General features: G+C 72.5%; 93 protein-coding genes, 2 tRNA genes, 2 rRNA genes, 1 other RNA gene and 2 pseudogenes (1 of these 100 only partly in view). 67 read left to right on the forward strand and 33 right to left on the reverse strand.

What is annotated here, in order from left to right:
• Nucleotides 1-116 (forward strand): 23S ribosomal RNA (locus C4U44_RS24005); the annotation flags it as partial.
• Nucleotides 117-172: 56 nt separating this feature from the next.
• Nucleotides 173-289: ribosomal RNA gene (gene rrf, locus C4U44_RS24010) — 5S ribosomal RNA — on the forward strand.
• Nucleotides 290-394: 105 nt separating this feature from the next.
• Here the strand turns inward: rrf and C4U44_RS24015 are convergent.
• Nucleotides 395-1,678, reverse strand: coding sequence for a DUF7544 domain-containing protein (locus C4U44_RS24015; protein ID WP_103888074.1), 1,284 nt, complete (start codon nucleotides 1,676-1,678; stop codon nucleotides 395-397).
• A gap of 95 nt (nucleotides 1,679-1,773) precedes the next feature.
• Here C4U44_RS24015 and mtnA point away from each other — a divergent pair, with 95 nt between their 5' ends.
• The 7 genes from mtnA to C4U44_RS24050 all read left to right on the forward strand — a co-directional run bounded on the left by mtnA (nucleotide 1,774) and on the right by C4U44_RS24050 (nucleotide 10,290).
• Entirely contained in the window at nucleotides 1,774-2,823 is a 1,050-nt protein-coding gene (mtnA, locus tag C4U44_RS24020) for an S-methyl-5-thioribose-1-phosphate isomerase (RefSeq protein ID WP_103888075.1), read from the forward strand.
• A 136-nt stretch (nucleotides 2,824-2,959) separates the two neighbouring features.
• The gene (mtrA, locus tag C4U44_RS24025; RefSeq protein ID WP_200823391.1) at nucleotides 2,960-3,649 is read left to right on the forward strand and encodes an MtrAB system response regulator MtrA; all 690 of its coding nucleotides are present in this window, start codon (nucleotides 2,960-2,962) and stop codon (nucleotides 3,647-3,649) included.
• Between the two features lies 1 nt (nucleotide 3,650).
• Nucleotides 3,651-5,621, forward strand: a complete 1,971-nt coding sequence (gene mtrB, locus C4U44_RS24030) for an MtrAB system histidine kinase MtrB (RefSeq protein WP_103888077.1) — start codon at nucleotides 3,651-3,653, stop codon at nucleotides 5,619-5,621.
• Nucleotides 5,621-7,471: an LpqB family beta-propeller domain-containing protein gene (locus C4U44_RS24035; RefSeq protein ID WP_235032310.1), complete on the forward strand. Its 1,851-nt coding sequence runs from the start codon at nucleotides 5,621-5,623 to the stop codon at nucleotides 7,469-7,471. Before mtrB ends, C4U44_RS24035 begins: the two co-directional genes overlap by 1 nt.
• Nucleotides 7,472-8,177: 706 nt before the next feature.
• Nucleotides 8,178-8,432, forward strand: coding sequence for a hypothetical protein (locus C4U44_RS43640; RefSeq protein WP_407642879.1), 255 nt, complete (start codon nucleotides 8,178-8,180; stop codon nucleotides 8,430-8,432).
• Nucleotides 8,433-8,727: 295 nt separating this feature from the next.
• Complete coding sequence (hpf, locus tag C4U44_RS24045) at nucleotides 8,728-9,417, forward strand: ribosome hibernation-promoting factor, HPF/YfiA family (protein WP_103888079.1); 690 nt, start codon at nucleotides 8,728-8,730, stop codon at nucleotides 9,415-9,417.
• A gap of 135 nt (nucleotides 9,418-9,552) precedes the next feature.
• On the forward strand, nucleotides 9,553-10,290 hold the full coding sequence (locus C4U44_RS24050; protein WP_103888080.1) for a response regulator: 738 nt from the start codon (nucleotides 9,553-9,555) through the stop codon (nucleotides 10,288-10,290).
• Here the strand turns inward: C4U44_RS24050 and C4U44_RS24055 are convergent.
• Together C4U44_RS24055 and C4U44_RS24060 are read right to left on the reverse strand one after the other, a co-directional pair.
• Nucleotides 10,287-11,462, reverse strand: coding sequence for a winged helix-turn-helix domain-containing protein (locus C4U44_RS24055; protein WP_200823378.1), 1,176 nt, complete (start codon nucleotides 11,460-11,462; stop codon nucleotides 10,287-10,289). The two genes, C4U44_RS24050 and C4U44_RS24055, sit on opposite strands and share 4 nt — an antisense overlap.
• Nucleotides 11,463-11,579: 117 nt before the next feature.
• Nucleotides 11,580-12,167, reverse strand: a complete 588-nt coding sequence (locus C4U44_RS24060; RefSeq protein ID WP_103888082.1) for a GNAT family N-acetyltransferase — start codon at nucleotides 12,165-12,167, stop codon at nucleotides 11,580-11,582.
• Between the two features lie 251 nt (nucleotides 12,168-12,418).
• Here C4U44_RS24060 and secA point away from each other — a divergent pair, with 251 nt between their 5' ends.
• Nucleotides 12,419-15,223 carry a preprotein translocase subunit SecA gene (gene secA / locus C4U44_RS24065; protein ID WP_103888083.1) on the forward strand — a complete coding sequence of 935 codons (2,805 nt, stop codon included), beginning with the start codon at nucleotides 12,419-12,421 and terminating at the stop codon, nucleotides 15,221-15,223.
• Nucleotides 15,224-15,360: 137 nt separating this feature from the next.
• Here secA and C4U44_RS43280 read toward each other — a convergent pair whose 3' ends face one another.
• Nucleotides 15,361-15,924, reverse strand: coding sequence for an Rv3235 family protein (locus C4U44_RS43280; protein WP_322973654.1), 564 nt, complete (start codon nucleotides 15,922-15,924; stop codon nucleotides 15,361-15,363).
• 153 nt (nucleotides 15,925-16,077) lie between these two features.
• Between C4U44_RS43280 and C4U44_RS24075 the strand changes: the two genes are divergently transcribed.
• From C4U44_RS24075 to C4U44_RS24085, 3 genes are all read left to right on the forward strand, one after another.
• A complete protein-coding gene (locus C4U44_RS24075; RefSeq protein WP_103888278.1) occupies nucleotides 16,078-16,584 on the forward strand; it encodes a DUF6912 family protein in 507 nt (168 codons plus the stop codon).
• A gap of 75 nt (nucleotides 16,585-16,659) precedes the next feature.
• Entirely contained in the window at nucleotides 16,660-17,313 is a 654-nt protein-coding gene (locus tag C4U44_RS24080) for an HAD family hydrolase (protein WP_103888084.1), read from the forward strand.
• A 266-nt stretch (nucleotides 17,314-17,579) separates the two neighbouring features.
• Entirely contained in the window at nucleotides 17,580-22,544 is a 4,965-nt protein-coding gene (locus C4U44_RS24085; protein WP_103888085.1) for an NAD-glutamate dehydrogenase, read from the forward strand.
• A gap of 57 nt (nucleotides 22,545-22,601) precedes the next feature.
• Here C4U44_RS24085 and C4U44_RS24090 read toward each other — a convergent pair whose 3' ends face one another.
• The 5 genes from C4U44_RS24090 to C4U44_RS24110 form a co-directional block, all read right to left on the reverse strand.
• Nucleotides 22,602-24,557 (reverse strand): serine/threonine-protein kinase, encoded by a 1,956-nt coding sequence (locus C4U44_RS24090; protein ID WP_235032311.1) that lies wholly within the window; start codon nucleotides 24,555-24,557, stop codon nucleotides 22,602-22,604.
• 181 nt (nucleotides 24,558-24,738) lie between these two features.
• Nucleotides 24,739-25,773 (reverse strand): carbohydrate ABC transporter permease, encoded by a 1,035-nt coding sequence (locus C4U44_RS24095; protein WP_235032312.1) that lies wholly within the window; start codon nucleotides 25,771-25,773, stop codon nucleotides 24,739-24,741.
• On the reverse strand, nucleotides 25,770-27,191 hold the full coding sequence (locus C4U44_RS24100) for a carbohydrate ABC transporter permease (protein WP_407642880.1): 1,422 nt from the start codon (nucleotides 27,189-27,191) through the stop codon (nucleotides 25,770-25,772). Before C4U44_RS24100 ends, C4U44_RS24095 begins: the two co-directional genes overlap by 4 nt.
• 6 nt (nucleotides 27,192-27,197) lie before the next feature.
• Nucleotides 27,198-28,601, reverse strand: coding sequence for an ABC transporter substrate-binding protein (locus tag C4U44_RS24105; protein ID WP_103888086.1), 1,404 nt, complete (start codon nucleotides 28,599-28,601; stop codon nucleotides 27,198-27,200).
• A gap of 303 nt (nucleotides 28,602-28,904) precedes the next feature.
• A complete protein-coding gene (locus C4U44_RS24110; protein WP_103888087.1) occupies nucleotides 28,905-32,174 on the reverse strand; it encodes an FtsK/SpoIIIE domain-containing protein in 3,270 nt (1,089 codons plus the stop codon).
• Between the two features lie 481 nt (nucleotides 32,175-32,655).
• Here C4U44_RS24110 and C4U44_RS24115 point away from each other — a divergent pair, with 481 nt between their 5' ends.
• From C4U44_RS24115 to C4U44_RS41615, 4 genes and pseudogenes are all read left to right on the forward strand, one after another.
• Nucleotides 32,656-34,350: a serine/threonine-protein kinase gene (locus tag C4U44_RS24115; protein ID WP_103888088.1), complete on the forward strand. Its 1,695-nt coding sequence runs from the start codon at nucleotides 32,656-32,658 to the stop codon at nucleotides 34,348-34,350.
• A gap of 263 nt (nucleotides 34,351-34,613) precedes the next feature.
• Nucleotides 34,614-35,954, forward strand: a pseudogene (locus C4U44_RS42665) (serine/threonine-protein kinase); the annotation flags it as partial.
• Nucleotides 35,955-37,039: 1,085 nt separating this feature from the next.
• On the forward strand, nucleotides 37,040-38,158 hold the full coding sequence (gene prfB / locus C4U44_RS24125) for a peptide chain release factor 2 (RefSeq protein WP_103888090.1): 1,119 nt from the start codon (nucleotides 37,040-37,042) through the stop codon (nucleotides 38,156-38,158).
• Nucleotides 38,159-38,408: 250 nt separating this feature from the next.
• Nucleotides 38,409-39,353, forward strand: coding sequence for a hypothetical protein (locus C4U44_RS41615; RefSeq protein WP_160145090.1), 945 nt, complete (start codon nucleotides 38,409-38,411; stop codon nucleotides 39,351-39,353).
• Nucleotides 39,354-39,523: 170 nt separating this feature from the next.
• Here C4U44_RS41615 and C4U44_RS24135 read toward each other — a convergent pair whose 3' ends face one another.
• Nucleotides 39,524-39,715: a hypothetical protein gene (locus C4U44_RS24135; RefSeq protein WP_103888091.1), complete on the reverse strand. Its 192-nt coding sequence runs from the start codon at nucleotides 39,713-39,715 to the stop codon at nucleotides 39,524-39,526.
• Between the two features lie 374 nt (nucleotides 39,716-40,089).
• Between C4U44_RS24135 and ftsE the strand changes: the two genes are divergently transcribed.
• The 5 genes from ftsE (at nucleotide 40,090) to ssrA (ending at nucleotide 44,216) form a co-directional block, all read left to right on the forward strand.
• The gene (gene ftsE / locus C4U44_RS24140) at nucleotides 40,090-40,779 is read left to right on the forward strand and encodes a cell division ATP-binding protein FtsE (RefSeq protein WP_103888092.1); all 690 of its coding nucleotides are present in this window, start codon (nucleotides 40,090-40,092) and stop codon (nucleotides 40,777-40,779) included.
• Nucleotides 40,780-40,827: 48 nt separating this feature from the next.
• Nucleotides 40,828-41,748: a permease-like cell division protein FtsX gene (gene ftsX, locus C4U44_RS24145; protein ID WP_103888093.1), complete on the forward strand. Its 921-nt coding sequence runs from the start codon at nucleotides 40,828-40,830 to the stop codon at nucleotides 41,746-41,748.
• A gap of 186 nt (nucleotides 41,749-41,934) precedes the next feature.
• Nucleotides 41,935-43,218: a S41 family peptidase gene (locus C4U44_RS24150; RefSeq protein ID WP_103888094.1), complete on the forward strand. Its 1,284-nt coding sequence runs from the start codon at nucleotides 41,935-41,937 to the stop codon at nucleotides 43,216-43,218.
• A gap of 18 nt (nucleotides 43,219-43,236) precedes the next feature.
• The gene (smpB, locus tag C4U44_RS24155) at nucleotides 43,237-43,716 is read left to right on the forward strand and encodes an SsrA-binding protein SmpB (protein ID WP_103888095.1); all 480 of its coding nucleotides are present in this window, start codon (nucleotides 43,237-43,239) and stop codon (nucleotides 43,714-43,716) included.
• A gap of 113 nt (nucleotides 43,717-43,829) precedes the next feature.
• Nucleotides 43,830-44,216: a transfer-messenger RNA gene (gene ssrA, locus C4U44_RS24160) on the forward strand.
• A 133-nt stretch (nucleotides 44,217-44,349) separates the two neighbouring features.
• Here the strand turns inward: ssrA and C4U44_RS24165 are convergent.
• A complete protein-coding gene (locus C4U44_RS24165) occupies nucleotides 44,350-44,988 on the reverse strand; it encodes a hypothetical protein (RefSeq protein WP_103888096.1) in 639 nt (212 codons plus the stop codon).
• A 187-nt stretch (nucleotides 44,989-45,175) separates the two neighbouring features.
• Here C4U44_RS24165 and C4U44_RS24170 point away from each other — a divergent pair, with 187 nt between their 5' ends.
• From C4U44_RS24170 to C4U44_RS24195, 6 genes are all read left to right on the forward strand, one after another.
• On the forward strand, nucleotides 45,176-46,540 hold the full coding sequence (locus C4U44_RS24170) for a nitrate/nitrite transporter (RefSeq protein ID WP_200823380.1): 1,365 nt from the start codon (nucleotides 45,176-45,178) through the stop codon (nucleotides 46,538-46,540).
• Between the two features lie 161 nt (nucleotides 46,541-46,701).
• Nucleotides 46,702-47,844 (forward strand): uroporphyrinogen-III synthase, encoded by a 1,143-nt coding sequence (locus C4U44_RS24175; RefSeq protein WP_103888098.1) that lies wholly within the window; start codon nucleotides 46,702-46,704, stop codon nucleotides 47,842-47,844.
• 331 nt (nucleotides 47,845-48,175) lie between these two features.
• Nucleotides 48,176-48,790: a CGNR zinc finger domain-containing protein gene (locus C4U44_RS24180; protein ID WP_103888099.1), complete on the forward strand. Its 615-nt coding sequence runs from the start codon at nucleotides 48,176-48,178 to the stop codon at nucleotides 48,788-48,790.
• Between the two features lie 139 nt (nucleotides 48,791-48,929).
• Nucleotides 48,930-51,203 carry a HelD family protein gene (locus tag C4U44_RS24185; protein WP_103888100.1) on the forward strand — a complete coding sequence of 758 codons (2,274 nt, stop codon included), beginning with the start codon at nucleotides 48,930-48,932 and terminating at the stop codon, nucleotides 51,201-51,203.
• A 414-nt stretch (nucleotides 51,204-51,617) separates the two neighbouring features.
• A complete protein-coding gene (locus C4U44_RS24190) occupies nucleotides 51,618-53,060 on the forward strand; it encodes an NAD-dependent malic enzyme (RefSeq protein WP_103888101.1) in 1,443 nt (480 codons plus the stop codon).
• Nucleotides 53,061-53,251: 191 nt separating this feature from the next.
• The gene (locus tag C4U44_RS24195; protein ID WP_103888102.1) at nucleotides 53,252-53,533 is read left to right on the forward strand and encodes an HU family DNA-binding protein; all 282 of its coding nucleotides are present in this window, start codon (nucleotides 53,252-53,254) and stop codon (nucleotides 53,531-53,533) included.
• Between the two features lie 107 nt (nucleotides 53,534-53,640).
• Here the strand turns inward: C4U44_RS24195 and murA are convergent, their stop codons facing one another.
• On the reverse strand, nucleotides 53,641-54,999 hold the full coding sequence (gene murA / locus C4U44_RS24200; RefSeq protein WP_103888103.1) for a UDP-N-acetylglucosamine 1-carboxyvinyltransferase: 1,359 nt from the start codon (nucleotides 54,997-54,999) through the stop codon (nucleotides 53,641-53,643).
• A gap of 155 nt (nucleotides 55,000-55,154) precedes the next feature.
• Between murA and C4U44_RS24205 the strand changes: the two genes are divergently transcribed.
• The 7 genes from C4U44_RS24205 (at nucleotide 55,155) to C4U44_RS24235 (ending at nucleotide 64,263) form a co-directional block, all read left to right on the forward strand.
• Nucleotides 55,155-55,742 (forward strand): YqgE/AlgH family protein, encoded by a 588-nt coding sequence (locus C4U44_RS24205; protein ID WP_103888104.1) that lies wholly within the window; start codon nucleotides 55,155-55,157, stop codon nucleotides 55,740-55,742.
• Between the two features lie 11 nt (nucleotides 55,743-55,753).
• Entirely contained in the window at nucleotides 55,754-56,059 is a 306-nt protein-coding gene (locus C4U44_RS24210) for a DUF3039 domain-containing protein (RefSeq protein ID WP_103888105.1), read from the forward strand.
• A 58-nt stretch (nucleotides 56,060-56,117) separates the two neighbouring features.
• A complete protein-coding gene (locus C4U44_RS24215) occupies nucleotides 56,118-57,305 on the forward strand; it encodes a tetratricopeptide repeat protein (RefSeq protein ID WP_103888106.1) in 1,188 nt (395 codons plus the stop codon).
• A gap of 119 nt (nucleotides 57,306-57,424) precedes the next feature.
• On the forward strand, nucleotides 57,425-59,056 hold the full coding sequence (locus tag C4U44_RS24220) for a beta-N-acetylhexosaminidase (RefSeq protein WP_103888107.1): 1,632 nt from the start codon (nucleotides 57,425-57,427) through the stop codon (nucleotides 59,054-59,056).
• A 280-nt stretch (nucleotides 59,057-59,336) separates the two neighbouring features.
• A complete protein-coding gene (locus tag C4U44_RS24225) occupies nucleotides 59,337-60,209 on the forward strand; it encodes an FAD binding domain-containing protein (protein ID WP_103888108.1) in 873 nt (290 codons plus the stop codon).
• Entirely contained in the window at nucleotides 60,206-61,951 is a 1,746-nt protein-coding gene (locus tag C4U44_RS24230; RefSeq protein WP_103888109.1) for a (2Fe-2S)-binding protein, read from the forward strand. Before C4U44_RS24225 ends, C4U44_RS24230 begins: the two co-directional genes overlap by 4 nt.
• Before the next feature lie 38 nt (nucleotides 61,952-61,989).
• Nucleotides 61,990-64,263: a xanthine dehydrogenase family protein molybdopterin-binding subunit gene (locus tag C4U44_RS24235; RefSeq protein ID WP_407642886.1), complete on the forward strand. Its 2,274-nt coding sequence runs from the start codon at nucleotides 61,990-61,992 to the stop codon at nucleotides 64,261-64,263.
• 223 nt (nucleotides 64,264-64,486) lie between these two features.
• Here the strand turns inward: C4U44_RS24235 and C4U44_RS24240 are convergent, their stop codons facing one another.
• A complete protein-coding gene (locus tag C4U44_RS24240) occupies nucleotides 64,487-65,218 on the reverse strand; it encodes an isocitrate lyase/PEP mutase family protein (protein ID WP_103888110.1) in 732 nt (243 codons plus the stop codon).
• Nucleotides 65,215-65,661 carry a carboxymuconolactone decarboxylase family protein gene (locus C4U44_RS24245; RefSeq protein ID WP_235032313.1) on the reverse strand — a complete coding sequence of 149 codons (447 nt, stop codon included), beginning with the start codon at nucleotides 65,659-65,661 and terminating at the stop codon, nucleotides 65,215-65,217. The genes C4U44_RS24240 and C4U44_RS24245 overlap by 4 nt, the downstream gene beginning before the upstream one ends.
• Before the next feature lie 213 nt (nucleotides 65,662-65,874).
• Here C4U44_RS24245 and C4U44_RS24250 point away from each other — a divergent pair, with 213 nt between their 5' ends.
• Complete coding sequence (locus C4U44_RS24250; protein ID WP_103888112.1) at nucleotides 65,875-67,026, forward strand: SPFH domain-containing protein; 1,152 nt, start codon at nucleotides 65,875-65,877, stop codon at nucleotides 67,024-67,026.
• Between the two features lie 124 nt (nucleotides 67,027-67,150).
• Nucleotides 67,151-68,290, forward strand: coding sequence for a hypothetical protein (locus C4U44_RS24255; RefSeq protein ID WP_200823381.1), 1,140 nt, complete (start codon nucleotides 67,151-67,153; stop codon nucleotides 68,288-68,290).
• A 27-nt stretch (nucleotides 68,291-68,317) separates the two neighbouring features.
• Here C4U44_RS24255 and C4U44_RS24260 read toward each other — a convergent pair.
• Nucleotides 68,318-68,391, reverse strand: a tRNA-Cys gene (locus C4U44_RS24260).
• 199 nt (nucleotides 68,392-68,590) lie between these two features.
• Here C4U44_RS24260 and C4U44_RS24265 point away from each other — a divergent pair.
• Nucleotides 68,591-70,165 carry an MFS transporter gene (locus tag C4U44_RS24265; RefSeq protein WP_103888113.1) on the forward strand — a complete coding sequence of 525 codons (1,575 nt, stop codon included), beginning with the start codon at nucleotides 68,591-68,593 and terminating at the stop codon, nucleotides 70,163-70,165.
• On the opposite strand, the gene C4U44_RS24270 is transcribed toward C4U44_RS24265, so the two are convergent.
• Nucleotides 70,138-71,214 (reverse strand): SMP-30/gluconolactonase/LRE family protein, encoded by a 1,077-nt coding sequence (locus C4U44_RS24270; protein ID WP_103888114.1) that lies wholly within the window; start codon nucleotides 71,212-71,214, stop codon nucleotides 70,138-70,140. The two genes, C4U44_RS24265 and C4U44_RS24270, sit on opposite strands and share 28 nt — an antisense overlap.
• Nucleotides 71,215-71,448: 234 nt before the next feature.
• Between C4U44_RS24270 and C4U44_RS24275 the strand changes: the two genes are divergently transcribed.
• The 3 genes from C4U44_RS24275 to C4U44_RS24285 all read left to right on the forward strand — a co-directional run bounded on the left by C4U44_RS24275 (nucleotide 71,449) and on the right by C4U44_RS24285 (nucleotide 75,302).
• Nucleotides 71,449-73,242, forward strand: coding sequence for a DEAD/DEAH box helicase (locus C4U44_RS24275; protein ID WP_103888115.1), 1,794 nt, complete (start codon nucleotides 71,449-71,451; stop codon nucleotides 73,240-73,242).
• Between the two features lie 266 nt (nucleotides 73,243-73,508).
• Nucleotides 73,509-74,285: an IclR family transcriptional regulator gene (locus C4U44_RS24280; protein WP_103888116.1), complete on the forward strand. Its 777-nt coding sequence runs from the start codon at nucleotides 73,509-73,511 to the stop codon at nucleotides 74,283-74,285.
• A gap of 231 nt (nucleotides 74,286-74,516) precedes the next feature.
• A complete protein-coding gene (locus tag C4U44_RS24285; RefSeq protein WP_103888117.1) occupies nucleotides 74,517-75,302 on the forward strand; it encodes a hypothetical protein in 786 nt (261 codons plus the stop codon).
• A 36-nt stretch (nucleotides 75,303-75,338) separates the two neighbouring features.
• Here the strand turns inward: C4U44_RS24285 and C4U44_RS24290 are convergent, their stop codons facing one another.
• From C4U44_RS24290 to C4U44_RS24320, 7 genes are all read right to left on the reverse strand, one after another.
• A complete protein-coding gene (locus C4U44_RS24290; RefSeq protein ID WP_235032314.1) occupies nucleotides 75,339-76,700 on the reverse strand; it encodes an MFS transporter in 1,362 nt (453 codons plus the stop codon).
• Nucleotides 76,701-76,786: 86 nt separating this feature from the next.
• A complete protein-coding gene (locus tag C4U44_RS24295; RefSeq protein ID WP_235032329.1) occupies nucleotides 76,787-77,398 on the reverse strand; it encodes an ArsR/SmtB family transcription factor in 612 nt (203 codons plus the stop codon).
• 186 nt (nucleotides 77,399-77,584) lie between these two features.
• Nucleotides 77,585-78,550: a glycine betaine ABC transporter substrate-binding protein gene (locus C4U44_RS24300; RefSeq protein WP_103888119.1), complete on the reverse strand. Its 966-nt coding sequence runs from the start codon at nucleotides 78,548-78,550 to the stop codon at nucleotides 77,585-77,587.
• A 23-nt stretch (nucleotides 78,551-78,573) separates the two neighbouring features.
• Nucleotides 78,574-79,533 carry an ABC transporter permease gene (locus tag C4U44_RS24305; RefSeq protein ID WP_235032315.1) on the reverse strand — a complete coding sequence of 320 codons (960 nt, stop codon included), beginning with the start codon at nucleotides 79,531-79,533 and terminating at the stop codon, nucleotides 78,574-78,576.
• Nucleotides 79,530-80,750 carry a betaine/proline/choline family ABC transporter ATP-binding protein gene (locus C4U44_RS24310; protein ID WP_235032330.1) on the reverse strand — a complete coding sequence of 407 codons (1,221 nt, stop codon included), beginning with the start codon at nucleotides 80,748-80,750 and terminating at the stop codon, nucleotides 79,530-79,532. The genes C4U44_RS24305 and C4U44_RS24310 overlap by 4 nt, the downstream gene beginning before the upstream one ends.
• 121 nt (nucleotides 80,751-80,871) lie before the next feature.
• On the reverse strand, nucleotides 80,872-81,519 hold the full coding sequence (locus tag C4U44_RS24315; RefSeq protein WP_103888121.1) for an ABC transporter permease: 648 nt from the start codon (nucleotides 81,517-81,519) through the stop codon (nucleotides 80,872-80,874).
• A 39-nt stretch (nucleotides 81,520-81,558) separates the two neighbouring features.
• A complete protein-coding gene (locus C4U44_RS24320) occupies nucleotides 81,559-82,029 on the reverse strand; it encodes an Lrp/AsnC family transcriptional regulator (protein ID WP_103888122.1) in 471 nt (156 codons plus the stop codon).
• Nucleotides 82,030-82,153: 124 nt separating this feature from the next.
• Here C4U44_RS24320 and hppD point away from each other — a divergent pair, with 124 nt between their 5' ends.
• Together hppD and C4U44_RS24330 are read left to right on the forward strand one after the other, a co-directional pair.
• Complete coding sequence (gene hppD, locus C4U44_RS24325; RefSeq protein WP_103888123.1) at nucleotides 82,154-83,278, forward strand: 4-hydroxyphenylpyruvate dioxygenase; 1,125 nt, start codon at nucleotides 82,154-82,156, stop codon at nucleotides 83,276-83,278.
• Nucleotides 83,279-83,592: 314 nt separating this feature from the next.
• On the forward strand, nucleotides 83,593-84,963 hold the full coding sequence (locus tag C4U44_RS24330; RefSeq protein WP_103888124.1) for an FAD-binding oxidoreductase: 1,371 nt from the start codon (nucleotides 83,593-83,595) through the stop codon (nucleotides 84,961-84,963).
• Between the two features lie 15 nt (nucleotides 84,964-84,978).
• Here the strand turns inward: C4U44_RS24330 and C4U44_RS24335 are convergent, their stop codons facing one another.
• Nucleotides 84,979-85,458 (reverse strand): SsgA family sporulation/cell division regulator, encoded by a 480-nt coding sequence (locus C4U44_RS24335; RefSeq protein WP_103888125.1) that lies wholly within the window; start codon nucleotides 85,456-85,458, stop codon nucleotides 84,979-84,981.
• Nucleotides 85,459-85,740: 282 nt separating this feature from the next.
• On the opposite strand from C4U44_RS24335, the gene C4U44_RS24340 reads away from it, so the two are divergent.
• The 3 genes from C4U44_RS24340 (at nucleotide 85,741) to C4U44_RS24350 (ending at nucleotide 88,400) form a co-directional block, all read left to right on the forward strand.
• Nucleotides 85,741-87,039 (forward strand): RDD family protein, encoded by a 1,299-nt coding sequence (locus tag C4U44_RS24340; protein WP_103888126.1) that lies wholly within the window; start codon nucleotides 85,741-85,743, stop codon nucleotides 87,037-87,039.
• A 105-nt stretch (nucleotides 87,040-87,144) separates the two neighbouring features.
• Nucleotides 87,145-87,807 (forward strand): RDD family protein, encoded by a 663-nt coding sequence (locus C4U44_RS24345; protein WP_103888127.1) that lies wholly within the window; start codon nucleotides 87,145-87,147, stop codon nucleotides 87,805-87,807.
• Between the two features lie 119 nt (nucleotides 87,808-87,926).
• A complete protein-coding gene (locus tag C4U44_RS24350) occupies nucleotides 87,927-88,400 on the forward strand; it encodes an RDD family protein (RefSeq protein WP_235032316.1) in 474 nt (157 codons plus the stop codon).
• Between the two features lie 34 nt (nucleotides 88,401-88,434).
• On the opposite strand, the gene C4U44_RS24355 is transcribed toward C4U44_RS24350, so the two are convergent.
• On the reverse strand, nucleotides 88,435-88,725 hold the full coding sequence (locus tag C4U44_RS24355; RefSeq protein ID WP_103888129.1) for a hypothetical protein: 291 nt from the start codon (nucleotides 88,723-88,725) through the stop codon (nucleotides 88,435-88,437).
• A gap of 321 nt (nucleotides 88,726-89,046) precedes the next feature.
• Here C4U44_RS24355 and C4U44_RS24360 point away from each other — a divergent pair, with 321 nt between their 5' ends.
• Complete coding sequence (locus C4U44_RS24360; protein ID WP_456052931.1) at nucleotides 89,047-91,458, forward strand: immune inhibitor A domain-containing protein; 2,412 nt, start codon at nucleotides 89,047-89,049, stop codon at nucleotides 91,456-91,458.
• A gap of 115 nt (nucleotides 91,459-91,573) precedes the next feature.
• Nucleotides 91,574-91,888: a hypothetical protein gene (locus C4U44_RS24365; RefSeq protein ID WP_103888131.1), complete on the forward strand. Its 315-nt coding sequence runs from the start codon at nucleotides 91,574-91,576 to the stop codon at nucleotides 91,886-91,888.
• Here the strand turns inward: C4U44_RS24365 and C4U44_RS24370 are convergent.
• Nucleotides 91,872-92,468 carry an isochorismatase family protein gene (locus C4U44_RS24370; protein ID WP_103888132.1) on the reverse strand — a complete coding sequence of 199 codons (597 nt, stop codon included), beginning with the start codon at nucleotides 92,466-92,468 and terminating at the stop codon, nucleotides 91,872-91,874. The genes C4U44_RS24365 and C4U44_RS24370 overlap by 17 nt on opposite strands.
• 554 nt (nucleotides 92,469-93,022) lie before the next feature.
• The gene (locus C4U44_RS24375; protein ID WP_103888133.1) at nucleotides 93,023-94,354 is read right to left on the reverse strand and encodes a nicotinate phosphoribosyltransferase; all 1,332 of its coding nucleotides are present in this window, start codon (nucleotides 94,352-94,354) and stop codon (nucleotides 93,023-93,025) included.
• Between the two features lie 100 nt (nucleotides 94,355-94,454).
• Between C4U44_RS24375 and clpS the strand changes: the two genes are divergently transcribed.
• The 7 genes from clpS (at nucleotide 94,455) to C4U44_RS24415 (ending at nucleotide 99,962) form a co-directional block, all read left to right on the forward strand.
• Nucleotides 94,455-94,814, forward strand: coding sequence for an ATP-dependent Clp protease adapter ClpS (gene clpS, locus C4U44_RS24380; RefSeq protein WP_103888134.1), 360 nt, complete (start codon nucleotides 94,455-94,457; stop codon nucleotides 94,812-94,814).
• Nucleotides 94,814-95,377, forward strand: coding sequence for a DUF2017 domain-containing protein (locus C4U44_RS24385; RefSeq protein WP_103888135.1), 564 nt, complete (start codon nucleotides 94,814-94,816; stop codon nucleotides 95,375-95,377). Before clpS ends, C4U44_RS24385 begins: the two co-directional genes overlap by 1 nt.
• A 96-nt stretch (nucleotides 95,378-95,473) precedes the next feature.
• On the forward strand, nucleotides 95,474-97,006 hold the full coding sequence (locus C4U44_RS24390) for an amino acid permease (protein WP_103888136.1): 1,533 nt from the start codon (nucleotides 95,474-95,476) through the stop codon (nucleotides 97,004-97,006).
• Between the two features lie 31 nt (nucleotides 97,007-97,037).
• Nucleotides 97,038-97,448 (forward strand): Mov34/MPN/PAD-1 family protein, encoded by a 411-nt coding sequence (locus C4U44_RS24395; RefSeq protein WP_103888137.1) that lies wholly within the window; start codon nucleotides 97,038-97,040, stop codon nucleotides 97,446-97,448.
• A 276-nt stretch (nucleotides 97,449-97,724) separates the two neighbouring features.
• On the forward strand, nucleotides 97,725-98,039 hold the full coding sequence (locus tag C4U44_RS24405; RefSeq protein ID WP_103888139.1) for a MoaD/ThiS family protein: 315 nt from the start codon (nucleotides 97,725-97,727) through the stop codon (nucleotides 98,037-98,039).
• Entirely contained in the window at nucleotides 98,039-98,989 is a 951-nt protein-coding gene (locus C4U44_RS24410; RefSeq protein ID WP_103888140.1) for a PLP-dependent cysteine synthase family protein, read from the forward strand. The genes C4U44_RS24405 and C4U44_RS24410 overlap by 1 nt, the downstream gene beginning before the upstream one ends.
• Before the next feature lie 220 nt (nucleotides 98,990-99,209).
• Nucleotides 99,210-99,962 (forward strand): MBL fold metallo-hydrolase, encoded by a 753-nt coding sequence (locus tag C4U44_RS24415; protein WP_103888141.1) that lies wholly within the window; start codon nucleotides 99,210-99,212, stop codon nucleotides 99,960-99,962.
• 43 nt (nucleotides 99,963-100,005) lie between these two features.
• On the opposite strand, the pseudogene C4U44_RS42670 reads toward C4U44_RS24415, so the two are convergent.
• Nucleotides 100,006-100,146 (reverse strand): annotated as a pseudogene (locus C4U44_RS42670) (PTS transporter subunit EIIC); the annotation flags it as partial.
• Nucleotides 100,147-100,252: 106 nt separating this feature from the next.
• Between C4U44_RS42670 and C4U44_RS24425 the strand changes: the two are divergent.
• The 4 genes from C4U44_RS24425 (at nucleotide 100,253) to rdgB (ending at nucleotide 102,566) form a co-directional block, all read left to right on the forward strand.
• On the forward strand, nucleotides 100,253-100,567 hold the full coding sequence (locus tag C4U44_RS24425; RefSeq protein ID WP_322973660.1) for a PTS glucose/sucrose transporter subunit IIB: 315 nt from the start codon (nucleotides 100,253-100,255) through the stop codon (nucleotides 100,565-100,567).
• A 44-nt stretch (nucleotides 100,568-100,611) separates the two neighbouring features.
• The gene (rph, locus tag C4U44_RS24430; RefSeq protein WP_103888143.1) at nucleotides 100,612-101,346 is read left to right on the forward strand and encodes a ribonuclease PH; all 735 of its coding nucleotides are present in this window, start codon (nucleotides 100,612-100,614) and stop codon (nucleotides 101,344-101,346) included.
• Nucleotides 101,347-101,454: 108 nt separating this feature from the next.
• The gene (locus C4U44_RS24435) at nucleotides 101,455-101,952 is read left to right on the forward strand and encodes a hypothetical protein (protein ID WP_103888144.1); all 498 of its coding nucleotides are present in this window, start codon (nucleotides 101,455-101,457) and stop codon (nucleotides 101,950-101,952) included.
• An 8-nt stretch (nucleotides 101,953-101,960) separates the two neighbouring features.
• A complete protein-coding gene (gene rdgB / locus C4U44_RS24440) occupies nucleotides 101,961-102,566 on the forward strand; it encodes an RdgB/HAM1 family non-canonical purine NTP pyrophosphatase (RefSeq protein ID WP_103888145.1) in 606 nt (201 codons plus the stop codon).
• Nucleotides 102,567-102,618: 52 nt separating this feature from the next.
• Here the strand turns inward: rdgB and C4U44_RS24445 are convergent.
• Together C4U44_RS24445 and bcp are read right to left on the reverse strand one after the other, a co-directional pair.
• Nucleotides 102,619-102,703, reverse strand: a tRNA-Leu gene (locus C4U44_RS24445).
• Nucleotides 102,704-102,788: 85 nt separating this feature from the next.
• The gene (bcp, locus tag C4U44_RS24450) at nucleotides 102,789-103,256 is read right to left on the reverse strand and encodes a thioredoxin-dependent thiol peroxidase (RefSeq protein WP_103888146.1); all 468 of its coding nucleotides are present in this window, start codon (nucleotides 103,254-103,256) and stop codon (nucleotides 102,789-102,791) included.
• A 99-nt stretch (nucleotides 103,257-103,355) separates the two neighbouring features.
• Between bcp and C4U44_RS24455 the strand changes: the two genes are divergently transcribed.
• Nucleotides 103,356-103,682 carry a DUF3618 domain-containing protein gene (locus C4U44_RS24455; RefSeq protein WP_103888147.1) on the forward strand — a complete coding sequence of 109 codons (327 nt, stop codon included), beginning with the start codon at nucleotides 103,356-103,358 and terminating at the stop codon, nucleotides 103,680-103,682.
• A gap of 49 nt (nucleotides 103,683-103,731) precedes the next feature.
• A complete protein-coding gene (locus C4U44_RS24460) occupies nucleotides 103,732-104,034 on the forward strand; it encodes a GroES family chaperonin (protein ID WP_103888286.1) in 303 nt (100 codons plus the stop codon).
• 69 nt (nucleotides 104,035-104,103) lie between these two features.
• Here the strand turns inward: C4U44_RS24460 and C4U44_RS24465 are convergent, their stop codons facing one another.
• On the reverse strand, nucleotides 104,104-106,515 hold the full coding sequence (locus C4U44_RS24465) for a transglycosylase domain-containing protein (protein ID WP_103888148.1): 2,412 nt from the start codon (nucleotides 106,513-106,515) through the stop codon (nucleotides 104,104-104,106).
• A 283-nt stretch (nucleotides 106,516-106,798) separates the two neighbouring features.
• Here C4U44_RS24465 and C4U44_RS24470 point away from each other — a divergent pair, with 283 nt between their 5' ends.
• The 3 genes from C4U44_RS24470 (at nucleotide 106,799) to C4U44_RS24480 (ending at nucleotide 109,539) form a co-directional block, all read left to right on the forward strand.
• Complete coding sequence (locus tag C4U44_RS24470) at nucleotides 106,799-107,602, forward strand: ABC transporter permease (protein ID WP_103888149.1); 804 nt, start codon at nucleotides 106,799-106,801, stop codon at nucleotides 107,600-107,602.
• A gap of 163 nt (nucleotides 107,603-107,765) precedes the next feature.
• Complete coding sequence (locus C4U44_RS24475) at nucleotides 107,766-108,530, forward strand: ABC transporter permease (RefSeq protein ID WP_103888287.1); 765 nt, start codon at nucleotides 107,766-107,768, stop codon at nucleotides 108,528-108,530.
• A 7-nt stretch (nucleotides 108,531-108,537) separates the two neighbouring features.
• Entirely contained in the window at nucleotides 108,538-109,539 is a 1,002-nt protein-coding gene (locus C4U44_RS24480; RefSeq protein WP_103888150.1) for an ABC transporter ATP-binding protein, read from the forward strand.
• A 171-nt stretch (nucleotides 109,540-109,710) separates the two neighbouring features.
• On the opposite strand, the gene C4U44_RS24485 is transcribed toward C4U44_RS24480, so the two are convergent.
• Entirely contained in the window at nucleotides 109,711-110,841 is a 1,131-nt protein-coding gene (locus C4U44_RS24485) for an aminotransferase class V-fold PLP-dependent enzyme (protein WP_103888151.1), read from the reverse strand.
• 113 nt (nucleotides 110,842-110,954) lie between these two features.
• On the opposite strand from C4U44_RS24485, the gene C4U44_RS24490 reads away from it, so the two are divergent.
• Complete coding sequence (locus C4U44_RS24490) at nucleotides 110,955-112,298, forward strand: DUF445 domain-containing protein (protein ID WP_103888152.1); 1,344 nt, start codon at nucleotides 110,955-110,957, stop codon at nucleotides 112,296-112,298.
• A 175-nt stretch (nucleotides 112,299-112,473) separates the two neighbouring features.
• Nucleotides 112,474-113,328 carry a fumarylacetoacetate hydrolase family protein gene (locus tag C4U44_RS24495; RefSeq protein ID WP_103888153.1) on the forward strand — a complete coding sequence of 285 codons (855 nt, stop codon included), beginning with the start codon at nucleotides 112,474-112,476 and terminating at the stop codon, nucleotides 113,326-113,328.
• A 365-nt stretch (nucleotides 113,329-113,693) separates the two neighbouring features.
• On the opposite strand, the gene C4U44_RS24500 is transcribed toward C4U44_RS24495, so the two are convergent.
• Nucleotides 113,694-114,761, reverse strand: coding sequence for a Gfo/Idh/MocA family protein (locus tag C4U44_RS24500; RefSeq protein ID WP_103888154.1), 1,068 nt, complete (start codon nucleotides 114,759-114,761; stop codon nucleotides 113,694-113,696).
• Nucleotides 114,762-114,833: 72 nt separating this feature from the next.
• Between C4U44_RS24500 and C4U44_RS24505 the strand changes: the two genes are divergently transcribed.
• Nucleotides 114,834-114,912 carry the start of a GntR family transcriptional regulator gene (locus C4U44_RS24505; protein WP_103888155.1) on the forward strand. 674 nt of this gene lie beyond the right edge of the window, so only the first 79 of its 753 coding nucleotides appear in the window; it begins with the start codon at nucleotides 114,834-114,836; its stop codon lies off the right edge, out of view.

Here is a 114,912-nt window from a genome sequence, read left to right on the forward strand (position 1 = left end):
CTCCCACCCACTTGATGGGGTAAGGCTCCCAGTAGACGACTGGGTTGATAGGCCGGATGTGGAAGCCTCGTGAGGGGTGGAGCTGACCGGTACTAATAGGCCGAGGGCTTGTCCATATTTGTTCGCGTCCACTGTGTAGTTCTGAAGCAACCAGCGTGTTGTTTCGTAGTGTTTCGGTGGTCATAGCGTTAGGGAAACGCCCGGTTACATTCCGAACCCGGAAGCTAAGCCTTTCAGCGCCGATGGTACTGCAGGGGGGACCCTGTGGGAGAGTAGGACACCGCCGAACAATTCTTGAGCCCCGGCTCCCGATTCCGATCGGGGGCCGGGGCTTTTTTGCGTTCTCCCACTTTCGTGGCCGGCCGTTTGTCCTCGGCCGTTTGTCCTGCGGCCCTCAGTTCTTCGCGGCGGCCTGCGTCAGTTCGATGTCGAGGGACTCACGGCGGATGCGCTGGTCAACGTACAGCAGCGTCACCGTTCCCGCGCTGATCGGCAGCGTGAAAGTGGAGGCTACGACCGCCCCGATGCCGCTGACGACGAGGAAGGTCCAGCTGGGATTGCTGTCGGAGCTGTAGAACGAGGCGAATGAGTCGTTCGTAAACGCCGCTGATACCAACGTGAACGGCAGCTCGATGATGGCCGAGGCGATGTACGTGAGGACGGCGGTCAGCAACTCGACACCCAGCACCCGCCACCAAGCACCGCGAACGAGCTTGGCAGAACGCTTCATCGCGCCCACGATGCTCTGGTCCTCGAGCATCAGGGCCGGCGGCGACAGACTCAGCAGGATCCACAGCCAGACCATCACGACCAGCCCGGCACAGGCACCGAGCACGGCAAGTGCGGCACCACCGCCGGTTGAGCCGGCCGCGGCGACGAGGATGCCCGGCACTATGGCGACGGCGAGCACAGCAACGTAGAGGAAGACGAGAAGGAACGACAGACCGATGAGGCGCCCCATGCGGGGACGCGCTTCGCGCCATGCCTCACCGACGTTCACCGACCGTCCGAGCACCGCACGGCTGGTGACCATGGTGAGCATCGCTGTGGCGGCGAGTACCCCCAGTGCGGCGACCACGATGGTGACTCCGAGGCCGGCATAGGCATCCCGCAGGGCATGCAGGACGTCGTGGGCGCTCGGATGGCTGTCGTTCTCGATCTTCTTGATGCTGCTGTCGTCCGTGAACAGCCCCTGGACGGCGACGGCGATGGCTTGGGTGACAACTCCCACGGCGAAGGTCACGCCGACGATGGCCCGCCAGTGGAGGCGCAGCGTGGCGATGGAGCCGTCGAGGATCTCGCCGACGTTGAGCGGGCGGAGTGGAATGACGCCCGGCTTGGGGGCTGCCGGCCGACTCCAAGGGCCCTGCTGCTGCCAGCCGTTGAGGGTGGGTGGCCCACCCCAGCGCGGCCCGCCCTGTTCCGGGGGCTTCGGAGCCTGGACGCCCGGCGGCGGCGTCCAACGGGCCCAGCCGTTGGCGTTGGGCGGCGGTTGGCGGTGGGACCAGCCAGGGCGAGCGGCTTGCGCGGGCACCGTGTTCTCCGCCGGTGCGGGAGACTCGAAGTTCTGGCCCACTGTGGGCTCTTCGTGAGTCGCCGATGTGTCGGGGCCGGTGCCGTCGTCCGGCTCGGGAGAGTCGGAGGGTCCGGGCGTCGTCCAGCCCGGAGTGTTGGTCATCGGAGGCTGCCCCTCTTCGTGTTGCTCGGCTGCTTCAAGCCGCCATCGTGCCATGGGCTGCCGCGAACAGGGCTTGGCAGGGCAGACTGAGCGATATGGGTGATCACTTCATGCGACCTGAGAACGGCTTCATCCCCGCATTGCGATGGGAGGAGCCGCTCGAGGGGCCAGTGCTGGTACTGCTCGATCAGACCCGGCTTCCGCAGGAGGAGATCGAACTGGTCTGTACCGACGTGCAGGTACTGGTGGCGGCGATCTCCTCGCTCGCCGTGCGGGGCGCGCCTGTGCTCGGCCTGGCGGGCGCCTACGGGGTGGCACTGGCGGCAGCACGCGGTTACGACGTCGAGGAGGCCGCGGAGCTCCTTGCCCGGGCCCGTCCGACGGCCGTGAACCTCGGCTACGGCGTGCGGCGGGCACTGGCCGCGTACCGTGCGGCGGAGCCGGAGAGCGCGGCTGAGGCAGCCCTCGCGGAGGCGCGGGCGCTGCACGCCGAGGACGCCGCCGCGAGCGATGCGATGGCGGGGCACGGCCAGCGGCTGCTGGAGGAACTGGTGCCGGGCGGTGGCTATCGCGTGCTGACCCACTGCAACACCGGTGCTTTGGTGTCGGGTGGTCAGGGCACGGCGCTCGGCGTGGTGTTGGCGGCTCATCGGGCGGGTGAGCTGCGGCGGTTGTGGGTTGACGAGACGCGGCCGCTGCTCCAAGGGGCGCGGCTGACGGCGTACGAGGCGGCGCGGGCGGGGATGCCGTACACGCTGCTTGCCGACAGCGCCGCGGGTTCGCTGTTCACGGCGGGTGAGGTCGACGCGGTGATGGTGGGCGCGGACCGGATCGCGGCGGACGGTGCCACGGCCAACAAGGTGGGCACCTATCCGCTGGCGGTGCTGGCGCGCTATCACCACGTGCCGTTCATCGTGGTGGCGCCGAGGACCACAGTCGATCTTGCGACGCCGGACGGTGCGTCGATCGAGGTCGAGCAGCGGGCGGGCAGCGAGGTCACCGATCTCGCACCGTCACCGCTGGGCACCCAGGCGTACAATCCGGCCTTCGACGTGACGCCGCCGGAGCTGATCACTGCGATCGTGACGGAGAACGGGGTGGTCTCGCCGGTGACTGCGGAGACGCTGGCAGCCGTGTGCCGGTAAGGTCGCCGGGCGGTCATGGCACGAAGTTGTCCACAGGCTGTCACAGGGGGACGGCGCAACTACGCACAACCATGGACAATGGTTGCGTAGCGTGACCTCGATCACCAAAGGTCACCGGTATCGATATGCAAATGGGATGATGGTCGGTATGAAGGGACGTGTCCTGGTCGTCGACGACGACACCGCGCTGTCAGAGATGCTTGGCATCGTGCTTCGCGGAGAGGGTTTCGAGCCGTCGTTCTGCGCTGACGGCGACAAGGCGCTGGCTGCTTTTCGGGAGGCCAAGCCGGATCTGGTGCTGCTGGATCTGATGCTGCCCGGAAGGGACGGCATCGATGTGTGTCGGCAGATCCGGGCGGAGTCCGGTGTGCCGATCGTGATGCTCACGGCGAAGAGCGACACGGTGGATGTGGTGGTGGGCCTGGAATCCGGGGCCGACGACTACGTCATCAAGCCGTTCAAGCCCAAGGAGCTGGTGGCGCGGGTGCGGGCCCGGCTGCGGCGTGCGGAGGAGCCGACGCCTGAGCAGCTGGCGATCGGCGATCTCGTCATCGATGTCGCCGGGCACTCGGTCAAGCGCGGCGGCCAGCCGATCGCGCTGACGCCGTTGGAGTTCGACCTGCTGGTCGCGCTTGCCCGCAAGCCGTGGCAGGTGTTCACCCGCGAGGTGCTGCTCGAGCAGGTCTGGGGCTACCGCCACGCGGCGGACACCCGCCTGGTCAATGTGCATGTGCAGCGGTTGCGGTCGAAGGTCGAGCAGGACCCCGAGCGTCCGGAGATCGTCGTGACGGTCCGGGGCGTCGGCTACAAGGCAGGACCGGGCTGAGATGTGCGCGTCGTACGAGCGTGAGCGCTTGGAGAGCCGGCTGGCCGATCCGATGCAGGGACTGCTGCCGGTGATCCGCTCGTGCGTGCGCTGGGCACGGCGTCCGCTGCAGCCGGCGACCCGGCTGTGGCGGCGCAACCTTCAGCTCAGGGTGGTCGCCTTCACGCTGCTGATGTCGGTGGGCGTCGTTCTCCTGCTCGGCTTCGTGGTCATCGGCCAGGTGCAGAACGGCCTGCTCGACGCGAAGGAGAAGGCCGCGACGAACCAGGCGACCGGTGGGTTCGCGATCGCCCAGGACATGGCGGACAAGGCCAGCCAGACGCAGGAGTCATCGGGCCCCGGTGGTACCCAGGGGAAGATCGACTCCGGCACGTGGCTGAACAGCCTGGTCGAGCAGTTCGCCAGCGGCGGTAAGGGCGTGTACTGGATCGTCGCGCTCATCCCGGGGCGGAGCGACGACCCGCCGTTCGCCGGGAGCAGCAGCAGTATCAGTGCACGTGGGCCGCGCAGCTCCGGCAGCGTGCTGCCCGAGCAGAGCATCCCGAAGTCGTTGAGCGACGCGGTGGAGAGCCACACCGGCGCGCTCAAGCAGTACACAAGCGTCAAGACCGACGACGGTCACAAGCCTCGACCGGCTTTGGCGGTCGGCAAGCGGCTGACGGACATCAACCGGAACACGTACCAGCTGTACTACCTGTTCCCGTTCGACCAGGAGGAGAAGACCCTCGGGCTGGTCAAGGGCACTCTGGCGACCGCCGGGATATTCGTCGTGGTGCTGCTCGGCGCGATCGCCTGGCTGGTGACACGGCAGGTGGTCACGCCGGTGCGGATGGCGGCCGGGATCGCCGAGCGACTGGCGGCGGGCCGATTGCAGGAGCGCATGCAGGTCACCGGCGAGGACGACATCGCCAGACTCGGCGAGTCCTTCAACAAGATGGCGCAGAACCTCCAGGTCAAGATCCAGCAGCTGGAGGACCTGTCGCGGATGCAGCGCCGCTTCGTCTCCGACGTGTCGCACGAGCTGCGCACGCCGTTGACGACGGTGCGGATGGCCGCCGACGTCATCCACGATGCGCGTACGGACTTCGATCCGGTGACCTCGCGCTCGGCCGAGCTGCTGCAGAACCAGCTGGACCGGTTCGAGTCGCTGCTGTCCGACCTGCTGGAGATCAGCAGGTTCGACGCGGGCGCGGCCGAGCTGGCCGCGGAGCCGATAGACCTGCGGGACGTGGTGCACCTCGTCGTGGATGCCGCCGAGCCGCTTGCCGACCGCAAGGGCTCGCGTGTCGTCATCCGCGGCGATGCACAACCGGTGATCGCGGAGGCCGATGCGCGCCGGGTGGAGCGCGTGCTGCGCAACCTGGTGGTCAACGCGATCGAGCACGGCGAGGGCCGCGACGTGGTGATCCGGCTCGCGACGGCGGACGGCGCGGTCGCGGTCGCGGTACGGGACTACGGCGTCGGTCTGAAGCCTGGTGAGGCGACTCGGGTGTTCAACCGCTTCTGGCGTGCCGATCCGGCGCGTGCGCGTACCACCGGCGGCACCGGCCTCGGCCTGTCCATCGCGGTGGAGGACGCTCGGCTGCACGGCGGGTGGTTGCAGGCGTGGGGCGAGCCGGGCGGAGGTTCGCAGTTCCGGATGACGTTGCCGCGTACGGCGGGCGACAGCCTGCGGGGTTCGCCGATCGCGCTGGAGCCCGACGACTCGCGTCGTAACCGGGGGCTGATCTCCTCGGGCCTGCCGGCCAGGGCGGGAGCGGCCGTGCCGGTGCCCCGCACGGGCGCACCGGGCGCTGCTTCAGGTGACGGTGTGGTGGTTCGGCAGGCCGGTGCGCACGGACCGCAGATACCGTCGATGCCGTTGGGGCCGAAGGCGCAGACCCGGCCGCCGACCGCGGATCCCGCGGCGCTTCCGGGGAGCGGTGCGTGGGTCGTGGAGCGTAGGGACACCATGCGGGAGGACGACGTCTGATGGGTGCGATGGGGGGCGGCCGGGGGCGGTTGCTGCGACGAGGGCTGTTGCCGCTGTGCGCCGCGCTCCTACTGGCGGGCTGCGCCTCGATGCCCAGCAGCGGCGAGGTGCGCAAGGTCAGCGAGGGTCAGCGGGCCGACTCCGACTCACAGGTGCGGGTCTTCGGTATCGCACCGAGCCCGGGTGAGAACGCTTCGGACATCGTCAACGGCTTCCTGGAGGCGACGACCAGCAGCGAGTCGAACTTCGTCACGGCGAAGAAGTACCTGTCGAAGCAGGCGAAGGACCGCTGGAAGCCGAACACGGGGATCACCGTGTTCTCGGGCGAGCTGACCCCTCACGAGGTGAGCGGCATCGGCCGCAAGGCGGGCGAGACCACCACGGTCACGCTGTCGGGGACGAGAGCGGCTGTCGTGGACACCAAACACGCGTACCAGCCGGAGCACGGCGCCTTCAGCACGTACTTCCACCTGGTCAAGGAGAACAACCAGTGGCGGATCGACGGGCTGCCCAACGGCCTGGTGCTGTCCGACTCGGACTTCCAGCGCATATACCACTCGGCGAACATGTACTACTTCGCCAAGCTCGGCCCGGACGAGCATCCGGCCGACGGGGGCACGAAGGAGACGCTGGTCGCCGACCCGGTGTACCTGCGGGTCCAGCCTGATCCGCTGGTGTCGACGGTTTCGGCGCTGCTGGGCGGTCCCACCGACTGGTTGGAGCCGGTCGTCACCACCGCGACTCCCAAGGGGACGCAGCTGGACGAGAAGAGTCCGGACCAGGGGGTGTCGCTCGACGATTCGCAGCAGCTGAAGGTGCGTCTCGACCACCGTGCCGACGGGCTGCACGGCCAACGCTGCACGGACCTGGCCGCTCAGCTCATCGCGACCGTCCAGGCTCAGGCGTCCGCACAACTGGCGTCGGCCGAGGTGGATCACGCGGACGGCTCCACCGCCTGCACCCTCCACGGCTCCGAAGCCCTCAACAACTACGGCCCGGAGAACCTGATCGGCACCAACCCGCAGCCGTACTTCATCGAGGCGGCCGCCCAGCACCGCTTGATGGAGCTGACGGACGACAACGAGAAGGGCGGAACGCCGAAGGCGACACCGGTGACGGGTCCGTTCGGCGCGAGCAAGGCGTATCTGGACTCGGTGGCGGTTCGCAGGGACCAGCAGGTGGCGGCGGGAGTGCGTTCCGACGGCCGCAATCTGGTGGTCGGTTCTCTCGTCACCGGGCAGACCTTCGGCAAGCCGGTGCTCACGAGCAACGTGAAGGACGGGCTGAGCACGCCGAGCTGGGACGGGTTCGACGACCTGTGGGTGGCCGATCGTGACCCGGACTCCCCGAAGCTGATGGTGCTGCCGAAGGGGACCGGTGCGCCCGTCGAGGTGCCGGTGCCCGATCTCGTCGGGCGGATCCAGTCGTTGCGTGTGGCCTCGGACGGGGTGCGGATCGCCCTGGTGGTGAAGGAGGGCAGCGGCACCCGGCTCGAGCTCGGCCGGATCGTCCGGGAGGGCACCGAGCAGCACCCGGAGTTCTCGGTCACCATGCTGCGCACGCTGACGCCCGCGGGAGAGCACATGACGTCCGTGTCGTGGGCCGGGGCCAGCAAGCTTGTAGTCCTCGACACCGAGCCGGGCGGAGCGCAGCAGATCGAGTACATCAGCTCGGACGGCTCGGCCGGGTCCGCACTGCGGGGCTTCAGCGAGGCCGCTTCCGTGGCCTCCTCGGAGAGCCAGACCACGCAGCTGCTCGCGTCGTACAACGGCACCGTCTACGAACTGCCCAACGACGCGAACTGGAAGCAGATCTCCCCGAAGGGCAGCAATCCCGTCTACCCAGGCTGACCTGCGGCGATCGACTTGTCCACAGACACGAACGAGTGACTGGCGGCGCGCTCGGCGAAGCGCGCAGAGTTGAGTCATGCGGGACTGGTGGAGGGAGATCACCGGGCTGGTTCTTCCGGTGGACTGCGCGGGCTGCGGGCGCCTGCGGACGGAGTTGTGCGAGCGGTGTCTGGGGCTGCTGGGCGGAGCGGCCACAGCGCGGCGCGTGCGTCCGTCTCCCGAGCCCGCGGGCCTGCCACCGGTCTACGCGGCGGGGCTGTACGGGGACGAAGTGCGTGCCGTCGTCCTCGCACACAAGGAGCGAGGTGCCCTCGGCCTCGCCCGGCCGCTGGGTGCGGCACTGGCGGGAGCGGTCGTCCGGGCGACCGTTCCCCTCAGCACCGCATCCGGTCCGGCCGCCCCGCACGCGGTCGGCCTCCGCTGGAACCCACCCGGATGGGCCCCAGCGGCAGCCGGAGCCGGCCATGGGTCCCGCTCCGGCCCATGGCGGGCTCACCGCGGCCCTGAGATGCCCCGCACCGCCCTGCGAGGCACTTCCGGACCACAGGTACCGCCCCTTCGGCCGGAGCCCGGCCCGCTGCTGCTGGTGCCCGTGCCCTCTGCGCGCCGGACAGTGGCTCAGCGTGGCCATGACGCCACCGCCCGGATTGCCCGGGCGGCGGCTCGGGAGCTGCGGCGCCGTGGCGTCCCTGCCAGGGCGGCGGGCGTGCTGCGGCAGCGGCGGCCGGTCGCCGACCAGGCGGAGCTGGGAGCGGACGGGAGGCTGGCGAACCTGTCCGGTGCGATGACGACCGCAGCGGGCTCCGCCGGGTTGCTGAGGGTCGGGCCGGTCGTGCTGGTGGACGACCTGATGACCACAGGCGCGTCACTGGCGGTGGCTGCGGGTGCCCTGGCGGCGGCCGGCGGGTGGGTCGCCGGCGCTGCGGTGGTCGCCGGTCCGCACGATCCTCGCATCAACTGATTTGCCCATTACCGCAGGTGATGAGGGTCGGCGTTCACACGAACGGAGGTATGCGTGCGCTGAGGATGCCGAGCAGCACACTCCGGGACTATGTTCGGGGGAGAGGGAAGCGAACACCGTGGGTGTTGATCTTCCCTGTGGGGCAGAAGGAGGTGAAAGCCGCGGCTTCGCGCTATCCGGATGGGCCCGGTGGCGAAGCGGCAGCCAACGCAGCGCCGGCAGGGACTGGCACCCTCGTCGGCCTCATGAAAGGGACTGCCCCTGGTCATGGGGGTGGTCCGGAACGGAGTTCTGCGTGGACATCGTCGTCAAAGGCCACAAGACCGAGGTGCCCGAGAGGTTCCGGAAGCACGTGGCCGAAAAACTGGACAAGATCCAGAAGCTCGACGGCAAGGTGATCAGCCTCGACGTCGAGGTGTCCAAGGAGCTCAATCCCCGCCAGGCGGACCGCAGCGACCGGGTGGAGATCACGCTGAAGTCCCGCGGCCCGGTGGTTCGGGCGGAGGCCGCTGCGGGCGACCCGTACGCAGCGCTGGACGCGGCGGTGACCAAGCTGGAGGCCCGGCTCCGCAAGGCCGCGAGCAAGCGCCACACCCGCCGCGGTGCCGGCCGCACGCCCGCCGCCGAAGTACCGGATCACGTGCCTGGGGCGGCGCGGATCAACGGGGACGGCTCGCTGGTCACCGACCAGGGCGTCGACGGAGTGCGCACCACGAGGATCGGGCCGCTGGAGGTACGTGGTGAGGGCCCGCTCGTGGTCAGGGAGAAGACCCACGCCGCCGCCCCGATGGCGCTCGACCAGGCTCTCTACGAGATGGAGCTGGTCGGGCACGACTTCTACCTGTTCGTCGACAGCGAGACCAAGCAGCCGAGCGTGGTCTACCGGCGGCAGGGATACGACTACGGCGTGATCCATCTCAACGCGGACGAGGCGGGTGTCGAGTCGCCGGCGGGGGCCGGGGACGCGCTGCACCACGGCGCCTGACCGAGCAGGCCGGCGCGAGGGCCCGCCGCAAGAAGGAGTGCCGAAAGGCCCCCGGGTCTCGTCCCGGGGGCGTCGGCACGCCGGGACGTGAAATGCTGGGCCAGTGGTCAACTCTGGTCTGAGGGGGAGGATCTGATGCCGGACTTCGAGCACGGGGCGACCGGCGATGGGGGCCCGGCGCAGTACGGCGAGTCACCCGGCCCGGCCCGTGCGGAGCCGATTCGGGTGCTCGTCGTCGACGACCACGCGTTGTTCAGGCGGGGCTTGGAGATCGTGCTCGCGCAGGAGGAGGACATCCAGGTCATCGGTGAGGCGGGGGACGGCGCCGAGGCGGTGGAGAAGGCCGCCGACCTGCTGCCGGACATCGTGCTGATGGATGTCAGGATGCCTCGCCGGGGTGGGATCGAGGCGTGTACCTCGATCAAGGAGGTCGCCCCCAGCGCGAAGATCATCATGTTGACGATAAGCGACGAGGAAGCCGACCTGTACGAGGCGATCAAGGCCGGCGCGACGGGTTACCTGCTCAAGGAGATCTCCACCGACGAGGTGGCCACCGCGATCCGCGCGGTCGCCGACGGGCAGTCGCAGATCAGCCCGTCGATGGCGTCGAAGCTGCTCACCGAGTTCAAGTCCATGATCCAGCGCACCGATGAGAAGCGGCTGCTGCCGGCGCCCAAGCTCACCGACCGCGAGCTGGAGGTGCTCAAGCTGGTGGCCACCGGCCTGAACAACCGGGACATCGCCAAGCAGTTGTTCATCAGCGAGAACACCGTGAAGAACCACGTGCGCAACATCCTGGAGAAGCTCCAGCTCCACTCCCGGATGGAGGCCGTGGTCTACGCGATGCGGGAGAAGATCCTGGAGATCCGCTAGCCGCGGGCGAGGGCCGCGGCCAGGGGCGCGCTCAGGGAGTCGGGGAGGACGCGTTCGACCCGGGTCTGGGTGCAGCCGACCCAGCCGGCCGCCTCGGTGATGGCCTCGGCCGCGGGCTGCACGGCTTTCGGGCCGTCCAGGGTGACCTGCCGCGCGACCAGCGTGCTCCCTTCCCGGGCGGGGTCGACCCGGCCGACCAGACGGCCGCCGGCCAGCAGGGGCATCGCGAAGTAGCCGTGCACCCGTTTCGGCTTGGGGGTGTACGCCTCGAGCCGGTGGGTGAAACCGAAGATCCGCTCGGTGCGGGGACGGTCCCAGATCAGCGAGTCGAACGGTGACAGCAGCGTGGTGCGGTGCCGTCCGCGGGGCGGCGAGGCGAGGGCGGCCGGGTCGGCCCAGGCGGGTTTGCCCCAACCCTCGACCTCCACCGGGACCAGACCGGTGGAGTCCAGCACGGCGGCGACCTGCTCGCCCTTCAACCGGTGGTAGTCGGCCAGATCCGCGCGGGTGGCGACGCCCATCGCGGCGCCGGCCTGCGTGACCAGGCGGCGCACGCACTCGGTGTCGTCGATGTCGTCGTGCAACAGGGCGTCCGGGACGGCGCGCTCCGCGAGGTCGTAGACGCGCTTCCAGCCACGGCGCTGCACGCAGACCACCTCACCGGTGTCCAGCAGCCACTCCACCGCGATCTTCGTCTCCGACCAGTCCCACCAAGGGCCGCCGTTCTTCGCGCCGCCGAGTTCGGTGGAGGTCAGCGGGCCGTCGATCTTGAGGCGGTCCAGTACGGCCGCGGAGGAGCGCTCGGCGTCCTCCAGGACGTGCCAGCGGTGGCCGCGGGCACGCCGGGCCCGGCGGCGGAAGGCGAAATGCGGCCACTCCTCGATCGGCAGGATGCAGGCAGCATGCGACCAGTACTCGAAGGCATGGCCGTCGGACCAGTAGGCCCTCTCCACGTCGGCGCGACCGACCGCGCCCAGGCGCGCGTACGGGATCAGCTCGTGCGACCTGGCCAGCACCGAGATGGTGTCGAGCTGCACCGCGCCGAGCGACCGCAGCACCCCCCGCGTACCCGCCCGCCGGTCGGGCGCCCCCAGGAAACCCTGCGCCCGGAGGGCGATCCTGCGGGCTTCGTCGGCGGACAGGGCGAGCTCGGGCGACGGCAGGAAAGTCATGCCCGCCACCCTAGGACCGACCACTGACACCCGGCCGCGACCATGTATTCACTCGTTCCGGCGACATGTCCCGGTCTTCCCGCCGCGCCCGCGCCCTTGGGCACCGTGAGTGCGCGGCTACTCCCCGTACGGCAGGTACTGCGCCTGCGTGGGCCGGCCCCAGTCCGAGGGCAGCAGCGACCCGCTCCACGCGTCCCGCCGGGTGCCGGCGTAGACGACCCGCGACCGCACCGTCCCCTCCATGACGAAGCCGAGCTTGAGGGCGACCGCTCGCGAGGCCGCGTTGCCCGCCTCCGCGAACCACTCCAGGCGCTCCACGCCCAGGGCGTCGAAGGCCCAGGTGCACACCGCCTGTGCCGCCTCCACGGTGTAGCCCTTGCCGCGCTGGTGCTTCGCCGTCCAGTAGCCCAGTTCGGCCTGCCGTTGCGGGGCGGCCAGGTGCTGGAGGCGGACCAGGCCCATCGAGCTGACCAGGGCGCCGTCGTCGCGGGTGAAGGCGCCGAAGTTGTACATCGTGTCGTCGCGCCAGCCGTTCGCGCAGACCACGTCTATGAAGTGGTCGGCGTGTTCGCGCGGATACGGAGAGGGCACGGACGTCCAGCGGGCGATCTCCGGGTCCTGGCAGGCGGCGTGCAGAGCGTCGCCGTCACGGGGTTCCAGGGCGCGCAGCACGAGGCGGTCCGTGGTGAGGACGGGTGTTTTCATAGCGGGTGCGCACCTTTCCGGCAGGGGTGCCCGGCACCCCGAATCAGCCGTATTTCGGGCAGCGGCAGGACTGAGGGCGAGTATCGCGGACGTTCACAGCCGGGGGAAAACCGTTTTGCCGCCGCCGGGCCTCCCGGCCTCATGGTGTCCTCGCTTACGATGGCCGTTGCAGCAGGGCCAGGCAGACAGGACCCGCGCTGTGCCCCGCGCGGGAATTCGCGCCAGGCCCGACCGGCAAGGAGTCAGCCTACGTGTCCGTCATCAGCAAGATCATGCGTGCAGGTGAAGGCAAGATCCTGCGCAAGCTGCACCGCATCGCGGACCAGGTCAACTCCGTCGAAGAAGACTTCGTCGACCTCACGGACGCCGAGCTGCGGGCACTCACCGATGAATTCAAGCAGCGCCACGAGGACGGGGAGTCGCTGGACGACCTGATGCCCGAGGCGTTCGCCGCGGTCCGCGAGGCAGCCAAGCGCGTCCTGGGTCAGCGCCACTACGACGTCCAGATCATGGGCGGCGCCGCCCTGCACCTCGGCTACGTAGCCGAGATGCGCACCGGTGAGGGCAAGACCCTCGTGGGCACCCTGCCTGCGTACCTCAACGCGATCTCCGGCAAGGGCGTCCACCTGATCACGGTCAACGACTACCTCGCCGAGCGCGACTCGGAGTGGATGGGCCGGGTGCACAAGTTCCTCGGCCTGTCCGTCGGCTGCATCCTGGCGAACATGACGCCGGCCGAGCGCCGCGAGCAGTACGGCCACGACATCACCTACGGCACCAACAACGAGTTCGGCTTCGACTACCTGCGCGACAACATGGCGTGGTCGAAGGACGAGCTGGTCCAGCGCGGCCACAACTTCGCGATCGTCGACGAGGTCGACTCGATCCTCGTCGACGAGGCGCGCACCCCGCTGATCATCTCCGGTCCGGCCGACCAGGCGACCAAGTGGTACAGCGACTTCGCCCGCCTGGTGAAGCGGCTCAACCGCGGCGAGGCCGGCGGCCTTGGCAAGGAGGAGACCGGCGACTACGACGTGGACGAGAAGAAGCGCACCGTCGCCATCCACGAGTCCGGCGTCAGCAAGGTCGAGGACTGGCTGGGCATCGACAACCTCTACGAGTCGGTGAACACCCCGCTCGTCGGTTATCTGAACAACGCCATCAAGGCCAAGGAGCTCTACAAGAACGACAAGGACTACGTCGTCATCGACGGCGAGGTCATGATCGTCGACGAGCACACCGGCCGTATCCTCGCCGGCCGCCGCTACAACGAGGGCATGCACCAGGCGATCGAGGCGAAGGAAGGGGTGGACATCAAGGACGAGAACCAGACCCTCGCCACGATCACCCTCCAGAACTTCTTCCGCCTGTACGACAAGCTGTGCGGTATGACCGGTACGGCGATGACCGAGGCCGCCGAGTTCCACCAGATCTACAAGTTGGGCGTCGTGCCGATCCCGACCAACCGCCCGATGCAGCGGATGGACAAGCCCGACCTGATCTACCGCACGGAGGAGGCGAAGTTCGCCGCCGTCGTCGAGGACATCGTCGAGAAGCACGAGAAGGGGCAGCCGGTCCTGGTCGGCACTGTCTCCGTCGAGAAGTCCGAGTACCTGTCGGCGCAGCTGTCCAAGCGCGGCATCCCGCACGAGGTGCTCAACGCCAAGCAGCACGACCGTGAGGCGACGATCGTCGCCCAGGCCGGCCGCAAGGGCGCGGTCACCGTCGCGACCAACATGGCCGGCCGCGGTACCGACATCAAGCTGGGCGGCAACCCGGACGACCTCGCCGAGGCGGAGCTGCGCCAGCGCGGCCTGGACCCGACCGAGCACGTCGAGGAGTGGGCCGCGGCCCTGCCGGAGGCGCTGGAGCGCGCCGAGGAAGCGGTCAAGGCCGAGTTCGAGGAGGTCAAGGACCTCGGCGGGCTGTACGTCCTGGGCACCGAGCGGCACGAGTCGCGCCGGATCGACAACCAGCTCCGTGGCCGCTCCGGCCGCCAGGGCGACCCGGGCGAGTCCCGCTTCTACCTCTCCCTCGGCGACGATCTGATGCGGCTGTTCAAGGCGCAGATGGTCGAGCGCGTGATGTCCATGGCCAACGTGCCCGACGACGTGCCGATCGAGAACAAGATGGTCACCCGTGCCATCGCCTCCGCCCAGTCGCAGGTCGAGCAGCAGAACTTCGAGATCCGCAAGAACGTCCTGAAGTACGACGAGGTGCTCAACCGCCAGCGCGAGGTGATCTACGGCGAGCGCCGCCGCGTCCTGGAGGGCGAGGACCTGCAGGAGCAGGTGCAGCACTTCATGGACGACACCATCGACGCGTACATCGACGCCGAGACGCGCGAGGGCTTCGCCGAGGACTGGGACCTGGACCGGCTGTGGAGCGCGTTCAAGCAGCTCTACCCGGCCTCGGTCACCATCGACGAGCTGGAGGAGGCGGCCGGCGACCGCGCCGGCATCACCGCCGAGTTCATCGCCGAGTCCGTCAAGGACGACATCCACGAGCAGTACGCCGAGCGGGAGAAGCAGCTCACCGAGGACATCATGCGCGAGCTGGAGCGGCGCGTGGTGCTGTCGGTGCTGGACCGCAAGTGGCGTGAGCACCTCTACGAGATGGACTACCTCCAGGAGGGCATCGGACTGCGCGCCATGGCGCAGCGCGACCCGCTGGTGGAGTACCAGCGCGAGGGCTTCGACATGTTCACGGCCATGATGGACGGCATCAAGGAGGAGTCCGTCGGCTACCTGTTCAACCTGGAGGTCCAGGTCGAGCAGCAGGTCGAGGAGGTGCCGGTGTCGGACGAGGTGCAGGACGCGCCGCCGTCGCTGGTCAAGCAGCCGGAGATCCGCGCCAAGGGTCTTGAGGCGCCCAAGCGGGCCGGTGGGCTGCACTTCTCCGCGCCGTCGGTCGACGGTGAGGGCGGCGTCGTGGAGGGCGACTTCGAGGAGGCGGGCGTCTCCGGCGGTTCGGCCGGCTCTGCCGACGAGGAGGCCGGCACGACCCGCGCCGAGCGGCGCAAGGCCGCCAAGGGCGGTCGTCGCCGCAAGAAGTAGCGACGCTGAGGCAGTGCCGCACTGCCGCACGCGTACCACCACCGGCTCGGGGCCGGGCCGTCGGTCGGCCCGGCCCCGAGCCGTTCGCGCACCCGGGCCGCACGGATACGGCCCGGGGGTACGCGTGCGGTGCCGGTTCATCGAGCGGCCACCTCGGTGCAGCGCCAGCGGGCCCGGCCGTAGCCGGGGCCGGAGTCGGCGTCGCCGGGTTCCAGCCGGAAGGCGATCGCCCTGACCACGTCGTCGTCCAGGGCGACCACGGCGGTCACCTCCAGCGCGCCGCCCGCGGTGGGGAAGACCCGGCAGCGGCACACGTACGGGGTTCGGCCGCGGGCGCGCCGCCGCCAGTCCGCCCGCTCGGCGTGCAGTTCCCAGAGCCGCTGGTAGGCCTCGTCCCTGACCCGCCCGGCGAGGGAGGTCAGCGGGCGCCGGCCGGTGAGCACGTCGAGCAGTCGCTCGGCGAACCACAGGTGCGGCGGTACGGGGCGTGGCGCGGGCCTGGGCCGCGTCGTGGGACGCCGCGGGTCGGTACGTCGCGGCGGGGCGGTTCCGGCCGCGGGGCGGCGGCCTGGGTGCGGCGCTGCGGGGTGCGGTGCGGGACGCGTTCCGGGGCGTGGCGGCGCCGGATGCGGAGCTGCGGGGTGGGGCGCCGCGTGCGGTGTCGCGCGGGTGGTCGGACGGTTCGCGGGCGTCATGCGCATGGCCGTTTCCCCAAAGATCGTTCCGGTGGTCGATGGGGCGGTTGTAGGCCGCGGGCGCGATCACGGGCAAGCGGCCGGGCGGCCGTCCGTGCGGAATCCGGGGGACGGACGAGATTCACCTGTGAAGGTGGTGGCACCCGTATGCTTCACGCCATGCGCGTCTACATTCCCACCACCCTCGCCGGGCTGGCCGAGGCGTACAAGGCGGGCGAGCTGGGTCCGGCACCGCTGGACGCCTTCGCGGTCACACCGGGCCTGCGCGAGTGGTACGTCTCCGACGACATCGAGGAACTCGAGTACGCGGCCCTGACCAGGGCCGCCCAGGCGTCGCTGCGGATGCTGGCCGTGCGGCCCGAAGTCCCGCGCAGGCGCGTGGTCGTGGCCGTGGACGTGGCCGAGGGAGGGGTGCGGCACGACCCCGACCGCGGCCTCGATCCGGCCGCGCTCGGCGAGGTACGGCTGACCGCCGCGGTGCGACTCGCCGAGGCCGCGGCGGTGCACATGGACGCCGACGACGCCGAGGACGACGTGCGTGCTGCGGCCGAGGCGGTGGGCGCGGTCGACGCCGGCGACGAGGACGCACAGTTCACCGTCGACGGTGCCGAGGATCACGAGCTTCTGTGGTATGCGACGCAGGAGATTCCCCACCTGATCGGTTGACCCCCCGCGGAAGTTGTCCACAGTTGTCCACAGGCCGGAAACGGGCTGTCCTGCCACGCGGGTAACGTTCTTCGTGTGAACGCGCACCTCGTATGGGACTGGAACGGAACCCTCTTCAACGACTTCGAAGCGGTGGTCGGAGCGACCAACGCCTCCTTCGCCGAGCTCGGCCTGCCGCCGGTCACCGCGGAGCGCTACCGCGAGCTGTACTGCATTCCCGTACCGCTGTTCTACGAGCGTCTGCTGGGCCGCCGGCCCTCCGACGAGGAGTGGACGGTGATGGACGCGGGCTTCCACCGGCACTACTGGACGCTGGCCGAGGGGTGCGGTCTCGCCGAGGGGGCGGCCGAACTCCTCGCGGCCAGGCAGGCGATGGGCGCGACGCAGTCCCTGTGCTCGCTCGCCCCGCACCAGGAGCTGATGCCGTTCGTCGCCGCGCACGGCATCAGCGGGCACTTCCAGCGGATCGACGGCCGCACCGGTCCGGCGAGCGAGGGGAAGGCCGGCCAGATGGCCCGGCACCTGGCCGCGCTCGAAGGCCTCGACGGCCGTCCCGTCGTGGTGATAGGCGACGCGCTGGACGACGCGGCCGCGGCCGCCCATGTCGGCGCGTTCGCGGTGCTGTACACCGGCGGTTCGCACAGCCGTGCCACCCTGGAGAGTGTGGGGGTGCCGGTCGTCGACAGCCTCGCCGAGGCTGTCCGGCTGGCGGAGCGAATAGCGAGCTGACCTGGACAGGAGCCCGGTTTCTGTCCATTCGGGCCAAACGTGTGCGGTGCATTTGTACGAAGACGGCGCATGACAGCCACCCCGGCCGGGGCGATAGCCTGGCGGCGTGATCACTGTTGATCCGTGTTCCGGGGGCCATCGCGTGCTGACGGGCACGACGAGCCTCCATTTCGGCATAGCGTCGTCCCGTAGCGGAAACCCCGCCTCGCGGTACGTCGTGCCACCAAACGACGTCACGCAATGGCGCGCGACAGGAGTCAGAGGACATGCAGACCAAGCTGGACGAAGCCAAGGCGGCGCTTCTGGAACGGGCGGCCCTGGCAGGTGAGAACAGTCCTGCGGGGGGACCCCCCGGGCAGGGCCTCGACACACAGGCGCGGACCGCGTTTCTCCAGCGCTACTACTTGCACAGCGCCCCCGAGGACCTGATCGACCGCGACCCGGTCGACGTCTACGGCGCCGCGATGTCGCATCACCGCCTTGCGGAGAACCGTCCGCAGGGCACGGCCAACCTCCGGGTGCACACCCCCACGGTGGAGCAGAACGGCTGGCAGTGCAGCCACACCGTGGTCGAGGTCGTCACCGATGACATGCCCTTCCTGGTGGACTCGGTCACCAACGCGCTGACCCAGGCCAACCGCGCGATCCACGTGGTGGTCCACCCGCAGTTCCGCGTCCGCCGCGACGTCGCCGGCAAGCTGATCGAGGTGATCGGGTACCCCTCGGGCGCCGACGAGGAGACTCCGGCGCACGACGTGCTGGTGGAGTCCTGGATCCACGTCGAGATCGACCGGGAGACCGACCGGGACGACCTCAAGGAGATCACCGCCGACCTGCGCCGGGTGCTGTCCGACGTACGCGAGTCCGTCGAGGACTGGGCGAAGATGCGGCAGGCCGCGCTCACCATCGCCGACGAGCTGTCCACCACCCCGCCGCCGCTGCCCGAGCAGGAGACCGGCGAGGCCTGGGAGTTGATGCGGTGGCTGTCCGAGGACCACTTCACCTTCCTCGGCTACCGCGAGTACGAACTGACCACGCAGGTCGACGGTGACGCCGACGGCGAGGACGTGCTCGTCGCGGTGCCGGGCACGGGCCTGGGCATCCTGCGCTCCGACCCGCAGCACCCGCACGACGACGGCACCCACCCGGGGCTTCCCGGGCAGCCCCCCTCGCCGTCCTTCAGCCGGCTGCCGGCCGACGCCCGCAAGAAGGCCCGCGAGCACCGGCTGCTGATCCTCACCAAGGCCAACAGCCGCTCCACGGTGCACCGGCCGTCGTACCTGGACTACATCGGGGTCAAGAAGTTCGACGCCGAGGGCAACGTGATCGGCGAGCGGCGCTTCCTCGGGCTGTTCTCCTCCAGCGCCTACACCGAGTCGGTGCGGCGGGTGCCGGTGGTCCGCCGCAAGGTCGAGGAGGTGCTGGAGGGCTCCGGTTACCAGGCCGGCAGCCACGACGGCCGGGACCTGCTGCAGATCCTGGAGACGTACCCGCGCGACGAGCTGTTCCAGACCGGCGTCGACGAGCTGCGCGCCATCGTCACCAGCGTCCTGTACCTCCAGGAGCGCCGCAAACTCCGGCTCTACCTGCGGCAGGACGAGTACGGCCGGTACTACTCGGCGCTGGTCTACCTGCCGCGTGACCGCTACACCACCGCGGTGCGCCTGCGCCTGACGCACATCCTCCAGGAGGAGCTGGACGGCCGCAGCGTCGACTTCACCGCCTGGAACACCGAGTCGGTGCTCTCCCGGCTGCACTTCGTGATCCGGGTCAACCCCGGCAGCCGGCTCACCGATCTCGACGAGTCCGACGTCGAGCGGATCGAGAACCGGCTGGCCGCCGCCGCCCGGTCCTGGGCCGACGGCTTCGCCGAGGCGCTCAACGCCGAGTGCGGCGAGGAGCGCGCGGCCGAGCTCGGGCGCCGGTACGCGGACGCGTTCCCCGACGGCTATCGGGCGGACTTCGCCCCACGGGTCGCCGTCGCGGACCTCCAGCACATCGAGAGCCTGGGGGAGGACGACTTCACCCTCTCGCTCTACGAGCCGGTCTCCGCCGCTCCCGAGGAGCGACGCTTCAAGATCTACCGCACCGGGGCGCCCGTCTCGCTCTCCGCGGTGCTGCCGGTGCTCCAGCGGCTCGGCGTCGAGGTCGTCGACGAGCGCCCCTACGAGCTGCGCCGCTCCGACAACTCCCGTGCCTGGGTCTACGACTTCGGGCTGCGCCTGGACCCCGCGCTCGGCAACCTCGGGGACGACGCGCGGGAGCGGTTCCAGGAGGCGTTCGCGGCGACCTGGACCGACCGGGCGGAGAACGACGGCTTCAATTCGCTGGTCCTGCGGGCCGGCCTGGACTGGCGGCAGGCGATGGTGCTGCGCGCCTACGCGAAGTACCTGCGGCAGGCCGGTTCGACCTTCAGCCAGGACTACATGGAGGACACCCTCCGTACGAACGTCCACACCACCCGGCTGCTGATCAACCTCTTCCAGGCCCGGCTCTCGCCCGACCACCAGAAGGCCGGCAGCGAGCTGACCGACGGCATCCTGGAGGAGCTGGAAGGCGCCCTCGACCAGGTCGCGAGCCTGGACGAGGACCGCATCCTGCGTTCGTTCCTCACCCTGATCAAGGCCACGCTGCGCACCAACTACTTCCAGCGCGCCACGGACGGCCGCTCGCACTCCTACCTGTCGATCAAGATCGACCCGCAGGCCGTGCCCGACCTGCCCGCGCCGCGCCCGGCGTACGAGATCTGGGTGTACAGCCCGCGGGTCGAGGGTGTGCACCTGAGGTTCGGGAAGGTCGCCCGCGGCGGGCTGCGCTGGTCCGACCGTCGTGAGGACTTCCGTACCGAGGTGCTGGGCCTGGTCAAGGCGCAGATGGTGAAGAACACCGTGATCGTCCCGGTCGGGGCGAAGGGCGGGTTCGTCGGCAAGCGGCTGCCCGACCCGGCCGCCGACCGTGACGCGTGGCTGGCCGAGGGCATCGCGTCGTACCGCACGTTCATCTCCGGCCTGCTCGACATCACCGACAACCTGGTCGGTGGCGAGGTGGTGCCGCCGCAGGACGTGGTGCGGCACGACGAGGACGACACCTACCTGGTGGTGGCGGCGGACAAGGGCACCGCATCGTTCTCCGACATCGCCAACGAGGTCGCGGTCTCCTACGGCTTCTGGCTCGGCGACGCCTTCGCGTCCGGCGGGTCGGTCGGGTACGACCACAAGAAGATGGCCATCACCTCGTCCGGCGCCTGGGAGTCGGTGAAGCGCCACTTCCGGGAGACCGGACACAACACGCAGGAAGAGGACTTCACGGTCGTCGGCATCGGCGACATGTCCGGCGACGTCTTCGGCAACGGCATGCTGCTGTCGGAGCACATCCGGCTGGTGGCGGCCTTCGACCACCGGCACATCTTCCTCGACCCGAACCCGGTCGCGGCCACCTCGTACGCCGAGCGGCGCCGGATGTTCGAACTGCCGCGCTCCTCCTGGGCGGACTACGACTCCTCGCTGATCTCGACCGGCGGCGGCATCTACCCGCGCACCGCGAAGGCGATCCCGGTCAGCGCGCCGGTCCGCGCCGCGCTCGGCATCGAGTCCACCGCGCCGAAGCTCACCCCCGCCGAGCTGATGAAGGCGATCCTCAGGGCCCCGGTGGACCTGTTGTGGAACGGCGGCATCGGCACCTACGTCAAGGCGTCCACCGAGACGCAGACGGACGTCGGCGACAAGGCCAACGACGCGATCCGGATCGATGGCGCCGACCTGCGGGTCAAGGTGGTCGGTGAGGGCGGCAACCTCGGCTTCACCCAGCTCGGGCGGATCGAGTTCGCCCGCTCCGGCGGCCCCGACGGCGCCGGCGGCCGGATCAACACCGACGCGATCGACAACAGCGCCGGCGTGGACGCCTCCGACCACGAGGTGAACATCAAGGTGCTGCTGAACAGCAGCGTCGCCGAGGGCGATCTGACGGTCAAACAGCGCAACACGCTGCTCGCCGAGATGACGCACGACGTCGGCAACCTCGTGCTGCGCAACAACTACGCGCAGAACGTGGCGCTGGCCAACAGCATGGCCCAGGCCAACAGCCTGCTCCACGCGCAGCAGCGGTTCATCCGCCGGCTGGTGCGGGACGGGCGGCTGGACCGGGCGCTGGAGTTCCTGCCCACCGACCGGCAGATCCGTGAGCGGTCGGCGGCCGGAGTGGGCCTGACCCAGCCGGAGATGGCCGTCGTCCTCGCCTACGCCAAGATCACCGTGGCCGACGAGCTGATCCAGACCGAGCTGCCGGACGACCCCTACCTGCGCTCGCTGCTGCACGCGTACTTCCCGGCCGCGCTGCGGGAGCGTTTCGCCACCCAGATCGACAACCACGCGCTGCACCGCGAGATCGTCACCACCGTGCTGGTCAACGACACGGTCAACTCCGGCGGTACCACGTTCCTGCACCGCTTCCGGGAGGAGATCGGCGCGACCACGGAGGAGATCGTGCGGGCGCACACCGCCGCGCGGGCGATCTTCGACCTCAACCCGATCTGGGACGCGGTCGAAGCGCTGGACAACACCGTCCCGGCCGACGTGCAGACCCGGATCCGGCTGCACTCGCGGCGGTTGGTGGAGCGCGGCACCCGCTGGCTGCTCAACAACCGGATGCAGCCGCTGCAGATCGCCGAGACCATCGAGTTCTTCGGGGAGGGCGTTGGTTCGGTCTGGTCGCGGCTGCCGAAGCTGCTCCAGGGCGCCGACCTGGAGTGGTACGGCTCGGTGCACGACGAGCTGACCGACGCCGGGGTGCCGGAGGAACTGGCCACGAGGGTGGCGGGGTTCTCCTCGGTGTTTCCGGCGCTGGACATCGTCGACGTGGCGCGGCGGGCCGGCCGGGAGCCGCTGGACGTCGCCGAGATCTACTTCGATCTCGCCGACCGGCTGGGCATCACCCGGCTGCTGGACCGGATCATCCAGCTGCCGCGCGACGACCGCTGGCAGTCGATGGCGCGGGCCGCGATCCGCGAGGACCTGTTCGCGGCGCACGCGGCGCTCACCGCCGACGTGCTGAGCGCGGGCGAGGCCGGCGCCAGCCCGGAGGAGCGCTACAAGGCGTGGGAGGAGCGCAACTCCGGTCTCGTCAACCGGGCCCGTACCACCCTGGAGGAGATCCAGGGCTCGGAGGAGTTCGACCTGGCGAGTCTGTCGGTGGCGATGCGGACCTTCCGCACGCTGCTGCGCACGCACCACTGACGGCGCGGGGGTGGGCGCCCGGCATGCGGCGCCCGCCCTTTCTCCGTCAGCGGTCGATCACTGGCTGGGCATCTTCCACAGCGTGAGCTTGCCGGTGTAGACGGGCGTCTTGTAGTAGTTCTCGCTCGGAGTGGTGCCGGTGATCACCCACATGGCGAGGTTGCCCGAGGTGGTGACGGTGCAGAGCCGGTCGCCGGTCTTGATCAGCGGGTCGTTGCCGACCAGGTCCTGGGCCGGGACCTGGTTCGGCAGCGGGTTGGCCTGGGCGGCCGACTGGCAGTCCTTGGGTGACGTACTCGCGGACTTGCCCGTGGGCGTGTTGAAGGTCAGGTAGTCGTCGTTGTAGCTGAACTCCACCTCGCCGCCGGACAGGGTGTCGTTCGGGTCGACCATCGGGGTGTCGAGGTCGACGTTCGGCCCGAAGCCGATGGTGTTGGGCGGGCGGACGGTCAGCTGGCGGTCCTGGAACTTCAACTGGTAGTCGCCGTCGGCGGTGTCGCTGCCGGAGGTGGTGTCCGTCGCGGTCGGCGGGGCTGCCGTGTCGGTGCCGGGCGCGCCGGTGGAGGGTGAGCCGCTGGGCTGCGTGACGGGGGCCGAGGTGGTGTTGCGCGAGTCGGCCGCGTCGTGGTCGCCGTCGTTGCCGGACCGGGTGAACGCGTAGGTCAGGGTCACCGCGAGGACGAGGGCGAGCACGCCGCCGCCGATCACCAGCAGCTTGTGGGTACGCCCGCCCGGGGTCACGCCCGGCTGGGATTCGGAGCGGACGGACGCCGGCCCGTACCCGAGCGAGGGCTGACCGGGACCCGGAAAGCCCGCACCCGGAAGCCCCCCGCCGGGAAGCCCCCCGCCGGGCAGCCCTCCGCCGGGGACACCCGCACCCGGGACACCCGCCCCCGGCGCACCGTTGCCGAATCCGGTCGGCGCCGCGAACCCGCTCGGGGGCTGCCCGGGCGGCGGCCCCGCCTGGTATCCGGGCGGAGCGAACCCCGGCGGGTCCGGCATGGTCGGCCCGGACACCGGCGGCTGCGGGGGCTGCTCCGGCTGCGGTGGACGTTTGGCGGCGGCCTCCCGCCGGACGATCTCGGCCGCGACCGGCTGCGGCAGCCACCCGGAGAAGTCCCGGAGCAAGCGGCCGGCCGCCTGCGCGCACAGCTCGGCCAGTTCCGCAGGGGAGGGCCGTACCGCGGGATCGGCGGTGAGGCAGCGGGTCAGCACCGGGCGCAGCGCGTCGGGGTAACCGGAAAGGTCCGGCGGACGTATCGAGGTGTTCGCGATCTTCGTGGCGAGCGTGATGGCGCCCGCCTCCCCGTAGGGGTGCCGGCCGGTGGCGGCGACGGCCGCGATCAGGCCGAGGGAGAACAGGTCGGCGGCGGGGGTGAGTTCGAGCCCGTTGGCGTGCTCGGGGGACATGAACTGCGGGGTGCCGATGAGGCCGCCGCTGCGGGTGAGCTGGGTGGAGTCGGCGGCCCGGGCGATACCGAAGTCGATCACCCACGGGCCGCCCGCCGCCAGCAGGATGTTGCTGGGCTTGAGATCGCGGTGGATGACCCCGGCCGCGTGCACCGCGCGCAGCGCCTCCGCCGCGCAGCCGACGAGTTGCAGCACGGTCGGCAGCGGAAGGGCTCCGTAGCGGGCCAGTGCCTCGTCGAGCGGAAGTCCGGGGACGAAGGTGGTGGCCAGCCACGGCTGGTCCCCGGTGGTGTCGTGGTCGACGACCGGCACCACGTGATAGCCCTGCACCCGGCGGGCGGCCTGCACCTCCTGCTGGAAGCGGCGCCGGAACTCGTCGTTGCGCGCGTACTCGCGCCGGATCACTTTCAGGGCGACCGGCTGCCCGCCACGGGTGTGGGAGAGGTAGACCGTTCCCATCCCGCCCTCGCCGATCCGGGCGACCAGCCGGTAACCGGCCTGCGCGCGCGGGTCCTGCGGGCCGAGCGGCCGCAACTGCCCGCCGTCGTCGGCGCCTCCGCCGCTGTACGTGTGTCCGTCGTCGTGGCCGGCGATGTCGGGCACCCCCCTCGGGTAGTCGAAACGGCCCGATGCTACCGGGGCGCACGGCGCGAACCGCCGCCTGGTCGCCAACTCGTCGACGGATCAGCGCACTTCAGTGACGAGAGCCCCCCTTGTCTGACAGCGGCGCCCGTTCAGCCACCGGATGGGCGGGCGAACGGGCGCCGTTGCAGGGCTTCTTCGGCTACTTCACCGCCCCGGCCATCACGCCGGAGACGAACTGGCGCTGGAACGCGAAGAACACGATCAGCGGGACCACCATCGACAGGAAGGCGCCCGGCGCCAGGATGTCGATGTTGTCGCTGAACTGCCGTACCTGCTGCTGCAGGGCGACCGTGATCGGCTGGCTGTCGCTGTTGGCGAAGATCAGCGCGACCAGCATGTCGTTCCACACCCACAGGAACTGGAAGATGCCGAGCGAGGCGATCGCCGGACCGCCCAGCGGCAGCACCACCCGTGCGAACAGCCGCAGTTCACCCGCGCCGTCCAGCCGGGCCGCCTCCAGCAGTTCGCGTGGGATCTCCGCGAAGAAGTTCCGCAGCAGGAAGATCGCGAACGGCAGCCCGAAGGCGGTGTGGAAGAGCACCACCCCGGAGATGTCGCCGAAGATCCCGATCTTGCCGAAGAGCTTCGCCACCGGGACCAGCGCCACCTGCACCGGGACCACCAGCATCGCGACGACCCCGATGAACCACCAGTCGCGGCCGGGGAAATCCATCCACGCGAAGGCGTAGCCCGCCAGCGACCCGATCACCACGACCAGCAGGGTGGCCGGGACGGTGATCAGTGCCGTGTTCCACAGCGAGTCGGTGATCGCGTGGTTGTCCAGCAGGGACCGGTAGTTGGTGACGGTGAGCTGGGTCGGCGAGGTGAAGACCTTCCACCAGCCGGTGGCGGAGATGTCCTGCCGGCTGCGCAGGCTGGACAGCAGCAGCCCGACCGTGGGCAGCAGCCAGAACAGCGCCACCACGAGCAGGACCAGCCGCAGCACGCCGCCGCTGGCCGCGGCCGCCAGCCGGGCGCCGATCCCGGGCCGAGCAGCGCGCGACCCCGACCCCGATCCCGACCCCGTTCCCGCGGCCGTACCCGGGGCACCTGCCGCGCCCCCGCTGCCGCTCCCGCTTCCACTTTCGCCGGGAGCCGTCCCGGCCGTCCCCCCGTGACCCGCGATCGCACCGTTCCCCGCGATCGCACCGTCACCCGTCGCATCCGCGCTCATCGCCGTCCCTCCCTGCGCAGCCGCCGGATGTTGAAGATCATGACCGGCAGCACCAGGAGCAGCAGGATCACGCCGATCGCGCTGCCGACCCCCAGGTCGTCGCCGCCGCCGAAGGACGACAGGTAGAGCTGGAGGGCGAGCACGTTGGCGTTGGACTGGGTGTTGCCCGGCGCGATGATGTAGACGAGGTCGAAGATCTTCAACACGTTGATCATCAGCGTCACCATCACCACCACCAGCACGGGGGCCAGCAGCGGCACGGTGATCCGGCGGAAGACCTGCCATTCGCCCGCGCCGTCCACCCGGGCCTGCTCCAGCAGTTCACGCGGCACCCCGGCAAGGCCCGCCGCGATCAGCACCATCGCGAAACCGGCCCACATCCACACGTAGGAGCCGATGATCGACGGGGTGACCAGGTCCGGTCCGAGCCAGTTGATGCCGTTGTACTTGCCCGAGAAGTTCGAGGAGGGCAGCCGCAGTTGGGCGCCGGCCGCCTTCGCGGGCAGCGCGTACGTACCGTCCTTCCCCGAGGTGGCAGAGGCGATCACCTTGCCGTCCTTGACCGCCTCCACCTTCACCCCCGACAGCGCCTTCTCGCCCGGGTCGATCACGTTGGGCTTGCCGGTGCCGCCGGGCCGGAAGTCCAGCCACACCGTGCCCGTCACCGAGTCCGGCTCGGGCGCGGCGGGTCGGGCCTGCCGTGCGCTGGTGGGCAGGTTCGTCTGCGGGATGCCGACCAGCGGCAGGTCCGCCGACTTCCCGACGCTCGCGGTGGAGGTGGACGTGAACGACCCGCCCGCACTCGGCTTGAGGTCGCTGTCCGGCCGCGGTCGCGCCCCCGGGTAGGCGGAGTTGCTGGTGAAGGTGTCGTGCACGGCCACCACCACGGCGTTCGCCACGCCCCGCGACGGGTCCTGCTCGTACACCAGCCGGAAGATGATGCCCGCGGCCAGCATCGAGATGGCCATCGGCATGAAGATGATCAGCTTGAACGCCGTTCCCCAGCGCACCCGTTCGGTGAGCACGGCGAAGACCAGGCCGAGGGCGGTCGCCACGGTCGGCGCCACCACCACCCAGATCGCGTTGTTGCGCACTGCGGTGAGGATGCCGTGGTCGGTGAAGACCGTGCCGAAGTTCTTCAGGCCGACGAACGAGTCGCCGTCGGCGTTGAACAGGCTGCGGTAGACGGTGTAGCCGATCGGATAGGCCACCAGGGCGCCGAGCAGGATCAGCGCGGGAAGCAGGAACAGCGCGGCGATCCATGGGCGGGTGCCCATGATGCTGCGGCGCTTGCCGGGGCGCCGGCCGGAGCCGGGCCCTTCGACGGGACCCGGCACGGCCGGAACGGGGGCGGCTCCGGAGAAACCGCCCCCTGCTCCGACCGGGCCGCCCGCCCCTGGAACAGAGGCGTCAGCCATTCGACGTCAGCTCCCGTAAGCCTTGGCCGCGTCCGACTCCAACTTGGCCTGCACGCCCGCCACATCGGACGGGTGGGTGAGGAAGTCCTGGAGGTCCTTCCACTCGCCCTGGCCCTTGGTGCCGCCGAAGGCCGCCGGAGCCTGGTCCGACATGTCGAAGCGGAAGTCGTCGCCGGAGGCGATCAGCGCCTGCGCGATGGTGCGCTGGGTCGGGTCCGGATACGCGGAGAACGGCAGTTCCTTGTTCGGCGAGAGATAACCGCCGCTGGACGCCCAGATCTTGGCGGCGTCGGTGGACGCCACGTAGGTCAGCAGCGCCTGCGCGCCGGGGGTGTCCTTGAGCGCCACGCCGACGTCACCGCCGCTGACCACCGGCGGCTTGCCGCTGCCGACGGCCGGGAACGGGAACACCTTCGCGTCCGTGCCGACCTTGGCCTTGGTGTTGGAGGTGATGAACGACTCGACGAAGTCCGCCTCGTAGACCATCGCGGCCTTCGGCGGGTTGCCGGTGAACACCTGGGTGACCGACTTCGGGAAGTCGTTGGCCAGCGCGGTGGACGTGCCGCCCGCGATCAGGTCCTTGTTGCCGAAGAGCTGGCCGAGCGTGGTGAGAGCCGTCTTCACCGACGGGTCGGTCCACTTGATCTTGTGCGCGGCGAGGGCGTCGTACTTCTCCGGACCGGCCTGCGAGAGGTAGATGTTCTCGAACCAGTCGGTCAGGGTCCAGCCGTCCGCGCCGCCGATCGACACCGCGGGGGTGCCGGACTCGAAGACGGTCTCGGCGGTCTTCAGGAAGGCGTCCCAGGTCTTCGGCACGGTCGCGCCGGCGTTGCTGAACGCGGCGGAGTTGTACCAGACCAGCGACTTGTTGGCGACCTTGGCGTAGACGCCGTACTGCTTGCCCTTCCAGGCGCCGAGGTCCTGCCAGCCCTTGGAGAAGTTCTTGCTCAACTGCGCCTGCGCGGCGGCGCCGAGCGGTTTCAGCCAGCCCTTGTCGGCGAACTGGTGCAGCACGCCGTTCTGGGCCAGGAACGCGACGTCCGGTGGGGCGCCGCCCTCGATCTTCGTCCCGAGGAAGGTCGACTGGCTGTCACCGGTCGGTACGAAGGTCGACTTCGCGCCGGTGAGCTTGTCGAACTGGTCCAGCACCTTCTGGAACGCCTTCTGCTCCGGACCGGTCCATACCGCGGCGACCTCGAGCTTCTGGCCGTGCAGGTCGGGCAGGTTCAGATCGCTCCCCGAGGAGGACGCGGACGCCGACGGCGATTTCTTGGCATCGTCCTTCTTGTCACTGCCCCCGCCGCACGCCGCGGTGGTGAGCGCGAGCGCCGACACCGCCACCGCAGCGAGCGCTATGCGCGTAGTGCTCCGGTGTGCGTGCTTGGTGCGTTTGCGCGTTAAGGTACGCATGTCGCCATCCCCTCAGTCCCGTGGCGACTGTCCTACGCCCGGGGCGACGGCGCTCGCAAGGGAGCGCGCGCGCTTCCAGGGGTCATCGTGACCATGCCGTGATCTTGGACCAAACTCCCTACGACCGGGCGTTCGAGGGGTATTGGTGCCCCTGCGGGGGCGACCCGGAACGGTTCCTGACGGGCCGTCGACGACCTGCCGCCGCGACCCGCGCCGGGTCCCCGCCGAGCCCCCCGCAGCGTCCTCGACGGCCCCGCCGGAACTCCGGGCGGGGCCGGCCTCCGGGGTTCCGTCCCAACCGGGCTAGATCCGTGGGCGGTTGAGCGCCGTCGGTGCGCCGGCGGCGGAAGCGGGTGGCGCGCCGGGCCCGGCCGGGTCCTCCGCCGGGGTCTCCGCGGCCCGCTGCAACGCGCTGGCCAGCAGGGCCAGATCGGTGGGGCCGTTGCCGAGTTCACGCACCTGGCGGCGGGCCGGCGGATCACCCATCCGCTCCCACTCCAGCGGGACCACGGTCGGCCGCAGCGTCGCCGTCCGCGGAATGCGCGCGCTGACCCGGGCCGCCTGGAAGGGCGTCACCGCGCCGCCGGGCCGCCGCAGGTAGCCGCGTCCGGGCACGGCGTCGTCCAGACCCGCCGGATCCTCCACGTGTACGAGCAGTGCGGCCGCGTCCGGGTCCGCGGTCCGCAGCGCGATCCGCAGCCGGGCCCGCTCGTCGGCTTCGGTGCCGGCGGTGCGCTCCGGGCGGCCGGTCGTGGTGACGAGGTGGACGCCGAGCCGCTCGCCGTCCCGCGCGACCGCCTCCAGCGCGCGGACCACGCTGCCCGCGGACGGCCGCCCGGGGCTGCCGAGGCCCGGCGCCACGAGCGCGTCGAAGTCGTCCACGACGACGACCAGGCGCGGGAGCAGCGGAACGGGTTGTCCCGTCGCCCCGGACACCGAACCGCCCGGCTGCGCGGAGGAGTTGCCGCCGGCGGGGGCCGAGGCGGAAGGAGAGAACGAAAGGGAGGAGGGAGCGGAATCCGGGCCCGAGCCGGAACCGGAGCCCGGAGCCGAGCCGGAAGCCGAGCTCGACGACCGCTGCGGCTCTGCCCCGCCCCTGCGCCCGCCCTGGTGCGGCAGCATCGCCGCCACCGCGCCGCGGCTGTGCCACGCCGCGAAGTCCTCGCCGTCCAGCACCTCGGCACGCCGCTTCAGCTCCGCGCTCAGCGCCTGCGCGAACTCCCGCATCCGGACCGGGTCCGACGCCACCAGATGCGTCGACACGTGCGGTACGTCGGCGCAGGAGGCCAGCCCCTCACCACGCTCCGCGCCGGCCCCGTCGACCAGCACCAGCGCCAGCCGCTCCGGGCGTTCGGCCACGGCGAGCCCGGCCACCAGCGAACGCAGCAGCTCCGTCTTCCCCGTGCCCGGCGCTCCGCCGACGATCGTGTGCGGCCCCTCCGCCACCAGGTCGACGGCCACCCGGCCGCCCGCGCCGACCCCGATCACCGCGGCGGCCCCGGCGACCGTTCCCGCTCCGCTGCCCTCGTCCCACCGCGCCGCGATCCGGGCGGGCGTCGCGAGCGCCAGGTCCAGCTCGTCCAGCAGCCGCACGGTGCCCGGCAGCACGTGGCGCGACGGGACGTCCACCGACCCGGCGTCGGCCTCGCGCAGCGGGGCCAGCGCGCGTGCGAAGTGCTCGGCCCACACCGCCGAGACCGCGTCCAGCACTATCCCGTCGCCCGTGGGCAGTACCGGATACGTGCTGCCGCCCACCGCGGCCTGCGCCACGGGGGCCGGCTCCAGCCGCAGCGTGGTCGCCACGTCGCCGGACACGTGGGCCACCAAGCCGCCCCGGACGGCGGGGCGTTCACCGGCCTCGGCCAGGCACAGCACGTGGATGCCGGCCGACGGGCCGGCCGCCGCTATCCGGCCGACCGCCTCGCGCAGGGCCGCGGAACCGGGGTCGCCGTCGAGGACGAGCAGCGTGAACGGGCCGTCGTACCCGGCCGCGGCCGTGGTGACGGCGCCCTCCGGCGCGGTCGCCCAACCCGGCCCGAGCGGGCCCGACTCCAGCCGCCGGACCAGCTCGGAGGCGCGGGCCTCGGCCTGGTCGCGGTCGAAGGCGAGCAGCAGCCGGCAGTCCTGGCCGTGCGCGGGCCGCAGGTGCGGCAGCCAGTTGAGCCAGGACCACTCCTCGGTGCGCTCGTCCGCACCCCGGGCCCGATCCGCGCTGACCAGCACGACCTCCAGCACGGCGGGCGAGTGCAGCGCGCACAGCTGCGCGAGTACGGCCCGGGCCAGACCGGCCAGCCGCGGCCGGGGACCGGCCAGGGTCAGCACGGAGGTGGCGGGGGCGCGCAGGTCGACGGTGTACGGCGCGCCGCGCAGCTGCCCGCCCCCCTCCTGCCCCGGAAAGTCGGCGGTGCCCAGTCGTACGGTCAGCGCGTCCGGGTGGGTGGGGCCGCGCTCCCACAGCCGGCGGTCCGGGCCGAGCGCGGTCAGCAGGACAGCCGCCGGGTCGGGCCAGCGCTCGCGCAGCGCTTCCGCGGCGGCCGGGTCGTCCGGTGCGGCCTGGGGCTCGGGGTCCTCGTCGCCGGGCACCGGCCGGCCGCCGGCCAGTCGCCGTGCCCATGCTCCTATGGCGCCGACCACGCCGGCGCGCGGCGGCTCGTCGAGGTCGCGCCGGGTCCGCTCGTCGGTGGCACGGCGCGAGCTGTCCGGGTCGGGCGGTTCGGCCGGCGGCCAGTCCGCGCCGGTGGCCGTCCCGCCGTCGCCTTCGGGTGCGAGGGGAGTGGCGTCGCCCGGACCGCCGCGGAAACGGTCGTCACGCCCGTCGTCGTACGCGTAGGGGGCCGGACCGGCGGTGTCCGGGCCGCTCTCCGCCGCTGCCCCGGCCCCGCGGGGCGCCACCCGCAGGTGTCCCTCGCTGTCCATGGCGGTCGACAGTGGTGGGGGAGTGGCCGGGTGGGGCGGGGTGAGGCGGAGGGTGGACTCGCCGATCCGCAGCAGGGCGCCGGGCGCGAACGGCAGCGGGTGGGCGCCGACCGACCGGCCGGCCAGCGTGGTGCCGTTGGTCGAGCCGAGGTCGGCGACCGTGATCCCGCCGTCCGGGCCGACCGCGATCTCGCAGTGCAGCCGGGAGACGTCGGGGTCGTCGAGGGGGACGTCCGCGTCGGCGGAACGGCCGACACCGGCCTGGCCGCCCTGGAGCAGGTGCACGCCGCCCGCGTCCGGGCCACCCACCACGTGCAGCGCGGCGAGGTCGGCGGGCGGGCGGCCGTACTGCCCGAAGCGGCCGTACTGGCCGTGGTCGCCATGTTGCTCGGCGGGGGCGTGCAGGGAGACGAGCGCGCCGTCCACGAGGGGCGGGACGCCCAGCACCGCGGTGGGGGCGAGGCGGCCGGTGCCCGCGTAGAGCGCTACTGAGCTGCCCGAGGAGCGGCCGCCGGGCTGGGCGGAGCCGGCCGCCGAGGCGAGGGCTCCCGCGACGGTGCTCAGCGCGGTGCCCGCGGGCGCGGTGACGAGCACGTCACAGCCGCGGGCTGCCCGGCCGCTGGTGCGCGGCCCGAGGACGGTCAGCCGGATCTGCATCTCGCCCGCGGTCCCTTCTCCCCGTGGCCCGGGAGGTCCGCCGGGAGGTCCCTCCCCGGCCACTCCCGCACCTCGACGTACACGTAGTGACGGAAGCATCTTCCCACCCCCCGCGGACAGTTCGACCCCGCCCCGACGATCTTGCCTTCGGGTGCCCCCGGTCCGCCCGTCCTGCCCCTGCCGGTGGTCGCCGGACCGTGCGGTCCGTGGGTGGTTGTTCGCGCAGTTCCCCGCGCCCCTGGAGGTGCCCCCTTCCCGGTGGCAACCCGGGCAGACGGACAAGGGCACCCCAGGCGCGCGGGGTCAGTGAACCCCGTCACCATGAGGCCGTGGCGGGGGCGCCCAGCGGGGCGTGTGCGCGGGCCGGGCAACCGTTGGAGGTCAGCGCAGCGTCCTACCGGGGAATCGGGCACCGTGGGGCCGCAGGCTCTACGCTGGGCCGGATCGGGAAGAAGCCATCACGCAGCAGGGAGCGCATGACGTGCGGCCGGTAGGCAGCAAATACCTCCTGGAGGAACCGCTCGGACGCGGGGCCACCGGGACCGTGTGGCGTGCCCGGGTGCGCGACGACGAGGGCACCCTGGTCGCGGTCAAGGTGCTCAAGGAAGAGCTCGCCGGCGACCCGGACGTGGTGATGCGCTTCCTGCGCGAGCGCTCCGCACTGCTGCGGCTGCGGCACCCGCACATCGTGCGGGTCCGCGACCTGGTGGTGGAGGGCGACCTCCTCGCGCTGGTGATGGACCTGGTCGACGGTCCGGACCTGTACCGCTACCTGCGGGACAACGGCCCGTTCAGCCCGGTCGCCACCGCCCTGCTCACCGCGGCCGTCGCGGACGCGCTCGCCGCCAGCCACGCGGACGGCATCGTGCACCGCGACCTGAAGCCCGCGAACGTGCTGCTCGCCACCACCACCGGCGAGGACGGCGCCGAGTCGATGCACCCGATGCTGACCGACTTCGGCATCGCCCGGCTGGCCGACTCCCCGGGCGTGACCCGCACCCAGGAGTTCGTGGGCACCCCGGCCTATGTCGCGCCGGAGTCCGCGCAGGGCCGCCCCCAGACGTCCGCGGTCGACGTGTACGGCGCGGGCGTGCTGATGTACGAGCTGGTCACCGGGCGTGCCCCGTTCCGCGGCGACTCCGCGCTCGAGGTGCTGCACGCCCACATGACCGACCAGGCGCAGCGCCCCGGCAACGTACCGGAGCCGCTGTGGACCGTCATCGAGCGCTGCCTGCGCAAGGACCCCGAGCAGCGCCCCAGCGCGGAGAACCTGGCGCGGGCGCTGCGGGTGGTCGCCGCCGGCGTGGGGGTGCACGCCACGCCCGCGCAGGCCGAGGCGGCGCTCGGGGTGGGCGGTCTGCTGGCCCCGGAGGCCGATCCGGCGCTGGTGCCGGGCACCGGCAACCCGTCGGGCTCGGCCTTCGGCGGCGGTGACGCCGAACCCACGCAGGTGCTGCCGTCCGGCCGGCCGGCCTACGACCCGAACGCGACGACCGGCGTGCTCCCGTCGGAGGGCTTCCGCGACGCCGCCGACGGCACGCGCGTGCTGCCCACCTCGGAGTCGCAGGAGTCGCCGCAGGCCCAGGGCCCGGCGCAGGCCCAGGGCCCGCACCCGTGGGAGTCCCAGCTCAGCGCCGCCCGGCACCGCAACGAGCAGACCGAGGTCCGCCCGCTCCCGCCGGAGATGGACCCGCTCTACCGCCGCCCGGTCCGCAGGACGCAGCAGCCCCAGCAGCAGCCCCCGCAGCAGCAGGGGCCGGGCGCCGGTCAGCGCTACCCGCAGCAGGGCAACCAGTACGGCTACCCGCAGCAGCAGCAGCAGCAACAGCAGCCGCAGCAGCGCTACCAGCCGCCGCCGCAGGCCTACGAGCCCCAGCGGTACGAGCCGCAGCGCCCGCCCGCCCCCGCGCCGCCCGCCCGGGGCCGCGAGCCGCGTGAACCGCGGCGCAGCGCGAACCCGGTGAAGATCCCGGGACTGGGCTGCCTGAAGGGCTGCCTGATGGTGGTCCTCGTACTCATCGTCATCTTCGTGGTGGTCTGGTACACCACCCCGCTGCCCGACTGGGTCGACAGCACCCGCAACCTGTGGGACGCGACGTCGAGTTGGGCCCACTCCGCATGGGACAAGGTCTCCGCGATCACCGGCGACTCCGGCGGCGGCTCCGGGAAGGGCTGACCGCACCCCCGGACGCCGCGAACCACCCGACCGGCCCGCCCGCAAGCGCCCCGCCCGCGGCCTGGGTTGGGGATTTGTCGACTTCCAGAGGGTGATTTCTCCGGCAGAACGCCCCCTCACCGGCCCGTGGCGTCCCGAACTGCCGCCGACCCGCGTAGCTTTGTCGCCAACACGAGCCAACATGCGGTGCCGCACGGCGTCCCGGTCCCTGCCGGCGCCCGGCGACGGCACCGCGGCGGACCGTCGGAGGAGTCGGAGCAGCCTTGGCCAGGAAGATCGGCAGCCGGTACACCGCCCACCAGGTGCTGGGGCGCGGTTCCGCGGGCACCGTGTGGCTCGGCGAGGGACCCGAAGGCCCGGTCGCCATCAAGCTGCTGCGCGAGGACCTGGCCTCCGACCAGGACCTGGTGGGCCGCTTCGTGCAGGAGCGCACCGCGCTGCTGTCGCTGGACGACCCGCACATCGTCGGCATCCGCGACCTCGTGGTCGACGGCACCGACCTCGCCCTGGTGATGGAACTGGTGCGCGGCACCGACCTGCGCTCCCGGCTGGAGCGCGAGCGCCGCCTGGTGCCCGAGGCGGCCGTCGCGATCGCCGCCGACGTCGCCGACGGCCTTTCCGCCGCGCACGCCGGCGGGGTCGTGCACCGCGACGTCAAGCCCGAGAACGTCCTGCTCGACTCGGCCGCCGTGCCCGGTCCCGGCGGCGCGCCGCCCGCGCTGCTCACCGACTTCGGCATCGCCCGGCTCGTGGACACCCCGCGCCGCACCCGCGCGACACGGATCATCGGCACCCCGGACTACCTCGCCCCCGAGATCATCGAGGGCCTGCCGCCGCGCGCCTCCGTCGACATCTACGCCCTGGCCACCGTGCTGTACGAACTGCTGGCCGGCTTCACGCCGTTCGGCGGCGGCCACCCCGGCGCGGTGCTGCGCCGGCACGTCACCGAGACCGTGCAGCCGCTGCCCGGGCTGCCCCGGGAGCTCTGGCAGATCCTGGCGCAGTGCCTGGCGAAAGCGCCCGCGTCCCGGTTGAAGGCGGGCGAGCTGGGCGCGCGGCTGCGGGAACTGCTGCCGTCCCTGGCCGGGCTGCCGGCGCTGGACGTCGCGGCGCCCGGCGGCGAGGGCGAGCCGCTGCGCGGCGGCGGCGCGGACGGGGCGTACGACGACGCGGACGAGCCGATGGGCGGCGGCCCGGGTGCCGGAACCGGCCGGGCCGCCGCGCACTCCGCCGGGCCGGGACAAGCGCCGGACCGCAGGCGCGGCGCGGTGCCCCTGGTACGCGGGGCCGCGCCGGATTCCAGCCGTGACACCCACACCAGCATCAAGCTGCCCACCGCCGAGGAACTGGCGGGGTTCGGCGCGGAGGCGAGCCGCTCCGGGCGCTCCGGCCGGCCCGACGGGTCGGGCGCCGCGACCGGTGCGGGCGGCGCCGGGGGGAGCGCGGGCGGAAAGGGCCGTGCCTCCGCCCCCGGCCGCCCGGCCAGCCCGCGGCACCGGTCGGTCTCCGACGCCGTGCGCCAGCGCCGCATCAAGTTCGCCGCGGCGGCCGCCGCCGCGCTCGCCGTCGCCGGGCTCGGCGGGTGGGGCATCGCCTCCGCCGGCTCCCCGGACCACAGTGGCCGCCCCGCTCCCGGCGGGACCTCCAGCGACGACAAGGCGTCCACCTCGGACTCGGCCCACGGGGCCAAGGCCGCCGGCCACGGCACCCCCACCGCGCCCACCGGCGCGGCCGACGCCCCGCAGGGCCGTACCGGCGCGCCGGTCGCGATGCCGAAGTGGTCGTCCTTCAGCGACGCCCCCGCCGCCGGGGTGCCGCTCACCGGCGGCCCGCGCGCGCTCGTCGTCGGCAGCGACACGTACGTCTTCGCCCGGGGCGCCGACAAGAACATCTGGTACGTGGTGCGGGACGGCTCCGGCTACGGCCCCTGGCACCGGCTCACCGGGATAAGCGTCGACGACGACCCGGCCGTGGTGTCCGCCCGGCCCGGGACGATCGACCTGTTCGCGCTGGGCACCGACGGCCTGCTCTACCGGCGGACGCTGGCCGGCGGCTACTGGAAGCCCTGGATCCAGGTCGACGAGCGCACCCACTTCGACGCCGCCCCCGCGGCCGCCTCCTCCGCGCCGGGCCGGATCGACCTGGTCGGGCGGGTGGGCGGCGACCTGGTCACCGCCTCCCTGGTGGACGGCCGCTGGAACGCCTGGGCGCTGGTCCCCACGGCCGGCCGGATCACCTACGCGCCCGCGCTGGTCTCCCGCGGCCGCGGCACCCTGGACGCCTTCGTCGTCCGCAAGGCCGACGACGCCGTGCTCCGGCTGCCGTTCTCCGACGGGGCGTGGCGGCCGGCCGCGGTCCTCACCGGCGTCGACGCGACCACCCGGATCGAGGCGCTGGCCAGCGGCGACCACCTGTACGTGTTCGGTGACGGAACCCTGGTTGATGCGGCGGACGCATCGGACGCGGCGGGCGGCTCGGGTACCGGCGGCGCCGAGCCGGCCTCCGCCGTGCTCCTGCCCCGGGGCACCTCGGGTCCGATCGGCGCCGCGGCGGCGCACCGCACCCTGGAGGTCTACGCCCTGACCGCCAAGGGCCGCCTCTCCCGTGCGACGGCCGCCGCATGACCGCCCCCGCGAGCGCGCGCCGACCGAAAACCGCCCATCACCCGACCAGCCGGTAGGCTGGTCCTGTGGCGATCGTCGACGTATCCGAAGAACTGAAGTCCCTCTCCTCCACCATGGGGTCCATCGAGGCCGTGCTCGACCTCGACCGGATGCGGGGCGACATCGCCGCGCTCGAGGAGCAGGCCGCGGCACCCTCCCTGTGGGACGACCCGGAGAACGCGCAGAAGATCACCAGCCGGCTCTCGCACCTCCAGGCCGAGCTGCGCAAGGTCGAGACACTGCGCGGGCGCATCGACGACCTGGGGGTGCTGTTCGAACTCGCCGAGGCCGAGGACGACGCCGACACCCGCAGCGAGGCCGAGGCCGAGATGGAGCAGGTCCGCAAGGCGCTGGACGAGATGGAGGTCCGCACCCTGCTGTCCGGCGAGTACGACGCTCGCGAGGCGCTCGTCAACATCCGCGCCGAGGCCGGCGGCGTCGACGCGGCCGACTTCGCCGAGCAGCTCCAGCGGATGTACCTGCGCTGGGCCGAGCGGCACGGCTACCCCACCGAGGTCTACGAGACGTCGTACGCGGAAGAGGCCGGGATCAAGTCGACCACCTTCACGGTCAAGGTCCCCTACGCCTACGGCACCCTCTCCGTCGAGCAGGGCACGCACCGCCTGGTGCGGATCTCGCCGTTCGACAACCAGGGGCGCCGGCAGACCTCCTTCGCCGGCGTCGAGGTACTGCCCGTCGTCGAGCAGTCCGACCACGTCGAGATCGACGAGTCCGAGCTGCGCGTGGACGTCTACCGCGCGTCCGGCCCCGGCGGCCAGGGCGTCAACACCACCGACTCCGCGGTGCGGATCACCCACCTGCCCACCGGCATCGTGGTCTCCTGCCAGAACGAGCGCTCGCAGATCCAGAACAAGGCGAGCGCGATGAACGTCCTCCAGGCCAAGCTGCTCGAACGCCGCCGCCAGGAGGAGCAGGCGCTGATGGACTCCCTCGGCAAGGGCGACGTTGGCAACTCCTGGGGCAACCAGATGCGTTCGTACGTCCTGCACCCGTACCAGATGGTGAAGGACCTGCGTACCGAGTTCGAGGTCGGCAACCCGCAGGGCGTGCTGGACGGGGACATCGACGGCTTCATCGAGGCGGGCATCCGCTGGCGCAAGTCCCGCGAGAAGGCCGACGCGTAACGGCTTGCGGGCGACGGCAGTTGCGTAGCCCTTGTCACAGTGCTGTACAGAACTGACGGGCACACAAGGGCATTTCGCCCAAGACGTTCGTAACGACCTTGACGGTCCCCCGCAAAGTCGCAAGGGTGTTGCGCGGCATGCGCATGTATGAGGCGTGAGCGTTTGGGGGCGGGCGCATCCGGGCCCCAGTGGCACCGCACTCCGCATGGCTGCGCATCCCTAAGCAGACACTGATGGGGGTACTTGACACATGACCAAGCGCAACACACGGCTGCGCGTCACCCGCATAGCCGCGGCGGCGGTGATCGCCGCGGGCGCCTCCTTGACGGCCGTGGGCGCGGCCCAGGCGGCCTCGCAGCCGAGCAGCAGCACCGTGAAGCCGGCCGGCGCCAAGGACATCCTCGGGGGCCTCACCCTGGGGTCGACCGAGGGCACGGACACCGGAACCACGGCCGGAACCGACACCGGTACGACCACCGGTACCGACACCGGCACCACGACCGGCACTGACACCGGTACGTCCACCGGCGACAGCACGGGTACGTCCACGGGCGACAGCACCGGCACCTCGACCGGTACGTCCACGGGCGACAGCACCGGCACGTCCACCGGTACGTCCACGGGCGACAGCACGGGCACGTCCACGGGCACCTCGACGGGTACGTCCACAGGCACCTCGACGGGTACGTCCACGGGCACGTCCACCGGTACGTCCACGGGCACCTCGACGGGTACGTCCACGGGCGCGTCGTCCGGCGCGTCCTCCGGCGCTTCCGCGGGCTCGTCCTCCGGTTCCAGCAACGGTTCCTCCGGTTCCGCGGGCTCGTCCTCCGGTTCCAGCAACGGTTCCTCCGGCTCCGGCGGCTCGTCCTCCGGTTCCAGCAACGGTTCCTCCGGCTCCGGCGGCTCGTCCTCCGGTTCGTCCGGCTCCGGCGGTGGTTCGTCCACCTCGGGCGGCAACGACAACACCTGCACCCTGACCGGGGACAGCGTCGACTGCGGCAACAACGCCAGCACCGACAACAACCAGCAGGTCCAGCAGGGCAAGACCACCACGCAGCTGGCCGAGACCGGCTCCAGCGGCACCACCTTCATGATCATCGGTGCCGCGACCCTGATCGCGGGCGGTGTCGGCTTCCGGCTGACCCCGCGCCTGATCAACCGCGCCGGCGGCAACGGCGGCGCCGCGGCCTGACGGTCGCAGCAGCACACGAAAGCGGGCCCGGAGCGCATCGGCGCTTCGGGCCCGCTTTCGCGTGCTCACCCGCAGGGGGTGCGGAGGAATGCGGAGGAATGCGGAGGAATGCGGAGGTGGCGGTGTGCGTGCGGCGGTGCCGGTGGCTGTGCCCACGGCGTCCTGCTGCGTCACGCGGTGGCGTGCTCCACGACCAGGACGACGGCCAGCAGCGCCACGAGGAGTGCTATCAATGTGGCGGGGGATATCGTCGACCAGCCGCCCTGCTGTTCCATCCGCGCGCGGTTGGCCCTGCAGACCGGACAGCGGCCCTCGCTCACGGGGCCGGCGCAGTTCGCACACACCAGTCGGTCGAACGTCATCGCGCTCTCCTTTTCCGTCCGGTGAACGCCCCCGGTCGTGAAATCGTTCCCTGGGCCCGATCGGTCTACTCCGGGCCCGTCCCACGGCTTCCGTATGTGCCGCGGCAATCCTCGACGGGCACCTCTTCCTACTGTGCCAGGTTCCGCCCGGAAGGGCGCCCCGAGCCCTGAATCGCGGCCGGGGAGCGCGCGCGGGAGGCGTGGATCCGTGGTACGGGAGGGGGCAATGACGGGTTTGCCCGAGTGTGCCGTGTGGTCCGGGACACCAACCGCTCGCCGCGACTGCGCGGCCCTCGCCGGGTCGCGTAGTGTCGCCCCCACATCCCCTATCCGGCCGATTCCCAAACCCCGATCCCGCAACCCCTGGTGCCAACGTGATCCGTTTCGACAGCGTCACCAAGACCTACCCCAAGCAGAACCGTCCCGCACTCCGGGATGTTTCGCTCGAGATCGAGAAAGGGGAGTTCGTCTTCCTGGTGGGCTCGTCGGGCTCAGGAAAGTCGACCTTCCTGCGGCTCATCCTGCGCGAGGAGCGTACGGACACCGGCCTGGTGCACGTCCTCGGCAAGGACCTCAACCGGTTGTCGAACTGGAAGGTCCCGCAGATGCGGCGCCAACTCGGCACCGTCTTCCAGGACTTCCGGCTGCTGCCGAACAAGACCGTCGCGGAGAACGTCGCGTTCGCGCTCGAGGTGATCGGCAAGCCGCGGGGGACCATCCGCAAGACCGTGCCCGAGGTGCTCGACCTGGTCGGCCTGGCCGGCAAGGACGACCGGATGCCCGGCGAACTCTCCGGTGGTGAGCAGCAGCGCGTGGCGATCGCCCGGGCCTTCGTCAACCGCCCGATGCTCCTGATCGCGGACGAGCCGACCGGAAACCTCGACCCGCAGACCTCGGTGGGCATCATGCGCCTGCTGGACCGGATCAACCGCACCGGCACCACCGTGGTGATGGCCACCCACGACCAGAACATCGTCGACCAGATGCGCAAGCGCGTCATCGAACTCGAGAAGGGGCGACTGGTCCGCGACCAGTCGCGCGGTGTGTACGGCTACCAGCACTGACTGCTGCCGTCCCGCTCGCACCAGCCCTCCGGAAGGAACCCCGACCCCATGCGCGTCCAGTTCGTCCTGTCGGAGATCGGCGTAGGTCTCCGCCGGAACCTCACGATGACCCTCGCCGTCGTCATCTCCGTGGCACTCTCGCTCGCCCTCACCGGCGGCGCCCTGCTCGTGAACAAGCAGGTCGACGCGATGAAGGGCTACTGGTACGACAAGGTCGAGGTCAGCGTCTACCTCTGCAACAAGAACGACGCGGCCACCACGCCCAACTGTGCCAAGGGCCCGGTGACCGACGACCAGAAGGCCGAGATCCTCTCCGACCTGAAGAAGCTGCCGGTCGTCAAGAAGATCTACTACGAGACGGCCGAGGGTGCCTACAAGCACTACAAGGAGCAGTTCAAGTCCAACAAGCAGCTCGCCGACTCCATCACGCCGGACCAGATGGAGCAGAGCTACCAGGTCAAGCTGAAGGACCCGACGAAGTTCGCGGTGGTGGCGAGCGCCTTCAACGGGCGGCCGGGCGTGCAGTCCGTGGAGGACCAGCGCAAGGTGCTGGAGAACCTCTTCGACCTCCTCAACGGCCTGACCAAGGTCGCGTACGTGGTGCTGGCGTTCATGCTCACCGTGGCCATGCTGCTGATCATCAACACCGTGCGGGTGTCCGCCTTCAGCCGGCGCCGGGAGACCGGGATCATGCGGCTGGTGGGCGCGTCGAGCTTCTACATCCAGATGCCGTTCATCATGGAGGCCGCCTTCGCGGGACTGGTGGGCGCGGGGCTGGCGTGCGTCGGGCTGCTCGGCGGGCGGTACTTCCTGATCGACGCCGGGCTCAGACTCCAGGACAAGATCCCTTTGGTGTCCTTCATCGGCTGGGGGCCGGTGGTGCAGGTCCTTCCGCTGGTGCTGCTGATCGGCGTGGTGATGCCGGCGATCGCGGCGTTCATCGCACTGCGTCGCTATCTGAAGGTCTGACCTGTCCGCAGACCTGACAGGTCAGACGTTTTTCGCGCGTCCGATGCGGTACGGCGGCGGCCCGGCCGCCGGGTCGGTGGTCCCGACCCGGCGCCGGGCCGCCGCCGTCCGCGGTTGCGGGGGGCCGCAAGCGGGTGTACACGCAACCTTCCGTACGAGTCCGCTTTCTGCCCTAGACTTCCGGCCATGTCCGGCCCGTCGCTGTTCGGGACGCCCCGCCGCTGGCGCCGCGGGGCCACCCTGACATTGGTCTGCGGCGCGATGCTGGCCACCGGAGCGGCGGCAAGCAGCCTCACCGGTGTGGACGCCGCGGGGCGCAGGAGCGCACCCGGTATCGCCGCGGCCCCGGCCGGCGACGCCCGCAAGGCCGCCGGTGCACCGGCGGACGCGGACCCGGGCCGCGGCACCGGAGCCGGCACCACCGACGACGGCCGCAGCGGGGACCGCGACCCGTCCGCGGGCAAGGACACGGCGGTCGACACCGGCCGGATCGCCCGGGAGATCGGCGCCGGCACGGTCGGCGCCGAGACCGTGCAGAAGCTCGTCAGCCGCAGTGGCGACCGCTGGTCGTCCTTCTACACCGCCCAGGAGTACGCGGGCCTCCAGCAGGCGCTGGACGGGCGGTACGTCGGCACCGGCGTCTCGGTGCGCCGGATCGACGGGGGCCGCATCCAGATCGCCCGGGTCCAGCACGGCAGCCCCGCCGACCGGGCCGGGCTGCGCGCCGGAGACGTCCTGGACGCCATCGGCGGCACCCGGTGCACGGGCCTGGCCGTCACCCAGGTCGTCGCCGACCTGCGCGGCGGCAACGTGCCGGGCAGCGCCGTCACCCTGGGCGTCGAGCGCGGCGCGCGGCGCTGGACGGTCGGGCTGCACCGCGCCACCCTGGCCACCGAGGCGGTCACCGTCAGCCGGCAGCAGGACGGCCCGACCGTGATCACGATCGACGCCTTCACCAAGGGGGTCGGCCGGCAGGTCGCGGCGGCGGTGAAGGGCTCCGGCGGCTCCGGTCAGGGGGTCCTGCTCGATCTGCGCGGCAATTCCGGCGGCCTGGTCACCGAGGCCGTGGCCACCGCGTCGGCCTTCCTCGACGGCGGCCTGGTCGCCACCTACGACGTGCACGGGCGGCAGCAGGCGCTCTACGCGGCACCGGGCGGGAACACCGCGGTGCCGCTGGTGGTGCTGGTCGACGGCGGCACGATGAGCGCGGCCGAGATGCTCTCCGGCGCGCTCCAGGACCGCGGCCGGGCCGTCGTGATCGGGTCGCGCACCTTCGGCAAGGGCTCGGTGCAGATGCCCAGTACCCTCGCGGACGGCTCGGTGGCCGAGTTGACCGTCGGGCACTACCGGCTGCCGGACGGCCGCAGCGTCGACGGCAAGGGCATCACCCCCGACGTCGTCGTGTCCGGCGGGCAGGACCCGGTCGCCGCGAGCCGCGAGGTATTCGCTGGCCTCGGTGCCCCCTCGTAGTGGGAGAATGGGCCCGCTATGGCTAAAGAGACGGGTCGCAAGATCATCGCGCAGAACAAGAAGGCGCGGCACGACTACCTCATCCTCGACACGTACGAGGCGGGGCTGGTCCTGACCGGCACCGAGGTGAAGTCGCTGCGGCTGGGCCGCGCGTCGCTGGTGGACGGCTTCGCCCAGCTGGAGGGCGGTGAGGCGTACCTCTACAACGTGCACATCCCCGAGTACACGCAGGGGACCTGGACGAACCACTCGGCGCGGCGCAAGCGGAAGATGCTGCTGCACCGCGCGGAGATCGACAAGCTCGACCAGAAGTCCCAGGAGAGCGGGCACACCGTGATCCCGCTCGCGCTGTACTTCAAGGACGGCCGGGTGAAGGTCGAGATCGCCCTCGCCAAGGGCAAGAGGGAGTACGACAAGCGGCAGACGCTGCGGGAGAAGCAGGACCGGCGCGAGGCGGACCGCGCGATGTCCGCGGCGCGGCGCAAGCAGCGCGCCTGACCGGCCACGCGGGAATGCGCTGGCCCCGCCCTGTGTTGAGCGACTACACTGGGGCATGCAGCACCAGCACGGAGCCGCCGGGAGACCGGCGGTGCACCTTGAAAACACCACATGGGGATGATCGGTTTCGACTGGGGATGTCGAAGCAGGGGAAGCGAGCCGAGGAAGCGGCAATGATCTCGTTAACCATATGCCGAAACCAATAATCGCCAATTCCAAGCGCGATTCCTCCGCCTTCGCTCTCGCTGCCTAATTAGCAGCTAGCGAAGACTCTGCGGAGTGTCAGCCCGGGAGTGTTCCCGACCCGGATCCTGGCATCAACAAGGGGACTCAACCGCCGAGCCCGGCCACGGGGCACGGCGGGAAATCTCACAGTGGCTGAGCCCGTCGGCAGCTTGTCCGCGTGACTGCCGGGGCTGAGAAAAGCACAGCGGACTGCGCTCGGAGAAGCCCTGGTTCCGCACCACAGGACGCGGGTTCGATTCCCGCCATCTCCACTCATCCCATGCGACAGGCGACGTCGCCCGCGAGAGCGGGCGGGGTCGCCTTCGTCGTTTCCGGGGCGGCGTCGGACCCGTTCGAACGGGGCCGGGGCGGCGTCGGACCCCCCTTCGGAGCAGGGCCGGAGCAGGGTCAGAACAGGTCGGCGCGGAAGACCAGCACGACGACCGCCGCGCCGATCGCGATCCCCGCGAGGACCACCGCGCAGGAGGCGAGGCCCAGGTCCGGACCGGCGACGCGGGTGGACTCCGGCGCGGTGTCGAGGGCGGCGGCGCCCGCCCGCTCGGCCCACTCGGGCGCCGGGTCGGCGACGATCCGGGGCCGCCACAGCTGGTCGGAGCGGTACTCGACCACCACCACCCGCCCCGGCCGGTAGTCGGGGATGTCGACCAGGTTGATGCCCTGCGAGAACGTCACGCGGTGGGCGGGGCCGTCCTCGGGCTGCACGGTGAGGTCGAACTCGACCGGCACGTCGCCGGTGTCGCCCCCGATGGCCCGGCGGCTCTCGATCCGTGCCAGCGCGGTCAGCGTGACCGGGTCCGGCGTGCGGTCCCGGGGCCCGGCGGTGCCGTTGCGCAACTCCCTGATGACCGCGACCACATAGGTCGCGACGACCAGGGCGCCGCCGATGCCGATCACCGACCACTTCGCGACGACGGCGCCGACGACGAAGCACGCCACCGCCGCGCTGAGTACGGCACCGAGCAGGAACCTGACGGCGAGCTTCGCCGGGCCGGCCTGCTCCGGCTGTTCGGTCGCGGTGGTCACCATGACGGTCGATTCTGCCGTGTCCGGGTGTCTGCCGGAAAGCCTTCCGGCGAACGGCAGGCTCACATGCCGCATGTCGCCCGGGTGAGTGCCTGGTTGCGCGTGCGTCACGCCGTATCGGGCAGTCCGAAACCCGGCGTTCCTACGGTCGGGACCGTCAACGAGGGCGGCGACGGCGGGAGGCGGCGTGATGCGGCGGTGGATCGAGACATGGGACCCGGAGGACGAGGGGTTCTGGTACGAGGGCGGGGGACGGCGGATCGCTCGGCGGAACCTGGTGTTCTCCGTGCTGTCGGAGCACATCGGGTTCTCGGTGTGGAGCCTGTGGTCGGTGATGGTGCTGTTCATGGGGCCGGGCTACGGCATCGACCCGGCCGGGAAGTTCTTCCTGGTGGCGATGCCGACGCTGGTCGGCGGGGTGCTGCGGGTCCCCTACACCTTCGCCGTCGCGCTGTTCGGCGGCCGCAACTGGACGGTGGTCAGCGCGCTGTTGCTGCTCGCGCCCACCGTCACCGCGGCGTGCGTCGTCCGGCCCGGGGTGTCCTACACCACGCTGATGGTGGTGGCCGCGGTCACCGGGGTCGGCGGCGGGAACTTCGCGTCCTCGATGACGAACATCAACTCCTTCTACCCGCTGCGGGAGAAGGGCTGGGCGCTCGGGCTGAACGCGGGTGGCGGCAACCTCGGGGTGGCCGCGATCCAGCTCGTCGCGCTGCTGGTCATCGGCACCGCGGGCGCGACCCACCCCCGGCTGGTGCTGGCGGTCTACATCCCGCTGATCGTGGTCGCGGCCGTGCTCGCCGCGCTGTTCATGGACAACCTCGCGCCGGTACGCAACGACACCGGCGCCGCGCTGGACGCCGCCCGCGACCCGCACACGTGGATCATGTCGGTGCTGTACGTGGGCACCTTCGGGTCGTTCATCGGCTACAGCTTCGCTTTCGGGCTGGTGCTCCAGAACCAGTTCGGGCGCACCCCGCTGCAGGCCGCCGACCTCACCTTCATCGGTCCGCTGCTCGGCTCGCTGGTCCGCCCGGTCGGAGGGCGGCTGGCCGACCGGTTCGGCGGCGGGCGGATCACCTGGTGGAACTTCCTCGCGATGGCGGCGGCCACCGGCCTGGTGGTGGCCGCCTCCCAGGAGAGGTCGCTCGGCACGTTCCTGGTCGGTTTCATCGCGCTGTTCGCCTTCAGCGGGCTCGGCAACGGCGCCGCGTTCAAGATGATCCCCGGGATCTTCCAGAAGAAGGCCGAGGCACGGGGGCTCACCGGCGAGGCGGCCGCGGCGCACGCGCGGCGGCTGTCCGGCGCGTCCATGGGGCTGATCGGCGCGGTCGGGGCACTCGGCGGGGTCGGTATCAACCTCGCGTTCCGGGAGGCGTTCCTGAACGCGGGCAGCGGCACCCCCGCGTTCGTCGCGTTCCTCGGCTACTACGCACTGTGCTTCGTGCTCACCTGGGCCGTATACCTGCGCCGGCCGGCCAGGGCGGGCGGCGGGGCCGGGAGCGGCGGGGAACAGGCCGCGCCCGAGGCCGCCGAGGCGTACGCGGAGGTCTGAGCGGCATCCGGCGGGCGTCGCCGCGCGTAACACCCGGGAAATCCGGGCGAACCGAACCCGTCACCCCGGCTTGGGACGATGAGCATCCTGGGCGCGGGGTGGCGCCGGGCAGCGTGCCGCGGTCTCGCGGCGGGCCGGTACGTCAGCGAGGTGGGTCAGCCATGGAAGCGCACTCCGGACCGAACGGGACGGCCGGCGGGGTGCCGCCGCTCGCCGGGTTCACCGTCGGGGTCACCGCGGCCCGCCGCGCCGACGAACTGGCCGCGCTGCTGGAGCGGCGCGGCGCGGTGGTGATGCGGGCACCGTCGCTGCGGATCGTGCCGCTGTCCGACGACGCGGAACTCCTGGCGACCACCCGGCGGTTGCTGGACGACGCGCCGGACGTGGTCGTCGCCACCACGGCGATCGGCTTCCGCGGCTGGATCGAGGCGGCCGACGGGTGGGGGCTCGGCGAGGCGCTGCTGCGGCGGCTCGGCGAGACCGAACTCCTCGCCCGCGGGCCGAAGGTGCGCGGCGCGGTCCGCGCGGCCGGGCTCACCGAGGCGTGGTCCCCGGCGTCGGAGTCGATGGCCGAGGTGCTGGAGCGGCTGCTGGCGGAAGGCGTCGAGGGGCGCTGCGTCGCCGTCCAGCTGCACGGCGAGCCGTCGGCCGGATTCGGCGAGGCGCTGCGGAAGGCCGGTGCGCGGGTGGTGGCGGTGCCGGTCTACCGGTGGATGCCGCCGGAGGACCTGGGGCCGGTCGACCGGTTGCTCGACGCGGTGTACGCGCGCGGGCTGGAGGCGGTGACCTTCACCTCCGCGCCCGCGGTCGCGTCGCTGCTGAAGCGCGCGGAGCGGCGCGGGCGCCTCGACGACCTGCTGGCCGCCTTCCGCGAGGACGTGCTCGCGGCCTGCGTCGGCCCGGTGACGGCGCTGGCGCTCCAGGAGCGGGACGTGCCGACTCGGCAGCCCGAGCGGTTCCGGCTCGGGCCGCTGGTGCAGGTGCTGGCGAGGGAGTTGCCGCAGCGGGTCCGGCAGTTGACCGTGGCCGGGCACCGCGTCGAGGTCCGCGGCCACGCGGCGGTGGTCGACGGGGTGCTGCGGCCGGTGCCGCCGGCCGGGATGGCGCTGCTCAGGGCTCTCGCCCGCCGCCCGGGGTGGGTGGTCGGACGCGGTGACCTGCTGCGGGTGCTGCCCGGGTCCGGGCGGGACGAGCATGCCGTGGAGACCGCGATGGCTCGCCTCCGTACGGCCCTGGGCGAGCCGCGCCTGGTCCAGACGGTCGTCAAGCGCGGGTATCGGTTGGCGCTGGACCCCCCCGCCTAGCCCGTCCCCCGGCCCCGGGACCACCTGCCGGTGGTGGGCTTGTCGCGCGGTTCCCCGCGCCCCTGGTACGTGCGGCTCCTCCGCGGAAGGAGGGTCACCACCAAGGGGTGCGGCTCCTCCGCGGAAGGAGGGTCACCAACAGGGGCGCGGGGAACTGCGCGCTCAGCAGGCCACCGGGTGGAAGCCGGGAGCGGACCGCAACCGTCGCGGCGGGATGCCGTGCAGGGCACCCCGAAGGCAAGCGCACCGTGGCGGCTGAATCGGCGAAGCCACTCGCGGGGGCTACCTCCCGGGTGAAGGCTGGGGCACCCTGGGGTGGGAGGTGCGGTGGATGCGCTTTGACGGGGGCCGGGTGTGTCTGGATCTGGCGGCTACGGACGAGTACGGGCAGGCGGTGTCGGAGGAACTCCGGGACACCGCGGAACTCACCCGGTGGTTGTACGGCGCGGGCCTGGTCCCGCCGGCGACCGCCATACCGGTGGAGAGCGAGTGGCTGCCGCACTTCCATGAACTGCGCGGCCTGCTGAGGAGGTTGGTCGCCTGCGAGGTCGACGGCGTCGTCGCCTCGCCGGATGACGTCGCCGCGCTCAACCGTTTCGCGCGCCCCGCACCCCCCGCGCCCGCGGCGGTGCCGGCGGTGCACCCCCAGGCGCCGGCGGGCGCGCACGCGGACCCGGCCTGGGCGGTGACCCTGTCGAAGCGGCTCGCCGCGCCCCCCACCTGGGAGTCGCTGGCGTCCGCGGTGGCGCGCGACGCCGTGGACCTCCTCACGGACCCGGACGCCCGGGACCGGCTGCGCCGCTGCGAGGGCGAGCGCTGCGCGCGCGTCTACCTCGACACCTCGCGGGGACGGCGCCGCCGCTGGTGCAGCAGCGAGCTGTGCGGCAACCGGGAACGGGTCGCCCGCCACCGCCGCCGCACCACCCTCACCGCCGGCCAGGGCTGACCCGCTCGGCGGACGCCCGCGCCCCGGCTCGGCCGAGGGCGCGTGCCCGGGTGGGCACGGGCGCGCAGGTCGCGTACGGTTGCAGGCTGTCCCACGCACGGATGCGCACGGGGCGTAGCACAGCAGAAGGGGGTCCTGCGTGGCCGCGCAGACCACAGCACCGGGGGTCCGGGACCAGGAGATCGCCGCCGAGCAGGCGCACCTGGACCGGGTGTACAACCGCCTGGAGGAGAAGATCCACGAGGCGGAGTTCCTGATGAGCGACGCCGCGCAGCGCGGCCACGTCGGCACGCCCGGCGCCCTCGCGGAGCGGGACGCGCAGGTCTTCCGCGCGGGCATCCACCTCAACCGCCTCAACAGCGAGTTCGAGGACTTCCTGTTCGGCCGGATCGACCTGCTGCGCGGCAAGGACGGCAAGAAGGGCGCGGACGGGGCGTACACGTCGATCGAGCCCGCCGACGACGCGGTGCGCGCCGACGGCGGCGCGGACGTCGCCGAGACGCTGCACATCGGCCGGATCGGCGTACTGGACGCGGAGTACGCCCCGCTGGTGATCGACTGGCGGGCGCCGGCCGCCGCGCCCTTCTACCGTTCCACGCCGGTCGCCCCCGGCCGGGTGGTGCGCCGAAGGGTGATCCGGTCCAAGGGCCGCCGGGTGCTGGGCGTCGAGGACGACCTGCTGCGCCCGGAGCTGTCCACGGGTCTGCCGGTGGTCGGCGACGGCGCCCTGATGGCCGCGCTCGGCCAGGCGCGCACCCACAGCATGCGCGACATCGTCTCCAGCATCCAGGCCGAGCAGGACCTGGTGATCCGGGCCCCCGCCGCGTCGGTCACCGAGGTGTCCGGCGGGCCGGGCACCGGGAAGACCGCGGTGGCCCTGCACCGGGCGGCCTACCTGCTCTACCAGGACCGGCGCCGCTACTCGGGCGGGATCCTGTGCGTGAGCCCCACCCCGCTGCTGGTGGCGTACACCGAGGGCGTCCTGCCGTCGCTGGGCGAGGAGGGCCAGGTGGCGATCCGCGCGGTCGGCTCGCTGGTCGACGGCGTCACGGCCGATCTGTACGACGACCCGGCCGTGGCCCGGATCAAGGGGTCGCTGCGGATGCTGAAGGTGCTGCGCAACGCGGCCCGCGGCAGCCTGGACCTGCCGCCGGAGTCCGGTCCGGGCGGGCGGTCCGCGCGGCTGCGCGTGGTGGCGTTCGGCCGCCGGATCGAGCTGGAGGCACACGAGCTGAACACGGTGCGCCAGCAGGCGCTGAGCGGGACCACGCCGGTCAACCTGCTGCGCCCGCGGGCCAGGCGGCTGCTGCTGGACGCGCTGTGGCGCAAGAGCGGCCGCCGGTTCGAGGACGCCGACCTCGCCGCGCAGGAGCGCCAGGGGTTCGACGAGGACATCACCACCGAGCCGGACTTCATCGAGTTCCTCGACGCCTGGTGGCCGGTGCTGGAGCCGGCCAGGGTGCTGGCCGCGCTCGCCGACGACAAGCGGCTGGCGCGCTGGGCCCGCCGGGTGCTGAGCCCGCCGGAGGTGCGGCGGGTGGCCCGCTCGCTGCGGCGTGCCGGCACGTCCGTGCACGACGTGGCGCTGCTCGACGAGCTGGACACGCTGCTCGGCTCGCCGCCCCGGGAGAGGTCCCGCGAGGTCGACCCGCTCGACCAGCTCACCGGGCTGGAGGAGCTGATGCCGGAGGCCGCCGGGGAGTCCCGCAGGGAGCGGGCGGAGCGGCTGGCCCGGGAGCGCATCGAGTACGCGCACGTGATCGTGGACGAGGCGCAGGACCTCACGCCGATGCAGTGGCGGATGGTCGGCCGGCGTGGCCGGACCGCGACCTGGACGATCGTCGGGGACCCGGCGCAGAGCTCGTGGACGGACGTCGACGAGGCCGCCCGCGCGCGGGACGAGGCGCTGGGCACCCGCCCGCGGCGCAGCTTCACCCTCACCGTCAACTACCGCAATCCCGCGGAGATCGCCGGGGTCGCCACGACGGTACTGGCCCTGGCCATGCCCGGCAGCACCTCGCCGCGGGCGGTGCGCTCCACCGGGATCCCGCCGCGCTTCGAGGTGGCGGGTGACGACCTCGGCGCCGACGTGCGGGCCGCCGCGGAGCGGTTGCTGGGCGAGGTGGACGGCACCGTCGGGGTCGTGGTGGCGATGAACCGGCGCGCGCAGGCCCGGGGTTGGCTGGACGGTCTCGGCGACCGGGTGGTGGCGCTGGGCAGCCTGGAGGCCAAGGGGCTGGAGTACGACGCGACGCTCGTGGTCGCCCCCGCGGAGATCGCGGAGGAGTCCCCGGCGGGCCTGCGGGTGCTGTACGTGGCGCTGACGAGGGCGACGCAGCGGCTCGCGGTGCTGGCGGTGCCGGCGGACCAGCCGAACGCGGCGGGGGTGCCGGACCTGCTGCGGGCGGACTGAACCGGGCTGCCCGCGGGCCCGGTTCGGCGCCCGCGGGCACGGAGGCGCCGGCACGCACAGAGGCGCCCCCTTCTCGTCGAAGGGGGCGCCTCTGTCACGTCTGCGACACCGACCCGCCATGCTCGCCTCGCGGCAAGTGGGCGCTCGAAGCGCCTAAGGTTGGGCCCGGGGGCTTGGATCGAGCCGGTGTCTTGTCCAGGCTAACAAACCCTTCGGCGAACCTCTTCCCGCCCACCGGAATTCGTTGCCGGTCACCCTCCCGCCATGTGTTCTTCCGTCGCTGTGCACCCCGCGCGTGGCTTGATCCCGTATCGCGGAAGTACGATTCCACCCCTAGCGGCGGTTTTCCCCATACCCGCCGGTAGGTGCGACGATCACCGAAAACCCTCGGGCAGGAACCGGAAGAAGGTCCTCATGGCAACGGCGCCAAGCGTCTCGTACTCGATCACGGTGCGGCTGGAGGTCCCCGCCAGCGGGGGCGCGGTCGGCCGGCTCACCACCGCGGTCGAGTCCTCGGGAGGGTCGGTCACCGGCCTGGACGTGACCGCCTCGGGCCACGAGAAGCTGCGCATCGACGTCACCATCGCGGCCAGTTCCACCGCGCACGCCGACGAGATCGTGGGCAAGCTCCGCTCGATCGAGGGCGTGACCATCGGCAAGGTCTCCGACCGTACGTTCCTGATGCACCTCGGCGGCAAGATCGAGATGCAGTCCAAGCACCCGATCCGCAACCGCGACGACCTGTCCATGGTCTACACGCCCGGCGTGGCCCGGGTCTGCATGGCCATCGCCGAGAACCCCGAGGACGCCCGCCGGCTGACCATCAAGCGCAACTCGGTCGCCGTGGTCACCGACGGCTCCGCGGTGCTCGGGCTGGGCAACATCGGGCCGAAGGCCGCGTTGCCGGTGATGGAGGGCAAGGCGGCGCTGTTCAAGCGGTTCGCGGGCATCGACGCCTGGCCGCTGTGCCTGGACACCCAGGACACCGACGAGATCGTGGCGATCGTCAAGGCCATCGCGCCGGGCTTCGCGGGCATCAACCTGGAGGACATCTCCGCGCCGCGCTGCTTCGAGATCGAGGCGCGGCTGCGCGAGGCGCTGGACATCCCGGTCTTCCACGACGACCAGCACGGCACCGCGATCGTGGTGCTCGCCGCGCTGACCAACGCGCTGCGCGTCGTGGGCAAGCAGATCGGTGACCTGCGGGTGGTCATGTCGGGCGCGGGTGCGGCCGGCACCGCGATCCTCAAGCTGCTGCTGGCGGCCGGGGTGAAGCACGCGGTGGTCGCCGACATCCACGGTGTGGTGCACGCCCAGCGGGACGACCTGAAGGACGCCGGCCCGCAGACGGCGTTGCGCTGGATCGCGGACAACACCAACCCCGAGGGCTTCACCGGCAGCCTCAAGGAGGCGGTGGTGGGCGCCGACGTGTTCATCGGCGTCTCGGCGCCGAACGTGCTGGACGGCTCGGACATCGCCCGGATGGCCGACGGCGCCATCGTCTTCGCGCTGGCCAACCCCGACCCCGAGGTGGACCCCGCGGACGCCCGTGAGACGGCCGCCGTGGTCGCCACCGGCCGCAGCGACTTCCCGAACCAGATCAACAACGTGCTGGTCTTCCCCGGGGTCTTCCGCGGCCTGCTGGACGCGCAGTCGCGGACGGTGAACACCGAGATGATGCTGGCCGCGGCCCGGGCGCTGGCCGCCGTGGTCGGGGACGACGAGCTGAACCCGAACTACATCGTGCCGAGCGTCTTCAACGACAAGGTGGCCGGCGCGGTCGCGGACGCGGTCCGGGACGCGGCCAGGGCGGCCGCCCCGGAGCGCGCGAACGGATTCCCAGCGTCGACCGTCTGACGACAGCGCGTGATCCTCCCGCCCGAGGGTGCCGCCGCCTGGCCTCTCCCAGGGCTTTTTCCGCGACTCGCGCGGGCAGGCGATTGGCTTTCCCCCCATATATGGGGGCAGGATGCACACCTGGGCGGTGAGGCATACAGCAACAGCTTCTGCTCGCGCCCCCATGGCAGCAAGAACACGGGAGTACAGATATGAACCGCAGTGAGCTGGTGGCCGCGCTGGCCGACCGCGCCGAGGTGACACGCAAGGACGCCGACGCCGTGCTGGCCGCGTTCGCCGAGACCGTCGGCGAGATCGTGGCCAAGGGTGACGAGAAAGTCACCATTCCCGGCTTCCTGACCTTCGAGCGCACCCACCGCAGTGCCCGCACCGCCCGCAACCCGCAGACCGGTGAGCCGATTGAGATCCCGGCGGGTTACAGCGTGAAGGTGTCCGCGGGTTCCAAGCTCAAGGAAGCCGCCAAGGGGAAGTAGGCCCGGTGGTGCAGTAGCACCGGAACGCCGAGGGCGGCCGCCTCCACGTGGAGGCGGCCGCCCTCGGCGTTGTGCGGGCTGCTGGGCGCCCGCCGGGGCCGCTGCCCTCAGGCCACCGCGGCGGGCGGGCTGCCGGGCAGCGACGGAAGCTCTATGTCGGCGCCCAGCCCCTGCAGCTTGGCCAGGAAGTTCTCGTAGCCGCGGTTGATCAGGCTGATCCCGTGCACCCGCGAGGTGCCCTGCGCGGCAAGCGCCGCGATCAGGTACGAGAAGCCGCCGCGCAGGTCCGGGATGACCAGGTCGGCGCCCTGGAGCTTGGTCGGCCCCGACACCACCGCGGAGTGCAGGAAGTTGCGCTGCCCGAACCGGCAGGCGCTGCCGCCCAGGCACTCGCGGTAGAGCTGGATGTGGCCGCCCATCTGGTTGAGCGCCTCGGTGAAGCCCAGCCGGGACTCGTAGACCGTCTCGTGCACGATCGACAGGCCGGACGCCTGCGTGAGGGCCACCACGAGCGGCTGCTGCCAGTCGGTCTGGAAGCCCGGGTGCACGTCGGTCTCCAGCGCGATGGCGTTCAGCGGGCCGCCCGGGTGCCAGAAGCGGATGCCCTCGTCGTCGATCTCGAAGGCGCCGCCGACCCGGCGGTAGGTGTTCAGGAAGGTCATCATCGAGCGCTGCTGCGCGCCGCGCACGTAGATGTCGCCCTCGGTGGCCAGCGCCGCGCTCGCCCAGGAGGCCGCCTCCAGCCGGTCGGGGATGGCCCGGTGGACGTAGCCGCCGAGCGAGTCCACACCGGTGATCCGGATGGTGCGGTCGGTGTCCAGCGAGATGATCGCGCCCATCTTCTGCAGGACGCAGATCAGGTCCTCGATCTCCGGCTCGACCGCGGCGTTGGTGAGTTCCGTCACGCCCTCGGCGAGCACCGCGGTCAGCAGCACCTGCTCGGTGGAGCCCACCGACGGGTACGGCAGCCGGATCCGGCACCCGCGCAGCCGCTGCGGGGCCTCCAGGTACTGGCCGTCGGCCCGCTTCTCGATGGTCGCGCCGAACTTGCGCAGCACGTCGAAGTGGAAGTCGATCGGCCGCCCGCCGATGTCGCAGCCGCCCAGGCCCGGGATGAACGCGTGGCCGAGCCGGTGCAGCAGCGGGCCGCAGAACAGGATCGGGATCCGCGACGAGCCGGCGTGCGCGTCGATGTCGGCCACGTTGGCGCTCTCCACCCGGCGCGGGTCCAGCACCAGCTCACCGGGTGCCTCGCCGCTCTCCACGGTCACCCCGTGCAGCTGGAGCAGCCCGCGCACCACCCGGACGTCCCGGATCTCGGGCACCCCCAGCAGCCGGCTCGGTTCGCTGCCGAGCAGAGCGGCCACCATGGCCTTGGGCACGAGGTTCTTCGCACCCCTGACCCGGATCTCGCCCTCCAGAGGGGTCCCACCATGGACAAGCAGCACATCGGCGATGTCGGTCATGGATCTCGCGATCTTGGGAGAAGACGTACGGACTTCGGCGGTGCGCGGCCGCGGTGTTGTCGCCGCCGCGCGGGAACCAAGAAGAAATGGTAATGCGCTTGACGGGTCCGCCTACCCCGTCGTTGACCCTCCGAACGGGCGGTCCTTGGGGGATCATGTGCAGCATGACCGAGGTGTCCTCGCTCACCGGACGACTCCTGGTGGCCACGCCGAAACTCGCGGACCCCAACTTCGAACGGGCGGTGGTCCTCCTCCTCGACCACGACGCGGAGGGGTCGCTCGGTGTCGTCCTGAACCGGCCGACGCCGGTCGGCGTGGGCGACGTCCTGGAGCCGTGGGCGGCCCTCGCGGTCGCCCCGCCGGTGGTCTTCCAGGGCGGCCCGGTCTCGCTGGACTCCGCGCTCGGGCTGGCCGTCGTGCCCGGCGAGCCCGGTGACCTCGGCGACGAGGCGCTGCTGGGCTGGCGGCGGGTGCACGGCGCGATCGGCCTGATCGACCTGGAGGCGCCGCCGGAACTGCTGGCCGCCGAGCTCGGCTCGCTGCGGATCTTCGCCGGATACTCCGGCTGGGGACCCGGCCAGCTGGAGAAGGAGCTCGCCGACGGCGCCTGGTACGTGGTCGAGTCCGAGCCCGGCGACGTGTCCTCGCCCGCGCCGGAGCGGATGTGGCGCGCGGTGCTGCGCCGCCAGCGGGGCAAGCTCGCCATGGTGGCCACGTATCCCGACGATCCGTCTCTCAATTAGGCTTGACGCTTATGAGCACTCTTGAGCCCGAGCGCGGGGCGGGCACCGGCACACTGGTCGAGCCGACTCCGCAGCTCTCCCATGGTGACGGCGACCACGAGCGCTACGCGCACTACGTCCAGAAGGACAAGATCATGGCGAGCGCGCTGGAAGGCACGCCCGTCGTCGCCCTGTGCGGCAAGGTCTGGGTCCCCGGGCGCGACCCGAAGAAGTACCCGGTCTGCCCGATGTGCAAGGAGATCTACGAGGGCATGCCCGCCGGCGGCGGCAACGACAAGTCCGGCTCCGGCAAGTCCGGAAGGGGCGGCAACGCCTGAGGGCGGCGCGTTCGGTGCGGCGGACGCGCCGGACGACGACGCGAACAGCGGTGAGCGGGTGCACTCGCTGGTCGGCCAGGGCCGGTTCGCCGAGGCGCACGCGCTGATCAGTGACGCCTTCGTCGAGCGCAACGGCAGCGCCGGCTACCTGCTGCGGGCCTGGGTGCTCGCCCAGGAGCAGCGCCCCGCCGACGCCCGCGAGGCCGTCGACTGGGCGCTGGCCATCGCCTCGTCCGCCGAGGCCGGCGACGTCTTCGTGCTCGCCGGGGTGGTGCTGCTGTCGCTGGACGAGGCGCACGCCGCACTCACCGTGGCGCTGCGCGCGACCGGCGCGGATCCCGACGGCTGGGAGCCGTCGGTGCTGCTGTCGGACGTCTACCGGCGGCTCGGCCGGATCCCCGACGCGATCGCCGCGGCCCGCCGCGCGGTGGCGCTCGCCCCGCAGGAGGCGGAGGCGCAGGTCGCGCTCGCCCGCTCGCTGTCCGCGGGCCGCGGCGTGTTCGGACGGATACCGCGCCGCAACCGCGCGGAGCACCGTGCGGCGGCCGAGCGTGCCCTCATGCTCGGAGCCGCGCCCGGCCAGCTCGTGGTGCCGCGCGGCGGCGCCGTGCTGGGCGGCATGGGCCTGGCCGTCCTGCTCGGGGTGCAGCTGTACCGGATCGAGACCGGCGGGGCCTGGGAGCTGGTCGCCGCGGGGATCGTGTTCGGGGTCACCTTCGCGCTGATCGGGGTGCTGGTCACCATGAGTTCCCGGCGCTCCGGGGTGAGCACCCGCAGCCGGCTGCGAGGGGTGCGGGCGACCACCCGCACCGAGATGGTCGGCGACGCGTGGCTGTGGCGGATCGCCGCCGTGCACATCGCGGCGGTGCTGCCGCTGCCCGCGCTGCTCACCACCGGGCTCGTCGCCGACCGGGCGTGGCGCGGCGCGCCCTGGCCGCTGTGGGCCGCCGCCCTGCTCGCCGCCGCGGGGCTGACCGCGGTGAGCGCGCTGCTCGTCGCCGTGCCCTGGTGGTACGGCGAGATGTTCGCCCGCCGCATCCTGCGGCACGCCGGACTGGTCCGGCTGCAACTCACCGCGACGGGGCTCCTGATCGGGGGCACGCTCGCGGTGGCCGTCCGCGGCCGGGTCTCCACCGGCACCTGGGCGTCGGTGGCCCTCGCGCACGTCGTCTGGACGATCGGCGGGTGGCTCGCCGCGGCCGTCCTGTCCGGACGCCTCCAGGTACTGCGCCGCCGCGCTCTCTAGGGCCTGGCAGCGCCCGGTCGCGGGGGAACCGTTCGACCGGGAGGGATCCGGCGGGGCGGCGGGAACCGGCCCTCGTATTGGTCTATGCCAATCGGGGAGCCGTATTGCAGGATGGCCCCATGGACCTCATCCCCCTCCCGAGCCACACCACGACGTACGCCGCCGACCACGAAGTCTTCTCGCTGCGGCCGGAGACGGTCCTCTCGGCCGGCCCGGGCACCGAGGTGGCCGCGCGCTGGCTGCGGGACACCGTGGGCGCGGCGACGGGGCTGCCGTTCACCGCGGGGGACCACTCCGCGGGGGGCGGCGTGGTGCGGCTGGCCGTGGACGAGACGGTGCCGGGCGGCCCGGAGGGCTACCGCATCACCGTGGACCCGGTGGGCGGCGTGCGGATCACCGGCGCGGGCCCGGCGGGCGTCTTCTGGGGCGCCCAGACGCTCCGCCAGCTGCTCGGGCCCGACGCCTTCCGCCGCGCCCCGCTGGGCGCCCGCGAGTGGACCCTGCCGGCCTGCCACCTCAGCGACGCCCCCCGCTTCGGCTGGCGCGGCTTCATGCTGGACGTGGCGCGGCACTTCATGCCCAAGGACGGGGTCCTGCGCTACCTCGACCTGATGGCCGCGCACAAGCTCAACGTGCTGCACCTGCACCTCACCGACGACCAGGGCTGGCGGGTGCAGATCCGCCGCCACCCCCGCCTCACCGAGGTCGGCGCCTGGCGCGAGCGGACGAAGGTCGGACTGCGCGAGTCCCCGCTGTGGGACGAGCGCCCGCACGGCGGCTACTACACCCAGGACGACATCCGCGAGATCGTCGCGTACGCGGCCGCCCGGCACATCACCGTCGTCCCCGAGATCGACATCCCCGGCCACTCGCAGGCCGCCATCGCCGCCTACCCCGAACTCGGCAACGCCGACGTGATCGACACCGCCGCCCTGGGGGTGCTCACCAGTTGGGGCGTCAACCCCAACGTGCTCGCTCCCACCGAGGACGTCCTGCGCTTCTACGAGGAGGTGTTCACCGAACTGCTGGAGCTGTTCCCCGGCACCTTCTTCCACATCGGGGGCGACGAGTGCCCCAAGGAGCAGTGGGAGGCATCGCCCCTCGCGAAGGACCGGATGGTCGCGCTCGACCTGAAGGACGCGGACGAGCTCCAGAGCCGGCTGATCGGCCACTTCGACCGCTGGCTCGCCGACCGGGGCCGCCGGCTGATCGGCTGGGACGAGATCCTGCAGGGCGGGATCGCCGAGCACGCCGCGGTCTCCTCCTGGCGCGGGTACCAGGGCGGGATCACCGCCGCGCGGGCCGGGCACGACGTCGTGATGTGCCCGGAGAGCCATGTCTACCTCGACTGGCGGCAGTCCGACTCGCCCGACGAGCCGGTGCCCATCTCCTACGTCCGCACCCTGGAGGACGTCTACCGGTTCGAGCCGGTGCCCGCGGAGTTGACGCCGGAGGAGGCCGCGCACGTCATCGGCACCCAGGCCAACGTCTGGACCGAGGTGCTCGACTCGGTCCGTGCGGTCGACTACATGGTCTTCCCGCGGCTGGCCGCCTTCGCCGAGGTCGCCTGGTCCGCGCTGGGTGCCCCGGAGGAACGCGACTGGCCCGGCTTCGAGGCCCGGATGCGCAGCCACTACGCCCGCCTGGACGCCCTCGGCGTGGAGTACCGGCCGCCCGGCGGCCCGCTGCCCTGGCAGCGCCGCCCCGGCGTCCTCGGCCGCCCGAGGCCCGGTTCACCCCCGATCAGGTGACCGGCGGCCGGCGCCGCGGGTACGACCCGCGGCGCGACGGCGCCCTGACGGCCAGAAACCCGCCGCCCGTATCGCCCCAACTCCCGTGAAAGGCGGCAATTCCGGCACATGGCCCGATCGGCGCCGAGTCGTACGATCGACCCCGTGAGGGGCGGATCGGTACTTCGTGGACCCTCGCGTCAGGCGCCCCGGAACATGTGCCAGAGTTGCCACGTCCGGGCTGTCAGCACGTACGGTACGGCTACCGCGTGACGGAGGTAGGCCGGGAAGGGGCAGCGGCGTGAGCACGTATGCACGGCAGGAGGCGGCGAACGTCACGCTGCCGTCCTCGCTCGACGAGGCGGTGGCCGCGCTGGCCGACATGCCCAGTGCCGTGCCCGTCGCCGGGGGCACCGACCTCATGGCGTCGGTCAACTCCGGGCTGCTGCGCCCGGCCGCGCTCGTCGGCCTCGGCCGGATCAGCGAGATCCGCGGCTGGCAGTACGCCGACGGGGCCGCCCTGCTCGGCGCGGGCCTGACCCACGCCCGCATGGGACGCCCCGACTTCGCCGCCCTGATCCCCGCCCTGGCCGCCGCCGCCCGCTCCGCCGGACCCCCGCAGATCCGCAACGCGGGCACCCTCGGCGGCAACATCGCCAGCGCCGCGCCGACCGGCGACGCGCTGCCGGTGCTGGCCGCGCTGGAGGCGAGCGTGATCCTCGCCGGGCCGGACGGCGACCGCGAACTCCCGGTCAGCCACCTGCTCACCGGCATGGACCCGCTGCGCCCGGGCGAGCTGCTCGCCTTCGTGCGCATCCCGCTGCTGCACGCCCCGCAGACCTTCCTCAAGGCCACCGGCCGCACCGGCCCCGGCCGGGCCGTCGCGTCCGTCGCCCTCGTCGTCGACCCCGCCCGGCGCCAGGTGCGCTGCTCGGTCGGCGCCGTCGCGCCGGTGCCGCTGCGGCCGCTGGAGGCCGAGCAGTGGGTGGCCGGCCTGATCGACTGGGACGGCGAGCGCACCCTCGCTCCCGAGGCGTGCACCGCCTTCGGGGAGTATGTCGCCGCCGCCTGCATCCCCGACCAGCCCGGCGTCGAACTGCCGCCCGCCGCGGTCCAGTTGCGTCGCACCGTGGCCGCACTGTCCCGCCGAGCGCTCGGGAGGGCCCTGGCATGACCGACCAGCAGCCGAACGAGCGGGACCCGCAGGACGGGCGCGCCCCCGGCACGGCCGGGGCCTGGCAGCCGGTGCCGGGCGGCGGGGACTACGACCCCGACCAGACCATGCACGTCTCCTTCGCCGCGCAGTTGCCGCCCGAGCCGCTCCCGGGTGAGGATCCGCTCGGCGCCCACGGCCCGGCCGGCACCGGCTGGCCCGGTCGGCCCGGTGAGGAGGGCGGCTACCCGGCCGGCCTGCCGCTGTACGGGCAGGGCCACGGGCAGGACGGCGCCGCGGCCTACGACTACGGGCAGCACGCTCCGTCCGGCCCGTCCGGCGGCGGCGATGACGGACCCGGGGGCCGTGGCGGGGAGCAGGATCCGGTCACCAGCTGGTCGATTCCCGTCATAAGGGAGGAGACCGAGCCCGAGTCCGGCGAGTACTCGCTCGGCGACTTCACCCCCTCCTGGGACCAGGCGCCCTCGCCCGCGCCCACCCAGTCCTTCCCCGCCGGCATGTTCGGCCAGGGCGCCGCGGCCGCCGCGCAGGCACGGGCCGCGGCCGAAGCGGCGGCCGAGCAGGCCCGCACCGGCGCCGACCCGTCCGCCGGCCCCGGCACCGGCCAGTGGGAGATGCCGTTCTCCGGCCCCGCGGGCGGCGACGCCGTGCCGTGGCTGCCCGCGCACGCGCCCGCGTCCGACGCGGCCTGGTCGGGCCTCGTGGACGACCCGGAGGGCCCGCCCCCGGGCCCGGCCGCAGCGGGCCACGACGCCGGCGCGGCCGACGACGGCCCGTACCCCGTGCCGTCCTTCGACGAGCCCGCCACCGCTGAGGGGTCCGCCGGACCCGCCGGCTTCGACGACGCCGCCGCGCACGCCGGCCCGGGCCGGTCCGCCGAACCCGGCCCGCCGGACGACCCGCACGCGCAGGACGACACCGCGGACCGGCCGGACGGCGGTTACGACGCGGACGCCGACGGTTATGACGCGGACGCCGACGGCTACGACGCCTACGAGACCGGCGCCCACGACGACGCGGACCCCGACGCCGGTGGTGAGCCCGAACACGCCCTCGCCGAGGGCGAATCCGGCGAGCGGACCGGCGACGGCGCCGCGCCGGACGACTCCGGCGGCGACGACCTCGCCGGCCAGGACCCCGACGCGGCCGAGCCGTTGCCGCCCGTCGAGGAGACCCGCAGCGAGCACCCGCTCGCCTCCTACATGCTCCGCGTCAACGGCACCGACCGGCCCGTCACCGACGCCTGGCTCGGCGAGTCCCTGCTGTACGTGCTGCGCGAGCGGCTCGGCCTGGCCGGCGCCAAGGACGGCTGCGAGCAAGGGGAGTGCGGCGCCTGCTCCGTCCAGGTCGACGGGCGGCTGGTGGCGTCCTGCCTGGTGCCCGCGGCGACCGCGGCCGGCAGCGAGGTCCGCACCGTCGAGGGGCTGACCGTCGACGGCCGCCCCTCCGACGTGCAGTGCGCGCTCGCCGAGAGCGGCGCCGTGCAGTGCGGCTTCTGCATCCCCGGCATGGCGATGACGGTCCACGACCTGCTGGAAGGCAACCACAAGCCGACCGACCTGGACATCCGCCAGGCACTCAGCGGCAACCTCTGCCGCTGCTCCGGCTACCGCGGCGTCATCGACGCCGTGCGCGCGGTCGTCGCCGGCCGGGACACCGACGACCCACCCGCCGCAGGCCCCGACGACCCCGCCCGCGTCCCCCACCAGGGCGGCCCCGCCACCTCGGGAGGCGCCCAGTGAGCAGCATCATCGAGGGCCCCGGACCGGTGGCCGAGACGCTGGCCGGGGAAGGCGGCGAACCGCACGGCATCGGCGAGCCGGTGCCCTCCACCGACGCGCTGCCCAAGGCCCAGGGCACCTACCCGTACGCGGCCGACCTGTGGGCCGAGGGCCTGCTGTGGGCGGCGGTGCTGCGCTCGCCGTACCCGCACGCGCGGATCGTCCGGATCGACACCTCCGACGCGGTGGCCATGCCCGGCGTGCGGGCGGTCGTCACCCACGAGGACGTGCCCGGCGACGCCATGCACGGCCGCAAGGTCGCCGACCGGCCGGTCTTCGCCCACGACGTCGTCCGGCACCACGGCGAGCCGATCGCCGCGGTCGCCGCCGACCACCCCGACACCGCGCGGCTGGCCGCGGCCGCGATCCTCGTCGAGTACGAGGTGCGGGAACCGGTCACCGACCCGGAGAAGGCGTTCGCGGCGGAGCCGCTGCATCCCGACGGCAACCTGATCCGGCACATCCCGCTCCAGTTCGGCGACCCGGAGGCGGTCGGCGAGGTCGTGGTCGAGGGCCTGTACCGGGTCGGCCGCCAGGACCCCGCGCCGATCGGCGCCGAGGCGGGTCTGGCCGTCCCCCGGCCCGACGGCGGCGTGGAACTGTACGTCGCCTCCACCGACCCGCACGCCGACCGCGACATCGCCGCCGCCTGCTTCGGCCTCGAAGCCGACCGGGTCAAGGTCGTCGTCACCGGCGTGCCCGGCGCGATGGGCGACCGCGAGGACTCCGGCATCCAGCTCCCGCTGGGCCTGCTCGCGCTGCGCACCGGCTGCCCGGTGAAGTTCGTGGCCACCCGCGAGGAGTCCTTCCTCGGCCACGCCCACCGCCACCCCACGCTGCTGCGCTACCGCCACCACGCCGACGCCGACGGCCGCCTGGTCAAGGTCGAGGCGCAGGTCCTGCTCGACGCGGGCGCCTACGCCGACGCGTCCTCGGACGCGCTCGCCGCCGCGGTCGCCTTCGCCGCCGGGCCCTACGTGGTGCCGCACGTCTTCGTCGAGGGCTGGGTGGTGCGCACCAACAACCCGCCCTCCGGGCACGTCCGCGGCGAGGGCGCGGTGCAGGTCTGCGCGGCCTACGAGGGCCAGATGGACAAGCTGGCCGCGAAACTCGGCCTGGACCCGGCCGAGATCCGGATGCGGAACGTCCTGGCCACCGGCGACCTGCTGCCCACCGGCCAGACCGTCACCTGCCCGGCGCCGGTCGGCGAGCTCCTCAAGGCCGTGCGCGACGCGGACCTGCCGCCGCTGCCCGACGGCGACGACGAGTCCCAGTGGCTGCTGCCCGGCGGCGTCTCCGGCGCGGGCGAGCCCGGCGCGGTGCGCCGCGGGGTGGGCTACGCGCTCGGCATGGTGCACCTGCTCGGTGCCGAGGGCGCCGACGAGGTGTCCACCGCGACCGTGCGCATCCACGACGGGCGGGCCACCGTGATCTGCGCGGCCGTCGAGACCGGCCAGGGCTTCACCACGCTCGCCCGGCAGATCGTGCAGGAGGTGCTGGGGGTCGACGACGTGCGGGTGCTGCCGTCCGACACCGACCAGCCGCCGGCCGGGCCCGCCGCGCGCGGGCGGCACACCTGGGTGTCGGGCGGGGCGGTGGAGCGCGCCGCGAAGATGGTCCGCACCCAGCTCCTCCAGCCGCTGGCCGCGAAGTTCGGCATGTCCGTGGAACTGCTGACCATCGCCGACGGCAAGATCACCTCCTACGACGGGGTGCTGTCCACGACCGTCGCGGAGACCCTCGACGGGAAGGAGCTGTGGGCCACCGCGCAGTGCCGCCCGCACCCCACCGACCGGCTCGACGACACCGGTCAGGGCGACGCGTTCGTCGGTCTCACCTTCTGCGCGGTGCGGGCGGTGGTCGACGTCGACATCGAGCTCGGCGCGGTCCGCGTGGTCGAGCTGGCCGTCGCGCAGGACGTGGGGCGGGTGCTGAATCCGCGGCAGCTCGCCGCACGGATCGAGGCCGGCGTCACCCAGGGGCTCGGGCTCGCCCTCATGGAGGATCTGCGGGCGCCCCGCGGCATCGTCAAACGCCCCAACCTCACGGGGTATCCGCTGCCGACCGCGCTCGACGCGCCCGACGTGCGCATCGTCAAGCTCGTCGAGGAACGTGATGTGGTCGCGCCGTTCGGTGCGAAGGCGGTTTCCGCGGTGCCTGTCGTGACGTCTCCGGCCGCGATCGCCGCGGCTGTTCGCGCGGCGACGGGGCGGCCCGTCAACCGTCTTCCGATCCGTCCCCAGGCCGCCGTCGTCAAACCCCCCACCCCGTAAGCCCCCCGGGGCGCCCCGCCGTTGCCCCCACGGCCCGTCCCCACCCGCGCCCCTTGGGTTGGTGACGCTCTTTTCGCGGAAGAAGCCGCACATACCAGGGGCGCGGGGAACTGCGCGGCAAGCCACCGCGGACCGCAAGGTCCCCCACGCGCAGGACGGGGCACCCCCGGGGCCGCGGAAGAAGCCGCACCGCAAGATCCGGGGACCTACGGGGGCGGGTACTTCAGGCGGTCAGCCCTTCCGCTACCGCGCGGAGCGCATCGGTTGCCTGCTGCTGCAACCCCCCTCCGAAGGTGACCCGGGTCGCTCCGAAGACCCCGAGTTCGCGGGGTGCGGGCCCACCCGCCTTGCACAGCGCGTTCACCGGAATCCCCACCCCCTCCGCGATCGCGGCCAGTTGGGCCGGCGGCGCGAGAATCGGGTAGAGGACATCCGCTCCCGCGCGGGCGTAGAGCAGGCCGCGGGCCACCGCCGCCGCGGGCGTCCGCTCCGTACCGTGCAGGTAGACGTCGACCCGCGCGTTGATGACGAGCGCGTCACCCGCCGCACTCCGCACCTCCGCGAGGAACTCCGCCTGGGCGGCCGGGTCCCGGAGCGCACCCGTCGCGGGATCGGAGTCCTCCAGGTTGCAGCCGACGGCCCCCGCGTCGAGCAGCCGCTCCACCAGTTCCTTGGCGGGCAGCCCGTACCCGGCCTCGACGTCCGCGCTGACGGGCACCTCCACCGCCCGGGTGATCCGGCGGATCGCGGCGAACATCTCGGCCGGGGGAGTGCCGTGCCCGTCGGAGTAGCCGAGCGACGCCGAGACCCCCGCGCTCGGCGTCGCGAGGGCGGGGAAGCCCGCGTCCGCGAACACCCGCGCGCTGGCGGCGTCCCACGGACCGGGCAGCACCAGGGGATCGTCGGCCGCGCGGCCGTGGTGCAGGGCGAGCAGCGCGCTCGCGGTGCCGCTCATGCCCGTGCCCCGGGCGGGGTGCGGAAGGCCACGTTGAAACGGTTCCACGCGTTGATCGCCACGATCGCACCGACCAGGTGGCTCAGTTCGGCCTCGTCGAAGTGCTCGGCGGCCCGGGCGTAGACCTCGTCCGGCACGAACCCGTCGGTGAGCAGGGTCACCGCCTCGGTCAGGGCGAGTGCGGCCCGCTCCTTCTCGGAGTAGAGGTCGCCGGCCTCCTCCCAGGCCGCGAGCAGGTCGATCCGCTCGTCGCTCTCGCCCGCCTTGCGGGCGTCCTTCACGTGCATGTCCAGGCAGAACGCGCAGTGGTTGATCTGGGAGGCCCTGATCTTGACCAGTTCCCCGACCACCGGGTCCAGCCCCTTCGCCGGGGCCTGACTGAACGCCAGCATCGTCCTGAAGACATCCGGCGCGTGCTGCGCGTACCTCGCTCGTCGTGTCATACCCCTGACGCTACGGCCCGCGCGGCCCGCTGACATGGGCCACTGGCGCACGTGATCTCGGGGCCAATCCGCTGCGGGAACCGGCGGCTCCGGAGCCCGCGTCTTTGCGGACACGCCCCGGGGCGGTTGTTAGAGTGCCCGGGTTCGGGCGCGCCCGGGCGCTTGGACGGTATGGGCGGGATGTGCGCGAAAAGCGCGGAATGGGGGACGGGCGTGGGCCTGTTCGACGCGATCCGGGGCGAGTTCATCGACATCGTGGAGTGGACCGACGACAGTCGGGACACCCTCGTGTGGCGTTTCCCGCGGCACGACAACGAGATCAAGATGGGCGCCCGGCTCGTCGTCCGCGAGTCCCAGACGGCGGTGTTCGTCAACGAGGGGCAGATCGCGGACGTCTACACCCCGGGCACGTACACCCTCCAGACGCAGAACATGCCGGTGCTGTCCACCCTGAAGGGCTGGAAGTACGGGTTCGACTCGCCGTTCAAGGCCGAGGTCTACTTCGTCACGACCCGCCAGTTCACCGACATGAAGTGGGGCACGGCGAACCCGGTGATCGTGCGGGACGCCGAGTTCGGGATGGTCCGGCTGCGCGCGTTCGGCTCGTTCGCCGCGAAGGTGGTGGACCCGGCCGCGCTGCTGCGCGAACTGGCCGGCACCGACCCGCAGTTCCGCACCGAGGAAGTGCAGGAGTACCTGCGGCAGCTGATCGTCGGGCGGCTGTCCAACGCGCTGGCCACCTCGGGCGTGCCGATGCTGGACCTGGCCACGCAGCAGGACGCGATCGGTGCCCGGCTGGCCGTGGTGCTCAGCGAGGAACTCGCCGCGGTCGGCATCTCCGTGCCGAAGTTCGTGATCGAGAACATCTCGCTGCCCCCGGAGGTCGAGCAGGCCATCGACACCCGCTCGCGGATGGGCATCGCGGGCAACCTCGACCGGTTCACGCAGTTCCAGGCGGCGAACGCGATCGGGGACGCGGCCCGCAACCCGGGCGGCGCGGGCGAGGGGGTGGGCCTGGGCATCGGCATGGCGATGGGCCAGCGGATCGCCGCGGGGCTGACCCCGCAGGGCGCCCCGGCTGCCGCGCCCGCCACCCCGGCGCCGGCCGCCGCAGCCGCTCCGGCCCCCGCCGCGGCCGTCCCGCCGCCGCTGCCCCGGCCCGCGCAGTGGTTCGTCGGGATCGGCGGCGCCCAGCAGGGCCCGTACGACAGCACGGCGCTGTCCGGCCTGGTCGCCGCGGGCAGCCTCACCCGCGAGACGCTGGTCTGGAAGGACGGCATGGCCGGCTGGCTGCCGGCCGCCCAGGTCCCGGAGGTCGGCGGGCTGTTCGGCGCCGTTCCGCCGCCGCTGCCGCCGCAGGCGTGAGCACCCGGGCACCGGGCAGGGCGGCGGTACGCACGCCGCGACGTGCGTCGGCACGCACGCCGGCACACCGGGCACGCGCGGGGCGCGGGCCCGGACGGACGACGAGGGTGGGGAGAGCACAGCCATGAGCACGGAAGAGCGCGGCCCGGAGGACGTCCCGGCCGCCGGTCCCGCGGGGTCGGGCGCGGGCGGCCAGTCGTACCCCTGCGAGGCGTGCGGCGCCACCGTGGAGTTCGCGCCGGGCGCCGGCGCGCTGAAGTGCCCGTACTGCGGCCACGAGCGGCAGGTCACCGCGGTGCCGCGGCAGGTGCGGGAGCACCCCATCGAGGAGCTGGCGGCGCTGCCGGCCAAGCCGCGGGCGACGGCGCTGGGCGCGGCGCTCGCCTTCCTCTGCCCCGGCTGCGGTGCCCGCACGGAGACCGACGACCTGTCGGCGCGCTGCCAGTTCTGCGCGACCCCCCTGGTCGCCGACCCGGAGCTGACCGAGCGGGTGGTGCCCGAGGCGGTCGTCCCGTTCGGCCTGGACCGCGGCGCCGCCCGGGACCGCCTCAACACGTGGACGTCCTCGCGGTGGTTCGCGCCGGGCAGCCTGAAGAAGGTGACCGAGGCGGAGACGTTCAAGGGCAGTTACCTGCCGCACTGGACCTTCGACGCGGCGACCACCTCCCATTACGAGGGCCAGCGCGGCATCCACTACTACACCACCGAGACCTACACCACGACGGAGAACGGCGAGCAGGTCACCCGGACCCGGCAGGTGCGGCACACCCGCTGGCACCACGCCTCCGGCACCGTCGCGCGGGGCTTCGACGACCTCCTGGTGGCCGCCACCGGCCATGTCGCGACCGAGCAGCTGGACAAGCTCACCCCCTGGCCGCTGGCGGAGGCCCGCCCCTACCAGCCGGAGTACCTGGCCGGCTTCCAGACGGTCCGCTACGACGTCGAGCCCGAGCAGGGCCTGGAGACGGCCAAGCAGCGGATGGCGCCGGTGATCGAGGCGGACTGCCGCGCCGACATCGGCGGTGACGAGCAGCGGGTCTCCTCGGTGGACACGCGCTACGACGACGTGACCTTCAAGCTGATGCTGCTGCCGGTGTGGTTCCTGACGTACCTGCACGCGGGCCGCAGCTGGCAGGTCATGGTGAACGCCCGCACCGGCGAGGTGATCGGTGAACGCCCGTACAGCGCCGCGAAGATCACGGCGGCGATCGCCGCCCTGGTCGCGGTGATCGCGGTGATCGTCGCCGTGGTGGCGCTCAGGTGAGCCGCCGCCGCCGACGGCGGGACGGGGTGGAGGCCGCGACCGGATTCGAACCGGTGTAGCTCGCTTTGCAGACGAGTCCCTGACCACTCGGGCACGCGGCCGTGCTGGTTTCCTGCTGTGCTGGTGTGCTGCGTCCACAATCGCGGGCCGCACGGCCGCGGGTCAACGCCCCGGCCCGTGCCGCAACAGGACTGCCATACGCCGTTCATGGACCGGCCCGGCCGCCTCGGGCCGGGGGCGGAGCCGATTTCGGACGACGGGTAGGGGCGCACCATGCTCGGTGCCCCTTACCCTGGCCGGATGGCATCGACGGGACCGACCACGCGAAGTGGCGGCGGCGACGGCCGGCTCGCCGCGGCCGGGACGTCGGCCGCCCTGACCAGGACGGCCACGACGGACAGGGGAGCCAAGGAGGCCGAGGGAGCCGAGGCGGCCGACGGCGGCGTGCTGTCGCGCCGTTACCGCGCGCTGACCCTCGGCATCGTCTCGGTGGTGCTGCTGATCGCCTTCGAGGCGACCGCGGTGAGCACCGCGATGCCGGTCGCCGCCCGGGAGTTGCATGGGCTGGGGCTCTACGCGTTCGCGTTCTCCGGGTACTTCACCACCTCGCTGCTCGCGATGGTGGTGAGCGGGCAGTGGTGCGACCGCAGCGGGCCGACGGCCCCACTGGCCACCGGGATCGCCGGGTTCGCCGCCGGTCTGGTGGTCAGCGGGACCGCCGCGTCGATGGGCGTGTTCGTCCTGGGCCGCGCGGTGCAGGGCCTCGGCGGCGGCCTGGTGATCGTGGCGCTGTACGTGGTGGTGGGCCGGGCCTACCCGGAGCGGCTGCGGCCCGCGGTGATGGCCGCGTTCTCCGCGTCCTGGGTGGTGCCCTCGATCGTCGGGCCGCTGGTGTCCGGGACGGTCACCCAGCAACTCGGCTGGCGCTGGGTGTTCCTGGCGATCCCGGTGCTGGTGGTGCTGCCGCTGGCGGTCATGCTCCCCGCGCTGCGCCGGGCCACCCGGGGCGCGCGGGAGGAGCGGCGCCGGTCCGGGCCCGGGCGCCGGCTCGACGCCGGCCGGATCTGCTGGGCGGCGGCGCTGTCCGGCGGGGCGGCGCTGCTCCAGTACGCGGGTCAGGACCTGCGCCCGTGGTCCGCGCTGCCGGCCGCGGCCGGCGCCGGGCTGCTGGTGCCGGCGGCGCTGCGGCTGCTGCCGCACGGGACGTTCCGCGCCGCGCGGGGCCTGCCCACGGTGGTCCTGATGCGCGGCATAGCGGCCGGCTCGTTCATGGCCGCGGAGAGCTTCGTGCCGCTGATGCTGGTCACCCAGCGGGGGCTGTCCCCGACGCTGGCCGGGCTGTCGCTGGCCGGTGGCGGCCTGACCTGGGCGCTGGGCTCCTCCGTCCAGGCCCGGCCGCGGCTGGAGCCGGTCCGCGAACGGCTGGTGCAGGTCGGCATGGTGCTGACCGCCGGCGCGATCGGCTCGGTGCCGCTGGCCCTGCTGCACGCGGTGCCGCCGTGGATCGTGGCGGTGGCGTGGTGTGCGGGCGGCCTCGGCATGGGGCTGGCCATCTCGGTGCTGAGCGTGCTGATGCTGCGGCTGTCCCCGCCGGCCGAGGCCGGCGCCAACTCCGCCGCCCTCCAGGTCTCCGACTCGCTGTCCAACGTGCTGGTGGTCGGCGCCGCCGGCACCGTCTTCACCGCGCTCGGCGGTGGTTCGGTGGGCGCCGCCGGCGGGGCCGCCGCCAGCGCCGCGGCCGGCCATCCGGCGGCGTTCGCGGCGGTGTTCCTGCCCGCGGCGGCCCTCGCGCTGTCCGGCGTGGCGGTCGCGGCCCGGCTGCGCGCCGGGCGGGCGCCCGCCCGCGGTCAGGAGACGGCCACCTCGAGCGTGTAGTGGACCATGCCGTCCAGCGCGAGCGCGCCGCGGTGGTAGGCCATGCCCTGCGGGAGGGCGCAGGGCAGTTCGCGGGCGCCGACCGGGTGCGTCAGGGTGCAGTCGAGGACGTGCTCGGTGGTGTGGCTGTGCGCGACGACCTCGGCCCTGCCGCCGGACAGGTGCAGGACGTAGTCGTCCAGTCCGCTGGTGGAGGTGTCGTCGTCGAGCGCGTCGACGTAGACGCCGTCGGCCCCGTCCCCGGCCAGCGACTCCACGTGCAGCCGGCCGGGACCGCCGGCCAGTCCGGCGATCCGCTGCGGCACGGGGACATGCGCGGCCTTGCCCTCCGGGGTGACCCGGGTGATGCGGTCGGCGAGGCCGTCGAGCGGCCTGGCCACGGACATGAAGTACACGTCGCCGGCCGCGTCGGCGGTGGACCGCACCGGCACCTCGTCGCTGTCGGCGTCCAGGGTGGCGCTGTTGGCGGGGGAGTCCAGCACCTTCGTCACGACGCCGTTCCTGACCGCCCACACGGCCATGGAGTCCTGGACCAGCAAAGTGCCGTCCGGCCGCGACCCCAGCGGCCGGGCCACGCCGACGAACGGCCCGGAGCCCGCGGCCGCCACCGTGCCGGTCGCCTTCCCGGGCGCCGGGTCGGGGACGCCCGCGAGTGTGGACGCCTTGCCGTGCCGGTCGACCCGCAGCACCCCGCCGCGCACGCCGACCGCGAGCGCGCCGTCCGGGAGCACCGCGAGCCCGCCGGTGACGTAGGCGCCGGCCCGCCACACCCGCGACACCTTGCGGTCGGGCGAGATCCGGAACAGGTCGGTGCGCAGCAGGTAGAGCGAGCCGTCGGGGGCGAAGGCCATCCCGTCGTCGGCACGGATCGTGTTGAGGTCCAGGCCGGACCCGGCCTCGTCGGCGGTCAGCAGGATCGCCGCCTGGCCCCGGCCCGGCGGCCGGTAGGGCGTGCCCGCGTGCCTGCCGCATCCGCCCAGCACCGCCACCGCGGCCAGCACCACCGCACCGGCCAGCGCCCGCCTGTGTCGGCCCCTGCCGCCTTCCATTCCGCCCCCCGGCTTCGTCCGCGCCCGCCACGGCTCGTGTCGCGTCCCCGCAGTCTGCCGCACCGGGGGCGCACCACGCCCCGCCAGGGCACCGCAGTGTGAGGTGGGTCGCACCGCCGCGGCACGCTCCCGTCCTCGCCGGCGGCCGGCGCACCGCCCGGTAGGCTGAGGCGGTTTTCGTACCGAACCGCCCCGCGCGCGGCCGCCCGCGCCGACAACCCCCTTACGGAGACCGTGACTACCGCCGCCTCGCACCCCCACTCCCACCACCTGTCGCCCGCCTTCCCGGGCAGGGCCCCCTGGGGCACGGCGAACAAGCTGAGGGCCTGGCAGCAGGGCGCCATCGACGCCTACGTGGCGGCGCAGCCGAGGGACTTCCTCGCGGTCGCGACCCCGGGCGCCGGCAAGACCACCTTCGCGCTCAGCCTGGCGTCGTACCTGCTGCACAACCACATGGTGCAGCAGATCACCGTGGTCGCCCCGACCGAGCACCTCAAGACGCAGTGGGCGGACGCCGCCGCGCGGATAGGGATCAAGCTCGACCCCGACTACAGCGCGGGCCCGGTCGGGCGGGAGTTCCACGGTGTCGCGGTGACGTACGCGGGTGTCGGGGTGCGGCCGATGCTGCACCGCAACCGCTGCGAGCAGCGCAAGACCCTGGTGATCCTCGACGAGATCCACCACGCGGGCGACAGCAAGTCCTGGGGCGAGGCGTGCCTGGAGGCGTTCGAGCCGGCCACCCGGCGCCTGGCGCTGACCGGCACCCCGTTCCGCTCGGACACCAACCCGATCCCGTTCGTGACGTACGAGGAGGGCAACGACGGCATCCGCCGGTCCGCGGCCGACTACACGTACGGCTACGGCAACGCGCTCGCCGACGGCGTGGTCCGCCCGGTGATCTTCCTCAGCTACTCCGGCACCATGCGCTGGCGCACCCGGGCCGGCGACGAGCTGTCCGCCCGCCTCGGCGAGCCGATGACCAAGGACGCCACCGGCCAGGCGTGGCGCACCGCGCTCGCGCCCACCGGCGACTGGATCCCCAACGTGCTCAAGAGCGCCGACCAGCGGCTGACCGAGGTCCGCAAGGGCATCCCCGACGCGGGCGGCCTGGTGATCGCCACCGACCAGGACTCGGCCCGCGCCTACGCCAAGCTGCTCAAGGAGCTGACCGGGCACAAGCCGACCCTGGTGCTCTCCGACGACACCGGTGCCTCCAAGCGGATCGAGCAGTTCGCCGGGTCCGAGGACCGGTGGATGGTCGCGGTCCGGATGGTCTCCGAGGGCGTCGACGTGCCCCGGCTCGCGGTCGGCGTCTACGCCACCACCATCTCCACCCCGCTGTTCTTCGCGCAGGCCGTGGGCCGCTTCGTCCGGTCCCGGCGGCGCGGTGAGACCGCGTCGGTGTTCGTGCCGACCATCCCGATGCTGCTGGAGTTCGCCAACGAGATGGAGGTCGAGCGCGACCACGTGCTCGACAAGCCCAAGAAGGGCGGCGAGGAGGACCCGTTCGCGGAGGAGGACCAGCTCCTCGCGGAGGCCGAACGGGCCGAGGACGAGGCCACCGACGACGACATGCTGCCCTTCGAGGCGCTGGAGTCCGACGCGGTCTTCGACCGGGTCCTCTTCGACGGCGCCGAGTTCGGCATGCAGGCCCACCCGGGCAGCGAGGAGGAGCAGGACTACCTCGGCATCCCCGGGCTGCTGGAACCGGACCAGGTGCAGATACTGCTCCAGCGGCGGCAGGCCCGGCAGATCTCGCACAGCAGGAAAAAGCCGGACGAAGAGGCCGATCTGCTCGAACTGCCCGCCGAGCGGCGGCCGATCGTCACCCACCGCCAGCTCCTCGAACTGCGCAAGCAACTCAACACCCTGGTCGCCGCGTACCACCACCAGAGCGGCAAACCGCACGGTGTCGTCCACAACGAGCTGCGCCGGGTCTGCGGCGGGCCGCCGAGTGCGGAGGCGAGCGCGGGGCAACTCGCCGAGCGCATCAAGAAGGTCCAGGAATGGGCGACCCGAATGCGGTGATCTCCGCCGGATTGTAGGTGATCCGCCGTCCGGTGAACCTCAAAGTCCGGTCAAGGGAACGCCCGGATTGTGGACGACCCCTTCCGCTCAGCGGTACTCCCTCGCTACGGTGCCGGTCACGCACGCGCCGTGGCAGTGCAGCCGCGGAGCGCAGCCGGGTAATGAACCGACCGGCGGCCTCTCCGCGCACTGCCGCGGGACCGGCAGTGCGCACCCGATCGTGGGGACTGTGGGATGCGCCGCCGATTTCACGAGGAGGGGGCGTCGTGACCGCGGAGACGTCTCAAACGCTCGACCGGGGCCTACGGGTTCTCAAGCTGCTCGCCGACACCGATCACGGCCTGACCGTGACCGAGTTGGCCGCGAAGCTCGGGGTGAACCGGACGGTGGTCTACCGCCTGCTGGCCACGCTCGAGCAGCATTCGCTGGTGCGGCGCGACCTCGGCGGGCGGGCCCGGGTGGGCCTCGGGGTCCTGGGGCTCGCCCATCAGGTGCACCCGCTGCTGAGAGAGGCCGCGCTGCCGGCGCTGCGCGCGCTGGCCGAGGACATCGGGGCGACCGCCCATCTGACCCTGGTCGACGGCACGGAGGCGCTGGCCGTCGCCGTGGTCGAGCCGACCTGGACCGATTACCACGTGGCCTACCGCACCGGTTTCCGGCACCCGCTGGACCGCGGCGCCGCGGGGCGGGCGATTCTCGCCGGCCGCGGCATGCAGCCCACCCCCGACGGGGGCGGCTGGGAGCACGCGGACGGCGAGGAGGTCGCGGAGGTCGCGGAGTTGGCCCTGCGGGCGGCTGTGGCCGGGGAGGTGCTCGACGGGACCGATCGCCTGATCGGGGCGGGGGGCGCGACGAATCATGCGAGGTATGTGATCACGTCCGGTGAGTTGGAGGCCGGTGCGGCGGGTGCGGCTGCGCCGCTGCTCGGGGTGCCCGGGATCGAGGGCAGCGTCGGGGTTGTCATGCTCGCGGAATCCGTCCCGGAACGGGTGGGTATGCGTGTGGTCGAGGCGGCGACGGAGGTGTCCGAGGCGTTGCGCTGACGCGTGGGCGCCCTGACCCTCCGGGGTGCCCCGTCCTGTTGCCACGGGACCTTGCGGTCCGCGGTGGCTGTTCGCGCAGTTCCCCGCGCCCCTGGTGTGTGCGGCTCCTTCCGCGAAAAGAGGGCCACCGACTCAGGGGCGCGGGGGAACTGCGCGAGTAACCAGCCTCCGGCAGGTGGTCCCGGGACGGGGGGGACGGGGGCACCCGGGGGGACCGGTTAAGCTCGGCGCATGCTCGCATCACGCCGGACCGTGACCCTCGCCGTGTGCGCCGCGGTCGTGGTCGCGCTGCTGGCCGTGGCCGCGCTCGCCCCGCTCCCGATGTCCATCGTGCAGCCCGGGCTGACGGCCAACGTGCTGGGCAACGACAAGGGCACCCCCGTGATCACGGTGACCGGGGCGAAGGTGCGCCCGACCAGCGGCCAGCTCCGGATGGTGACCGTCGCGGCGACCGCCCCGAACGCCAGCGTGCACTTCTCGGACGTCGCGAAGGCCTGGTTCGACACGAGCGAGGCGGCGATGCCCCGCGACGCGGTCTACCCCAGCGGCGGCTCGGTCGCGCAGATCGAGAAGGCCAACGAGAAGGAGATGACCGACTCGCAGCAGGACGCCACCACGGCCGCCCTGAAGCACCTCCGCCTCTCCTCGTCGCAGGTGAAGGTCACCCTCCGGCTGGCCGACGTGGGCGGCCCGAGTGCGGGCCTGCTGTTCAGCCTCGGCATCATCGACAAGATCGACGGCGACGGCCACGGCGGCGACCTGACCGGCGGCCGGGTGATCGCCGGCACCGGCACCATCGACGGCTCCGGCAAGGTCGGCGCGGTCGGCGGGGTGCCGCTCAAGGAGAGGGCCGCCGTCCGGGACGGCGCCACCGTCTTCCTCGTGCCGCGCGGCGAGTGCAGCGACGCCACGGCCGAACTGCCCGGCGGTCTGAAGCTCATCCCCGTCACCAGCCTGGACAGCGCGCTGTCCGCGCTGTCGGCCGTACGCGCGGGCCAGAAGACCGCCACCTGCTGACCGCGGGTCCGCCGGCCGGCCGGCGCCCCGCCGGTGCTACGACTCCGCGGCGACCGGCTCCGGCGCGGCCTCGGCCGCGACGGCACCCGCCGCGTCCCACGCGCGGAAGGCGGGCAGGACGAACGGGCTCAGCGTGGTCAGCAGGTAGAGCGTGCCGGCCGCCGCCATCGCGGTCCGCAGCCCGGCGTACTGCACCAGGTACCCGCCGAGCAGCCCGCCCATCGGCACCGCGATCAGGACGCCCGAGGTCACCGCGCCGAACACCCGGCTGCGCAGCCGCTCCGGGACCAGCCGGACCATCTCCGTACCGATGATCGGGTTGAGCATCCCGGCGCCCAGCCCGCACAGCGCGCACACCACGATCAGCGGCGCCAGCCCGGGCACGAACGCGCCCACCGCGTAGCGCGGGAAGCCGCAGCACAGGAAGCCGCCGATGAACAGGGCGCGCTGCGAGAACCGGTGGCCGACCGCCCCGAAGAGCAGCGAGCCGACCAGCGCGGAGGCCGCGAACGTGCCGGAGACCGCGCCGAGGGCCACCGACCCGCCCAGGTGCCGTCGGGCGTCGACCGGCAGCAGCACCGACGACCATGCCTGGTCGATCGCGTTGGTCACCATCACCATCGCGACCACCGCGAAGAGCAACCGGGCGCGCACCAGGTAGCGGTACCCCTCGGCCAGTTCGGCCCGGTAGGCCGCGAACGTGGTCCGTCCTCCGGTCGCGTCGGCCGACGCGACCGGGGCAGCCGCCACCGCGTTTTCGCCGCGCGCCCGCTCGGAGACGCCCAGGCCGATCAGCAGTGCCGAGACCGCGAAGGTGCCCGCGTCCAGCACCAGGACGTTCGCCGCGCCGATCCCCGCGATCAGCAGGCCGGCCAGGGGAGCGCCCAGCATCCGCGCCCCGCGCGAGGCCCCCTCGTATCCGCTGGAGGCCCGCGCGACGGTGGTGCCGGCCCGTTCGGCCAACCGCGGCATCAACACCTCTCGGGCGGTCTCGCCCGGGGAGTGGAACAGCCCGCTGACGGCGACCAGCACCAGCAGCAGGCCGTACGTCAGATGGCCGGTCATGTGCAGGACGGGTACGGCGGCCACCGCCAGCGCGCACACCGCGTCGGAGACCACGCTGGTCACCGTGTAGCCGAGCCGGTCGATCAGCGGGCCGCCGAGCAGCGCGGCGAGCACCACGGGGACGGTCGAGGCGAAGGCGACAAGACCGGCGCGGGCCGGGCTGCCGGTGGTCGACAGGACGAACCACGGGATCGCCACCAGCGTGAGCATGTTGCCCGCGATGGAGATGACGTTGGCGGTGAGCAGCAGGACGAGCGGGCGCCGGTCCCGCGGCCGGCCGGATATCAGGTGGCCCGGCTCCGGGCCGGAAGCGGGCATGGCTGACGTACTCATGGCGGGTCCCCCCGTGGTGTGCGATGAGTGGGTGGTGCCGGCCGGGCCGGCGGTGCGGAAAGCGGTGTGGCAGGCGGTGCGGGCGGTCAGTCGGCGCGACGCGGGAACGCGTGGAAGTGGACGCGGACGCTGGCCGAGCCGTCGGCCGCGGGGCTGCGCGGGTGTGCGTCCTCGGGCGGCTCGGGCACCCGGCCGCGGTAGGAGTCGACCAGCGCCTGCACCTTCTCGCTCAGTTCCAGGAGGAGTTCAGGGGTCAGCCGCAGGGTGAAGTTGCTCATGTCGCCGGCGCCGCGCCAGGCCTCGGGCCACTCGTGCGAGGTGCCGAGCCAGGCGGTGAGCTGCTCGGTGTGGTTCACGGCGACCTGGTGCATGAAGGACTGGAGCGCGCCGCGCACCTCGGGGTCGGGGTGGTCCAGGAACTCGTCGACGCTGTCGAACCGGGTACCGCGGTGCACCGCCCGCCACCACCGCTCGCGGCCGGTGCCGCGCTCCGGGTCGTCCTCGACGAAGCCCCGCGCGGCAAGCTGCCGGAGGTGGTAGCTGGTCGCCCCGCTGGACTCGCCCAGCCGGCTGCCGAGCCCGGAGGCGGTGGCCGGCCCGTAGTCGCGCAGCGCACCCAGGATCTGCATCCGCAGCGGGTGGGCGAGGGCGCGCAGCGAGCGCGGGTCGAGCACGCGGACGGTGCCGTCGTCGAGCACCTGATCGGCGCTGCCGGCGCTGCCGGCGGTGCCGGCCGGGTGCGCCGGCGGCGTGCGGTCGGGGTCTGCGGGATCTGCGGGGCGGACGGCGTCCGCGGGGTTCTCGGGCACACTCGTACCGTAGGGGCATGCAAAGACTCTTTGCAACACTTCTTTGCAAAAAATCTTTGCATCTGTGCGACCGGCTCAACCCTCGGTGAGGAAGCCCTCCTTGACCAGCCAGTCCTTCGCGACGCTCTGCGGGTCCTGGCCGTCCACATCCACCTTCGCGTTGAGCTGCTGCGCGACCGCGGTGTCGAGCTTCGCGCTGATCGGGTCGAGCAGCTTCGCGATGACCGGGTACCGGTCGAACGTCTTGGAGTGGATCACCGGCGCCGCGTTGTAGTTGGGGAAGAAGTTCCGGTCGTCCTTCATCACCGTCAGGTCCATGGACCTGATCCGGCCGTCGGTGGTGTACACCTCGCCCAGCAGGCAGGAGCCGGACTTGTTGATCTGGGTGTAGATGATCCCGGCGTCCATCTTCTGGATGCTGCCCGACGGCAGGTTCATGCCGTACGCCTTCTCCATCCCGACCAGGCCGTCCTGGCGGGAGGCGAACTCGTTCTCCACGCACAGCGAGACCGCCTTGGGGTTCCCGCGGGCCAGCGCCGCCACCTGGGAGAGCGTCCGGAGGTGGTACTTCGCCTCGTTGCCGCGGCTGATCGCGAGCGAGTAGGTGTTGTCCAGGGTGGACGGCGGCAGCCAGGTCAGGCCGTTCTTCACGTCCTCGTCGCGCACCGCCGCCCATTGCGCGTGCGGGTCCTTGATCGGGGTGGTGTGCCCGAGGTAGGTGATCCAGGCGGTGCCGGTGTACTCGTACATCGCGTCCGCCTGGCCGGTCCTGACCGCCTCGCGGGCGCCGATCGAGCCGGTGATGTTGGTGCGGTCCAGCACGGAGGCACCCGCGGCCTTGAAGACCAGGCCGATCATCTCGCCGAGGATGATGTTCTCGCTGAAGTTCTTCGAGGTGACGGTGAGCGAGGCGCCCTTGAGCGGCTTACCGCGGCCGAGGGTGCCCGGCCGCACGTCGGCCACCAGCGGGCTGCCGCTGGTCAGCCCGCACGACGACAGGACGGACAGCGCCGACAGCGCCAGCAGCGAGAGCGCCCCCACCGCCCTGCGCCTGCCGGCCCGCCTCACGTGTCCGCCCCGAGCCCGCGCGGCCGCAGCAGCGCCTCCGCGATCGAGGCGAGCCAGTCCACGAACAGGGCCAGGGCCACGGTGAGGATCGACCCGAGGATCAGCACCGGCATCCGCTGGTTGACGATCCCCGACGTGATCAGGTCGCCGAGCCCGCCGCCGCCCCCGAAGGTCGCCAGCGTCGCGGTGCCCACGTTGAGCACCAGCGCGGTGCGCACGCCGGCCAGGATCAGCGGGACCGCGAGCGGGAGTTCGACCCGGGTCAGCACCCCGGGCGGGGACATCCCGATGCCGCGCGCGGCCTCCACCATCGTCGGGTCGATCGCCCGCAGCCCGGCCACCGTGTTGGACAGCACCGGCAGCACCGCGTACGCCACGATGCCGATGATCGCGGTCCGCGCGCCGATGCCCAGCCAGATCACCAGCAGCGCCAGCAGGCCGATCGCCGGGGTGGCCTGCCCGATGTTGGCCAGCGCGGTGAACGCCGGGGCGACCGGCCGCAGCCGGCGCCGGGTCAGCGCGATGCCCAGCGGGATCGCGATCACCAGCACCCAGAAGGTGGAGATCGCGGTCAGCCGGATGTGCTGCCAGAGCCGCAGCTGCACGTTGCCGTTGTCGAGCGAGTTGTGCTCGATCGCGTCCAGGTGGATGTGGGTGATCCACAGGTAGGTGGCGACCAGGGCGACCACCAGCACGGCCGGGGTGAACACCAGCTTCTGCCAGGTCACTTTGCGGGCCGGCCGGTGCGCGGCCCGCCCGGCGGCGGCGTCGGCGTCCTCCCCGGCACCCGCCGCCGCGCCGTCGTCGCCGTCCGCGACCGCGACCGCCCCGCCGTCGTCCCAGCGGTTCGCCCCGCCCCGCGCGCCGTCGTCCCCGGGCGCGGAGGGCTCCCCGGGCGGGGTGCCGGGCGCGCTCGGCGCGTCGTCGCGCCCGCCGGGCGGGCGTATACCCGTCACGACGGCGGCTCCCCGTCCCCGCCGGGGTCCCCGGCGACCGGGCTCGCGTCCTGCTCCCGGCCTGTCCTGACCTGGTCCAGCTCGTGCCGGTGCTCCAGCGCGGTCAGCCGGTCCGCCTCCAGCATCTCGTGCACGGAGTTCATCAGCGTCTCCATGTCCACCACGCCGATGAACTCCCCGCGCCGCCCGGTCACCGCGACCCGCCCCCCGCTGTCGGTGAGCACCGCTTCCAGCGCGTCCCGCAGCGTCGCGTCCCGGGTCACCGTGTGCGTGACGAGGGTGCCGGAGCGGGCCAGCGAGCCCCGGGCCCGCAGCAGGTCGCCGCGCCGCAGCCACTTGTACGGGCGCCGGCGGTGGTCGAGCAGCAGCAACTCGTTGTGCTGGCCGGCGCGCAGCAGCTCGACGATGGACTGGAGCGGTTCGTCGACCGTCACCGCGGCGAAGTCGGCGATCTCCACGTCCCGCACCCGGGTCAGGTTCAGCCGCTTCAACGCCGCGCCCGCGCCCACGAAACCGGAGACGAACTCGTCGGCCGGGTTGGTCAGGATCGCCTCGGGGGTGTCGAACTGCGCGATGTGCGACCGCTCGCGCAGGACCGCGATCCGGTCGCCCAGTTTGATCGCCTCGTCGAAGTCGTGGGTGACGAAGACGATCGTCTTGTGCAGGTCGCGCTGCAGCCGGATCAGCTCGTCCTGGAGGTGGTCGCGGGTGATCGGGTCGACCGCGCCGAACGGCTCGTCCATCAGCAGCACCGGCGGGTCGGCGGCCAGCGCCCGTGCCACGCCCACCCGTTGCTGCTGGCCGCCGGACAGCTGCCGCGGGTAGCGGCCGTGGAACTCCCGAGGGTCCAGGCCGACCAGGTCGAGCATCTCCTCCACCCGGTCCCTGACCCGGGTCCGGCCCCAGCCGACCATCTTCGGCACCAGCGCGATGTTCTCGGCGACCGTCATGTGCGGGAACAGCCCGGAGGACTGGATCGCGTAGCCGACCTTGCGGCGCAGCTTCACCGGGTCGATCGCGGTGACGTCCTCGTCGCCGATCCTGATCCGCCCGGACGACGGCTCGATCAGCCGGTTGATCATCTTCAGCGTGGTGGACTTGCCGCAGCCGGACGGCCCGACCAGGATCACCGTCTCGCCGGCCTTGATCTCCATGCTCACGCTCTCCACCGCGGGACGCGGGTTGCCCGGGTAGCGCTTGGTCAGGTTCTCCAGCACGATCGTCGCGCCGGACGCGGGCCCGCCGGGCGTCCCCGGACCCCGGCCCTCGCTCCGGCCCCGCTCGTCCTGCGGGCCCGCCCCCGCCTCCGCCGTGACGCCCGCCTCCGCCTTCGCCGCCTCAGCCACGAATCCCCCTGGGGATGGTCAGCCGGCCGATCAGCACGTAGCCCGCGTCGAAGGCCAGCGCGAGCACGATGATGCCGAGCGTGCCGGCCAGCACCTCGTTGAGCGCGTTGGCACTGCCCAGCGAGGCGATGCCGGTGAAGATCTCGTTGCCGAGGCCGGGCCCGGAGGCGTACGCGGCGATCGCGGCGATGCCCATCAGCATCTGCGTGGAGACCCGGATGCCGGTCAGGATCGGCGGCCACGCCAGCGGCAGCTCCACCCGCAGCAGCCGGGCCGTGCGGGACATCCCGATGCCGCGGGCGGCCTCCACCAGCGAGGCGTCCACCCCGCGCAGGCCGACGATCGCGTTGCGCACGATCGGCAGCAGCCCGTACAGCACCAGGGCCGTCACCGTCGGGGGCACGCCCAGGCCGAGGATCGGGATCAGCAGGCCGATCAGCGCCAGCGAGGGCACGGTGAGGATCGCCGCGGTGGTGGTGACCGCGAGGTTGCCGGCCCACTCGGTGCGGTAGGTGAGCACCGCGATCAGCACCCCGATCACGGTGGCGATGACCATGCACTGGAAGACCGCGCTGGCGTGCTGGTAGGCGTCCACGAGGAGTTGCTGGTGCCGGGTGGAGAGGAACTGCCAGAAACCCACCGCCGGCCTCCTCCCGTCGTCTCGCGTCCCGCGCGGACGTCAGGTGTCCCGCGCGGCCTGCTCCACCAGCGGGATGATCCGCAGCGGTACCGGGTTCTCCATGACGATCGCCGTGGCGGCCCGGACAATGCCATCAAAACCGACGACCCGGTCGATCACCCGCTGGAGATCGGCGTTCGAGCGGGCCACCAGCCGGCACAGCATGTCGCCCTCGCCGGTCGTGGTGTGCAGCTCCAGCACCTCGGGCACGCCCGCCAAATGGGCCCGCACGTCCGCGCCTTGGCCCTGCCGGATCTCCAGGGTGGCGAACGCCGTCACCGGGTAGCCCAACGCCGCCGGGTCCACCTGGGGCCCGAAACCACGGATCACCCCGTTGGCCCGCAGCCGGTCGAGCCGGGCCTGCACGGTGCCGCGCGCCACCCCCAGCCGCCGCGACGCCTCCAGCACGCCGATCCGCGGCTCCTGATCCAGCAGCGTGATCAGCCGACCGTCCAGCGCGTCGATCCCCATCCCCGTCCGTCCTCCATGGTCATACTGCACACATTGACGGTACGAGCCTGGCCATCACTGGGCACTGTGTCCAGCGAAAACCGGAACTATTGCGCACCCTGAAGGGCGGGGAGACGCTTTTCCCATGACTGCAGACACCGGGACCAAGGATGCTTTCCCCGTCAAGGGCATGGACGCCGTCGTCTTCGCGGTGGGCAACGCGAAGCAGGCCGCGCACTACTACTCCACCGCGTTCGGTATGCGCCGGGTCGCCTACGCCGGCCCCGAGAACGGCAGCCGCGAGACCGCGTCGTACGTCCTGGAGTCGGGCGGTGCCCGCTTCGTCCTCACTTCAGTGGTGAAGCCGTCCACCGACCACGGCCGCTTCCTCGCCGACCACGTGGCCGCGCACGGCGACGGTGTGGTCGACCTCGCCATCGAGGTGCCCGACGCCCGCGCCGCCTACGCGTACGCCCTCGCGCACGGCGCCACCGGCCTCGCCGAGCCGTACGAGCTGAAGGACGACCACGGCACGGTCGTCCTGGCCACCATCGCCGCGTACGGCCAGACCCGGCACACCCTGGTCGACCGCACCGGCTACGACGGTCCCTATCTGCCCGGCTACGAGGCCGCCGCGCCCCTCGTCGAGCCGCCCGCCGCCCGCTTCTTCCAGGCCGTCGACCACTGCGTCGGCAACGTCGAACTCGGGCGGATGAACGAGTGGGTGGCGTTCTACAACAACGTCATGGGCTTCACCAACATGAAGGAGTTCGTCGGCGACGACATCGCCACCGAGTACTCCGCCCTCATGTCCAAGGTCGTCGCCGACGGCTCCCGCAAGGTCAAGTTCCCGCTCAACGAGCCGGCCGCGGGCAAGAAGAAGTCCCAGATCGACGAGTACCTGGAGTTCTACGGGGGGCCCGGGGTCCAGCACATCGCGCTGGCCACCAACGACATCGTCGCGTCCGTCCGCGCGATGCGCGCCGCCGGGGTGGAGTTCCTCGACACCCCCGACTCGTACTACGACACCCTCGGGGAGTGGGTCGGCGAGACCCGCGTCCCGCTGGACGAGCTGCGCGAGTTGAAGCTGCTCGCCGATCGCGACGAGGACGGGTACCTGCTGCAGATCTTCACCAAGCCGGTGCAGGACCGTCCGACGGTGTTCTTCGAGATGATCGAGCGGCACGGGTCCATGGGCTTCGGGAAGGGGAACTTCAAGGCGCTGTTCGAGGCGATCGAGCGCGAGCAGGAGCGACGGGGGAACTTGTAGGGGTCCGGGGTCCCCCGGGCTGCCCCGTCCCCGGTGTTACGGGACCTTGCGGTCCGCGGTGGCTTGGGGGTACCTCCCAGGCGGAGCTCTGGGGGAGCGCAGTTCCTCCCCCAGCCTGGCGGCTGGGTGGGGGTGCCCCCGGCGAAGCCAGGGGGAGTGCCCCCACGCGCCCCTTGCTGGTTGCCCTGTTTTCGCGGAGGCAGCCGCACAAACCAGGGGCGCGGGGAACTGCGCGGGCAACCACTGTCGGACCGCAAGGTCCGGGCACTGCCGCGGCCGGGCAGGGCGGGAGGACGGTATGCGAGGCTAAGAGTATGCGCGACGATGTGAGGGCCGAGCTGGCGGCGGGGCTGCCCCCGGATGCGATAGTGACCGATCCCGACGTAGTGGCCACCTACGCAAGGGACATGGCCGGCTTCTCGGACGCGGGCACCGCGGACCTCGTCGTGCGGCCCACCTCCGTGGAACAGGTCCAGCACGTGATGCGGACGGCCACGCGGTTCGACGTGCCGGTCGTGCCGCAGGGCGCCCGCACGGGGCTGTCCGGCGGAGCCAACGCGGTGGACGGCTGCATCGTCCTCTCGCTCGCGGCGATGGACCGCATCCTGGAGATCGACCCGGTGGACCGCGTCGCCGTGGTGGAGGCGGGCGTGGTCAACGCGGTGCTGTCCCGGGCGGTGGCCGAGCAGGGCCTGGCCTATCCGCCGGACCCGTCGAGCTGGGAACAGTGCACGATCGGCGGCAACATCGCCACCGGTGCGGGCGGCCTGTGCTGCGTGAAGTACGGCGTGACCGCGGAGTACGTCCTCGGCCTCGACGTGGTGCTCGCCGACGGGCGGCTGCTGAGCACCGGCCGGCGCACCGCGAAGGGCGTCGCCGGGTACGACCTGACCCGGCTGTTCGTGGGCTCCGAGGGCACGCTCGGTGTGGTGGTCAGGGCGGTGCTCGCGCTGAGGCCCGCCCCACGCGAACAGCTCGTGCTGGTCGCGGAGTTCCCGTCGGCCGCGGCGGCCGGCGCCGCGGTGTCGGCGATCATGGCGAGCGGCCACGCCCCCTCGCTGCTGGAGTTGATGGACGGCGCCACGGTGCGTGCCGTCAACGACATGGCGCGGATGGGCCTGCCCGAGAGCACCGAGGCGCTGCTGCTGGCCGGTTACGACTCCGCCGACCCGGCCGCCGATCTCGCCGCGCTCGGCGAGCTGTGCACGGCGGCGGGGGCCACCGACGTGGTGCCGGCCGAGGACGCCGCCGAGTCGGAGATGCTGCTCCAGGCCCGGCGGCTGGCGCTGCCCGCGCTGGAGCGGATCTCCACCGCCTCGCTGATCGACGACGTGTGCGTGCCGCGCAGCAGGCTCGCCGACCTGCTCGACGGGGTGGCCGCGATCGCCGCGAAGTACGAGCTGACCATAGGGGTGTGCGCGCACGCCGGTGACGGCAACACGCACCCCATCGTCTGCTTCGACGCGCACGACCCGGACGAGACCCGCCGGGCGCGCGAGTCCTTCGACGCGATCATGGAGCTGGGCCTGTCGCTGGGCGGCACCATCACCGGCGAGCACGGCGTGGGTCTGCTGAAGAAGGACTGGCTGGCCCGTGAACTCGGCCCGGTCGGGCTGGAGTTGCAGCGCGGCGTGAAGGCGGTCTTCGACCCGAAGGGGCTGCTCAACCCCGGCAAGGTGCTCTGAGCGCGCCCGGCGCGGCTACGCACTCGCGTCCGGGGTGTCGTCGGAGTCGGCCCACGGATCGGCCAGCCACAGGTCGTCCCCGGCCGCCGGGGCGAGCAGCCGGCTCAACCCGTCGTCCATGCCGAGCTGTTCGTGCTCGCTGCCCGGCGGCACCACGCGCAGGGTGCGCTCCAGCCACGCGGCCACCGGGGAGGACGGCGCCTCCAGCAGCGCGTCGCCGTCCGGGGAGCTGAGCGCGAGGCACAGCACGCTGCGCCCGAGGACCTTCGTCGGCCAGATCCGGACGTCGCCGTGCCCGCACGGCCGGAACACGCCCTCCACGATCAGCTCGCGCGCGAACGTCCAGTTGACGGGCGCGTCGGAGCCGACATGGAAGGTGACGTGCACCGCGTACGGGTCGTCCGTGCGATAGGCGAGCCGGGCCGGTACCGGAATGCTTCGTTCCGGTGAGAGTACGAGCTGCATCTCGAGTTCGCGTTCCACCACGTTCTGCATGAGTCCGACGTCCTTTCCTTGGCGCGGTGGCCCCGGGGGCGGGTGTCGCAGCGGGGCCTGCACCGGGAAGAGAGCGCGTGCCTCGCCAACCATTACGCGGGTTTCCCCGATTCGGTTCAGATTTCCAGAACCCGGAGCGCAGGGCGGCACATCGGGGTAATGACGTGTCAACGAGACGCCCACGCAGGGGGTACGTGGCACGGCGGACACGCCGGGTCGGCCATTCTGGTAGATGTGGACGTCACACCACCCCGCGGCCGAGCAGATACGGAACTGTGAACCATGAGCGCACCCACTTCTGGCTCCTCCGGTTCGTCGGCGTCCTCCCAGCCGTCCGCCACCCCGGGTGGCTCCGGCGCACCGGTGCCGGGGTACTACCCCGACCCCTCGATCCCGAACTACATCCGCTACTGGAACGGCTCCGCCTGGGTGCCGGGCACCAGCCGCCCGGCGCCGGTGGACGCCGCCCCGGCTCCCGCGGCGGCCCAGGAGGCGGCCGGCCGCGCGGTCGACGAGTCCGGCCCGATGTTCCTCGACGAGGACCCCGCCGCACCCGCCGCCGTGCAGTGGCCGGTCGCGGGGCAGGCCCCCGAGCCGCAGCAGGATCAGGTGCCCGACCCGCGGCAGGGGCAGGTGCCCGACCCGCGGGCGCCCCAGGCCCAGGAACCGGCGCCCTCCTGGCCGGCGCCGGCCCGGCCGGAGCGGCAGCTGCCGCCCATTTCCTGGGGCGCCCCCGCGCCGGCTCCGGCGCCTGCACCGGCCCCTTCTCCTTCGCCCGCTGCTCCCGGCACCGGCCCGGCCGCCGGCGACCCCCGGCAGCCCGCCCTGCCCCGGTCCCCGGAGCACCCGTCGCTGCCCGCCCCCGCGTCCGGTCCGGGCCCGGCCCCCCTCCAGCAGCACCAGCCGCAGCCCCAGGCCGTGCCCCAGCCTCAGCCGGTGCAGCAGTCGCCGTTGGTGCCCGCACCGGCGCCCGCGCCCGACCCCGCCGCGCAGGCGTCCCCGCCGTGGGCCGCGCAGGTGCAGGACCTCGCGCGTGGCGAGGGTGTCGTGCCCTGGCGGCCGCCGGTGGCCGACCCGTTCGGCGCGTCCCAGGGGCACGACCGGCCCGGCGGGCTGGTCCGCCGGTTCCTGGCGCGACTGGTGGACACCGTGGTGCTGGCCGCGGTGACCGGGGTGGCCGCGGTGCCGCTGGGCACGGCGGCGTACCACCACGCCAAGGACAAGGTCGACCAGGCGCGGCTGACCGGGGAGACGGTCAGGGTCTGGCTGATCGACGGCACCACCGGCGTCCAACTCGGCACGGTGCTGGCGGTGTTCCTCGTTGCCGGAGTGCTCCTCGAAGTGCTGCCCACGGCGAGGTGGGGACGCACCCTCGGGAAGCGGCTGGTGGGGTTGCAGGTGCTGGACATCGAGGCGCAGGTCCCGCCCGGCTTCGGTGCGAGCGTGCGGCGCTGGCTGACCCGGACCGTGCTGAACCTGCTGGTCGTCGGCGTGGCCGGGGTGGCGTGGTGCCTGTTCGACCGGCCGTGGAAGCAGTGCTGGCACGACAAGGCGGCACGCACCTTCGTGGCCGTCGGGTAGCCGCGCCCGGGGCCCTACCCCGGACGCCGTACGCCCGCCCGTCGCCGTACTCCGTTCGGCTGCCGCCCGCGGGCGGCAGCGCGACCGGCGGGTTTGACTCGGGGCATGAGCAGCGATCAGCCCGGCGGCGGTTCGCCGTACGACAAGCCGTCAGGCGGCGGGACCCCGCCGAACCAGCCGCCGCCCGGCAGCCCTTACGGCGGCGGCCCGCACGGTGCGCCGCCGCCCGGGGACGGTGACCAGGGTCCGTACGGTCGCAATCCGTACGAGCAGAACCCCTACGGCCAGAACCCGTACTCGGGTGGCCCCGGCGAGCCCGACCCGCTGGCCGGGATGCCGCCGCTCGCCGAGCCGGGCAAGCGGGTGCTGGCGCGGATCATCGACATCATCATCGTGCTGATCCCCGCCTTTCTGCTGGACTGGGCGGCGGTCGGGCTGCAGGAGAGCGACTTCAGCTCGGGGCGTTCCGCGGTCGGCGGGATCTTCACCGCCGGGGTGGGCTTCGTCTATGAGTTCCTGATGACCCGCGCCACCGGGCAGACGGTGGGCAAGCGGTGGATGGGGCTGCGGGCCGCGATGCTCGACGACGGCAGCGTGCCGAATTCCAACGCCGCCGCCGTGCGCGCCGCGATCCTGTGGATTCCGGCGTTCTGCTGCTCGTGCGTCTGGTTCCTCGTGATCGGCGCGACCGTCCTGGTCGACCGGCCCTACAAGCAGGGCATCCACGACAAGGCCGCGAAGACGGTGGTCGTCCAGACGTCCGGCTGACCTGGGAGCCTTGAAGCAGGGGAGCGCCGGGGGAACGTCGGGGAAGAGGCGGACCCGCGGCCGGGTCCGGGGCAACCCGGGGGTGTGCCGTCACTCGAACGGCTGGTTTACTCAACGCCATGACGGCAGATCTCCCCGCGGACATGGCACCGCTCGCCACCCTCGGACAGCGGTTCCTGGCCCGGCTGATCGACACGGTCGTCCTGGTCGCGGTGGTGGTCCTGGTGAGCTGGGCCGCGCTCGGTGACGAGATCCGGCACGGGACGGACGAGGCGCTGGGCAAGCGCGCACTGGTCGCGGTCCTCGGCTACATCCTGTACTTCGCGATCGAGGGTGCGATGACCGCCGCCCGCGGCCAGACCGTCGGCAAGCTGGCGCTGCGGATCCGCGCGGCCCGGCTGGTCGACGGCGGGGTGCCCGGGTCGGCCGGCTGGCTGCGCGCCGCGGTCTACGTGCTGCCCGCGGTGCTGAGCGCCATCCTGATCGGCCCGTTCTTCTGGCTGGTCAACTCGCTGTGGTGCACGTGGGACCGGCCCTTCCAGCAGTGCCTGCACGACAAGGCGGCCAAGACCGTGGTCGTGGCCGCCTTGTGAAGCGTTCGCGGGCGCGCTGGGTAACCAGGGGCACCTAGCGGAGCGAGTGCTCGCCCACCCGCGCCTCGGCACGCTGCACCGGGGTACCCACGCGCGCCCGCGGCACCGCCGCCGGAACCGTGGGTGCGGGACGGGCCGTGGCGGCTGCCTTGCGGACGCCCGGACTCACCACGGCCGCGACGAACAGGCCGAGTACCAGCCCGAGCGCGGCGACGGCGACCACCGCGCCGGCGGAACGCACATCCGCCAGCAGGAGCACCGCGAGGGTGAACAGGACGACGGTCAGGGAACCGTAGGCGACTTGCGCGTTCGTAGGACGTGGCATGAGGGGAACCGTCCTCGGGGTACGTCGATGCGGGGGCACGCTGACGGGGGGTGGCTCTACGGTTCGGAATGCCCAGGCCCGCCCCCGGGTAAGCATCACCTTACCGGCGGTGCGGAGCACGGGGGGCGCATGGGGTCGCACGTGTGACCGATGCCTCGACTTGTATGCGGCGAGAGCCGGTTGGCGCGGCTGACGTCCGGTCAGCGGATGCGGCGTGCCGGAAACCGGCAAACCTAATGGCACGGTCATGTGCAAGTCAAGATCTGTCTTTTCCTCCGTCACTCCGGTGCAATGGCCTTTCCCAAGGGGAGGTCAAGGATCTTGAAGAGACAGCAAAAGATCAGTCACATCGCCGCCCTGGCCGCCGCGATAGCCGTGCTCGGTGTCCCCGCGACCGTCTCCGGAGCGGCCGCCGCGACACCGGGCCACAGCAGCACGTCCGCGGCCCAGGCCGCCGGCCACGACCCCGCGCAGAGCGAACCGCACGACCTGCCGGGCCCGTTCAGCAAGCAGCAGGCCGCCGAGCACTCCGCCGCCCTCCAGCAGGTCGTTGCCGGCAACGCCACTGTCCAGCAGCGCAACGGCTCCCAGGTGGTCCAACTCGGCCACGGCAACGGCAAGCAGAGCAAGTACGTGGAGCTGGGGCGGGAGAAGACCGACAAGATCTTCACGATCCTGGCCGAGTTCGGCGACCAGGTGGACGACACCACCACCTACGACCCCGACGGCCCGGACGGCCCCGAGCCGCCCGCCCCCAAGTACGGCGGCGATCCCGGCCCCGCGCACAACACCATTGCCGAGCCGGACCGTTCGCAGGACAACAGCACCGCCTGGCAGGCGGACTACAACCAGCAGCACTTCCAGGACCTGTACTTCTCGCACGCCAAGGACAAGGAGTCGCTGGCGAAGTACTACGAGACGCAGTCCTCCGGCCGCTACTCGGTCGACGGCGAGGTCGCCGACTGGGTCAAGGTCCCCTACAACGAGGCCCGTTACGGCTCCAACTGGTGCGGCTCCACCATCTGCTCCAACGCCTGGGACCTGATCCGCGACGCCACCACCGCCTACGTCGCCGACCAGAAGGCGCAGGGCCGTACCGACGCGCAGATCAAGGCGGACCTGTCGGCGTACGACCAGTGGGACCGCTACGACTACGACGGCGACGGGAACTTCAACGAGCCGGACGGCTATATCGACCACTTCCAGATCGTGCACGCCGGCGAGGACGAGTCGGCCGGCGGCGGCGCGCAGGCCACCGACGCGCTGTGGGCGCACCGCTGGTACGCCTACGGCACCGACGCCGGGAAGACCGGCCCGGCGGGGGACAGGGCCGGCGGCACCGAGATCGGCGACACCGGGATCTGGGTCGGCGACTACACCCTCCAGCCGGAGAACGGCGGCCTGGGCGTCTTCGCCCACGAGTACGGCCACGACCTCGGCCTGCCCGACGAGTACGACACCTCCTACGTCGGCGAGAACAACACCGCCTTCTGGACGCTGATGTCGTCGGGTTCGTGGATGGGCACCGGGAAGAACGCGATCGGCGACCTGCCGGACGACATGAGCGCCTGGGACAAGCTCCAGCTCGGCTGGCTCAACTACGGCACCGCCAAGGCCGCGACCCGCTCCACCACCAAGCTGGGCGTCGCCGAGTACAACACCAAGAACAAACAGGCGCTGGTGGTCCAGCTGCCGGACAAGTCCGTCACCACCACCATCACCACGCCCGCCGAGGGCAGCAAGCAGTGGTGGAGCGGCATGGGCGACAACCTCTCCAACACCCTGACCCGCCCGGTCGACCTCACCGGCGCCACCACCGCCTCGCTCGACCTCAAGGGCTGGTGGGACATCGAGCAGAACTACGACTACCTGTACACCGAGGTCTCCACCGACGGCGGCGCGAACTGGACCGCGCTGGACGGCACCGCGAACGGCAAGGCCATCCCGCGGGACGGCGGCGACCAGCCCGCCCTGACCGGTACCTCCGGCGCCTACGAGGACCTGTCCTTCCCGCTCGACGCGTACGCGGGGCAGCAGATCCAGCTGCGCTTCCGCTACCTCACCGACGGCGGCGTCTCCCAGCAGGGCTTCGCGGCCGACGCGATCACCGTCAGCGCCGACGGGAAGGCGCTGCTGACCGACGGCGCCGAGACCGACGACAACGGGTGGACCGCCGACGGCTTCTCCCGGATCGGCGCGTCCTTCAGCAAGGACTACCCGGAGTACTACGTCGCGGAGAACCGGGAGTACACCTCCTACGACACCACCCTGAAGACCGGCCCCTACAACTTCGGCTGGACCAGCACCCGGCCGGACTGGGTCGAGCACTACCCGTACCAGACCGGCCTGCTGGTGTGGCTGTGGGACACCTCCCAGCCGGACAACAACGTCGGCGCCCACCCGGGCAGCGGCCAGATCCTGCCGGTCGACGCGCACGCCAAGCCGGAGAAGTTCGCCGACGGCTCGGTGATCCGCAACCGGGTCCAGGCGTACGACTCGCCGTTCAGCTGGTACCCGTCCGCCGGGTTCACCCTGCACGACGACGGGGTCGCCAAACGCATCCCGGCGAAGCTGGGCAGCCCGGTCTTCGACGACCACAGCGGAACGTACTGGTACGGCAGCAATCCGTACGGGAGCGTCAAGGTTCCCGACACCAACACCCGGCTGACCATCGTCGGCCAGGCACTCGACGGCAGCACCATGACCGTCCAGGTCGGACCGTCCCACCGGTGACATCACCAGGGACACCATCAGTAACAGAGGTCACACAGGTATTCTGACCTGCGAAGACGCGACGTTCGGCCGCCGCCCTCTGGTGGGCGGCGGCCGATGCGCACAAGATGTGCACATGGCGGTCGGCGGTTTCACGAAACTCCCGGGCGGCACGGTCGTCGTCGCGCTCGGCCTGCCGCACCCGACGTGTGCCGAGCTCACTGTGCGGGTGGTCGTGCACGCGGTGAACCGTCAGCGTGCCCTGACCCGGCTCAGCAACCTCGGCTTCCGCGGCGCCCGGCTGTCCGGCAACGCGGAGCCGCCCACACCCGACGAGGTCTCGGCGGTCCTGCACCACCCCGACGGGCTGGTCTGGCGCGACTACCACGCCCGGGGCACCGACCCCTGGCACCCGATCTCCGTGCTGAACCGGGTCACGCCCCACTCGTAGCGGCGGGGCCGCCCGTCAGCTCCACGCCCGCCTGCCGCAGCTGCGCGAGCGCCTGCCGCGTGCTGTCGGGCGCGACGCCCGCGGTCAGGTCCAGCAGCACCCGGGTGGTGAAGCCCTCGCGGGCCGCGTCCAGCGCGGTGGCCCGCACGCAGTGGTCCGTGGCGATTCCCACGACGTCCACCTCGGTGACGTCCCGCTCGCGCAGCCACGCGGCCAGCCCGTCGCCGTTCTCGTCCTCGCCCTCGAAGCCGCTGTAGGCCGCCGCGTAGGCGCCCTTGTCGAACACCGCGTCGACCGCGCCGGACGCGACCGCCGGCGCGAAGTTCGGGTGGAACCCGACGCCCTCCGTGCCCGCGACGCAGTGCACCGGCCAGGACGTCACGAAGTCCGGGTGGTCCGAGAAGTGCGTGCCCGGGTCGATGTGGTGGTCCCTGGTCGCCACGACGTGACGGTACGCACCCGCGGAGTCACCGATCAGGTCCGTGACGGCGGCGGCGACGTCGGCTCCGCCGGTCACGGCGAGGCTGCCGCCCTCGCAGAAGTCGTTCTGCACGTCGACGACGATGAGTGCGCGGTGCATGGGCTCTCCGAGGGTTCTGCGGTTCCGGGGTACCGAGGGTAGGGACTGCGTCGCTCGAACGGAAAGGGGGATACCCCTCTCCGCCGCGCCCCGGGGTGCCCTCGCCCCGAACGGCCCCCTCCCCCCGCGAAGCGCGGCCCCCCTCCCGGGCAACGGTGCCCCTCCCCGTGGCCGGGGTGCCCTGCGGTGGACGGTGCCCCTCCCCCCGGCCTCGGGGTGCCCTTGCGGGCAGAGGGTGCTTTGCAGGGGCGCGGGGAACTGCGCGGGCAACCGGCCACCGGCCGGTGGTCCGGGGACATCGCCATGGGGGCTGGGCGTGCGGGTCCCCGGCTGCGCCGCGCTGGCTGAGCGCGCAGTTCCCCGCGCCCCTGGTGGTTGCCCCCGCCCGCAAGGGCAACCCCCGCCCGCGGGAGGGGCACCCCGGCCCCGGGAGCGGGCGCCGTTGCCCGCGAGGGCATCCCGGCCGTGGGGAGGGGGCACCGTCTGAGTGTGAGGGCGCCCCGGGCACGGGGAGGGGGCGCCGTCTCACCGGCAGGGCCCCCGGCCAGGGGAACTCAGAGGAATTCCGTGGGGAGGACGGGCTCGCCGCGGGAGAGCTGGGTCGCGGAGAGCGGCAGACCCGCGCGGGCAGCGATATGCCGGGCGCGGGCAGCATCGAGCGGCTCGCGCCCGATCACGGCCCCGCCCCGAACGAGCGGCACGAGCAACTGCCGCTCCTCCAGCTCCGCAGGAACCCCCCCGATGCCGATGACCTCCGCCTCCGCGACCCCATCCGCGTCCAGCCGCCGCGCGGCCCACTTGCGCCCGCCGACACTCGTCTTCCCACCCCTCGCCTTCTTCGCGACGGGCGTGAGCGGCGCGTCCGGCTCGCCCGGCACCGTCGCGCGCGCGACGAGCTTGTAGACCATCGAGCAGGTCGGCTGCCCGCTGCCGGTGACCAGCGACGTGCCGACGCCGTACGCGTCGACCGGGGCCGCGGCCAGCGAGGCGATGGCGTACTCGTCGAGGTCGGAGGTGACCACGATCCGGGTGTCCTTCGCGCCCAGGTCGTCGAGCTGCTGCCGGACCCGGTGGGCGAGCAGCAGCAGGTCCCCGGAGTCGATCCGCACCGCGCCCAGCTCGGGCCCGGCCGCCTCGACGGCGGTGCGCACCGCCTCGGCCACGTCGTACGTGTCGACCAGCAGCGTCGTGGAGCGGCCCAGGGACTCGACCTGGGCGGTGAAGGCGTCCCGCTCGGTGTCGTGCAGCAGGGTGAAGGCGTGCGCGCTGGTGCCGATGGTCGGCAGGCCGTAGCGGAAGCCCGCGGCGAGGTTGGAGGAGGAGCGGAACCCGCCGATGTAGGCGGCGCGCGAGGCGGCCACCGCGGCCAGCTCGTGGGTGCGCCGGGCGCCCATCTCCATCAGTGGCCGGCCACCGGCCGCCACCGCCATCCGGGAGGCGGCCGCGGCGATCGCCGAGTCGTGGTTGAGGATCGACAGCACCACCGTCTCCAGCAGCACCGCCTCGGCGAAGGTGCCCTCCACCCGCAGGATCGGCGAGCCGGGGAAGTACACCTCGCCCTCGGGATAGCCCCAGATGTCGCCGGTGAAGCGGTAGTCGGCCAGCCACTTCAGGGTCGCCGCGTCCACCACCGACTCCCGCTCCAGGTACTCCAGCACCGGCGGGTCGAAGCGGAAGTTCTCCACCGCGTCCAGGACGCGGCCGGTGCCCGCCACCACTCCGTACCGCCGCCCTTCCGGCAGCCGGCGGGTGAACACCTCGAAGACCGACCGGCGGTGCGCGGCGCCGCTCTTGAGGGCGGCCTGGAGCATGGTGAACTCGTACCGGTCGGTGAACAGCGCGGTGGACGGCACGTCCACCGGCAGTGCCAGGTCTGCTGTGCTCATGGCGACGATGCTACCCCGCATTTCGTCAAACTGACGAGATGTCGCCGGGTGTGTGCCCTCTCACACGCCCATTTGTGCGACGGCCCCACGGAGCGGCAGCATGGAACCTGTGAGTGCCCAGCTGTCTCCCACCACCCGGGCAAGGACGCGCGCGACCTGCAGCGTCGCCCCTGCCGAGATCGAGCAAACCGAATCGAGCGAAGCCCCCGCGCAGGTCCCCGAGCCGGATGTTCCGTGGGTGACCCTCGTGCACAACGACCCCGTCAACCTCATGAGCTACGTGACGTATGTCTTCCAGACGTACTTCGGGTACTCGAAGGGCAAGGCCACGAAGCTGATGAAGGACGTCCACTACAAGGGTCGGGCCGTGGTCTCCAGCGGCACTCGCGAGGAGATGGAACGGGACGTGCAGGCGATGCACGGCTACGGTCTGTGGGCGACACTGTCGCAGGACCGCTGATGGCACGCCGACGAGCCCGCGCCGGTTACTTCGAGCCGGTCCGCGGCGGTGGCGCCGCCATCGCGCTGGACGAGGTGGAGATCTCGATCCTGCGCAGCCTCGCCGTGCAGTTGCTCGAACTGGTCGGGCCGGGGGACCAGCCGGACGGCGCCGACGACGACCCGCTCGCCCAGCTCTTCACCGAGGGTCCCTCCAAGCCGCCGGACGACCCCGCGCTGGCCCGGCTCTTCCCCGACGCGTACGAGGAGACCGAGGACGCCGCGGAGTTCCGCCGCTTCACCGAGAACGACCTGCGGGCCCGCAAGCGTGAGGACGCCCTCGCGATGGTGCGGGTGCTGGACACCGGCGGCCCGGTGATCAAGCTGACCGCGGACGAGGCCCGGCAGTGGCTCGGCACCCTCAACGACCTGCGGCTGACGCTGGGCACGCGGCTGGGCGTCACCGAGGACGAGTCCAGCGAGCTCTACCACCTGCCGGACGGTGACACCCGCAAGCCGCTGGTCATGGCGTACCTGTGGCTCGGCGGGCTGCAGGAGAGCCTGGTCGAGTCGCTGATGCACTGAGCGCCGGCCGGCCCGCCTCCCCCTTTCCGGTGGACGTGCGGGCCGGCTGCCGCGCGGGCCGCCGTACGGCCGCCGCCGCGTGGTACGTATCCGCCCATGGTGGACGAAACGCGCGTACGGCCCGTCGCGGACGGCCCGGAGGACGGCCCCGGCCGCGGTGACGGCGAGGAGGGCTACGCCCGGGGGCTGGGCGGCCGGCAGATCCAGATGATCGCGATCGGCGGCGCCATCGGCACCGGCCTGTTCCTCGGCGCCGGCACCGCCATCCACCGGGCCGGCCCCAGCCTGGTGCTGATGTACGCCGTCGCGGGCGCCGTGGTGTTCTGCATCATGCGCGCGCTCGGCGAACTGCTCACCTACCGGCCGGTCTCCGGCTCCTTCGCCGACTACGCCCGGGAGTTCCTCGGTCCCTTCACCGGCTACGTCACCGGCTGGACGTACTGGCTGATGTGGGTGGTCACCGGCATGGCCGAGGTCACCGCGGCGGCCACGTACATCGACTACTGGTGGCCGGGCGTGCCGCAGTGGACGGCCGCGCTCGTCTTCCTGCTGCTGCTGGCGACCGCGAACCTGGTCTCGGTGGGCCTGTTCGGCGAGATCGAGTTCTGGCTGTCGACGGTCAAGGTCACCGCGATCATCGGCATGATCCTGATCGGCGTCGGGGTGCTCACCCTGGGGGTGTCGGCGGCCGGCGACACCGCGTCGGTGGGCCACCTGTGGCAGGACGGCGGCTTCTTCCCGCACGGCGTCGGCCGGTCGCTGCTGACCCTGCAGATGGTGATGTTCGCCTACCTCGCGGTCGAACTCGTCGGCGTCACCGCGGGCGAGGCGCGCGACCCGCGCCGGACCCTGCCCAAGGCGATCAACACGCTGCCGTGGCGGATCGTGCTGTTCTACGTCGGCGCGCTCGCGGTGATCCTGTGCGTGGTGCCCTGGACGGAGTTCCAGCCGGGGGTCAGCCCGTTCGTGGCCGCGTTCGCGAAGATCGGCATCCCGTTCGGCGCGGGCGTGGTCAACTTCGTGGTGCTCACCGCCGCGCTGTCCTCCTGCAACTCCGGCATGTACTCCACCGGCCGCATGCTGCGCGACCTCGCCGCCAACGGGCAGGGCCCGCGCACCTTCGACCGGCTCACCGCCCGCCGCACCCCCGCGGTGGGCATCCTCGCGTCGGTGGCCGTGATGGGCATCGGGGTGTGGCTCAACTACGTCGACCCCGAGGGGGCGTTCACCTACATCACCGCGTTCGCCACCGTCGCCGGGGTGTGGACCTGGTCGGTGATCCTGGGCGCGCACATCCGCTACCGCGCGGCCGTACGCGCCGGGCGGGCCGCCCCCGCGTGGTTCACCGCGCCCGGGGGAGCGGTCTCCAGCTGGTGCGGGCTGGCCTTCCTCGCCCTGGTCGTGGTGCTGATCGGCCTCGACGACGACGCCCGGGTGTCGCTGTACGGGGTGCCGCTGTGGGCCGCGGTGCTCGCGGCCGGCTACCGGGTGCTCAAGCGGCGCGACCCGGCGGCCTTCGCCCGCCGCCCGCACCTGCCGCCTCCCGCGGACCCGGCGATCGGCGGCGGCCCGGGCGCCGACCCGGCGGCGGGCGCGGCCGACGGGCTTCCGGGCACCCCGGCGCTGTAGCCGCCCCGAGGGCCCCTGTTACTTTTCCCGCATGCTCACCATCACCCAGGACCTGTACGACGCGATCGTGGCCCACGCCCGCGCCGACCACCCCGACGAGGCGTGCGGGATCGTGGCGGGGCCGGAGGGCACCGGCCGCCCCGAGCGGTTCGTGCCGATGCTGAACGCGGCCCGCTCGCCGACGTTCTACGAGTTCGACTCCACCGACCTGCTCAAGCTCTACCGCGACATGGACGACCGCGACGAGGAGCCGGTGGTCATCTACCACTCGCACACCGCGACCGAGGCATACCCCTCCCGTACCGACATCTCCTACGCCAACGAGCCCGGCGCGCACTACGTCCTGGTCTCCACCGCGGAGGACTTCCAGTTCCGCTCGTTCCGCATCGTGGACGGCGAGGTCACCGAGGAAACGGTCGAAGTGGTGCCTTCCGCGCGATGACCTTCCGGATGCTGGGACGGACGGGCCGGGCCGGGGAGGGGAATCGATACGATGACCCCATGGTTCTCCTCGATGTGAGCGGGTCACGCAGCGGTACGGCGCCCGGCGCGCTGCTCGTGGCGCGGCTGCACGTCGACCTGTGCCGCCGCACCAGTGCGGCGTGTCCGCGCGTCTGAACGCCTGCCCGTCCCGGGCACCGCACCGCCCGCACGGCAAGACCCCGGCTCAGACCGGCGCCACCCACCCAGCTTCGTCCGCATCCCCAGGAGCGCAGTCATGGCCATCGAGGTCCGTATCCCGACCATCCTCCGCACGTACACCGACGGCCAGAAGGCCGTGGCGGGTGCCGGGACCACGCTCGACGAGCTGTTCACCGACCTCGACACCCGGCACAGCGGTCTGCGCGACCGCGTCGTCGACGGCGGCGAACTGCGCCGCTTCGTGAACGTGTACCTCAACGACGAGGACGTCCGCTTCCTGGACGGCATCGCCACCAAGCTCACCGACGGCGACAACGTCACGATCCTGCCCGCCGTCGCGGGCGGCTCGGGCGCCGCGGGCACCGGGGCCGTGCGGTCCGGACAGCGCTGATGCGGTACGACAGCCCGCTTGCCGCGGTCGGCAACACCCCGCTGGTGCGCCTGCCCCGGCTGTCGCCGTCGGACCAGGTGAGCGTCTGGGCGAAGCTGGAGGACCGCAACCCGACCGGTTCGATCAAGGACCGCCCGGCGCTGCACATGATCGAGCGGGCCGAGGCGGAGGGCGTGCTCACCCCCGGCTGCACCATCCTGGAGCCGACCTCCGGCAACACCGGGATCTCGCTGGCGATGGCGGCCCGCCTCAAGGGCTACCGGATCGTCTGCGTGATGCCGGAGAACACCTCGTCCGAGCGGCGGGAACTGCTGGCCATGTGGGGCGCGGAGATCATCTCCTCGCCCGCGGCCGGCGGCTCCAACACCGCGGTGCGCGTCGCGAAGGAACTCGCCGCGGAACACCCCGACTGGGTCATGCTCTACCAGTACGGGAACCCGGCGAACCCCGGCGCGCACTACGCCACCACCGGCCCGGAGATCCTCGCCGACCTGCCCACCCTCACCCACTTCGTGGCCGGCCTGGGCACCACCGGCACGCTGATGGGAGTGGGCCGCTACCTGCGCGAGAAGGTCCCCGGCGTCACCATCGTCGCCGCCGAGCCGCGCTACGACGACGTCGTCTACGGCCTGCGCAACCTCGACGAGGGCTTCGTGCCGGAGCTGTACGACGAGTCGGTGCTGACCACCCGTTTCTCGGTCGGCTCCGAGGACGCGGTGCGCCGCACCCGCGAACTGCTGTCCGAGGAGGGCATCTTCGCCGGGGTCTCCACCGGCGCGGCACTGCACGCGGCGCTCGGCGTGGCACGCAAGGCGGAACGCGCGGGCGAGCGCGCCGACATCGTCTTCGTGGTCGCCGACGGCGGCTGGAAGTACCTCTCCACCGGCATCTACACCGCCGCCTCCACCGAGGAGGCCGTCGCCGCGCTGCACGGCCAGTTGTGGGCGTAGGGCCTGCCGTCCGGATCTCCGAGGGGACGCGGCGGGAGGGGGCGCGAGGCGCGGCCGGAGCGGGCCGGCATGACCCGGACTGGTGATTCCGCCCACAACCGGTGCCCGTAAGAGCGCGGTGCGCAGCGGCCCGCTTTACCCTTCCTAGAACGTGGCGGAAGTCCGCCACCTAGGAGCCGGATCGGGGCGATCCGCCGCGCCCCCGGAGGTGTACCCCTCGATGAACCTCACCGTCGTCGGCTGCTCGGGCTCGTTCCCGTCCGCGGACTCGGCCTGCTCGAGCTATCTGCTCGAAGCCGACGGCTTCCGGATGCTCGTCGACATGGGCAACGGCGCGCTGGGCGAACTCCAGCGCCACTGCGGCCTGTACGACCTGGACGCGGTGCTGCTGAGCCACCTGCACGCGGACCACTGCATCGACATGTGCGGCTACTTCGTGGCCCGCTACTACCGGCACGAGGGCGGTCCGGTCTCGGCGATCCCGGTCTACGGGCCGAGCGGCACCGAGCGGCGCCTGAGCATCGCCTACGGCGACGTGCCGGACGAGAAGTGCATGAGCGAGGTCTTCGACTTCCGCACCCTGCAGCCGGGCGCCTTCCGGCTCGGCCCGTTCGAGGTGACCACCGCCGCCGTCAGCCACCCCGTGGAGGCGTACGGCTTCCGGGTCGAGGCCGAGGGCCGCACGCTGGCGTACTCCGGCGACACCGGCCCGTGCGACCCCCTGCTGGGCCTGGCCGAGGGGGCGGACCTGTTCCTGTGCGAGGCGTCCTTCACGTACGGCAAGGAGGACATCCCCGACCTGCACCTGAACGGGCGCGAGGCCGGCGAGATCGCCACCGCGGCGGGCGTGGACCGGCTGGTGCTCACCCACATCCCGCCGTGGACCAACCCGTCGGTGAACCTCAGGGACGCGCAGGCCGTCTTCGCCGGTCCGGTGGAACTCGCCAAGGCGGGCGCGGTCTACGAGATCTGACGGCGCGACGGGTCCGTACCCGGTACGGGCCCGCGCGGCGCTGCTTCGTCAGATCCTCGATCTCCTCCACCGGTTCGCGCCCCGCCGTCTTCAGGTCGAACCGCACGATCGCGAACCGGAAGACCGCGTGGGAGACCGCGGCGAAGACCAGGCCGATCGGGATGATCGGCCAGGGCCCGGTGGCCGGCCGACCTTCTGCCGGCCCTGGAAAGGGCCGCCCGCGCGCGCCATGATCGCCCCGGACGGGATTGACCGCCGGTGACGTTGGGCCAACCGTGCGTTAACGTGACATTACGGAAACGCACCGACCCGCCGCCGGGTCCCGACGGGGCACGCGAGCAGCACCGGGCCAGCAAAACAGGGAGAAGCAGATGGCCACCAAGACAGAGAAGATCGTCGCCGGACTCGGCGGAATCGACAACATCGAAGAGGTCGAAGGCTGCGTCACCCGCCTGCGCACCGAGGTCGTCGACCCCGGCCTCGTCGACGAGGCCGCCCTGAAGGCCGCCGGCGCCCACGGCGTGGTCAAGATGGGCACCGCGATCCAGGTCGTCATCGGCACCGACGCCGACCCCATCGCCGGGGAGATCGAAGACCTGATGTAGGCGGCGGCGGCAGTGCGGCCACTCACCCGGATAGGCTCAACCGCATGTCACGATTCGACGGCCGCACCCCCGACCAGCTCCGCCCCGTCACCATCCAGCGGGGCTGGAGCAAACACGCCGAAGGGTCCGTGCTGGTCTCCTTCGGCGACACCCGAGTCCTCTGCACCGCCAGCGCCACCCAGGGCGTCCCGCGCTGGCGCAAGGGCAGCGGCGAAGGATGGGTCACCGCCGAGTACAGCATGCTGCCGCGCGCCACCAACACCCGCGGCGACCGCGAGTCCGTCCGCGGCAAGATCGGCGGCCGCACCCACGAGATCTCCCGGCTCATCGGCCGCTCGCTGCGCGCCGTCATCGACTACAAGGCACTTGGCGAGAACACCGTCGTCCTCGACTGCGACGTCCTCCAGGCCGACGGCGGCACCCGCACCGCCGCCATCACCGGCGCCTACGTCGCCCTCGTCGACGCCGTCGCCTGGATGCAGGCCAACCACCTGGTCCGCCTCAAGGCGAGGCCGATCACCGGCAGTGTCGCCGCCGTCAGCGTCGGCATCGTCGACGGCGCCCCCGTCCTCGACCTCGCCTACGAGGAGGACGTCAAGGCCGAGACCGACATGAACGTGGTGTGCACCGGCGACGGCCGCTTCGTCGAGATCCAGGGCACCGCCGAGGGCGCCCCCTTCGACCGCACCGAACTCGACGCCCTCCTCGCCCTCGCCACCGCCGGCTGCGCCGACCTCACCAAGCTCCAGCAGACCGCCCTGGCCACGCTCTCCGACTGACACCGACCCCGCCCGGCCGGCCCGGGCAACCTTCCACGGCGCGTGCCGCGTGTGTAAAGATGCGCGCGGCACGCCGTCGCGCGCGGACACCGGGGAGGGGCCACCGCAATGAACCGCCGCCGCACCGCCACCGAACCCGAGAACCCACTCCCGTTACCCGCGCGGTCCGGTGGGCCCGCGACGTCCACGCGGTCCGCGAGGCGCGTACGGGCCGCCCCCGCGACCGCCGTACCCGCCGCCCTGGCCGCCGTCCTGCTCGCCGCGTCCCTCACCGCCTGCGGCGGGGTCCACCGCGCCTGGGACTGCGCCAAGACCGCGGCGACCATCGCCGGCGACGTCCAGGACCTCGAGGGCAACGCCACCAACATCGGCCAGGTCGGCGACTCCAGCCGCCGCCAGGACACCGTCGACTCCCTCGACAAGCTCCAGAAGGACCTCGACCGCATCGGCAACCGCCACGACAACCCCGCCCTCGACGACGCCGTCACCGACCTGTCCGACTCCGTCAGCCACGCCCGCACCAGCGCCCTGCACGGCGACAACCCCGACATCGGACCCATCGCCGGGGCGGCCGGCCACCTCACCGCCGCGTGCGCCCAGGGATAATCGGCCCCATGACCACCCGTCTCGTGCTCGCCACCCGCAACGCCCACAAGGTCACCGAACTCCGCGCGATCCTCGCCGACGCCGGAGTCGACAGCGAACTCGTGGGGGCCGACGCCTACCCGCAGATCCCCGACGTCAAGGAGACCGGCGTCACCTTCGCGGAGAACGCGCTGCTCAAGGCGCACGCGCTCGCCGAGGCCACCGGGCTGCCGGCGATCGCGGACGACTCGGGCCTGTGCGTCGACGTCCTCGGTGGCGCCCCCGGGATCTTCTCCGCCCGCTGGGCCGGCCGGCACGGCGATGACCTCGCCAACCTCGACCTGCTGCTCGCCCAGCTCGGCGACATCGAACACCCGCACCGCGCCGCGCACTTCGCCTGCGCCGCGGCGCTCGCCCTGCCCGACGGAACCAGCCGCGTCGCCGAGGGACTGCTGCGCGGCACGCTGCGCCACCAGCCCGCGGGCACCGGGGGGTTCGGGTACGACCCGATCCTGCAGCCCGACGGGGAGGAGCGGACCTGCGCGGAACTGAGCGCGGCGGAGAAGAACGCGATCAGCCACCGCGGCAAGGCGTTCCGGGCGCTGGTCCCGATGCTCGCGGAACTCCTGGCCTGAGGGCGGGGCGCCGAGCGAAGAGCCCGTCCGGACTCCGGACGGGCTCCACACGTGCGGCCGGTGGGACTCGAACCCACACGGGGTATCACCCCACTGGGACCTAAACCCAGCTCGGCTGCCAGTTACGACACGGCCGCGTCGCAGCCATGGTAGCCACTGGCGGTCCGGCGGGGTAAGGCGCTCGCGGGTGTCGTCCGGGTGCCCTGGCCGACCGGGGGCGGGTCAGACCTTCAGGTCGCGAAGGAGCTTGGCGACGTGGCCGGTGGCCTTCACGTTGTAGAACGCGTGCGCGATCTTGCCGTCGGGGGCGACCACGAAGGTGGAGCGGATGACGCCGGTGACGGTCTTGCCGTACATCGTCTTCTCGCCGTAGGCGCCGTAGGCGGTCAGGACGGTGCGGTCGGGGTCGGCGAGCAGGGTGACCTCCAGGGACTCCTGCTCGCGGAACTTGGCGAGCTTGGCGGGCTGGTCCGGGGAGACGCCGAGCACGTCGTAGCCCGCGGCGGCGAACACCGCGAGGTTGTCGGTGAAGTCGCACGCCTCCTTGGTGCAGCCGGGGGTGAGGGCGGCCGGGTAGAAGTAGACGATCACATTGCGGCCGAGGTGGTCGGCGAGGGAGACCGGGTTGCCGTCGGCGTCCGGCAGGGTGAACGCGGGGGCGGTGTCGCCGGGGGCGAGACGGTCGGACATGAAGGCTCCTGGGGCAAACGGGGGTGCCGACGAGGCGCGGGCCGCGTCGTACTGACAGACTGTCCGAACGCTACCTAATCAGGCGATGGAGGCAGTGCGGTGTCGGAGGGTGTCAGGACGGCCGCTGAGATCGAGGCGGATATCGCCCGCAGGCGGCAGGACCTCGCGGTGACGCTGGACGAGATCGCGGTCCGGGTGCACCCGGTCACGATCATCCGGGACACCAAGGCGAAGGCGGTCTCCGCGGTGGACAACACCGTCGGGCAGGCCTATGTCGCGGCGAACCGCGTGGTCAGCCGGGCGCGGGCGCAGTTCGTGGACGAGGACGGCGCGCCGCGGATGGACCGGATCGTGCCGGTCGCGGTGGCCGGCGTGGCGGTCGTGGCCGCGGTGGCCGGTCTCACCGTGTGGCGCCGTCGCCGGTAGGTTCGTGGCCGTGAGTTCGAAGAGTGCACACGACAAGCTGCCCATCCGCATGCTGCACGACCGCGTACTGGTGCGGCAGGACAGCGGTGAGGGCGAGCGCCGCAGTGGCGGCGGCATCCTGATCCCGGCGACCGCGGCCGTCGGGAAGCGGCTGGCCTGGGCCGAGGTCGTCGCGACCGGCCAGCACGTGCGGACCGTCGAGGTCGGCGACCGCGTGCTGTACGACCCGGAGGACCGGGCCGAGGTGGAGGTGCAGGGTGTGGCCTACGTGCTGATGCGCGAGCGCGATCTGCACGCGGTGGCCGCCGAGCGCCTCGAGGGCTCGGACGACTCCACCGGCCTGTACCTGTAGGGCGGTTGGCCCCCGCGGGGGCCTGCCCGTCCCCAACCCGCCTCCCTGCCCGCCCCGCCCCGTCGTGCCTCAGCCGCTCCGGCCGGCTCCGGCCGGTGCGGCCGGTGCGTCGATCTGTGAGGCGTTCGTCCCGCTCTGGCCGCTGGTGCCCCGCTGGGAGCTCTGCTCGCCGTCCTGCGGGACGGCGGTGTCGGTCGGGTCGCCGCCGCCGGGCGGCTGCGCGGGTTCGCTGGGCGGCGTGGTGTCGGTGGGCGGTCCGCTCGGCGTGCCCGGCCCGGTCGGCTCGGTGGTCGGCGGGGTCGTGGCGGTGGTCGGCGGCTGCGAGGTGGGCGGGGTGGTGCCGGTGGTCGGCGGGGTGCTGGTGCCGCTGTCGGGCGTGGTCGGCTCGCCGGTGCTCGGCGCGACGGTCTGGGAGCCCTTCTGGAGATCGAGGTGGAAGCCGGTGACCGGCTGGCCGTCGAGCGCGGCGGCGGTGTAGTCGGCCCAGACGTCGCCGGGCGGGCCGCCGCCGTTGATCCGGGCCATGTTCATGGAGCCGTTCAGCTTCTCCTGGGCGCCGTTGGCCGGGTTCATCCCGAACAGGGCGACGACGGTGGCGAGTTTGGGGGTGTAGCCGGCGAACCAGGCGGCCTTGTCGTTCTCGGCGGTACCGGTCTTCGCGGCGGCGGGCCAGCCGGAGTTGCGGGCCGCGGCGGCGGTGCCGGTGGGGGAGTCGACCACGCTCTTGAGCATCGCGGTGGTGGTGTCGGCGGCGCTGCGCGGCACGGACTGCTGCGGGTTGCGGTCGGGCAGCTTGAGGTCGTTGCCGTCCTTGGTGACCTTGGCGACGATCGTGTAGGGGATCTCCTTGCCGTGGTTGGCGAGGGTCGCGTAGGCCTGGGCCATGTCCAGCGGGCTGGCGCTGTTGGGGTTGGCCTGGTCGCTGCCGAAGGCGCCGAGCGCCATGGCCGGGGTCTCGGGGATGTCGACGGCGTCGGGGATGCCCAGGTCGTGCGCGGTGTCGATGACCTTCTTCGTGCCGACGTCCTGTGCCATCTGCGCGAAGACGGCGTTGACGGACTGGTCCATCGCGTGGGTGACGGTGACGTCGCCGAAGTCGCGGTCGTCCTCGTTGGCCGGGTGGTAGCCGACCGGGCCGTCCTTGCCCTGCACCTCGCGGCCGCTGTCGCCGTTGTAGATGGTCGTGGGGGTGATGGTCCGGCCGTCCTGGGTGGTGGAGTCGTCCTGCAGGGCCGAGGTGAAGATCACCGGCTTGAAGGTGGAGCCGGGCTGGTAGGTCCGGTTGGTGGCGCTGCTGACGTACTGCTTGGTGTAGTCGATGCCGCCGTAGAGCGCGACGACGTCCCCGGTGGCGGGGTCGATGGAGGCGCCGCCGGCCCGGACGTACTTGTCCTGCTTGGCTTTTCCGAGCTTGTCGTAGACGTCGTCCTGGGCCGCCTTGACGAAGGCGTCCTCCTTGGGCTTCTGGATGGTGGTGACGATGCGGTAGCCGCCGCGGCTGAGGGCGTCGGCGTCCACGATGTGGTGGTCGGTGAGGTACTGGTTGACCGCCTCGATGATGTAGCCGCGCTGGCCGGCCTTGCTGGCCACCGGCTTGGGCTTGCCGATCTTCGGGAAGGCGGTGGCGGCGCGCTGCGCCGGGGTGAGCCAGTGCTCCTTGACCATGCCGTCCAGGACGTAGTTCCAACGGGCCTTGGCCGCGGGGGCGTTCTCCGGGTGCGCGGACAGGTCGTACTCGCTGGGCGCGTTGAGCAGCGTGGCGAGGTAGGCGCCCTGGGCGGTGGTGAGGTCGGCGGCGTTCTCGCTGAAGTACGCCTCGGAGGCGGCCTCGACGCCGTAGGCGTTGCGGCCGTAGTAGCTGGTGTTGAGGTAGCCCTCGAGGATCTGGTCCTTCGTCTCGTTGCGATCCAGCTTGATCGCGATGAAGAACTCCTTGACCTTGCGGGAGGCGGTCTGGCTCTGCGTCAGGTAGTAGTTCTTGACGTACTGCTGGGTGATGGTCGAGCCGGACTGCTTGCCCTTGCCGGTGGCGGTGTTCCAGGCGGCGCGCACCATGGACTTCGGGCTGACCGCGGACTCGTGGTAGAAGTTGCGGTCCTCCGCGGCGAGGGTGGCGTACCGGGCGGTCTTGGCGACCTCGTCGAGGGGGACGTTCTGCCGGTTGACCGCGCCGTCGCGGGAGATCTCGGTCTTGCCGTCGGAGTAGAGGTAGACGTTGTTCTGCGCCACGGCGGCGGCGTTGGCGTCCGGGATGGAGACGAGGGCGTAGCCGACGAAGAACGCGCCGATCAGGAGCAGCAGCAGGGTGAAGGTGCCGCCGAGGACCAGTCGCCAGGTCGGCAGCAGCCTGCGCAGGCCGGTGCGGCGGGGTCGGCCGGACGGCGAGGAGCGGGGTGCCCACCCTTCCTGCCGCAGCCCCTGCTGCTCGGACGGCGAACCGTTTCGGCGGCCGCCCGTACTCCGGTTCGGATCGTCACTCATGTCTGTAGGGACTCCTTGGCCGCCGCGAGGGTTGGCCTGCGGCGGAACATCATGGACCAATCGTTACGTACGCGCCCGTACACCCACGTAGTCCTCCGACTCCCACACTGTCGCATCATCTGCCCGCCACGGATCCGTGCGGCACTTCCGTGACAGGGCTGTGACGGGTCGGCGGCGCGGTTCGCTCACTCGTTCGGCCGAGAAAAACCGTTGGCAGTGCTGGTCGGGCGGCCGCTAGGGTCGGCGGCTTGTGTGCCAGGACACGTGAGGGGGTTCACACGCGATGGGCGGTTTCTACGGGGCGGTGGTCACGCGCGGCTTCCGCCGCTACGCCACCTACCGCACCGCCACCGCCGCCGGGGTCTTCACCAACAGCGTCTTCGGGCTGATCATCAGCTACAGCTATCTCGCGCTGTGGCACCAGCGGCCGCACCTCGGCGGCTACAGCGAGCCGCAGGCCCTGACGTACGTCTGGCTGGGGCAGGCGCTGCTGACGCCGATGGCGCTGATGGGCGGCGGCTTCGAGGACGAGCTGATGGAACGGATCAGGTCCGGCGACATCGCGGTGGACCTGTACCGGCCGGCGGACCTCCAGGCGTGGTGGCTGTCGGCGGACCTGGGGCGGATGGGGTTCCAACTGCTGGGGCGCGGAGTGGTGCCGCTGGCGTGCGGGGCGCTCGTTTTCGACCTGACGCTGCCGGCGGACGCGGCGACCTGGCTGCTGTTCGCGGTGTCGGTGCTGCTGGGCGGTCTGGTGAGCTTCGCGATCCGGTTCCTGGTCGGGCTGACCGCGTTCTGGCTGCTGGACGGGACCGGGGTGAGCCAGGCCACGCTGCTGACCGGGCTGTTCTTCTCCGGGATGCTGCTGCCGCTGACGGTCTTCCCCGGCGTGATGGGCGAGATCGCGCGGGCGCTGCCGTGGTCGGCGATGCTCCAGGTGCCCGCCGACGTGCTGCTCGGCCGGCACCGCGGCGGCGACGCGCTGCTCGCGCTGGCCTTCCAGGCAGGGTGGGCGGTGGTGCTGCTCGCGCTGGGACGGCTGCTGCAGACCGCCGCGGCGCGCAGGGTGGTGGTCCAGGGTGGCTGAGGCACGGGCGGACGCGCGCGGCGGCGTCAGGACGGGGCTGCCGGGGCAGCGCGCGGGCGGGCCGGGCGGAGCGCCCGGCGGATACGGGCCCGGGTGGGACCGGCCTGACTCCTCCGTCCGGCGCGCCCGCGAGGCGGTCCGGGCGTACGTGCTGATCGTGCGGATGTGGGTGCGCTCCACGATGGCGTACCGCACGTCCTTCGTGCTGACCGCGCTGGGCAACTTCGCGGCCACCGGCCTGGACTTCGCCACGATCCTGCTGATGTTCTCGCACATCCACCGGCTGGGCGGCTTCACGCTGCCGGAGGTGGCGTTCCTCTACGGCGCGTGCAGCACCTCCTTCGGCCTCGCCGACCTGGTGATGGGCTCCATGGACCGGCTCGGCCGGCGGGTGCGCGACGGCACCCTGGACACGCTGCTGCTGCGCCCGGTCCCGGTGCTCGCCCAGGTCGCTGCGGACCGCTTCGCGCTGCGCCGGATCGGCCGGATCACCCAGGGCGTGCTGGTGTTCGGCTGGTCGCTGCCGCGGGTGGACGTGCACTGGACGACGGTCAACGTGCTGATCGTGCCGATGATGCTGCTGTCGGGCGGGGTGATCTTCAGCACGGTGTTCGTGGTGGGCGGGGCCTTCCAGTTCTGGGCGCAGGACGCCTCCGAGGTGCAGAACTCCGTCACGTACGGCGGCGCGACGATGCTCCAGTACCCACCGGGGATCTTCGCCCGGGACCTGGTGCGGGGCGTCACCTTCGTGGTGCCGCTCGCCTTCGTCAACTGGCTGCCGGCCCTGCGCGTCCTGGGCGAGCCCGATCCGCTCGGCCTGCCCGGCTGGCTGGACTTCGCCTCCCCCGCCGTCGCCGCGGTCTGCTGCGTGCTCGCGGCCGCGGCCTGGCGGGCGGGCCTTCGTACCTACCGCAGCACAGGGAGCTGACAGCGCCATGCACGACTTGAACGGGCCGTCGAGCGGGCCGGAAGCGGTGGCCGGGCCGGACCCCGTCATCGAGCTGGAGGACGTGGAGAAGGTCTTCGACGTGCGCCGCAAGACCGGGTGGATGCGGCGCGAGCGGCACCAGGTACGCGCCGTCGACGGGATCACCTTCAGCGTGCCGCGCGGCGAGATCGTCGGCTACATCGGGCCGAACGGCGCCGGCAAGTCCACCACCATCAAGATGCTCACCGGCATCCTCAACCCCAGCGCGGGCCGGATCCGGGTCGACGGGATCGACCCGGCCCGCGAGCGGACCCGGCTGGCCCGGCGGATCGGCGTCGTCTTCGGGCAGCGCACCACCCTGTGGTGGGACCTGCCGCTGCGCGACTCCTACGAGCTGGTGCGGCGGATGTACCGCATCCCCGACGCCGCCTACACCCGCAACCTCGACGCCTGCGTCGAACTCCTCGACCTCGGGCCGCTGTTGGAGGTGCCGGTCCGCCAGCTCTCGCTGGGTCAGCGGATGCGCGGCGACATCGCGGCGGCGCTGCTGCACGACCCGGAGGTGCTGTACCTCGACGAGCCGACGATCGGGCTCGACGTGGTCAGCAAGAGCCGGGTCCGCGGCTTCCTGCGCGACTTCAACGCCGAACGCGGCACCACCATCCTGCTCACCACGCACGACCTCACCGACATCGAGAGCCTGTGCCGCCGGGTGATGGTGATCGACCACGGCCGGGTGATGTACGACGGCGGGCTCGGGGGGCTGCACGACACGGGCGAGAGCGAGCGCACCCTCGTGGCAGACTTCGCCCGCGAGCTTCCTCCGGTGGAGCTGCCGGGGGCGCGGCTGGTGTCGGCCGACGGGCCCCGGCAGTCCTTCGCGTTTCCTGCGGGGGCCAGTGCGGCGCCGCTCGTCGCGGAGCTTGCTGCCAAGCATCCGCTGGTGGACCTTTCCATTCGCGAGCCCGCGATCGAGGAGGTCATCGCCCGTATGTACGGGGCGTCCTAGCCGAGCGGACCCTCCAGGGTGCCCCGTGCTGTGAGTTGCGGGACCTTGCGGTGGGTGGGTGATTCTTTTCGCGGAAGAACCCGCACAAACCCAGGGGCGCGGGGAACTGCGCGAGCAACCACAGCCGGACCGCAAGGTCCCTCAACCGGCAGGACGGGGCACCCCGGAGGGTCAGGGCACCCTGAGCGCGGCGTCGACGCGTTCGACGGCCGCCGCGGTGGTGGACCCATGCGCCGAGAACCGTAGGGAGTCCGTACGGACGGTCGGGGCCACCCCGTTCTCGTGAAGCGCCGCGGCCACGTCCGAGGGATCGGTGCCGGGGATCTCGAAGGAGAGGATGCCCGCACGCTCCGCGGGATCCGTCGGAGACAGGATCCGGGCCCCGTACCGCCGCAGCACCTCCGTGAGCTCGTCGAGGCGCGCCGAGACGTGCGCCTCGATCGCGGCCACCCCGACCTTCTCCACGAGGGTGAGCGCAGCGTCGAGCCCGGCGGCGGCCACCGGGCTGAGGTTGGTGATGCTCCAGCGCCGGGCCCCGCCGGCCGGCGGGTGCTCGCGGTCGTCGAAGAGGCCGACCTCGTCGACGCCGGTCCAGCCGGTGAGGGTGGGTTCGAGGCGCTCCAGCGCGCGATCGGAGAGGGTGGCGAACCCGGTGGACCAGCTCGCGCGCAGCCACTTCTGCCCGCCGGTGACGACGACATCGGCCGCCTGCCAGGGCAGGTCGGCGATGCCGAACCCCTGGATGGCGTCGACGATCAGCAGCCGGTCCGGGCCGATCACCTCGCGCAGCGCGGCGAGGTCCGCGCGGTACCCGGTCCTGAAGTCCACCGCGCTGACCGACACCGCGACGACGTCGTCGGTCAGCGCGGCCCGTACCGCGTCCGGGGTGACCCGCCCGTCCGGGGCCGCCGCCAGCCAGCGCGGCACGGCCCGGCCGAGACCGGCCGACCGCCGCCACGGGTAGTGGTTCGCGGGGAAGTCGCCGGCCGGCACCAGCACGGCGCCGCCGGGCAGCCCGAAGGCGGCGTGGAACATGCCGGTGGAGGCGTTGGGCAGCAGGACCGTGTGCGCGGCGTCGGTGCCGGCCAGCCGCGCCGCGGTCTGCCGGGCGCGCTGCTCCGCCAGCATGAGGTCGTCGACGGTGTGCCGGTCGGCGCGGGCGGACCGGGCCAGCGCGTCGCCGGTGGCGTCGACCACCTGGCGGGACGGGGGGCCGTAGCGGGCGAAGTCGAGGTAGCCCTCGGGCTCCTCGAAGTGCTCGGCGTATCCGGGCAGCCCGCCTGCGGTGTGCTGCGCTGTCATTGCGGTGTTCTCCTGGGGTCTGCGGAAGGTCGCCGGGGGCTCGCGGGAGGCGCCGGGGACCTGTCGTACGTTGCCAGACTGGCAATGGCGGTGAGAATACGCGGGTGGAGCCGATGGATACGGGGCGAGTGGACGACGACGCGAGCGGCGCGGACGCGGTGGCGCGCCCGCGCCCGGGCACGGGACCGGGTAAGGGACCGGGCGGCGCCGACCCGGACGAGGCGCGGATGGCCGGCGTGCGCCGGATGAAGCTGATCGCGACCGGGTTCCTGCTGGCCGCGACCCTGGTGTACGGCCTGGCGAAGTGGGCGGCCGCCGAGGGCGCGGGCGGTTGGGCGGGTTACGTGTCGGCGGCCGCCGAGGCGGGCATGGTGGGCGCGCTGGCGGACTGGTTCGCGGTGACCGCGCTGTTCCGCCGCCCGCTGGGCCTGCCGATCCCGCACACCGCGATCATCCCGACGAAGAAGGACGCGCTGGGCGCGAGCCTCGGTGACTTCGTCGGGGAGAACTTCCTGTCCGCGGCCGTGGTCCGCACCCGGCTGCGCAAGGTCGGCATCGGGTCGCGGCTGGGCGGCTGGCTGGCCGAACCCGCCAACGCCGACAAGGTCACCGAGCAGGCGGCGGCGGCACTGCGCGGCGCGCTGCGGGTGCTGCGCGACTCCGACGTGCAAGCGGTCGTCGGCGAGGCGATCACCCGGCGGGCGGAGGACCAGGAGATCGGGCCGGGCCTGGGCAAGCTGCTGGAGCGGGTGGTGGCCGACGGCGGCCACCGGCGGCTGGTCGACCTCGTCTGCGTGCGCGCCCACGACTGGCTGGTGCTCCACGGCGACTCGGTGATGGTGGCCGTGCAGGGCGGCGCGCCCGGGTGGACGCCGCGGTTCGTGGACCGCAGGATCGGCGAGCGCGTCTACAAGGAGCTGCTGCGGTTCGTCACCGAGATGCGGGACTCCCCGGGGCACCCGGCGCGCGGCGCCGTGGACCGCTTCCTCGGGGACTTCGCGGCCGAGCTCCAGTCCGACCCCGACACCCGGGCCCGGGTGGAGCGGCTGAAGAAGGACCTGCTGGCGCGCAGCGAGGTGCAGGATCTGATCGCCTCCGCGTGGGGCTCGGTGCGGGCGATGGTGGTGGCCGCCGCCGACGACGAGCGCAGCGAGCTGCGGCAGCGGGCGCGGGCCTCGCTGATCTCCCTCGGGGCCCGCCTGGGCACCGATGCGCGCCTCCAGGCGAAGGTCGACGGCTGGCTGGAGGACGCGGCGACGTATCTGGTCACCACCTACCGCGACGAGATCACCTCGCTGATCAGTGAGACCGTCGCCGGGTGGGACGCGGAGCAGACCTCGCGGAAGATCGAGGCGCACGTGGGCCGGGACCTCCAGTTCATCCGGATCAACGGGACCGTCGTGGGCGCGATGGCGGGGTTGCTCATCTACGCGATCACGCATGTCGCGGGCGCCTGACCCCCCGGGGTGCCCCGTCCTGCCGGTCGAGGGACCACCTGTCGGTGGTGGGTTGCTCGCGCCGGGCGGGTCAGGGGCCGACCACCCGCGGCGTTGACGGGTCAGGTTCCCCGAAGGGAGTATGCGGGGGGAAGACATCCGATGATCTGCCCTGCCACATGTCTGGAGTGCACCTGTGAAGCTGTTGCGTGTCGGACCCGCCGGGGCGGAGCGCCCCGCCCTGCTGGACCGCGAAGGCACCGTGCGCGATCTCGGCGGGATCGTGCCCGAGATCGACGGGGCGCTGCTCGCGGATCCGGCCGCGCTCGCCCGGATCGCCGCCGCCGAGGCCGAGGGCACGCTGCCGGCGCTGGACCCGGCGCTGCGGGTCGGCCCGCCGCTGGCGGGCATCGGCAAGATCGTCTGCATCGGGCTGAACTACCACGACCACGCCGCGGAGACCGGTGCGCAACCGCCCGCCGAGCCGGTGGTGTTCATGAAGGCGCCGGACACGGTGGTCGGCCCCCACGACACCGTGCTGGTGCCGCGCGGCAGCGAGAAGACCGACTGGGAGGTGGAGTTGGCGGTGGTCATCGGACGTACGCTGCGCTACGCGGCTTCCCACGAGGAGGCGATGGCGGCCGTCGCGGGGTACGCGGTGGCGCACGACGTGTCCGAGCGGGAGTTCCAGATCGAGCGCGGCGGGCAGTGGGACAAGGGCAAGAACTGCGAGACCTTCAACCCGCTCGGCCCCTGGCTGGTCACCGCGGACGAGGTGCCCGACCCGCAGGCGCTGCCGCTGAAGCTGTGGGTCAACGGCGAGCTGAAGCAGGACGGTTCGACCGCGAGCCAGATCTTCCCCGTCGCCGAGGTGGTGCGCTACCTCAGCCAGTTCATGACGCTCTACCCGGGTGACGTGATCAACACGGGGACTCCTGCCGGAGTGGCCCTGGGCCAGCCCGATCCCAAGCCGTACCTCAAGGCCGGCGACGTGGTCGAGTTGAGCATCGAGGGACTCGGCACCCAGCGCCAGGAGTTCAAGCAGGCGTAGGGCCGCGCCCTGACCCCCCGGGGTGCTCCGCCCTCTTGCTACGGGACCTTGCGGTGGGTGGGTGGTTGGCCGCGCAGTTCCCCGCGCCCCCGGTAGGTGCGGCTCCTCCGCGAAAAGAGGGTCACCAACGCCTGGCGTGTGCGGCTCCCTTCGCGAAAGAAGGGGTCACCACCAGGGGGCGCGTGGGGGCACTCCCCCTGGCTTCGCCGGGGGCATCCCCACCCAGCCGCCAGGCTGGGGGAGAACTGCCCGAGCAACCGGCCACCGGCCGGTGGCCCCTGGACCGGCAGGACGGGGCAGCCCGGGGGTCCGGGCCACGGCGAACCGCAAGGTCCCGTCGCACCAGGACGGGGCAGCCGGGCGGGTCAGCCGAGGCGGACCGTCTCTCCGGTGGCCGCGGAGCGGTGGGCCGCCTCGATGACGTCGAGCGCGGCCGCGGCCTCGCCCGCGGTGACGGGAGCCGCCGTACCCGAGCGGAGCGCCGCCTCGACGCCGGCGTAGAACGCGGGGTAGTCCCCCGGAAGGGTCGGCACCGGGGCCGCGGGACCGTCGTCCGTGCCGGCGGTGCCCCAGTCGGTGGGCGGGGCCTCGCCCCAGGGGGTGCCGTCGCCCGGGCGGCGCCCCGCGCGCAGGGCGGCCTCCTGCGGGTCGAGGCCGTGCCCGACGTACCCGCCGGTGCTGCCGAGCACGCGGAAGCGGGGGCCGAGCCGCGGGGTGACGGCGCTCATCCACAGGTGGGAGCGGACCCCGCCGGTGTGGGTGAGCGCGATGAAGGCGTCGTCGTCGGCGGTCGCACCCGGGCGCACGGCGGCCGACTCGGCGTACACCTGCCGGGCCGGGCCGAAGAGGGTGAGCGCCTGATCGACCAGGTGCGCGCCGAGATCGTAGAGCAGACCTCCGATGTCCGCCGGGTCGCCGGACTCCCGCCAGCCGCCCTTGAGCTGCGGCCGCCACCGCTCGAACCGGGACTCGAAGCGGCGCACCTCGCCGAGCTCGCCGCGGGCGATCAGGTCGCGCACGGTGCGGAAGTCGCCGTCCCAGCGGCGGTTCTGGAAGACGCCGAGGAGCAGGCCGCGGGAGTCGGCGAGCGCGCCGAGGGCACGGGCCTCGGCGGCGGTCGCGGCCAGCGGCTTGTCCACGACCACCGGCAGTCCGGCGTCCAGCGCCTCGGTGGCCAGCGGTACGTGGGTGCGGTTGGGGGAGGCCAGCACCACCAGGTCGAGTTCCCCGGCCCGTGCCCACAGCTCGTCCGCGCGGTCGGCGAACCGCGCCCCGGGGTGTTCGGCGGCGGCCTGGGCGCGGCGTTCGGGGCTGCCGGTGACGATCGTGTCCAGGGTGAGGCCGGGGGTCGCGGCGATCAGCGGGGCGTGGAAGAACGAGCCGGCCGGACCGTATCCGACCAGGCCGACCCGCAGGGGTGGGGGAGTGCTCATGGCTGTCACTCTCGCACGGCCCGCGAGCCGGCCACGGCCGGGGAGGGGAGCCGGGTCTGGGAGGATCATGGGATGAGTGATGCGGCTGATTCGCGGGCCCCGATCCGCGCGGGCATCCCGGAACACGGCCGGGTGCCGAAGTACTTCGCGG

Source organism: Actinacidiphila yanglinensis, from assembly GCF_900107965.1.
In the GTDB taxonomy this organism is placed as follows: domain Bacteria; phylum Actinomycetota; class Actinomycetes; order Streptomycetales; family Streptomycetaceae; genus Actinacidiphila; species Actinacidiphila yanglinensis.

Bases quoted from the DNA above. Each gene is read 5' to 3' on its own strand.
- C4U44_RS24085 (WP_103888085.1), top strand. From the start codon at position 17,580: ATGCAGACCAAGCTGGACGAAGCCAAGGCGGCGCTTCTGGAACGGGCG.
- C4U44_RS24150 (WP_103888094.1), top strand. From the start codon at position 41,935: ATGTCCGGCCCGTCGCTGTTCGGGACGCCCCGCCGCTGGCGCCGCGGG.
- C4U44_RS24255 (WP_200823381.1), top strand. From the start codon at position 67,151: ATGAGCACGGAAGAGCGCGGCCCGGAGGACGTCCCGGCCGCCGGTCCC.
- C4U44_RS24175 (WP_103888098.1), top strand. From the start codon at position 46,702: ATGGAAGCGCACTCCGGACCGAACGGGACGGCCGGCGGGGTGCCGCCG.
- smpB (WP_103888095.1), top strand. From the start codon at position 43,237: ATGGCTAAAGAGACGGGTCGCAAGATCATCGCGCAGAACAAGAAGGCG.
- C4U44_RS24345 (WP_103888127.1), top strand. From the start codon at position 87,145: ATGAGCAGCGATCAGCCCGGCGGCGGTTCGCCGTACGACAAGCCGTCA.
- C4U44_RS24485 (WP_103888151.1), bottom strand. From the start codon at position 110,841: ATGACAGCGCAGCACACCGCAGGCGGGCTGCCCGGATACGCCGAGCAC.
- C4U44_RS24405 (WP_103888139.1), top strand. From the start codon at position 97,725: ATGGCCATCGAGGTCCGTATCCCGACCATCCTCCGCACGTACACCGAC.
- ftsX (WP_103888093.1), top strand. From the start codon at position 40,828: ATGCGCGTCCAGTTCGTCCTGTCGGAGATCGGCGTAGGTCTCCGCCGG.
- C4U44_RS24105 (WP_103888086.1), bottom strand. From the start codon at position 28,601: ATGCGTACCTTAACGCGCAAACGCACCAAGCACGCACACCGGAGCACT.
- C4U44_RS24395 (WP_103888137.1), top strand. From the start codon at position 97,038: ATGCTCACCATCACCCAGGACCTGTACGACGCGATCGTGGCCCACGCC.
- C4U44_RS24290 (WP_235032314.1), bottom strand. From the start codon at position 76,700: ATGAGTACGTCAGCCATGCCCGCTTCCGGCCCGGAGCCGGGCCACCTG.
- C4U44_RS24230 (WP_103888109.1), top strand. From the start codon at position 60,206: ATGACCGACCAGCAGCCGAACGAGCGGGACCCGCAGGACGGGCGCGCC.
- C4U44_RS24015 (WP_103888074.1), bottom strand. From the start codon at position 1,678: ATGACCAACACTCCGGGCTGGACGACGCCCGGACCCTCCGACTCTCCC.
- C4U44_RS24370 (WP_103888132.1), bottom strand. From the start codon at position 92,468: ATGCACCGCGCACTCATCGTCGTCGACGTGCAGAACGACTTCTGCGAG.
- C4U44_RS24220 (WP_103888107.1), top strand. From the start codon at position 57,425: ATGGACCTCATCCCCCTCCCGAGCCACACCACGACGTACGCCGCCGAC.
- C4U44_RS24480 (WP_103888150.1), top strand. From the start codon at position 108,538: ATGCACGACTTGAACGGGCCGTCGAGCGGGCCGGAAGCGGTGGCCGGG.
- C4U44_RS24340 (WP_103888126.1), top strand. From the start codon at position 85,741: ATGAGCGCACCCACTTCTGGCTCCTCCGGTTCGTCGGCGTCCTCCCAG.
- C4U44_RS24170 (WP_200823380.1), top strand. From the start codon at position 45,176: ATGCGGCGGTGGATCGAGACATGGGACCCGGAGGACGAGGGGTTCTGG.
- mtnA (WP_103888075.1), top strand. From the start codon at position 1,774: ATGGGTGATCACTTCATGCGACCTGAGAACGGCTTCATCCCCGCATTG.
- C4U44_RS24375 (WP_103888133.1), bottom strand. From the start codon at position 94,354: ATGAGCACAGCAGACCTGGCACTGCCGGTGGACGTGCCGTCCACCGCG.
- C4U44_RS24465 (WP_103888148.1), bottom strand. From the start codon at position 106,515: ATGAGTGACGATCCGAACCGGAGTACGGGCGGCCGCCGAAACGGTTCG.
- C4U44_RS24205 (WP_103888104.1), top strand. From the start codon at position 55,155: ATGTGCAGCATGACCGAGGTGTCCTCGCTCACCGGACGACTCCTGGTG.
- C4U44_RS24210 (WP_103888105.1), top strand. From the start codon at position 55,754: ATGAGCACTCTTGAGCCCGAGCGCGGGGCGGGCACCGGCACACTGGTC.
- C4U44_RS41615 (WP_160145090.1), top strand. From the start codon at position 38,409: ATGACCAAGCGCAACACACGGCTGCGCGTCACCCGCATAGCCGCGGCG.
- C4U44_RS24195 (WP_103888102.1), top strand. From the start codon at position 53,252: ATGAACCGCAGTGAGCTGGTGGCCGCGCTGGCCGACCGCGCCGAGGTG.
- C4U44_RS24100 (WP_407642880.1), bottom strand. From the start codon at position 27,191: ATGGCTGACGCCTCTGTTCCAGGGGCGGGCGGCCCGGTCGGAGCAGGG.
- C4U44_RS24460 (WP_103888286.1), top strand. From the start codon at position 103,732: ATGCTGCACGACCGCGTACTGGTGCGGCAGGACAGCGGTGAGGGCGAG.
- C4U44_RS24285 (WP_103888117.1), top strand. From the start codon at position 74,517: ATGCTCGCATCACGCCGGACCGTGACCCTCGCCGTGTGCGCCGCGGTC.
- C4U44_RS24330 (WP_103888124.1), top strand. From the start codon at position 83,593: ATGCGCGACGATGTGAGGGCCGAGCTGGCGGCGGGGCTGCCCCCGGAT.
- C4U44_RS24190 (WP_103888101.1), top strand. From the start codon at position 51,618: ATGGCAACGGCGCCAAGCGTCTCGTACTCGATCACGGTGCGGCTGGAG.
- C4U44_RS24110 (WP_103888087.1), bottom strand. From the start codon at position 32,174: ATGCAGATCCGGCTGACCGTCCTCGGGCCGCGCACCAGCGGCCGGGCA.
- clpS (WP_103888134.1), top strand. From the start codon at position 94,455: ATGGAACCTGTGAGTGCCCAGCTGTCTCCCACCACCCGGGCAAGGACG.
- C4U44_RS24335 (WP_103888125.1), bottom strand. From the start codon at position 85,458: ATGCAGAACGTGGTGGAACGCGAACTCGAGATGCAGCTCGTACTCTCA.
- C4U44_RS24415 (WP_103888141.1), top strand. From the start codon at position 99,210: ATGAACCTCACCGTCGTCGGCTGCTCGGGCTCGTTCCCGTCCGCGGAC.
- mtrB (WP_103888077.1), top strand. From the start codon at position 3,651: ATGTGCGCGTCGTACGAGCGTGAGCGCTTGGAGAGCCGGCTGGCCGAT.
- C4U44_RS24435 (WP_103888144.1), top strand. From the start codon at position 101,455: ATGAACCGCCGCCGCACCGCCACCGAACCCGAGAACCCACTCCCGTTA.
- hppD (WP_103888123.1), top strand. From the start codon at position 82,154: ATGACTGCAGACACCGGGACCAAGGATGCTTTCCCCGTCAAGGGCATG.
- C4U44_RS24320 (WP_103888122.1), bottom strand. From the start codon at position 82,029: ATGGGGATCGACGCGCTGGACGGTCGGCTGATCACGCTGCTGGATCAG.
- C4U44_RS24035 (WP_235032310.1), top strand. From the start codon at position 5,621: ATGGGTGCGATGGGGGGCGGCCGGGGGCGGTTGCTGCGACGAGGGCTG.
- rdgB (WP_103888145.1), top strand. From the start codon at position 101,961: ATGACCACCCGTCTCGTGCTCGCCACCCGCAACGCCCACAAGGTCACC.
- C4U44_RS24265 (WP_103888113.1), top strand. From the start codon at position 68,591: ATGGCATCGACGGGACCGACCACGCGAAGTGGCGGCGGCGACGGCCGG.
- C4U44_RS24470 (WP_103888149.1), top strand. From the start codon at position 106,799: ATGGGCGGTTTCTACGGGGCGGTGGTCACGCGCGGCTTCCGCCGCTAC.
- C4U44_RS24355 (WP_103888129.1), bottom strand. From the start codon at position 88,725: ATGCCACGTCCTACGAACGCGCAAGTCGCCTACGGTTCCCTGACCGTC.
- C4U44_RS24165 (WP_103888096.1), bottom strand. From the start codon at position 44,988: ATGGTGACCACCGCGACCGAACAGCCGGAGCAGGCCGGCCCGGCGAAG.
- C4U44_RS24060 (WP_103888082.1), bottom strand. From the start codon at position 12,167: ATGAAAACACCCGTCCTCACCACGGACCGCCTCGTGCTGCGCGCCCTG.
- rph (WP_103888143.1), top strand. From the start codon at position 100,612: ATGTCACGATTCGACGGCCGCACCCCCGACCAGCTCCGCCCCGTCACC.
- C4U44_RS24245 (WP_235032313.1), bottom strand. From the start codon at position 65,661: ATGACACGACGAGCGAGGTACGCGCAGCACGCGCCGGATGTCTTCAGG.
- C4U44_RS24410 (WP_103888140.1), top strand. From the start codon at position 98,039: ATGCGGTACGACAGCCCGCTTGCCGCGGTCGGCAACACCCCGCTGGTG.
- C4U44_RS24095 (WP_235032312.1), bottom strand. From the start codon at position 25,773: ATGAGCGCGGATGCGACGGGTGACGGTGCGATCGCGGGGAACGGTGCG.
- C4U44_RS43280 (WP_322973654.1), bottom strand. From the start codon at position 15,924: ATGCGCATGACGCCCGCGAACCGTCCGACCACCCGCGCGACACCGCAC.
- C4U44_RS24390 (WP_103888136.1), top strand. From the start codon at position 95,474: ATGGTGGACGAAACGCGCGTACGGCCCGTCGCGGACGGCCCGGAGGAC.
- C4U44_RS24270 (WP_103888114.1), bottom strand. From the start codon at position 71,214: ATGGAAGGCGGCAGGGGCCGACACAGGCGGGCGCTGGCCGGTGCGGTG.
- C4U44_RS24490 (WP_103888152.1), top strand. From the start codon at position 110,955: ATGGATACGGGGCGAGTGGACGACGACGCGAGCGGCGCGGACGCGGTG.
- bcp (WP_103888146.1), bottom strand. From the start codon at position 103,256: ATGTCCGACCGTCTCGCCCCCGGCGACACCGCCCCCGCGTTCACCCTG.
- C4U44_RS24135 (WP_103888091.1), bottom strand. From the start codon at position 39,715: ATGACGTTCGACCGACTGGTGTGTGCGAACTGCGCCGGCCCCGTGAGC.
- C4U44_RS24240 (WP_103888110.1), bottom strand. From the start codon at position 65,218: ATGAGCGGCACCGCGAGCGCGCTGCTCGCCCTGCACCACGGCCGCGCG.
- murA (WP_103888103.1), bottom strand. From the start codon at position 54,999: ATGACCGACATCGCCGATGTGCTGCTTGTCCATGGTGGGACCCCTCTG.
- C4U44_RS24075 (WP_103888278.1), top strand. From the start codon at position 16,078: ATGCGCGTCTACATTCCCACCACCCTCGCCGGGCTGGCCGAGGCGTAC.
- C4U44_RS24385 (WP_103888135.1), top strand. From the start codon at position 94,814: ATGGCACGCCGACGAGCCCGCGCCGGTTACTTCGAGCCGGTCCGCGGC.
- mtrA (WP_200823391.1), top strand. From the start codon at position 2,960: ATGATGGTCGGTATGAAGGGACGTGTCCTGGTCGTCGACGACGACACC.
- C4U44_RS24365 (WP_103888131.1), top strand. From the start codon at position 91,574: ATGGCGGTCGGCGGTTTCACGAAACTCCCGGGCGGCACGGTCGTCGTC.
- C4U44_RS24055 (WP_200823378.1), bottom strand. From the start codon at position 11,462: ATGACTTTCCTGCCGTCGCCCGAGCTCGCCCTGTCCGCCGACGAAGCC.
- C4U44_RS24180 (WP_103888099.1), top strand. From the start codon at position 48,176: ATGCGCTTTGACGGGGGCCGGGTGTGTCTGGATCTGGCGGCTACGGAC.
- C4U44_RS24350 (WP_235032316.1), top strand. From the start codon at position 87,927: ATGACGGCAGATCTCCCCGCGGACATGGCACCGCTCGCCACCCTCGGA.
- C4U44_RS24500 (WP_103888154.1), bottom strand. From the start codon at position 114,761: ATGAGCACTCCCCCACCCCTGCGGGTCGGCCTGGTCGGATACGGTCCG.
- C4U44_RS24050 (WP_103888080.1), top strand. From the start codon at position 9,553: ATGCCGGACTTCGAGCACGGGGCGACCGGCGATGGGGGCCCGGCGCAG.
- C4U44_RS24475 (WP_103888287.1), top strand. From the start codon at position 107,766: ATGTGGGTGCGCTCCACGATGGCGTACCGCACGTCCTTCGTGCTGACC.